This is a genomic window from Bradyrhizobium sp. AUGA SZCCT0158 (assembly GCF_018130065.1).
In the GTDB taxonomy this organism is placed as follows: Bacteria; Pseudomonadota; Alphaproteobacteria; order Rhizobiales; family Xanthobacteraceae; genus Bradyrhizobium.
Genome location: NZ_JAFCME010000002.1, coordinates 1 through 112,732, shown reverse-complemented (window position 1 = coordinate 112,732; position 112,732 = coordinate 1). Strand labels below are relative to the sequence as shown.

Sequence of the window (112,732 nt, the reverse complement as noted above, 5' to 3'; positions counted from 1 at the left end):
GCTGTTCCGCGTTTGATGTGCGTCCGAACCGGCAGCCTTGTTGCGATGCACAAACTGGAGGATTAACCGCTTTGTGGCGTGCCGGTATTGCGCGCTTGCATGAAGCCGCCGGGCAGGGGACAATTGCAAAACCGCTTGGCAGGCCTACAGAAAACGGTCACCGGCTTGCCGCAACGCTTTTCGCAAGAAGTAAATGACTGCCGCTACCAGCACCCATCTCGTCATCGCCGATGACCATCCCTTGTTCCGCGACGCCCTGCGGCAAGCGGTGGCGAGCGTCATAAGCTCGGCCGTGATCAGCGAGGCGGGCTCGTTCGACGACTTGACCGCGCTGCTTGAACGGGACTCCGACGTCGACCTGATCCTGCTCGATCTGACCATGCCGGGGATCTCGGGTTTCTCCGGCCTGATTTACCTGCGCGCGCAATATCCGGCGATTCCGGTGGTGATCGTCTCCGCCAGCGACGACGCCGGAACCATCCGACGGTCGCTCGATTTTGGCGCCTCCGGTTTCATTCCCAAGCGCTTCGGGGTCGAGACGCTGCGCGACGCCATCATGAAGGTGATGGAAGGCGACGTCTGGGTGCCGCAGGACACCGATCTGTCTTCGGCCGCCGACCCGGACATGACGCGGCTGCGCGACCGGCTGGTGACGCTGACCCCGCAGCAGGTGAGGGTGCTGATGATGCTGTCGGAGGGGCTGCTCAACAAGCAGATCGCCTATGAGCTCGGTGTCTCGGAAGCGACCATCAAGGCGCATGTCTCGGCGATCCTGCAGAAGCTCGGCGTCGAAAGCCGCACCCAGGCCGTGATCGCAGCCGCGAAAATCTCCGGCGGCCAGTGGCGCCAGGGCACGCCGACGGCGTAACGGCAAAGAGTTAGACCGTTGGCTCCACCCATCCTACGCTCTTCGCGCGCGGCTCGCGCCTACTCCGCCGCGACCAGCTGCTGGGCGCGCCACTGGCCGAGCAGCGCCCGCAGCGATGCCGGTTTGACCGGCTTGTTCAGCACCGCGATATTTTCCTCGCGCGCGGCCGCCCGCACATTCGGACTGCGGTCCGCCGTGATCAGGATCGCCGGAGTGTTCTCGCCGAAGCGGCGGCGGATCTCGCGGATCGCGGCGACGCCGTTGCCGCGGTCGAGGTGATAGTCGACCAGAAGGCCGGTGACGCTTCCGCCCGACGTCTCGATCGCGGCGATCGCCGCCTCGGGATCGGCCACCGCGATCACCTCGGCATCCCACGCCGTGAGCAGCGTCTTCATGCCATCGAGGATCGCCGGATCGTTTTCGATGCAGACGATCAATGCGCCGCTCATCGGCGTCTTCGAGAGCGGCGTCGCGCTGGTGACGGCGGCGGTATAGTTGACCGCCTTGGCGACCGGCACCGTCACCGAGAACACCGAGCCGCCGCCGGCATTGGCGCCCAGCGCGATGCCGTGGTTGAGCACCCGCGCCAGCCGCTCGACGATCGAGAGCCCGAGGCCGAGCCCGCGCGCGATCCGCGCGCCCTGTTCGAGACGGTGGAACTCCTTGAAGATCTCGCCGCGCTTCTGCACGGGGATTCCGACGCCGGTATCATAGATGCCGATCTGCAGGGTTTGCCCGCGGCGGCGGCAGCCGACCAGCACCCGCCCGCGCGGGGTATATTTGATCGCGTTGGATATGAAGTTCTGCAGCAGGCGGCGCAGCAGCGCGCGGTCGGATTCGACCGGCAGCGAGCACGGCACGAAGCTCAGCTTCAGCCCCTTGGCGCGGGCGATCGGGGCGAATTCGATTTCCAGCGACCGCATCAGGTCGGCCATCTTGAAGCTGGTGATCGAGGTGGTCATCGCGCCGGCGTCGAGCCGCGAGATGTCCAGCAGCGCGCCGAGGATTTCCTCGATCGCCTCCAGCGAGTCGTCGATGTTCTCGACCAGGCGCGAATCCTCGCCGCCGCTCTGGCGCTCGACCAGGCTCGTGACATAAAGCCGCGCCGCGTTCAGCGGCTGCAGGATGTCGTGGCTGGCGGCCGCGAGAAACCGGGTCTTCGAGATGTTGGCGTCCTCGGCGGTGCTCTTGGCCAGCGCCAGTTCGGAATTCAGCCGGGTGAGTTCCTCGGTGCGGTCCCGCACCCGCTTCTCCAGCGTCGCATTGGCGCGCTCCAGCGCTTCCGCCGCCTCGAAGCTCGGCGTGACGTCGGAGAAGGTGATCACGAGCCCGCCGCCCGGCATCCGGTTGGAGCGGACCTCGATCACCATGTGCCGGTCGGGCAGGCGTTCCAGGTAGGGCTCGCCCTCGGTGGTGTAGGCTTTCAGCCGTAGCGCCAGCAGGGCGTCGCTGTTGCCGGAGCCGGGCGGGCTGACGGCGTCCATGAATTCGAGGATTTCCTGCAGGGGAATCCCGAGCTGCACCAGATGCGGCGGCAGCGCGAGGATTTCGCCGAACTGCGCATTCGAGCAGATCAGCTGCAGGTCGGCGTCGAATACCGCAATACCCTGGCGCACATGGTTCAGCGCGGTCTGCAGGATCTCGCGGTTGAAATGCAGCGCAGCATGGGAATCGTCGAGCAGCTTCAGCGCCGCCTTGGCGGAGACGGTGCGCTTGCGCAGCAGCAGCGACATCACGAGGCGCGAGGAGGCCGCCCCGATCGAGGACGCGATCAGGCGCTCGGCATGCTGCAGCAACTCGAAATCGGCGGGCGCTGCCGGATCGAGATGACCGGGATGGCCGGCGGTAAAGGTCTCGAACGCCTGGCGGGCGCGGTCGGGGCCGAGATATTGCGCCACCGTGCTCTGGATATCCTGCACCGTGACCGTGGTGCGCCAGCGCCGGAAGGTCGGCGTAATCGGCGTCAGCGTGCTCGGCACGAACAGGTCGGCCTGCAACCGTTCGATCGAAGACGGTTGACGCGCCAGCGACATCACGACGTAGGTCAGGATGTTGAGCCCGAGCGACCACAGCACGCCATGCATCAGCGGCGGCAGATCAGCGCCGAACAGCGCCCGCGGGCGAAGCGCCTCGATGCCGAACGGTCCGTGCTGCAGGAATTGCAGCCCCGCCGTGGTGGTTTCGAGGAAGCTCGGCAGAAACAGCGTGTAGATCCACACGGCAACGCCGACCAGCATGCCGCCCATGGCGCCGCGCGCGGTGCCCTGCCGCCAGAACAGGCCGCCGAAGAAGGCCGGCGCGAGCTGGGCGAGGGCGGCGAACGACAGCAGCCCGATCGCGGCCAGTTGGGTGCTGCCGAGCGCGCGATAGTAGAAATAGGCCATCACCATGATGGCGAAGATCGCAAAGCGCCGCACCTTGAGCAGGAAGTCGCCGAAATCCTGCTGGCCCGGGCGCGTCCGCGGGCTCCGCTGCAACACCAGCGGCAAGACGATGTCGTTCGAAACCATGATCGAAAGTGCCACGCATTCCACGATCACCATCGCGGTCGCGGCCGACAGGCCGCCGACAAAGACCGCGATGCTGAGCAAGGGCGCGTTTCCCTCGATCGGCAGCGCCAGCACGAACATGTCGCTGTCGACGGCACCGAACGGGAAGGTGACGAGGCCGGCGATGGCGATCGGGATCACGAACAGATTGATGGCGACCAGATAGAGCGGAAACAGCCAGCGTGCGCGATTGACCTCGTCGATGCTGGAATTCTCGACCACGCTGACGTGAAACTGCCGCGGCAGCAGCATGATCGCGCAGAACGAGAGCAGCGTCATGGTCAGGAAATTGCCGATCGAAGGCGAGTAGTTGATCGCGCGCATTGCTTCCGGCGTTTTCATCGCGCGTTCGATCAGTTCGACCGGCGAGAACATCCAGAAGGTGACGAAGAGGCCGGCGGCGAGAAACGCCACCAGCTTGACGATGGATTCGGTGGCGACCGCCAGCATCAACCCGTGCTGGTGTTCGGTGGCGTCGGTCTGGCGGGTTCCGAACAGCACGGCGAACACGGCCATCGCCAGCGTCACCACCAGCGCGATGTCGCCGATCAGCGGGATCGAGGAGAACAGCTTGTCCTCGCTCAGGATCGTCTCCAGCGAGGAAGACATCGCCTTGAGCTGGAGCGCGATGTAGGGGACCGATCCGATAATCGCGATGACGGCGACGGTCGCGGCCACCGCCTGGCTCTTGCCGTAGCGGGCGGCGATGAAGTCGGCGATCGAGGTGATGTTCTGCGATTTGGCCAGCTGGATCACGCGGCGGAGCAGCGGCGTGCACAATCCGATCATCAGGATCGGGCCGACATAGATCGCGAGGAACTCGACGCTGGTGCGGCTGGCGAAGCCGACCGAGCCGAAGAAGGTCCAGGAGGTGCAGTAGATCGCCAGCGACAGCGGATAGATCATCATGCTGGCGCGGCCGCGTTGGCTCGGCGACAGGCGGTCGCCATAGCTGGCGACGAAGAACAGCAGTCCGATATAGGCGAATGCGGCGGCGATCACGCCCCAGTCGTGCAGCATTGCTGCCTGTCTCCCTTCCCGGCCTCTGTTCGCGGACCGGAACCGCCACTATAAACGCATTGAGCCGGCAGCGCATCGCGCTACCGGCCCGATTTCCGGGGTTTCGAGGGAGTACGGTTACTCGGCCGCCAGCGATTTCCGCTTCAGCGGCAGGCCGAGGCGTTCCCAGACCTGAAGCAGCGCTTCGGCAAGGTGATCGATCAGGCCGTCATCATGGTAGGGCGAGGGCGTGATCCTCAAGCGCTCGGTTCCCTTGGCGACGGTCGGATAGTTGATCGGCTGGATGTAGATGCCGTGCTCTTCGAGCAGGATGTCGGACGCCTTCTTGCAGTTCTCGGGGTCGCCGACGAACAGCGGCACGATATGGGTCTCGCTCGACATCACAGGCAGGCCCGCGGCGTTCAGGATCGCCTTGACGCGGGCGGCGCGGTCCTGGTGGCGCTCGCGCTCCCAGTTCGAGGTTTTCAGGTGGCGGATTGCCGCTGTGGCGGCCGAGCAGATCGCCGGCGGCAGTGCGGTCGTGAAGATGAAGCCCGGCGCGTAGGAGCGGACGGCATCGATGTTGTCGGCCTTCCCTGCGATGTAGCCGCCGAGGCAGCCGAAGGCTTTGGCCAGCGTGCCTTCGAGCACGTCGATGCGGTGCATGACGCCGTCGCGCTCGGCGATGCCGCCGCCGCGCGGGCCGTACATGCCCACCGCGTGCACTTCGTCCACATAGGTCATCGCACCGTATTTTTCCGCGAGATCGCAGATCCTGGCGAGCGGCGCGATGTCGCCGTCCATCGAATAAAGGCTCTCGCAGGCGATCAGCTTGGGCCTGTCGGGGCCTGCGGCAATCAACAGCTCTTCCAGATGCGCCATGTCGCTGTGGCGGAAGATCTGGCGATCGCAGCCGGCCTGGCGCACGCCCTCGATCATCGAATTGTGGTTGAGCGCGTCGGAGAGAATGAGGCAGTTCGGAATCAGTTTTGCCAGGGTCGCGATGCCGGTCTGGTTCGAGACGTAGCCCGAGGTGAACAGCAGTGACGCTTCCTTGCCGTGCAGGTCGGCCAGTTCGGCCTCCAGCTGCACCAGCGGGTGATGGGTGCCGGCGATGTTGCGGGTGCCGCCGGCGCCGGTGCCGACACGGGTCGCGGTCTCGACCATGGCGCCGACCACTTTCGGGTGCTGGCCCATGCCGAGATAGTCGTTGGAGCACCAGATCACGACGTTGCGCTGGCCCTTCGGCGAGTGCCAGACCGCATGCGGGAAGCGGCCCGCGATCCGCTCGAGGTCGGCGAAAACCCGGTAGCGCCGCTCGTCATGCAGGCGGTTGAGGGCGGCGGAGAAGAACTTGCTGTAATCCATCACGAGACCTGAAACGGAACCGGCCGGAGCGGCGTGGGCTCTTTTTAGAGCTTTTCCAGGTTTGGTGTCTATGTGAAATCCCACATTTTCGCGAGCCTTCGGGACGAACCCAAGGTAAGTAAAATCTTGATCCCGATCAACGCGCTAGCTGCGATTTACGGTCCCGGTATTTTGGCCGCGCGGATGAAACCATGAGTAGCCAAAGAGCGCCGCCGACCCGGGTTACGAGTCAAGTTCCCTGATGGCGCGATTGGCCGCGATCAGGGCGTCGTCTTCGGACTTGCTGTCTTCGGCCGTCACAAAGCCGCGGATCGCCGCGCCCCGGGTGATCGTTGAGGACTGGACGATCGGCGTCATATTGGCCCGCCAAAGTCCGGGCTGCCGCTGAAAGGTAATGATTCGATAGTCCGACACTTTGGCCATTGTCGTCCTCTTTCGTCGACCGTGGCTCAGCAGCCGCGACAGATATTGTTCAGCTTGGACGTGGTGCGGGCGTTCTCGGCGAGGAAGGGATCCTTGTATTCGGGTCGTGAGGCGTCGCTCTCGATCGCCCTGGTTTTTTCCTTGGATATTTCCTTGGACATTGCGATTTTCGGAGGCTGCGCCGCGTCGTAGCAGGCGAGCCGTGCGCTGTTGCTTTCGACCGCGCGGCATTCCGGGCTTGCAGCGAACGCGTTCTGCGCGAAGGCGCACAGCGCCAGGACGGCAACAATTATTTTCATCTATTTTCCTTTGCGGGCGCAATTGCCGCGCGCGTCAGCAATGACGGCGTCAAATCAATGCCGCCGCTGGATAAGGCTTCAATGTGGAAGTTCGTTCGGCACGACAGCCGGGATAGCACGGCGCGACCGTGCGCCCTTTTAGGCCCAATAGCTATGGATTAGTTGGGCGCGTCAGGTGGTCCGGAAATACAGCACGCCGTCGGTGACTTCAGAGATCAGGCGGCCCTCGACCAGCATGTAGTTGACGTGGGCGATCAGTTCGCCGGCGGCAAAGCCCATCTGGTGGGCGTCCAGCACGTGCTTGTGGAACACCACCGGCACCAGTTGCTTCGAGGTCTGCGGCACGGTCCGGCAGGCTTCGGCGATCAGCCGGCAGCGGTCCTCGTGATGGTCGGCCAGCTGCTTGATCCGGGTCTTGAGGCCGTAGAACGGCACGCCGTGGCCGGGCAGCACCATCACGTCATAGGGCAGCGTGGTGGTCAGGCTCGCCAACGAGGCCAGATATTCGCCGAGCGAGTTCTGGTTGGGCTCGACCGCCCAGACGCTGACATTGGGCGAGATCTTGCTCAGCACCTGGTCGGCGGAAAGGAACAATTTGTCGGCGGCGCAATACAGCATCACCTGGTCGAGCGCGTGGCCGCCGCCGGTGATGACCTTGAAGCGCCGCGTGCCGATCACGATCTCGTCGCCATGCGCGATGCGGCGATAGGACGGTGGCAGCACCGAAACCTGCTTCAGGTAATCCTGGCCGCGGCTCAGCAGCGTGTCGGTCAGGCTCTCGTCCATGCCGTGACGGCGGAAGAACAGCCGCTGCGCGTTGCGGCGCTCCTCGGTGCCGCGGTTCTGGTGATAGACCGACTGCAGATATTCGACCTGCGACATCTGCAAGGGACAGTCGAAGCGCTCGGTGACCCAGCCCGCCAGACCGACGTGATCGGGATGCGAATGGGTCACGATCAGGCGGGAGATTTTCACGTGCCGGAGCGGACCCTCGAACAGCGTGGTCCAGGCTTCGATGGTTTCCTCATTGCCGAACCCGGAATCGATCATCGCCCAGCCGTCGCCGTCGGCGAGCAGGTAGATGTTCACATGATTGAGCCGGAACGGCAGCTTGAGCCGGACCCACAACACGCCCGGCACCACCTCGACGACCTGATCCTGGCCGGGGTGATTCTCCCAGGGGTATCGCAGGGCTTCGGCGGAGGACTGAACGGGGTCGGTTTTCGAGTGCATCCCACCGACTTACCCGCACAATTGGTGCGGCGCTAGCCGAAAAAGCAGGTGCCCGGTGGGATAAAAGGCATGGGTATTTTGTTGTGGCGGCACACTCTGCTGTCGTTCCGGGGCGCATCGAAGATGCGAACCTCAGGGGCGCACTTGCGCCCCCGGGGAATCTCGAGATTCCGGGTTCTATGCTTCGCATAGCCCCGGAATGACGGGGACCATTACGCCGCCCGGATATTCCCCAAAAACGCGTCGATTTCCGCGCGCAGCACGTCGGCTTCGCGGCGGAGCGCGCCGGAGGCGGTCAAGACCTCGCTGGCGGCGGAGCCGGCTTCGGTCGAGGCGCTGGAGACGCCGACAATGTTGCTGGAAACCTCGCTGGTGCCGCCGGCGGCGTGCGAAATGTTGCGCGCGATCTCGCGCGTCGCAGCGCCCTGCTCCTCGACGGCGGCCGCGATCGCGGTCGTGACGTCGTTGATCTCACCGATCGTGGTGGAGATGCTGCGGATCGCGGACACCGCCGTCGTCGTCACCGTCTGCATGCTGACGATCTGCTGGCGGATCTCGTCGGTGGCCTTCGCGGTCTGGGTGGCGAGGCTCTTGACCTCGGAGGCGACCACGGCGAAGCCGCGGCCGGCTTCACCGGCGCGCGCGGCCTCGATGGTGGCGTTCAGCGCCAGCAAATTGGTCTGCGAGGCGATGGTCTGGATCAAATCGACCACTACGCTGATGCGGGCGGCGTTGTCGGCCAGCCCCTGCATGGTGGCGTCGGTGGCGCCGGCTTCCTCGACCGCCTTGCGGGCGATCTCCGCCGAGGTGACGACCTGGCGGCCGATTTCCTCGATCGACGACGACAGTTCCTCGGTGCCCGACGACACGGTCTGGACGTTGACCGAGGTCTCCTCGGCGGCGGAGGCCACCGCGCTCACCAGCGCGCTGGACTGATCGGCGGTCGCCGACATGCTCTGCGCGGTGGTCTGCATCGAGCCGGCCGCTTCCTGCAAACTATCCAGCGCCGTGCGCACCGTGGTTTCGAACTCGACGATACGGGCTTCCATGCGGGTGGCGCGCTCGGCCTTGGCGATGCGATCCTGGTCCTGGTCGGCGGTGAGCGCCCGGCTCTGGATCATGCTCTCGCGGAACACGTGCAGCGAATTGGCCATCGCCGCGATCTCGTCCTTTTGGCTCGACTGATAGATTTCCGATTCGAGATCGCCGCTGGAGAGCAACTGCATCGAACGCTGCAGATTGCCGATGCGCCGCAGAATGTTGCGGCCGACATAGAGCCAGACGAACAGCACCGATCCGATCAGGGTCGCCGCACCGAGCGCGAGCATGACGGTGGTCGCCAGCGAAATCTCCTTGCCCGCCTGCCGGGTCGAGGCGTCGGTCTCGCCGCGCACGCCGTCCACCAGTTGCTGCACGCTGATGCCGAGGCCGACATTGAGCTTGCGGGTTTCTTCCAGGATGGTCTGGCCGTAATCCGTGGCGTCCAGTTCCTTCTGGCGGACCTTGAAGACGCCGGTCTTGCCTTCGCCGAGCGCCAGCAGGGCTTTCGAGGCGTTGCTCAGTGCCGTCGTAAGAGAACCCTTGGGAAGCTGGTCGAGGTTCGATTTAACGCGCTGCTGCGCCGTGCGGGTTTGCTTCTCGATGGCTTCGAGCGTGTCGCTGCTCTCGGATGAAAGCGCGGCCATCATGTTGAACGCGGTCAGATTGCCGGCGGCGATGATGTCGCTGATCTGCTCGACCGTTTTCTCCGCCTTGGTGGCTTCGTCCTGGTTGAAGCTGGCGGCGCCGAAGATGCTGCTGAGCTGGGTCTGGGCGTCGACCATCGCGGGCGCGGCGGCCTTGACGAACGCAGTCTGGGCCGTGCGCAGCGCTTCATACAGTTTTTCGTGCTGGGCACCGGTTTCCAGCCGTTCGCGTGCCGCGCCGCCGAGACTCTTGATCATGTCCTCGATGTTTTTCACCGTCTCGGTGAGGGCTGCGACGGTATCCTTGTTGGCGCCGAGCTTGGTGATCTCGGCAAGCCTTTGCAGGGTGATGCGCTGGGTCTCCTGCATTTTTTTGGAGCGCTCGTTCAGCATCTCCTCGCTGCGGGAGGCGAGCAGCCCCGGTCCCTGGCTGGCAAGGCTGGCGCTCTCCGCCGACAATTGCAGGCTGGCCGCAAGGCGGGGGATGTCCCGTCCGCTCAGTTCGACCATGGCGCCGCCGAGATGTCCGAGCACCAGGCCGGCACCGGCGCTGATCACGATCGCCATGCCGGCGATGACGGCGAAGGCGGCAAACAGGCTGCCCCTGACGCCGAAATTCGGAAAGCTGAAACCCTTGAGCCTGATCTTGCCGATGCTGAATCGTAACGCCATTTGCCGCCGCCCCGTCCCGCTATCCCTGGATGATTCCCCGGCGGCAGTATCGTGGTACCCGGTTAACAAGTCGGGAAAATGCGGACGCTTTTCGCGATTTGAGCGCTGGCCCGCCATCGAACAATGTTTGAAAAGCGGGAGCCCGCTTCGCTGGGAAACGCCCTTGCGCAAACAAGCCATTGCGCAAACAACATGGCGCAAACAAAAAGGCCGGCGTTCAAGCCGGCCTTCTCGCGCCTCCCTGTAGAAGCGATCAGTAGCGCGCGCCCGCGAAGTTGAAGCGATAATTGACGCCAACCTTCAACGTATGCTCGTCGTTATGGAAGGTGCCAAAGGGGGCCAGCGCGACCGGGGTCACGAAGCGGGTGGTGCCGAAGTCGTAGTACATGTATTCGGCCTTGGCCGACCAGTTCGGGGCGAACATGTATTCGACGCCGGCGCCGACGGTGTAGCCATTGCTGTGATTCTTATCGAGCGTGAACGCGACCGGCACGCCGGCAAAGGTCAGGGTGTCGCGATTGTTCGAATAGGCGTAGCCGCCTTTGACGTAGAGCATGCCCGGGCCCCAGGTGTAGCCGACACGGGCGGTGATCGAAGCGATCGCGCGCTGATCGTTGTTGTAGACGAAGCCGTTCGGGAACACCGAACTGAGGTTGTTCTGGCCGAGCCAGCTGTACTGGCCCTCGGCGCCGATGACCCAGTTCGGCGCGAACTGGTAATCGGCACCGGCCTGCACGCCGCCCAGCAGGCGCGCGCTGTAGTCGCTGAGCACCAGGCCGTTGAAAGTGTTGCTGCTCGAGAAGGCGCCGCCGATATGGGCGCCGAGATAGAAGCCGGTCCAGTTGTAGAGCGGCGCGGCATAGGCCGGCGCCTTGTTGTAGTAGGGCCGTGCGCCCATGTCGGCGCCGAGCGCCGGGGACGCCGCGCCGAGGGCTGCGAGAGCGACGATTGCGAGCAGGAACTTCTTCATGGTCGTGGGTCTCCGGAAAATCGTTGGGAAGCGCCACATGCCGGGCGCCGTCCATGGCGTGCAGTTAGACAGCTTTTGAATAAAATGCTGTCACTTGCCAGGCACACCGATCGATTACCCAACCCATTGGAGAGCAAACGTTTTTTGTGCTTAAGGAAGCCTTGTTTTCTGTGCTTAACGGCGTCCTAAGGCAAGCTTAATGAAGCCTTAAAATCGGGGTCCCTCGGGCGCGCGGCGCGCAAGCCTTGCCTTAGGCAATGCGCCGCCGCACGTCGCCGCGCATCTGCTCGCGGAACGCCTGCCGCCGCGCCGGCCGGTCCTTTTCGGCGACGTCATGGCGGTCGAACACGTTGAACATTTCCAGGATCGGATAGCGGTCGCTGGCCATCGCCAGGATGCGCAGCAGTTCGGCGACGGGGCCGGTCGGGCCGGTGACTTCCCATTTCCGAATCGTGTTGGCGCCGTCTTCTGGCGGCAACCCGCAGAGCTTGGCCATGTCGGCCACGCCAAGGGGTTGGCCGATCGCCTCACCGAGGTCTTCGCGCAGTTTCTTCAGTTCCGGACCGGTCACGGGTTCTCCGTTTTAATGCGGGCTTCTGTGAAGTACGTCACACACCGGGGCCGGAGTGCAAGCTATACGCAGCGCCATCAGTTCCTCGAGGAGGAGGCAGTCATGCGCAGCTTGATCGAAAGCCTTACCCCCGACAGCCGCCGGATCTACTGGCGCTGGGTCGGTGGCATCTTCGGCCTTTATGTCGTCTTGATGGTCGGCGCCGCCAGCATGTTCATCAGCCACGAATCATCGCGGAACGTGCGGCATGAACCCGCCGTGACTGTGGCAGTCAAAGGTGATCGCGCGCCGTCACACCAGGCTTCGATGCCGCAGCCGCAGCTGGTGCGCTTTCACTAGGCGGCTTCAGGCGCCGATCGCGTTGCGCGTCACCACGTCGCGATAAAACGACGCACTGAGCTTCGGCGTCCGGCGCTGGGTTTCAAAATCGACGTGGATGAGCCCGAAGCGCTTTTCGTAGCCGTAGATCCATTCGAAATTGTCCATCAGGGTCCACAGGAAATAGCCGCGGACCGGCACGCCCTCGGCGACGGCGCGCTGCAGCTGCCGCAAATAATTGCGCAGGTACATGATGCGGTCGAGATCGTAGATCTTGCCGTCGGCATGCACCTTGTCCTCCGACGAGGTGCCGTTCTCGGTGATGTAGATCGTCTTCAGGTTCCAGACCTTGGCTGCGAGCCGCGGCGCCCAATAGATCGTTTCGGGACCGATACGCAGCCAGTCGGCACTCATGTGCGGAAACGAGGCGGGAAACGGCAATACCGACCAGCCCGGCTTCTTGTCTGACGCTGCGATGTAGAATTGCGGCGCGTAGATGTTGAGGCCGACGAAATCGTTGGGCGAGCCGATGATCTTCAATTCCTCGGCGGTGAATTTCGGCGCGTCCTTGCCGGCATATTCGAGGAAACCGTCGGTGTATTTGCCTTCCAGCATCACGCCGAGCAGGCCCGAGTTCAGTTCGCGGGTCGCGATCTCGGCAGCGTGGACGTTTTCGGGCGTGTCGAAGGCCGGCACGCAGGTCGCGATGTTCTCGGCCGGGCCGACCTTGGTGCCCGCGCGCCCGCGGGCGCGGATCGCCTGCACCGCAAGGCCGTGGCCCAAAACGACGTTATGCCGTGCCTGGTTCAATTCCGCATTCGGCAATTTGAGGCCGGGCGCGTCGATGCCCCATCCGTAGCCGAAATTCAGGAAACGTCCGGCTTCGTTCAGCGTGAAGATGTTTTTGACGCGGTCGGTCAAACGCTCCGCGACATAGCCGGCGTAATCCGCGAACGCTTTCGAGGTGTCGGTGGACTGCCAGCCGCCGACGCGGTCCTGCAACGCCTGCGGCAAGTCCCAATGATACAGCGTCGCGTAGGGTTCGATGCCTTTGGCCAGCAGTTCGTCGAGCAGCCGGTTATAGAAATCGAGGCCCTTGGGATTGGGCTTGCCGGTGCCTTCCGGAAACACCCGCGGCCACGCGATCGAGAAGCGGTAGTGCTTGACGCCGAGATCGCGCATCAGGCCGACGTCTTCCTTGTAGCGATGATAGTGTTCGTTGGCGCGGTCCCCGGTGGTCTTGTCCTCGATCTTGCCCGGGGTGTGGGCGAAGGTGTCCCAGATCGAGCGGCCGCGGCCGTCCTCATTGACCGCGCCCTCGATCTGATAGGCCGATGTCGCGGTGCCCCAGCGAAAGTCTTTCGGGAAACGGGCAGGGGCGTGCGGGTCGGCGGCCGGCCTTTGTTTGGGGGCCGCATTGGCCGATGTCGCCGCCATACCAAGCGCGGAGAGGCCCGCCAGCTTGGCAAATTGCCGGCGCGAGAATTTCCCGGACATTACGTTCTCCGTCAGCTTCGGTGCTGCCGGCTTGCGCGTCCCGGCCGGTTGCGATGATCAGTATGTATCAATTTGATAGGCCGAAATCCGGTCGATTTCGAATTCCACGACATTGGGAGACAGGCCGTCGACGAAGCCGACGCCTTCCATCGTCTTCGAGCCCATCGCAAGATTGACGATCATGTACATCGGCGCGTCGAAGCCGACCGGAACCTTGATCTCCGACACCGGCTGGCGGTCGATGAAATAGATGATGCGATCGCGCTGCCACAGCACACCATAATTGTGGAATTCGCTCCTGGTATCGGCAACCATGAAGTCGAACCCGCAGCGCTCGACCCGTCCGGTGGCCGGAATCCGCCAATGCGTGGTCATGACGATGTTGTCGTGCTGTTGTCCGCGGCCTTCCATGATGTCGATTTCCGGCGGCCAGCCGCCGTCATCGGCGAGCATCCAGAACGCCGGCCACACGCCGACCCCGGCCGGGATCCTGGAGCGCATTTCGAAATAGCCGTATTTCTGCGTGAACTTGCCCTGGGTGGTCAGGATGCCCGAGATGTATTCATTGTTGAACAGCAGGGACCGCAGGTCGGGCGGAGTCCGGCTGGCGATGATCGAGAGAATGCCGCCCCGGACCCGGAACGGATCGAGCCCGAGCGGCACCGTGCCCCGCCCGCCATACACCGAATCGACGTAGATCTGCTGTTCGCCATTATAGCTGGTCTTGCGCTTGAAATCGGAGCCTTCGCCGCCCCAGTAGCGCGACTGCGGCCAGGCGGCGCCACCGGCGTAGTGCGGCACCCATCGTGCTTCGACCAGCGGATGCACGTCGAAATCATCGTGGAAGGTCCGATGCAGCGACACCGGCACGCGCGGATCATCAGCTTCGATCTTGCGGCACTGATCGCCGAGCGCACGGGTCGGCACCTGCAAGGTGAGTTCGGGCAGCGCCAGCGTGGGATCGCTTTGCGGATAAGCCGGCATGGCCGTGAAAAGACAGCCGATCAATGCGAGAGCGTGCGGTCTCAACCTGTTGATCCCCAGGGTTCGCGCATGCGAATCCCGGGGTTCGCGCATGCGCGGATGTCGAAGGCGCAAGACATAGCAGATCGCGGAATCGAAAAGGATGCGGCTATTTGATCGTCGCGTTCACCGTAATGACCGACGTGCCGGACGCCGTCGGCCCCTTGCCCGTTGCCTTGATCACAAACGTGTCGCTCCCCTTGTATTTCGCCTTCGCCCTGTATTCGTAAGTGGATGCGTCGAGCTTCTTCAACTTGCCGCGTGCCGGCTTTTGCGAAATTTCAGAGCTGGTCACCGTGCCGCGTATCTTGATCGGAAACACGCAGCTTTCCCCGGCCGCAATGTCAATGTCGCCGGTCGAGTTCTCGCCCCAGTTCGCCAGTGTCGTCGATGCCGAACAGTCGGGTGCGGCGTGCGCCGAAGATGCCGGCGCCACGCTTGTGGACCCAACGACAAGCGCAATAGCTGCACCTTTAGAAAACCGCATAGTAAACTTCCTCGTCTTCGCAAAACCGGATCAAGGTCTCAGGAGAGGATGTATCATACCCCGGAATTGGGCAAGCGGGTGGGCGTATGGAGGAATTGCTGAATTGGGACGACATCCAATCCATCTCGTCGTCCCGGACCTCTGCTAGCGCAATTCGAGCTGAAATTGTTTTTCGAGTAGTGATTGGTCTTCCTGCTTGACGACATACGTCGCGGTGTAAAATCCCCTGTCCCAGTCGCGCTTGGCGCGTTTTTTTCCCGAGAACAGGACGAACTGTGCCTTGTTTCTGTCGAGGGCGACCGGCCGATTTTCCGCTAGCACCTTTCCAGCCGGATCGCGCAACGTCAATGTCTGGACATCACCGGCCTTCAGGCCGATCGTCCGGACGAACGCCACGATCGCTTCAGAGTCCATCGTCGGTTGGTGCTGCAACGCCACGCCGGTCTCGACCGACTCGGTCGTGACCGAACCGGTGGTGAAGCCGAAGTTCAGAATCGTGCGGGGCGAATAGGCCAGTTGCGCCCGTACCGATTCGTGCCATTGGCTTTCGGCGTTGCCATTGCAGGCGCCGGGCGTTCGGCCGTCCGCAAAGGGATCGATGACCTTGCCACCTCGACGCACGACGAAGTGCAAGTGCGGATACTCGGTCAAGCCGGACATGCCGACATCACCTGGCCGGCCGTGACTTTATCGCGCGACTTGACCGCAATGCTGCCCTTCGCCATGTGGCAATACTGCGTTTCCAGGTCCTGTGGGTGCTTGATCACAACGCCATTGCCGCACTCATGGCCGCTCACCTTGCCGCGTCCTTCGGGTTTGATGGCGACATCGTCGATGCCGTCGCGCGTTCGGATGACCTCGCCATCGGCCGCCGCCAGAACATGGACGTGTGCTTGTTGTGCCACGCGGGACGGCAACCGAAAATCGATGCCGTTGTGACCGTCGTAAGTCAAAGTTCCGCACATGTAATCCGTGGCTGCAGAACCTGGATCGACGTCCACGTAGTTTTGGATGAAACATGTGCGGCCAACATCGCAGGCCACGGGCAGCTTCAGTTCTCCAGCACGGCCGTCCGCCAGCAGGCCAAGCAGAATTGTAAACGACGAGACGGATGCATTTCGAAACCGGTACATCGCTCAGCTCAGCTCGCGCCGTTCCGCCGACGTCTGACATGAATTCGAGTGACGTTCGGCATGGCCGGGACGCGTCGGTCCGGTTGCCGCGCTTTGAAAGGCGATGATGTCAGGTTATGCAGCACGAAGAACTCCGACTGGCGATTAATCCCGATCTTCATCATAACGCGCTTGATGTAGGTCCTTACCGTTTCTTCGGTAAGACCCAATTCTGCCCCGATCACACGGGGACAACGTCCGCGAAGTATACGGGAGACAATCCGTTCTTCGACCCAGTTAAGGGTAAACGCTGCAGCTATCCTTCTCGCGCCGGCCACTGCATCGAACTGCGGAACGACAATCAAGACAAGCCCAGGGTCGCGATCGCCGGGCACCGGCCCTGTCACCGCGAACAGGAATTTCTGCTTGTCGTTGGAGAGGACCACCGCCGATCCGCGCGCCCGCTGCGTCGAATCCGACCTGATGGTACGGCACACTGCATCCTTGAGAAGCGCGGTGATTGACGGGTTCGACCCTGATATCACACCGCGTTCGACGACCAATGCTCCGCTAGTGCCGAGTAGATGCCGGAACCCAGCATTCATACTCCGGACGACGAGATTTTCATCGACGACGAAAGCGGGCGAAGCGATATCTTCCAGCCATGACCATTGTCGCTGCATCCTCAATTGCGCGAGGTCGGCGGCGGCATCCCACATCAAGTCGATCGCGCGTGTCACGCTGGCGAACTCCTCTCCTGAAAGCGACGTCCGTCGCCACCCCCCGACGAAAAGTGCCGCGGAGCCCGACGGGGACTGGACCCGGCCTATTACGCAGTGTGGGCACAGCGTACTTTCCCTTCCAATCAGCCTTCTGGCAAAGCCATGCGCTGAAGCGATCGATTGGAAGATGCAGCCGTCTTGCGCGCCAAGCCGCGAGGCAATTGCCAAAACCGCCGCCTCCGGAACCGGTCGGCGACGGGGCAGCCCGTCCTCACCTCGTCGATTCGCTCGCCGCGTGGCGACAGGATCGCCACATAACAACGCTCGCATGCAATCAGTCTCGTTAAGCCATCCGCGAACCAACGATACAACGGCAAATCTGCCGTCGGCGTCGCGAGGTCCGGGCGCTCGATCGCGTTCTCGAGGTGGATCGCGATCGGGGATCCATTCAAATGGTTGCGTCGGTCCACCGGCGGGGTTTTGCCGACATCCAGCATGGTCGCCTCCCTTGAGATAGTCGCGGCCCCGCCGGACCGGCTTGCTTCAAACCAATCGCTTCAACTCTCCCTAAAGGCACGATGAACCCGCAGGAACATCGGCTGCATGAGGTATTCGGCAAAAGTCCGTATGCCCGTTTCGACGAACACTTCGACGGGAAGACCTGGCTTCAGTGTGGAAAGGTGGGGGTTCGCCTCGGGCGTCCGCTGCAGGTCAATTTCTGCCATGTAGGAGGTGACGCCGCTTTTCGCGTCGGTCAGCGCATCTGCTGCGACCGCTGTCACTTGACCTTCCAGTATCGGTCGGCGGCGAATATTGAGGGCCAGTATGCGGACGCGCGCGGGCTGCCCCGCGACGACTTCCTCACGATCCTGCGGCCGCAGCGAGGCCTCGATCACGAGGCGATCCTCCATGGGCACGATTTCCATCAGCGTTTCTCTCGGAGCCAGCACGGCATTCAACTCCCTGCTGTTGAGGCGCACCACTCTGCCGGATTCGGGAGCCCGCAAGTCGGTCCTGGCAAGCTGCTCACGCAACACACCGATCCGGTGTCTTAAATCGCCGATCTCTTCACTGTTGGCATGAAGTTGCTTTGCAATATCCTGATTCTGATTGAGGCCTAGTTGTTTTCGCCGATCTTTCAGTTCGGAGATTTTCCCCTGGGTCTCGGCCAGTTGGGAGGCATTGCGCGCGATCTGGGCCTGCATATCAGCCTCGGCCCGCTTAAGGGCAAGCAGCCTTGGCTTACGTGCAAGTCCTTTCTGCAGGAGATAGCTGGTGTCGCGTATTTCTTCCTGAAGCAGTGACAGCTGTTGGGTCAAACTTCCAGTATTGCTTTCAAGTCCTCGGACCGAGTCCGTAAATTGCAGTATCTGTTGGTCGACAAGTTGACGCTCGCCTGAAAGTGCCGTTGATCGCGCCGCAAACTCGGCTTCCTGGCTATGTATGGCAGCCTTGGCTTCCGGACGCGATGAGTTCCGCAATTCGTCCGGATAGGAAACCGCGGAATCCTGATTTTGTTCTGCACGGAGTCGTGCATCCAGCGCGAGATCAGCAAACAATTTTGTCTCTAATACGCCAAGGCTGCCCTGAATCTGCGAGGTATCGAGCTTTGCGACGATCTGACCGGCGTCTACCTGCTGGTTCTCGCGGACCAGAATGGCTTTCAGTATGCCGCCGTCGAAATGCTGCACCGCCTTGCGCTTGGACTGAACCTTGACGATGCCTGGCGCGATCACGGCGCTACGCAGTGGAACCAGTGTCGCCCAGAGTCCGAAGCCTCCGAACTCAATCGCCAGAAGGATACATCCCCATTTGATCAACCGCCGCGGATCGGACCTTGGTCGCTCCGCTGGCTCATTGACGATGGACCGGGCGAGGGGGATGTCATGCATATGGAATGTCACATCGTATACTCCCTAACCGGACAGTCTCGGGCGCTCCGGCTGACGCGTCGGGCGGCGTATCGGAGTGACCTCGGCAACGTGGGTCGGCAGGACGTCGGAAACGGCGCCGAATGCAACCTGGACACCGTCGCGCAGCAGCAGGACGTGATCCGCGACCGTCAGCAGCCGCGGGCGATGCGTCACGATGAGGAAACTGGCACCGCGCGCCCGTGCACTGAGTATCGCCGCGCATAGCGCGGCCTCGCCTTCGGGATCGAGATTGGCATTGGGCTCGTCGAGCAAAATCAGCCGGCGATTGCCGAAAAATGCGCGCGCCAGACCGATGCGCTGCCGCTGACCACCGGACAGGCGATGACCGTCACGCCCGACTTGCGTTTGATATCCCCCTGGCATTGCCAGGATCATTTCATGCGCGCCGGCAAGGGTCGCAGCCGCAACGATATCCTCGTCGCGGACATTCTCTTCAAATCCAGAAATGGCTTCGGCCACGGTGCCGGCGAGCAGTTCCACGTCCTGGGGCAGATAGCCGATATATCGGCCAAGCTGGTCGGGATGCCAATTTTCCAGCAGGGCACGGTCAAGCCTGATCTCTCCAGCGCTTGGACGTTCGAGCGCTGCGGCCATCCGCAGCAGCGTGGACTTGCCGGCACCGGTCGGACCGACCACCACGACGATTTCGCCCGGACGGCAGCGGAAGCCAATTCCTGCCAGAATTGGCCGTCGCGTTTGGGGGGCGGCATAAACCAGCCGGCTTATTTCCAACAATCCGTTTGGCGGTGGCAGCTGTGTCCGGCGTGGCTGCCGGAACACCCAGTCGGCCGCTTCGCTGACGCTCTTCCAGGCCTGCTGTGCTGCCGTCATCCCGCGCCAGGCCGATATCAGGGTCTCCATCGGCTGCAGCGTGCGGCTGACCATGATCGAACTCGCGATCAGGGTGCCCAGCAGGACCTGGTTCTGCAAGACAAGCCAGGCGCCCGTACCGATCGCGAGAATCTGCAGGATGGACCTCACCATCCGTGCCGCGGATGCGATCGCGGCGACCCGTTCGCTCGCGCGCACGACGGGTGCCAGTGCCTCATCGTTGACGCGCATGACCGCGCGGATGGCGCCTCCGGTCCAACCCATGGCCCTGATGAAATTGGCGTGGCGAACGACTCCATCCATCAGCGCCTGACAGCGCGCGGCCGCGCCGCTGGCTTGGGTCACTTCGGCACGGGCGATCCTGCTGCTCGCGTAACCCATTACCGACAGCAAGACAGCGCCAACCAGCACAATCGCGCCGTAGTACGGATGAATGAAGAAGAGGATCAGCACGAAGAACGGCAGAAACGGCGCGTCGACCAGGGTGATGAGGGCGCCGCTCGAAATGAAGTTCCGCAGCTCGCGAACCTTGACAATCTCGTGGGTGGTGCCTTCCCGGCGCCGGCCCGGATCGGCGATGGCCGCTTCCAGGACCAGCGGGGCTATGTGCTGCTCAAACCTTACCGCAAACCGGCTCAGCAGGCGGAACCGGAGTATGTCGAAGAAGGCGCTGAAGATCAGCGCTGCCACCCCGAGTACGGTCAAACCGATAAGGGTCTCTATACTGCCGCTGCTGATGACGCGATCGAAGACCTCGATGGCATAGAACGGCAAAACCAGCAGCAGCACGTTGACGGACACGCTGAATACGACGACCCACACCAGTGTGGATCGTCCTGGAACAGTTTCGAAAACTACGCTCTCTCGGGCTTGTTGGGACGTCCGACGCATTACCACACGGCCTGATCACTGCGGAAGAAGCGTAGGGCGGCACGGTGCCGCCCTACAGGGTCAGAATCAGACAACTTCGATGGCCGTATAACCGGCAGCGTCGTTGATATCGTCAATCGACGCAAAGGGAGTACCTCCTCCGGATACCCCATCGAGCGTGATGGTTCCGAAGCCGAAGTCGAGCGTGGTATTGGTTCCGTCGTCATCGACGATCACCGAGGCGGGATCGAAGCCGTCCACCGCGTTGACGCTGATGACGTCCTCGTCGCCGCTGAGGAAGTCCAGATCGGTCACTTCGTCGTTGCCGAAATCGGCACCGGTCCCGTCACCGAAGTTCATCGTATCCGTGCCCGCGCCGCCGGTAAGGACGTCATCGCCGGTTCCGCCGTCGAGAACATCGGCACCATTGCCGCCGTCGAGGGCATCGTCGCCCGCGCCGCCGTCGAGGGTGTCACTGCCAGCGCCGCCGGACAGTTCGTCGCTACCATCGCCGCCGCTCAGCGCATCTGCGCCATTGCCGCCGTCGAGCGTGTCGTCGCCGGCTGCGCCGGTCAACGCATCGTCGCCGGCACCTCCGGACATTTCGTCAGCGCCGTCGTTGCCGTTCATGACGTCGTTGCCAGCTCCGCCTTCCATCGTATCGTCACCGGCGCCGCCTGCCATCGTATCCACGCCATCGCCGCCGTCCATGTCGTCGTCACCATCACCACCGTTCAGCGTGTCGTCGCCGGCATCGCCACTGATGGTATCGTTGCCGGCGCCACCGTTCAGGGTGTCGATGCCCTCGCCGCCGCTCATGGTGTCGTTTCCCGCGCCACCATTCAGCGTATCGTCACCTGCGCCGCCTTGCATGGTGTCGTCACCGAGACCGCCGTTGAGGGTGTCGTTGCCGTCGCCGCCATCCATCGTGTCGTCGCCGAGACCGCCGGTCAGGGTATCATCACCAGCGTCACCGTTCATGGTGTCGTTGCCGACACCGCCCAAGAGCGTGTCAGCTCCCTCACCACCATTCATGGTGTCGTCACCGGCTGCGCCTACCAGGTCATCATCGCCGGCGCCGCCCGAAAGCACATCGGCACCCTGGCCGCCGTCGATATCGTCATCTCCCTCGCCGCCGTCGATCGTGTCGATGCCGGCACCGCCGTCGAGTTCGTCGTTGCCTGCGCCGCCATTGTCGTGTCGTCACCGGCATCACCGTCCACCTCGTCGTCGCCGTCACCGGCGTCGACGGTGTCATTACCTGCACCGCCGCTGACAATATCGTTGCCGGCGCCGGCGAGGATGGAGTCGTTGCCCTGATTGCCCTCCAGAGTGTCATTGCCGTCGCCGCCGTCGACCGCATCGTTACCGGCTCCGCCGCTGATCGTATCGTCGCCAGCCAGACCGCTCAGGTCATCGTTGCCAGCGAATCCGTTGATGGTATCGGCAAGCGCCGTGCCCAGCAGGACGTCGTCGCCAGGTGTGCCAGGGATAACTGCCATGATGTACTCCTCCAAATGATTCCGCGCCGATCAGTCAGAATGCGTTGCGGCGTTAGAACGAGGGATGTTCGGTTCTGGTTGTCTCCATAAGTTGAATTCTGGAGGCACCCGACGCTGAGCGTGTCGAGGTGTCGGATATCTCGCAATCCCCATCTGGGGACAAAACGGCTTCACCATTCGTGACGAAGATGTCTCTGTTCGTGATGAGGATGTCTCTCGGCGCTAGCCGACAGGCGATCAGAACCGCCGACAGGATTGAACTGTCGGAAGTTGACCGGTTGCCCTTCGCCATTGAGTCATTCGCGTCGCAGAGGACGGCTGTGTATCAGCGCCGGAAGCAGTTGTGCCCCGGTTTGCGATGAAGCCCCGTATCGGCGGGCCGCCAGCAACGACGAACCGGTGGCAGGCCCCCTGGCGGAACTTTGACAGCGGGGCGCCGGCGTCGAAGCGATCCCGCCCGATCACCTGCGACGCCGCGTCAAGGGTCCGCCTTACCTTTACTGGCATGGCGCTTTAAGGTACTCAGCAAGTATCGTATCCCATGAAGGCCGCTCAAAGCCGGCACGATGAGAGTGGAGTTAGTGTCGGCGCAACGCAGAAGACATCCCTGCCAAAGGCATTCCAGGAGAGCTGCGTGTTCTTCTGAGCGAGGATGTCTCTCGTGATGGGACGTCCGGCGAGCACCGGTAATCGTCTTCTCGCCGCGTTGCCGCTGGCAGACCTCGCGTTGCTCGCCCCTCATCTCCAGAAGGTGTCGCTTGAACAGGACGCCGTGGTGATACGAGCGGGAGATCGACGCGACCATGTTTACTTTCCCCATAGCGGTGCCATCTCCTTCATGCTCGGCCTTCCGGCCGGAGAAACGATCGCAACTGCGGTAATCGGGCGCGAGGGAGCGATCGGCGCATTATCGGTGCTCGGACCCTCTTTCATGTCGTCCGTGACCGCGGTCGTGCGGGTGGGCGGCACCGCATCGCAAATCTCCGTGTCGCGGTTTCATGCAGCCTACATGAAGAGCGGCGCCATCAGACATGTGGTCGAGGCGCACACGAGATCGATACTCATGCAGTTCCAGCACGTCTCGGCCTGCAACGGACTGCACCCGGTCGAGGCCCGCATGGCCCGGTGGCTGCTTCACCTGCACGATCGAACCGAGGACAACAACACCCTGCCATTAACGCAGGAGACGCTTTCGCAGTTGCTCGGGGTGCGACGAACGACCGTGACGCAGGTGATTGCCAAACTCCGCGCCTTGGGTGCCATCAGATCCGTTCGGCGAGGCTTGGTCGAAATTGACAGGGCGCGGCTCGAGGAAGCAACCTGTGAATGCTACGACATCATACGCGGTGCAACCGATCGGATCGTCCCGCATGAAGTCGTGGGGTCGCACCCGCATTTTGCGTCGGCCGACACGCTCCACGGTGTATGATCGTTATCAACCGTACGTAACGTGGTCTTTGTGCCAGTGCGGTGGCCGCTGATCCTTGGCAGCTTGGCCAAGATCGCTTGAACATCGGCCGGGATACGCTTTCGAAGTACCAGTTCGGAGCCAAGACTGGAAAGCCTGGAAGGTTTGCGCGCCAGGCGCCTGCATGGACATCGCGGCTTGTACCGCCATCGACAAGCGCAGCGTCCATTGTTGAGCGGCACAAAATGGAACCCGTGCCCTCAAGAAACGTTCATCGTTTCGTTCCTGCCCGATGCGGCGTGGGGCGTGATGCGTCATTGCCGTGGAGCCGCCCATGCATTTTCTGATAAACGGCAAGTCATTCGACTTCGAACTGGATGTTCGTCTTTCGCTGCTCGATCTTTTTCGCGAACACGTGGGACTCACCGGCACCAAGAAAGGTTGCAACCAGGGCGCCTGCGGGGCTTGCACGGTGCTGGTCGACGGTGAGCGGATCAACTCCTGCCTCGCGCTGGCGGTACAGTATCAGGGTCGTGCGATCACCACGGTTGAAGGCCTCGCGGAGGCCGGCCGTCTGCATCCGCTGCAGCATGCCTTCATGGAGCACGATGGCTTTCAATGCGGCTATTGCACGCCCGGCCAGCTCTGCTCCGCAGTCGGGATGGCCGACGAGATAGGGCGCGGCGTGCCGAGCGCGGTCACCACTGACCTGTCGGCCGAGACGATCGAACTCGACCATGATGAACTCCGCGAGCGAATGAGCGGCAACCTTTGCCGATGCGGCGCATACAACGGCATCGTCGAGGCGATCGCCGAGACCTTCGAGAAGGAATCAGCATGATTGAATTCAGCTATGCGCGCGCCGAAGATACGCCCGCGGCGATCCGGCTATCCAGCGCCGCCGCCCATCCCAAGTATCTCGGCGGCGGCACCAACCTCGTCGACTTGATGCGTGAGACCGTCGAGCAACCGGATGCGTTGGTCGACGTCACCGGGCTTTCGTCCGCTATCGAAGCGCGCGACGACGGCAGCCTGCTGATCGGTGCCGCTGCGAAGAATACCGCCGTCGCGGCAGACCGAGCGGTGCGGACGCGCTTTCCGATGCTGTCGCGCGCGCTCCTGGCGGGCGCGAGCGGACAGATCCGCAACATGGCCACGGTCGGCGGCAACATCCTGCAGCGCACCCGATGCACCTATTTCTACGACGATGCCAGTCGCTGCAACAAGCGCGCCCCGGGTGCCGGATGTGATGCGATCGACGGCTTCAATCGGTATCACGCGATCCTCGGCGCATCGCCGGCTTGCGTCGCGACGCATCCTTCCGACATGTGTGTCGCGCTGGCGGCGCTCGACGCGATCGTTCATCTCGAAGGCCCCAACGGCAGGCGAACGATGAAGCTGGTCGACTTTCATCGGCTCCCCGGTGGTCGCCCCGACGTCGAGACCGAACTCGAAACCCACGAGCTGATCACCGCAATTGAGCTGCCTGCGCTACGGCTCGCCGCTCGCTCAACCTACCGCAAGGTACGCGACCGGGCGAGCTATGCGTTTGCGCTCGTTTCCGTCGCCGCGGCCCTCGACCTCGACGCCGATGGCAAGGTTCGCGACGTGCGGCTGGCAATGGGCGGCGTCGCGCACAAGCCTTGGCGAGCCTGGAAAGCCGAAAGTGCTTTGCGAGGGCAGCAGGCCACGCCCGGGAATTTCCGCGCCGCCGCCGAAGCAGAATTGGCCGAGGCTTCCGGTCTGCGGGACAACATGTTCAAGATTGAACTTGCCCGGCGGGTAATCGAGGCGGTGCTGAGCGAGCTGGCAGGAGAATTCGCATGAGCATCATCGAGAAGGCAATGCAGACCGCGATCCGTTTGACGCCGGAGAGCTGGCTTCCCGGCGGCACGCCCGACCCGCTGATGTACAAGCACGGTCTGATCGGCAGTCCGGTGACACGGATCGACGGACGGCTGAAGGTCGAAGGGAAGGCGCGCTTCGCCGCCGAGGTGCCGCTCGAGGGCATGGAGTATGCCGCACTGCTCTACAGCAGCATCGCGCGCGGGCGGATAGCCACGCTCGACACCACCGAAGCGGAGGCCTCGCCGGGCGTCACCCTCGTGATGACGCACCTCAATGCGCCGCGCATGAAGCCGCCGCCGGTGATCATGTCCACGCCGAAGGCGGCCGGTCCGAGCGATTTGCCCATCATGCAGGATGCGGAGATCCACTGGAACGGCCAGCCGGTCGCGCTGGTGCTCGCCAAGACCCAGGAACAGGCGGATCATGCCAAATCGCTGGTGCGCGTTACCTACGACACGGCGCCGGCGGTGATCTCCTTCGATGAGGCAAAGACGCAGGCGCGGACTCCTGACAGCATCCTGGGCGAGGAGCCATCGATCGAGATCGGTGACGCCGAGGCGGCGCTCAAGCAAGCTGCGTTCAAGGTCGATCTGAGCTACCGCACGCCGCGCTATAATCACAACGCCATCGAACTGCACGCTGCGACAGTGGCTTGGGAGGGCGACAAGCTCGTCGTCCACGATGCAACGCAGATGGTGAACGCGACCGCCTGGACGTTGGCCCAGGTGTTCGGGCTCAGGGAGGCGCAAGTCCGGGTTATCTCGCCCTATGTCGGGGGCGGGTTTGGCGGCAAAGGGCTCTGGGATCATCAAATCCTCGCCGCTGCCGCGTCCAGGCTCCGCGGGCGGCCGGTGCGCATCATGTTGTCGCGCGAAGGCGTGTTCCGGATCGTCGGCGGCCGGACCACGACCGAGCAGCGCGTCGCACTCGGCGCCAAGGCGGATGGGACGCTTGCCGCGCTCATTCACACCGGCGTTGCGGCGATGACCACGCACAATGCCTGCCCGGAGCAATTTACCTTTCCGGCGCGCCACCTCTACGCCGCCGATACTATCAAGGTGGCGCAACAAGTCGCCGACATGGACATGCTCGCCAACACTTTCATGCGGGCGCCAGGCGAATCCGTCGGAACCTATGCGCTCGAATGCGCGCTCGACGAACTTGCCGAAGCGATGAAGCTCGACCCCATTGAACTGCGCCGGCGCATCGAACCTGAGAAGGATCCGACGTCGGGCGCAGCCTTTTCTTCGCGCAATCTCGTGGAGGCATACCGGCGCGGCGCCGAAAAGTTCGGCTGGGACCAACGGATCGCCACGCCGCGTTCGCGGCGAGAAGGCGAATGGCTGATCGGAATGGGCTGCGCGACCGCCACCTATCCATATTACCGGATGCCGGGCGGCGCGGCGCGCATTCGGCTCACCGCCGATGGCCGCGCGCTTGTCCAGATGGCCAGCCATGAAATGGGCATGGGCACGGCTACCGTGCAGGCGCAGCACGCGGCCGAGCGGCTCGGCCTCAAGTTCGAGGATGTAACGTTCGAATATGGCGACACGTCCCTGCCGTCCGGCACGCTCGCCGGCGGCTCGTCGCAGACCGCCTCGATCGGGGCGGCCGTCATCGCGGCGACGGACGCGCTCACGAAAGAATTGCTCAAGCTCGCCGGCAACGATTCCCCGCTGGCCGGCCTCAAGCCGGAAGAGGTCGAGGCGCGCGACGGTGGTTTGTGCAAATGCGACGAGCCGGATCGGTGGGAGAGCTACGTCTCGATACTGCAACGCGCCAAACGCGACGAGGTGGTCTGCGAGGTGGAGGCGCCGATGCCGCTCGAGGTGCAGAAGTATTCGATGCATTCGTACGGTGCGCAATTCTGTGAGGTCCGTGTGAGTGACGTCACCGGCGAGACGCGGGTGTCCCGCTTCCTTGGATCATTCGATGCCGGCCGCATCCTCAATGCCAAGCTGGCGGCAAGCCAGTTCAAGGGCGGCATCATCATGGGTCTGGGTCTCGCTCTGACGGAAGAGACCCTGTTTGATGAGCGCTCGGGCAGGATCATGAACCCGTCGCTCGCCGAATATCATGTTCCGGTTCACATGGACGTACCGGTCATCGACGTCATCTGGAACGATATCCCGGACCCGCACAGCCCATTGGGCGCGCGCGGAATAGGCGAGATCGGTATTACAGGTGTTGGCGCCGCCGTCGCAAACGCGGTGTACAACGCCACCGGCAAGCGCATCCGTGAACTACCGATTACGCTGGATAAATTGTTGCTCGCAGATCGGCTTTAGGACGGGAGGCATGAGGGGGAAATCCCGGCCAAACAACTGAGCTGGCCGAAAACTTAACGCGCTGAAATCCGCTGATTTTTCAAGTTTTTCGACTGAGACGAATGGTGCTGCCAGACAGGATTGAACTGTCGACCTCTCCATTACCAATGGAGTGCTCTACCACTGAGCTACGGCAGCATGCCCGGTATTCAAGGAATCGGCCCAAAAGGCCCCTGCAGGCGGGCGGTTCTTGCCACAACGACCCCTCCGGTGCAAGCACGCGGCGGGGCTCGAAAGCGCCCAAAACGGGCAAAATTCTTTGCAGGACGCCGCTTGGCGGGCAATCGGGCCGACTCCGGGCCAATCCGGTTCCATTTCGTCGGTGGACGGCCTCCGGCGCCCGCGCGGACGAATCATCATGGCCGGTCCGGGGAGGCGATTGCGCGGTGGCCGGGCGAAATCCAATATGATCGAAGGAGAAAAGAGCCGCGACGGCGTAGGTAACAGGCCCAGGATGCAGGACGATCAGGATAAACAAGCGGGAACGGCAAAGCCGGTCGTGAAGGATTCGCGACAGCAGCGCTTGAAGCTGGCGCTGCGCGAAAATCTCAAGCGGCGGAAGTCGCAGGCGCGCGGGCGCAGCGATGAAGCTGGCGCACCTTCCGAAAGCACCGATGCCTCCCTAGATGACGCAGGCGGAGTAAAGCCGGGCCAGTAGCGGACAGGAAAATTTCCCGCCGCTCGCCGGGTGGCCAGCTCTCCGCAAGAAAGCTGAGCTCTTTTTGGGTGGCGAGATGAGTGCAGACACCACGACAGCCGGTCCGGCGGCCGGCCAGGCTTCCTTCGCCTTTCCGCGCCACGAACAGACCTTCCCGACGCTGACGTCGCACGAAATCGAGCGCATGCGCCGGTTCGGCGAATTGCGCAGCTACAAGCACGGCGAAACGCTGTTCGAGACCGGCAAGCCCGGACCCGGCATGTTCGTGGTGCTGTCGGGCCATGTCGCGATCACGCTGCGCGACGGCCTCGGCCATATCACGCCCGTCATCGATCAGTGCGTTGGACAATTCGTGGCCGAGATCGGCCAGCTCTCCGGCCGCGTCGCGCTGGTCGACGGCCATGCCGAGGGCGATGTCGAGACGCTGCTGATTCCGCCGGACCGGTTGCGGGCGCTGCTGATGGCCGAGGCCGATCTCGGCGAGCGCATCATGCGCGCGCTGGTGCTGCGCCGGGTCAGCCTGATCCAGGGGGGCGTCGGCGGCCCGGTGCTGATCGGGCCGGCCTCGCTCGGCGACATGGCCCGCTTGCAGAATTTTTTGACGCGCAACGGCCAGCCGCATCATCTGCTCGACCCCGAGACCGACAAGGATGCCGCCGATCTCGTCGAGCGTTATTCGGCCGCGCGCAGCGACCTGCCGCTGGTGGTCTGTCCTGACGGCACCGTGCTGCGCAATCCGTCAGAAACCTCGCTGGCGCTCGCGATGGGCATGATCACCAACCATGCACATGACAAGCTCTACGATGTGGCCGTGGTCGGCAGCGGTCCGGCCGGGCTTGCCACCGCCGTCTATGCGGCGTCGGAAGGGCTGTCGGTCGCGGTGTTCGATTCGCGCGCCTTTGGCGGACAGGCCGGCGCCAGTGCGCGGATTGAGAACTATCTGGGATTCCCGACCGGCATTTCCGGCCAGGCGCTGGCCGGACGGGCCTACAACCAGGCGCAGAAATTCGGCGCCGAGATGCTGATCCCGGTCTCCATCCGCTCGCTGGATTGCACGAAGCCCGATGGCCTGTTCGCGCTGGCGACCGAATGCGGGCAGTCGCTGAAAGCCAAATCGGTCGTGGTCGCGAGCGGCGCGCGCTACCGCCGGCCCGATATCGAAAACCTCGACGCCTATGAGGGCCGCGGCGTCTGGTACTGGGCCTCGCCGATCGAGGCCAAGCTCTGCGTCGATCAGGACGTCGTGCTGGTCGGCGGCGGCAACTCCGCCGGCCAGGCCGCGGTGTTTCTGTCCGGCCATGCGCGGAAAGTCTACATGATCATCCGCGGCGGCGGCCTCGGCGCCAGCATGTCGCACTATCTCATCGAGCGCATCGAAGCGACTGACAACATCGAACTGATCTTCAACGCCGAGGTGGTCGGCCTCGAGGGCGAGGACGCCTCGCTGCGGCGCGTGCGCTGGCGCAGTCGTCTGGCGCCGGACGAGGTGCAGAGCCTCGACATCCGCAATCTCTTTCTGTTCGTCGGCGCCGACCCCGCGACCGGCTGGCTCGAAGGCTGCGGCGTCAAGGTCGACCGCGCCGGTTTTGTTCTCACCGGCGTCCAAGGAATCGTCCAAGGCGGCCAAAATGCCAAGCGTCCGGTGCCGTTTTTGGAAACCACCGTGCCCGGCGTGTTCGCGGTCGGCGACGTGCGCTCCGGCTCGGTCAAACGTGTCGGCGGCGCGATCGGCGAGGGCGCGCAGGTGGTGGCGGCATTGCACGGCTTTCTCGCCGATGGTTCGAAGCCGGCGCTCTAGGTTCAGTACCCCATTACTGCGTGGCTTTTGCCGACCAATGTTGATGCTTCGCGCGCCATTTCGGGCCGGGGCCACGCATGTAGTGCAACTCGGGCCGGTAGCTATCGCGTACGTCCAGCGCCAGGTTTTGAACGATGCTGGCGAAGTCGGAGGCTGTCTGAGCCGCCTTGCGAGCTAAGCCTGAGATTGCGGACCAGCGCGCAGAGGCCGGTGCGCACGCACGAGATATGACGGTGCTGTTCCATGCCATCTCTATTCTCCATCGGTTGGATATGGGCACCGTGATTAACTAACGGTTCGAAGCTGCATCTGCGCCAGACCGATTGCCGAACCTGTCGAGTGATTGCTGCCAACGTCTGCGTCTCAAACGGCCGCTCCGGGTTGGGCAGTCAGGCGAAGCGCCGGCCAGCCGGCGTTCGCAGCAATCGCTCGACAGGTTCGGCAATCACTCTGGCGCAGCCGCGGCTCCGATCGTTCATGGTGCCGACATCCAACCGAAGGGAGAAAAATGTGGTTCGGAAAGCATCGTCGACGCTGGCCCCGCGCGTTACCGCACATGCCAGCCCTGCCGAAGCTGCAACGAACGCATGTGGCAATTTCTTGCGCTCCGTCGTAACGTTCGGCGGGTTTCCAACGAAGGGGGCACTTCATGATACTGGGTATGAGCATCGCGACATTTGTTCTCGTCCATGTCGCCATCAGTTTGATCGCAATCGTGATAGGCCTCATCGTGATGTTCGGAATGCTCGGCTCGAAGCGGCAGCCGGGGCTGACCGCGATCTTCCTGCTGACCACGATCCTGACCAGCGCCACCGGCTTTGTGATTCCGCCGCTGCTGTTCGAGAAGATGTTGCCGTCGCATTTGTTCGGCCTGCTCTCGCTGGTGCTGCTGGCGATCGCCTGCTTCGCGCTCTACATCATGAACCTGCGTGGGGCCTGGCGCTGGATCTACGCGCTGACCGCGCTGGTGGCGCTCTATCTCAATGTGTTCGTGCTGGTGGTCCAGTCGTTCCTGAAGGTGCCGGCGCTGCATGCGCTGGCGCCGAGCGTGCCGCCGGCCGAGCCGCCCTTTGCGGTCGCGCAGGGCATCGTGCTGGTGTTCTTCGTGATCGTGATCATCGGTGTCATCCGGCGCTACCGGCCGGCGATGGCTGTTTGATTTCGTCATTCCGGGGCGATGCGTAGCGTCGAACTACGATGTGCAATCGCACATCGGAGAATCTCTTGCCGAATAACTTCTGGATTCCGGGTCCACGCTTGCGCGTGTCCCGGAATGACGGGTGCAGACAAAAAGGAGTTTCCCCATGCCCATGATCACAACCAAAGACGGCGTCGACATCTTCTACAAGGACTGGGGCTCCGGCCAGCCGATCGTGTTCAGCCACGGCTGGCCGCTGTCGGCAGACGACTGGGACGCGCAGATGCTGTTCTTCCTCCACAACGGCTTTCGCGTCATCGCCCATGACCGCCGCGGCCATGGCCGCTCTGCCCAGGTCGGCGACGGCCACGACATGGACCACTATGCCGACGATCTCGCGGCGGTGACGGCGCATCTCGATCTGAAGAACGCGGTGCACGTCGGTCATTCCACCGGCGGCGGCGAGGTGGTGCACTACATCGCCCGCCACGGCGAGAGCCGGGTGGCGAAGGCCGCGATCCTCAGCGCGGTGCCGCCGCTGATGGTGAAGACGCCGGCCAATCCGGGCGGCCTGCCGAAGGATGTCTTCGACGGATTCCAGGCTTCGCTCGCCGCCGGCCGCTCGCAATTCTATCGCGACGTCGCGGCCGGCCCGTTCTACGGCTACAACCGGCCCGGCGCCAAACCCTCCGAGGCCGTGATCGAGAATTGGTGGCGCCAGGGCATGATGGGCGGCGCCAAGGCGCATTACGATGGCATCGTCGCGTTCTCGCAGACCGATTTCACCGAGGACCTGAAGAAGATCAATGTGCCCGTGCTTGTGATGCATGGCGACGACGACCAGATCGTGCCCTACGCCGACTCCGCACCGCTCTCGGCAAAACTCCTGAAGAACGGCATACTGAAGACCTACAAGGGCTTTCCGCACGGCATGCCGACCACCGAAGCGGCGACGATCAACGCGGACCTGCTCGCCTTCATCAAGGGATGAGGGGAGGTTTGCTCCCGATACGGGCGGTCAATCGAAGATCGCCCGCATCGCCGCAAACATTCGCTTCACCATCGCTTCCGGCTTTTCGCGCGCACCCTCGGCGGTCCAGAGTTCATCGCCGATCCGCATCGCGCCCGTCGTGATCATGGCGACCAGCCGAGCCTGAAGCCGTTCCGTCTTATGGCCGGCGCGCTTGCCGAGCGCATCGGCCAGGGTGCGCTCAAGCATTTCGTATTTGACCTGATTGCGTGCTTGCAAAGCCGGGTTGTCGCGCTTGAGCCGCGCCATCGCGATTGCTTCGCTGGGGTCGAGCTGCCTGACCATCGCCGCAATCGCGTTCTCCGCGGCCGTGAGCATGTTTTCGCCGGCAGGCCGCGCGGCCACCGCGGCAATCAACGCCGTCACGATCTCTTCCTGCCACGCGAAAACGACGTCTTCCTTCGAAGCGAAATAGTGGAAGAAGCTGCGACGCGAGACGTCGGCCGCGGCTGCGATGTCGTCGAGCGTGGTTGCGTCGAACCCGCGTTCCAGGAACAGCGTCATCGCGGCGCGGGTCAGCCGCTCGCGCGTTTGCTGGCGCTTCCGGGCCCGCAGACCGGGGGCAGGGGTGGCGGATTTTGTCTTTGATATCCTCGACTTAGTCTGCTTGCGGGCCTTCACCGGAAATCCTCAAATTTTTCACCTCTTGCAAATTTGCACTTGGTGCACATTTGGAGCGTCGCCGACGAATCAACCCCCGAGACAGGAGAGATATAAGCATGAGCGGCTGGACCACTGCAGACATTCCGCCCCAGCACGGCAGGACTGCCGTCATCACCGGCGCCACCGGCGGCCTCGGTTACGAAACGGCACTGGCGCTCGCCGGCGCAGGCGCCACGGTGGTGCTCACCGGCCGCAGCGACGCCAAGGGACGCGCGGCGCTCGAGCGTATCGCCGCGCAATTTCCCAAGGCCAGCACCAGCTATGAAACGCTCGATCTGGCCAGTCTCAGTTCCGTCGCCGATTTTGCCGCTCGCTTTGCCGGCGCTCACAATTCGCTTGATCTGCTCATCAACAACGCCGGCGTGATGGCGCTGCCGGCGCGGCAAGCCACCGTCGATGGTTTTGAGGCGCAGCTCGGCACCAACTATCTCGGCCATTATGCGCTTACCGCGCGTTTGCTTCCGCTGCTTCGCCGCGCCAGTCAGCCCCGCGTGGTCCATCTTTCCAGCCTCGCGCATCGCTCGGGCGCGATCAATTTTGACGATCTGCAGAGCGCGCAGTCCTATACGCCCTGGAAAGCATACTGCCAGTCGAAGCTGGCGATGCTGGTGTTTGCGCTGGAACTTCAGCGCAGAAGCGATGCCGCCGGTTGGGGGCTGATGAGCAATGCCGCGCATCCCGGCTATGCCCGTACCGACTTGATAGACAATGGGCCGGGCGCCAAGGGCTTGCTGTGGCGGCTCAGCAAATCTCTTCAGCCCCTTATGAGTCACTCGGCCGCCGAACGCGCGTTGCCGACCTTGTTTGCCGCGACCTCGGCGGCGGCGAGGGCGGCTGGCTATTACGGCCCGAACGGGTTCTATGAAATGAGGGGGCCCCCGGCGGCGGCGAAGATCATGCCGCACGCGAAAGACAAAGCCGCGGCGGCCCGGCTCTGGGATGTCTCGGCCGCGCTGACCGGTGTATCGTTCGATCAAATCGCGGCCGCGGCCTGAACGCATAGCGCCGCGGCGCGGGGAGAAACCCGATGAAAGTGATTTTGTTCGGCGCCACCGGATTGGTCGGGCAGGGCGTGCTCCGCGAATGCCTGCTCGACGCCGGCGTCGAGCGCGTGCTGGTGGTCGGGCGCACGCCGACCGGGCAGCAGCACGGCAAGCTTCGCGAAGTCTTGCATAAGGACTTCACGGACTACGCCGCAATCGAATCCGATCTTGCCGGATATGACGCCTGTTTCTTCTGCCTCGGCGTTTCCTCCGTCGGCATGGACGCCGAGCGCTACCGGCATCTGACCTATGACGTCACGATGGCCGCGGCGAAGACGCTGGTTCGGCTCAACCCCGGCATGGTGTTCACTTACGTGACCGGCCGCAGCACGGACTCGACCGAACAGGGCCCGCTGCGTTGGGCGCGGGTCAAGGGCAAGACCGAAAACGATCTGCTCAAGCTACCGTTCAAGGCCGCTTACATGTTCCGGCCCGCCGGCATCCAGCCGTTGCACGGCGTGCGCTCGAAGACAGCATGGATACAAGCGATGTATGTCGTCGGGGCACCGCTGTGGTCCTATCTGGCCCGCACCTCGCCTAAATTCATGACCACCAGCGAAAAACTCGGCCGCGCCATGATCAAGGTCGCGCGCGATGGCTATCCGAAGCGGGTGCTGGAGAGCGAGGATATCAACGCGGTGTAACTGTTGTCCCGGCGAAGGCCGGGACCCATACGCCGCGGCGCCAATGTTTTTTGCACGCTGATCGACGGCTTCGCTTCAACAATAGATGACCGGGGTTTAGGGTCCCTGCGTTCGCATGCGTTCGCAGGGACGACGGATCGTGTTAGCCCAGCATGATGGCGAATGGACAAGGCCCAATCCCATCAAATAGCCGCAAACTTCAAGGCTTTTGCCATCGGGGTTTCGCGGCCCCCATACGTTCTGCATAACAAAAGGGGGGTGGCATGGACCGCATTCGGATTGTCGGCGGAAGCCCGCTCAACGGCACCATCGCGATTTCGGGCGCGAAGAATGCCGCGCTGCCGCTGATGATCGCGGGGCTGCTCACCGAGGAAACCCTTGTTCTCGACAACGTGCCGCGGCTTGCCGATGTCGCGCAGCTGCAGCGTATCCTCGGTAATCACGGCGTCGATATCATGTCCGCGGGCAAGCGGCCCGGCGACCGCGAATATCAGGGACAGACGCTGCATATTTCGGCGGCTGATATCATCGACACGACCGCGCCTTACGAGCTGGTGTCGCGGATGCGCGCCAGTTTCTGGGTGATCGCGCCGCTGCTGGCGCGGATGCACGAGGCGAAGGTCTCGCTGCCGGGCGGCTGCGCGATCGGCACGCGGCCGGTTGACCTGCTGATCATGGCGCTGGAGAAACTCGGCGCCGATATCACCATCGACGCCGGCTATGTGGTGGCGAAAGCGCCGGGCGGCCTGCGCGGCGCGTCGATCGATTTCCCCAAGGTGACGGTCAGCGGCACCCATGTCGCGCTGATGGCGGCGACGCTGGCCAAAGGCACGACCATCATCGACAACGCGGCCTGCGAGCCCGAGATATCAGACGTCGCCGACTGCCTGAACAAGATGGGCGCGCGCATCACCGGCGCCGGTACGCCGCGCATCGTGGTCGAGGGCGTGGAAAAGCTGCACGGCGCACGGCATACCGTGCTGCCCGACCGCATCGAGGCCGGCACCTATGCGATGGCGGTGGCGATGACCGGCGGCGAGGTGCAACTGGCTGGCGCGCGGCCGGAGCTGCTGCAATCGGCGCTCGACGTGTTGACCGAGGCGGGCGCCGTCATCACCGTCAACAAGGATGGCATAAAAGTTTCCCGCAACGGAGCGGGGATCAAGCCGGTCAACGTGTCGACCGCGCCGTTCCCGGGCTTCCCGACCGATCTGCAGGCGCAACTGATGGCGCTGATGGCCTGCGCCGGCGGCTCCTCGCAGATCACCGAAACCATTTTCGAGAACCGCTTCATGCATGTGCAGGAGCTGGCGCGGTTCGGCGCGAAGATTTCGCTCGACGGCGAAACCGCCACCATCGACGGCACCGCGAGCTTGCGCGGCGCGCCGGTCATGGCCACCGATCTGCGCGCGTCGGTGTCGCTGGTGATCGCCGGCCTTGCCGCCGAAGGCGAGACCATGGTCAACCGGATCTATCATCTCGACCGCGGTTTTGAGCGGCTGGAGGAAAAACTGTCGGCCTGCGGCGCCTCGATCCAGCGCATCAGCGACTGACGTGTATCCCGCAAAAGCATGTCCTTGGACTTGATCCGGGGATGGGAACCGGTTTTTGCGGCTAGGCTACGCCCAAATTAAAGGTAAAGTTGGCGCATGGGTTTGCCTGAACAGCTCAAACTGATCGCGCTCGATTCCGATGATCTTTCGGTGATCTCGGCGCATGTCCAGGATGCCCGGGTGCAGGCCTCCGACATCGTCTGGCGGCAGGATGAAAAACGCCTGGTGGTCGGCATGAACAGGCTCGACTGGGAGCAGACGCTGTCCGGCGGCACCACCCCGCGGCGGACGATCGCAGCATTGCGCTTCGACCGGGTGCTGGCCTGCAAGTCGCGCAATATCGATCTGGACACGCCGGACGCCGTGCTGGAACTGGTCGGGATCGAATTCCACCCCGGCGAGGCCCCCGGCGGCAGCGCCTTGCTGCTGTTCAGCCATGGCGGAGCGCTGCGGCTGGACGTCGAATGCCTGGAATGCGAGCTGACCGACCTCGGCGCCGACGACCTCGGCACCAGCGATATCGGCATCGCGCCGTCCGGGCAGGAGGCCTGAAAAGCCCCTCATCGTCGTCCCGGCGAAGGCCGGGACCCATAACCACAGCTGGTTGCTGCTGCACCGGGCTGTGGCTCCAGCCTTTTCAATAACAAGCGATGGTGGCTATGGGTCCCCCGATGCGCAATTGCGCATCTGAGCCTTCGCCGGGACGACGGGGTTTTGGGCTTGCCCCCTTTGAACCATCCGGCCATGGCGGACTCAAAGGGTTGACGACCATGGGGCCGCCGCGCCATTGAGCATAGGCCCGCAAGCCTCCACAGAAAGCCACCATGCCCATTCGCCTGGACAGAAGCAGCGCCGATTTCGACCAGCGCTTTGGCGCCTTTCTCGGCGCCAAGCGCGAAGCATCCGCCGATGTCGAGCGGGCGACCCGCGCCATCGTCGATGACGTGGCCGCGCGCGGCGACGCCGCCCTGCTCGAGGCGACCCGCAAATTCGACCGGCTGGACATCGCAGCCTCCGGCCTGCGCGTTACCGCTGATGAGATCGCGGCCGCGACCAAAGCCTGCGACAGCGCCACGCTGGATGCGCTGAAATTCGCGCGCGACCGGATCGAGATGTTCCATCGCCGCCAACTGCCCAGGGACGAGCGCTTCACCGATGCGCTCGGCGTCGAGCTCGGCTGGCGCTGGAGCGCGATCGACGCGGTCGGCCTCTATGTGCCCGGCGGCACGGCGGCGTATCCGTCCTCGGTGCTGATGAATGCGGTGCCGGCCGCGGTGGCCGGGGTGCCGCGCGTGGTGATGGTGGTGCCGTCGCCGGACGGCAAGCTCAACCCGCTGGTGCTGGCGGCAGCCGAGCTCGGCGGCGTCTCGGAAATCTACCGCGTCGGCGGCGCGCAGGCGGTGGCCGCGCTCGCCTACGGCACCGCCACGATCGCGCCGGTGGCAAAGATCGTCGGCCCCGGCAACGCCTATGTCGCCGCCGCCAAGCGGCAGGTGTTCGGCAAGGTCGGCATCGACATGATCGCCGGCCCCTCCGAAGTGCTCGTCATCGCCGACGACACCGGCAATGCCGGCTGGATCGCGGCTGATCTTTTGGCGCAGGCCGAACACGATGCCAGCGCGCAGTCGATCCTGATCACCGACAGCGAACGTCTCGCCGCCGAAGTCGAGCAGGCGGTGGAAGCACAGCTCGTCACCCTGCCGCGCGCGGAAATCGCCCGCGCCTCGTGGCAGGATTTCGGCGCCATCATCATGGTGAAAAAGCTCGACGAAGCCGTGGAGCTGGCGAACGCCATCGCCGCCGAGCATCTCGAGATCATGACCGCGGATTCCGAAGCGCTGTCGGCAAAAGTCCGCAACGCCGGCGCGATCTTTTTGGGCTCACATACGCCCGAGGCGATCGGCGACTATGTCGGCGGCTCCAACCACGTGCTGCCGACCGCGCGCTCGGCGCGGTTCTCGTCGGGTCTCGGCGTGCTAGACTTCATGAAGCGCACCTCGATTCTCAAATGCGGGCCGGACCAGCTGCGCGCGCTGGGACCCGCCGCGATGACCCTGGGCAAGGCCGAAGGTCTCGATGCCCATTCACGCTCGATCGGATTGCGTCTCAACCTGTCATGACCAAGCCGCCCGCAGAGGAAGATCCGCAGAATCGCATTGTCGCGGTGACGCTGGACGAGGAATCGATCGGGCGTTCCGGGCCTGACATCGAGCACGAGCGCGCGATCGCGATCTACGACCTGATCGAGCAGAACCTGTTCGCGCCTGACGGGGCGGAGGGCGGCCCGTTCACCCTGCACCTTGCCATCACCGGCAACCGGCTGATGTTCGACATCCGCCGCGAGGACGGCACGCCTGTCGTGGCGCATCTGCTGTCGCTGACGCCGTTCCGGCGGATCGTGAAGGATTATTTCATGATCTGCGACAGCTATTACCAGGCGATCCGCACCGCGACCACCGACAAGATCGAGGCCATCGACATGGGCCGCCGCGGCATCCATGACGAGGGATCGCGCACGCTGCAGGAGCGGCTGAAGGGCAAGGTACGGGTCGATTTCGAAACCGCGCGGCGGCTGTTCACGCTGATCTGTGTCTTGCACTGGAAGGGGCAGGACGCATGATGCGGCTGTCGTTTACGTCCAGAGAAGACTGACCGCATGGACGCGCCGCCCCGCGCGCGCAATCCGCAGGCCGTATTGTTCTCATGCGGCCTGAACAGCGTGCGTTCGCCGATGGCCGAAAGCCTGCTGCAGCAGATGTTTCCGCAGGCGCTCTATGTGAAATCCGCCGGCGTCAAGAAGGGCGAGCTCGATCCGTTCGCGGTCGCGGTGATGGCCGAGCTCGGCCAGGATATTTCCGGCCACAAGCCGCAGACGTTCGAGGAGCTCGAGGATTGGGAAGGGCTCAATTTCGACCTCATCATCACGCTGTCGCCCGAGGCGCATCACAAGGCGCTGGCGCTGACGCACACGCTGGCCGCCGACGTCGAATACTGGCCGACGCCGGACCCGACCGACACCGAAGGCAGCCGCGAGCAGAAGCTGCAAGCCTATCGCGACGTCTGCGACGGCCTCTCGCTGCGCATCCGCCGGCGGTTTTCGAAGGTGGGCGCGGCGAGCGGATGAACCACCCTCGGTGTCGTCCCGGCCTTGAGCCGGGACCCATACGCCGCAGCGGGTGTGATTTAGGGCGGTAGCTGTTATGGGCCCCTGCGTTCGCAGGGGCGACGGAGATAGTGAAGCCACCACAACCACTTGCCACCCGGTTGTGAAAACCACGCCCTTCCGATAGGTTCCGCGCGCATTCGTCCCCTCGATTCCTCTGCCTCCCAAAAATCAGCATGCTTGGCCGTCCCAAATTCGTTCTTGCCTCCGGTTCGCCGCGACGGCTCAGCCTGCTCAACCAGGCCGGCATCGAGCCCGACGCGTTGCGCCCCGCTGACGTCGACGAGACCCCGAAGCGGGGCGAGCTGCCGCGCGCCTGCGCCAACCGGCTGGCGCGCGCCAAAGCGGATGCCGCGCTGAAATCCGTGCAGCTCGATGATGAGCTGCGCGGTTCCTTCATCCTCGCTGCCGACACCGTGGTCGCGGTCGGCCGCCGCATCCTGCCGAAGGCGAACCTGGTCGACGAAGCCTCGCAGTGCCTGCGGCTGCTGTCCGGCCGCAACCATCGTGTCTACACGGCGATCTGCGTGGTGACGCCGAAGGAAGCCTTTCGCCAACGCCTGATCGAGACCCGCGTGCGCTTCAAGCGGCTCAACGAGGACGACATCCAGGCCTATATCGGCTCCGGCGAATGGCGCGGCAAAGCCGGCGGCTATGCGGTGCAGGGCATCGCCGGATCGTTCGTGGTCAAGATGGTCGGCTCCTACACCAACATCGTCGGCCTGCCGCTGTACGAGACGGTCACGCTGCTCGGCGGCGAAGGTTTTCCGATCCGCTTCGGCTGGTTGAATGCCAGCTGACCCGCCCAAAGATGAAGCGCCGTCGAAGCCTTCATCCAAGCCGTGCCCGGAATGCGGCAAGCCGGCCGAGAACCCCAAAACCTTACCCTTCTGCTCCTCCCGCTGCCGCGACGTCGACCTGAACCGCTGGCTGTCCGGGCGCTACGTCATCCCCGGCAAAGAGAATGAGGGAGAAGACGAGGAGTAGGGCGGCTCTCTCAACGAGTCGCATCGCGGAGAGAGCCCCCACCCAGAGTTCGTCGCCGCCGACTGGCCCAGGAACCATATGCCCCGACACCAAATACCGCTTATTCCCCAACAATTTGGCGGATAACTCCCAAGCGGGCCTGCCGCGCCGTAGCCGAAGGCGAAGGCGGGTGGACACGGCCCTCTCGCCCCACTATAAACCGCCCGCTCCGGGCCGTTTTCGCCCCGCAGTGCCCAGGTAGCTCAGTTGGTAGAGCATGCGACTGAAAATCGCAGTGTCGGTGGTTCGATCCCGCCCCTGGGCACCATTAACCTCAGTAACGCCGCATCCCGAAAGAGTTGCCGAGCAGGGGCTTGTCCCGCTTGGGCGAAGCCGCATGGTTCGATCCCGCCCCTGGGCACCGTTTGATGACCCGAGAACCTGACGCAGCGGCCCCGGCTTCCAGCCGCAGGCAAGGCCGGGGCGCCGGATCGCAGCTATCTCCGTGATGTTACGGGAGTTTTGACAAAACATTAAGCCTGCCCGAACACCAAAACTTAAGGCTGCTGACGCTACGCTCGAGGATTGCAAGATCCCGGCGGTGCCCGGCCCGCGGCCATGCGGAACGCGGGCGGTTCAGGCGAAGATAGTCGATGTCATATTTGAAGGCGTTGCTATGCTCTGAGAGCGCAACCGTGGGTTTCCGGCTCGCGCGGGATTGCGTGCCGTGATTCACGCCCGCAGATTGGTCCGCAAAGCTGCCAAGGCAATCCTGCGAAATGCCCCGCTGCAGATCGCGCTGTTCTTCTTGCCGCTGGTGTGGATCGGCTACTTCGCGATCACGTCTTCGGAACGGGCGGAAGCGCTGCAACAGGCGCGGGCGCACGGAGACAGTGTCGCTGAACTGTTTGAGGAAAATTCCGAGCGGATATTCGAACGGGTGGATCAGTCATTGCGGGTCGTGCGTGCGCTTTACGCACAGGATCCGGCCACCTTCAGCCTGAAATTCTGGGCCGGCAAGGCGCAGATGGCGAGCGGCGACGTGGTTCAGTTCTCGCTGATCGGACCGAACGGCTATTTGTTCGATACGACGACCGGCTATTCCGGCCCGCCGCTCTATCTCGGGGACCGGGAGCACTTCATCAAGGTGATGGAGCTGACCGAAGATCGGATCTATGTCGCAAAGCCGGTGTTCGGGCGGGCGTCGAACAAATGGACCATCCAGATCGCAAGAAAGCTGTTCGACCACGGGAACGGTCCGGCGGGCGTCGTCGTCGGCTCGATCAGTGTGGACGTGGTCGGCAGGTTCTACGAAACCGCAAAGCTCGGTGTCGGCGGAACCCTCGTTCTCAGAAATAGCGACTACATCGTGCTCGCCGCGCGGGGAATAGACCAGGGCGCGGTGCTGGGACAGCGCAATCCCGGCCACGCTGAAGGCGAGTTACGGGACCGCTCCTATAGCCAATATTGGAATTGGAGCGGGAGCGAAGGTCGCCCGAACCGGACCAACAGGTTGATCACCGCGCGCAGATCGCGGGTTTTTCCGCTGATCTTTACCGCCGGCATTTCGGAGCAGGAGATCTATTCGCGCTCTGAAGCCAGGAAGAAAATCTATCTCGGTGGAGCACTTCTGCTCACGTTCATCATCCTGACGGCGACCGCGCTGCACTGGCGAAGACAGAAGGCGCTCGATGCGGCGCAGCGCGAACTGCGCGACTCCGTGAGCAAATTCGAGGACGCGCTGCGAAACCTTCCGCAAGGGCTCAGCATGTTCGACGGCGACGATCGCCTGATTGCGTTCAATCGACAATGGCTCGATGCCTATGGGCTTTCGCCTGAGAACATCAGGGTCGGCATGGATTTCCGCGAGGTGTTTGCGCACCAGGAGGCCGTGCGCGATCTCGACGCCTATCTGGTCGACCTCAAGGACCGGCTCGCCAAATCGGAACACACCTCCAACACGGTGCAGTTTCCGGACGGGCGCGTCATCTACATATCCTATGGACGGCGCGAGAGCGGCGGCTGGGTTGCGACGCATGAAGACATCACCGAACGCAAGGCTTCCGAGGACCGGATCGAGAAGCTGGCGCACTATGACAGCCTGACCGGCCTTGCCAATCGCAACCTGTTCAAGGGGTCGCTTGACGAAGCGCTGGACAAGTATTTTCTGCACCAGACGCCGTTCGCCGTGCTGTTGCTGGATCTCGACAAGTTCAAGTCCGTCAACGACGCGCTCGGCCACCACTGCGGCGATGCGCTGCTCAAGCAGGTCGCCGGCCGGATCAAGGCGCAGGCCCGAACCGTCGATACGGCGGCCCGGATCGGCGGCGACGAGTTTGCGCTGATCGTGACGCCGGGGCCGTCCGCGCTGCAGGACGCCGCCGCAACGCTCGCCGCGCGCCTGGTCCAGGCCATTGCCGAGCCCTATGAAATAGACGGCCACCCGGTCGTGATCGGATGCAGCATCGGTGTCGCCGTGGTGCCCGAGCATGGCACGCGCACCGATGAAATTCTTCGCAATGCCGATCTTGCGCTCTACAAGTCGAAGAATGCCGGTCGAAATTGTTTCCATCTCTACTCGCCGGAGCTCAAGGCCGAAGCCGACCAGCGCGACATCCTTGAAATCGAGCTTCGCGAGGCGATCTGGCGCGAAGAGATCGAGGTGTTCTATCAACCCATATTCGAGCTCTCGACCGGCCGCGCGAAATCGGTCGAGGCGCTGGCGCGCTGGCGCCACAAGACCAAGGGCCTGATCCCTCCCGCCGAATTCATTCCGGTGGCGGAACGGGGAGGGCTGATCGGCGAGCTCGGCAATCTGGTGCTCGCCAAGGCGTGTCGCCATGCCGTGATGCTGCCGGACGACATCAAGGTGGCCGTCAACCTGTCTGCTCTGCAATTTGCCGGCGGCAGTCTCGTCGATTCCGTCATGGTCGCGCTGGTCGACAGCGGACTTGCCGAGACGCGGCTGGAGCTCGAGATCACCGAGAGCGTCTTTCTGGCCGACAGCCAGGAAAATCTCAAGACGCTCGAACGCCTGAAGCGACTCGGCGTTTCCATCGCGCTCGACGATTTCGGCGTCGGCTATTCGTCACTGTCCTATCTGACCGCCTTTCCGTTCAACAAGGTCAAGATCGACAAGTCCTTCATCGACAGGATCGGTCGCGCCGAGACCGTTGCCGTCCTCGGATCGATCGTTCAGCTTGCGAAGACGTTGAACCTTTCGATCGTCGCCGAAGGCGTCGAGACATCCGAACAGGTCGAAAAGATCCGCGCGCTCGGCATTGCCCTGGGCCAGGGATACCTCTTCAGCAAGCCCGTGCCATTCGGCGAACTGTTGCTGCAGGTTCTCCCCGAGAGCGAGCGGCAGGCCGTGGCGTGATAGATCGTGTAGGGCGGCTTTAAGCCGCAGGCGTAATCCGCCGCCTTCGGTTCAACGCTAATCGAACGTGCTTCGTTTGGCCAGGGACGGCGGATTACGCCTTCGGCTCCAATCCGCCCTACTCGAGCTCTGCTCGGTTGTTGTCAATTGGACGATACAAGCGCCGCTAGTTCGGCTTGCTTCTGCTTGACCGCGTTTAGCTGGGAACTGAACCACGCTATATCGACCGTGCTATTCGCGACATCATCCTCTAACTGCGCGAGCAGTGTGTACTGCTCTCGGATCAGCGGGGCCAGATGATCGTCTTTGAATGCCGCAATCAGGTGCGCGTCGTCATCCCTGTACTCGTCGACCGCATCAAGTATCGCTTCCATCATGCCAACATCGAGGGATTTGACCTCCTTGTGCAACAAGTAGTGCAGTTCCAGTTCGGTATCTTTCGTTTTGTCCAGACTATAGGACTTCATCCCGACAGTAATCAGGCAACTGTCGGAGAGAACTGCCATTAGCCAACGCTGCGTCAACAGCAAGTGCAAATTCTTCTCGTTCGCGTCCTTCGCCCAATCTGCATCTTTGCACATGAAGACCATGCTGCGACGTGCTTAGCACCTTGCGAGGCGACATACGCGGCGCGCCATGCTCGCTCCATCATGATCAGCTTCAGGAGGCGTGACTTTTGCATTTGCCACGTTGCTTCATCTGCAACCATCTTAAGCTGCGATTTGCAGAAATCCCGCCAATAATCGAGCAAGCTGATTCCGTTCCTGCCCACCAAACCCGCTGCGAGGCGCTTCCAATCAGCGGGCAACGGCGGCGATGTAATAATGTTGTCGGCGTCTTTCAGCAGCTCATTGTACGTCAGAGGTCGGTGGAAAAGTGCTTTGAAGAATGCCATCTCTTGCGCCTCAATATCGCTCGAGGCAGTCTACATAAAATTGTAACCGGGAATAGCCAGCCCATCCGAAATGGTTGCAAGTCGGCTTCGGGTCATTCGCGTCGGCGAGCGGCTATGTTTGCTCTTCGTTGGCAAAGAACGGCGGATTACGTCTTCGGCTCCAATCCGCCCTACAAGCTCTACGGTTACGCTGTTCCTGAATTTCAAACTCACCCCTCCACCAGCAACCTTAACACCGCATCATACCGAACGCCCTGCTCGCCAACGAGCGCCATCGCATCGACCTTGGCGCCGGCGTCGTTATACGTGCCGAAAAATCCGATGTACTGGACGCGGGCCACCATCGGACGGTCTGTCGGGGTGTGTTCGTTGCTGGTCATCTTGCCTTTCCAGCTTCCGTCCGAGCATTCGTAGTTGCCGGTGTAGTAGACGTAGGCGTCGCCGCCGTGGATCTGGCCGTCGCGCAGGATCAGGATGCCGCCAACGTCGTCGGCCACGCCGTCGCGGGATTTGGCAGATAGCGAATAGAGCCCGTTCCTGATCATGAATGTTTCCACGCCCGATCGCCAGCCAACATTGCCTGCGCATACCCGCTGCTCACCCGTGCACCTTGCCGCTCCGGGAGGCGCGCCTTAAACTTATAACCGGCGGACACCGAAATGGCGACGCAATCGCCCGGGATGGATCCGTCGTCGGGAGGATTTCATGAAAACGCTCATCGCCGCGGCCGTGGTTGCCGGGATCGCCCTTAACGCGGCCAGTGCCGCGCCATTGCCGGAAGCAAAGCCGGACGAGGCGGGATTCTCGCAAGCCGGGCTCGCCCGGCTGGATGATTTCTTCGCGCGCGAGATGTCGGCGAAACGCGTGCCCGGCGCCGTGGTCGCCATCGCGCGGGACGGCAAGCTCGTCCACTACAAGGCCTATGGCCAGCTCGATCCCACAAAAGGCACGCCGATGCCACTCGATGCCATCTTCGCGTTGGCGTCCATGACCAAGCCGATGGCGGCGGTTGCAGGGTTGACGCTGATGGAGCAGGGCCGTCTGCCGCTGCAGGCCAGTCTCTCGCAATATTATCCGGCGTTTGCCGAGATGAAGGTGGGCGTGCCGCAGGCCGATGGCACGATCAAGATGGAGCCGCAGGCGCGGCCGATCACCATTCACGACCTCTATCGCCACACCTCCGGCCTGATGTATGGCGGCCGGCCGGACAGTTCGAGCCTGGTCGCGCGCCTCTATCCCGACGGCACCGCGCCGGCCATCGAAGGCGATACCCCGGCCTTCATCGACCGCATCACGAAGCTGCCGCTTGCGCATCAGCCGGCGACGGCATTCGAATATGGCTTCTCGATCGACGTGCTGGGCGCGGTGGTCGAGAAAGTCAGCGAGCAGCGGCTCGGCGAATATCTGGCGGCGAATGTCTGGAAGCCGCTCGGCATGAAGGACGCCACGTTCCGCCCCGCGGAGGCGCAGCGCGAGCGTCTCGCCCGTCCGTTCCCCAACGACCCGCTCACGGGCAAGCCGCAGTCCATCAAACTGCTGGACACGCCGACCAAGTCCGATTGCGGCGGCGCCTGCGCGTTTGCGACCGTCGGCGACTACATCCGCTTCGGGCAGATGCTGCTTAATGGCGGCGAGCTCGACGGCCAGCGCGTGCTCGGCCCGAAGACGGTGCATCACATGACCAGCAATCACCTCGGGCCCGGGATCAAGAACAACGTGGCAAACGTCGAGCCGCATCGCGGCGGTTTCAGCTTCGGCCTGTCGGTGGCGGTGCGCACCCATGAAGGCCTGTCGGCGGTCCCCGGCAATCCCGGCGAGTTCAGCTGGAACGGCGCCTACGGCACGCAGTTTTTCGCCGACCCGAAGGAGCGTCTCGTCGTGGTGGTCGGAACCGCGGCGCCAGGCGAATTGCGCAAATATTATCGCGAGCAAGTCCAGGACATCGTCTACGGCGCCATGGTGAAGTGAATCTTGTAGGATGGGTAGAGCGCAGCGAAACCCATCATCTCTCCCCCGTGCAAGCATCGATGGGTTTCGCCGAGTTTATCATCGGGCCGGCCAAAGGCCGGACCCGTTGGCTCTACCCATCCGACGATCTACTTGTCGTGCGGTCCACCTGCTACCGGCTCCGCCAGATGCAGGAATTCGTCGAACGCGACGGCGCCTTCCGCAACGCTGTGGCACGCGCGACTGTCGATAAAGATTTGCGCGTCATGGTCGAAGATCTCGACGATAAAAAGGGGCTGCCTTGCGGCGCAAGCCACTGAGGCAGCGTGCATGCGAATTTCATAGTCGCCGATCCACGCCAGGGAAATCGCCTCACCCTCGGGGCGGGACACCAAGCTGACATAGGCTCGGGAAATTCGCAGCGTTGTAAAATTGTATTCCAACGCACGTCCCACAGCGAAACCTCGCGCTTTGTTGGTCGGCCGCACGATTACCAGCCCCGCCATTACGGGACGCTGGCGGTGAAATTAATGTTTCGAAAGATGGGCCGCGGAATGGCTGCTTAATTTCGGCGCTGTTCCCTTCCCGTCATTGCGAGCGAAGCGAAGCAATCCATATTGCGCCTGGCCGAGGCGTGGATTGCTTCGCGGAGCCTGTCATCGGGCGCGCATTCGCGCGACCCGGTGGCCCGCAATGACGACATGAAGACAGTAGTGCGACAAATTAACCCGACGGGCAAAATTCCGCTTTCCTCGTCGGGCAAATCATCTCTACGAATTTGCGCATCCCGTCCTATCAAGAGGGGCGTTGGCCATCGTCACAACGAGGGGCGGGTCGCGGTGGACGCTGAGGTCGCGATTGACGGTCGCGGCTGAAGCGTACGGTGAAGTCGTGTGGTCCTGACGCCCGTAACGGCGTCAAGTCCCGTGGGAGCTAACGCTTCCGAGGGGCGACGGTGGCAATAGAGGCCGTCTCACCGGGGAGAGCACGAAGTAAGCCGTAAAGCCATTGCGCAGGGAAGGCCGGATGCTCTCCGCTGGACCTGTATGCTCGTGTGCGTGTTCTTGTTGCACAATTGCACACGGGACCGCGGGTGCAGCGCGCACCCGGTCTTCCCTGCGCCCTCTCATTTGAGGGCACGGAAATTTCTGGCAAAGCTCGGGCGCGATGCGTCGCGAGAATGCGAAGCTGCGTTTACATAATGGTGCAAGGCGCGCGCGGCAAACACCGCCGTCGTCCCGGCCTTTTGAGCCGGGACCCATACGCCGCGGCCCATCGGTTAAAGCGCCGGCGTCAGAGACCTTCTGCCAACAACGACCGCCGCGGCGTATGGGTCCCGGCGCAAGGCCGGGACGACCAATAGATGGGCTATTTGAAAATTGAATCAGAGCAAGCCGGGCCGCGCCCGGCGTAGCCCTTTTGGGCGAAGCCGGGTCCTTAACCTCTATGGCGATCCTTCACACCAGGGTCGTATTGGAGTCACGTTGCCGCGCTACATGAGCGCCAACGGGAGTGCGCATGACCAAGATTTCGCCGAACAACTTCAATCCGGAACTGGTTTCAATGATGAGATCGGTGCTGGAATTGGCCTCGGCCCATGTCGACAGCGCGTCGGGCAAGCCCGCCACGCCGGCGATCAAGGTCAAGATGGCGTCGCGCATCCTCGCAACCGCCGCCGCAGGCGTCACCGACGCCGGCCAGTTGCAATCGGCCGCGATCGAAGAGGGGCTGTGCCCGGCGGACTGAGGCGCGCCTTCCTTTTAGAAGCTTGCGTTTAGAAGTTCGCCGCGCCGAGATCGTAGGAGCCGCGGCTGCCGCGCACGTAAACCCGGGCGGCGGCGGCGCAGATCCTGTCGCGGTTGGCGTCGAAGGCGTTCAGGCAGCCCGATTCATCGAGCGGAGTACCCGGCTGGATGCGCGCCAGCGCCGTCTCGTGGACATAGAACGAGGCCTCGATCGCGCTGTCGTAGCCCCAGAACCGCACCGCGCGCCGGGTGTGGTCATACGCTCGGCTATGGTTCGGAAAATCGATCATGATGGTCACCAGTGACCGTGACGCCGGCCCCAATAGTGGCCGCCGCTAAACAACGCCACCACGACAACAACAAACAGGACAGGTTCAAAACCCAGGATCGGTTCCATCGGAATCCTCCACTGGATTGCGGCTGCGTTCACCGCAAGTCGGATGGGACAACGGCCCATTCAGGCCGTTGTTCCCACTGGAACCGCGATGAAATTAGGTCGAGTAGCAGCGGCGAAGGGACTTCGCTCCCTCTCCCGCTTGCGGGAGAGGGCTGGGTGGGGTCTCGCTAACCGCCGTAGAGATATTTCGGCAGCCACAGCGTCATGCCCGGCCACATATACATGAAGACCATGCAGACGATCACGATGAACATGTAAGGCATCATGCCGGAAAAGATCTGGTTCAGCGTGACGTGCTTGGGTGCAACGCCTTTCAGGTAGAACGCCGACATCGCCACCGGCGGCGACAGGAAGGCGGCCTGCAGGTTCACGAACACCAGCACACCCCACAGGATCGGATCGACGCTGAAGTGCTTGAGCATCGGCAGGAAGATCGGCACGAAGATCACGATGATCTCGGTCCATTCCAGCGGCCAGCCCAGCACGAAGATGATCGCCTGCGACAGGATCATGAACTGGAGCGTTGTCAGGTTGAGCGACAGCACCCAGCTCTCCAGCAGCGCCTGGCCGCCGAGAATCGCGAACACCGCCGAGAACAGCGCCGAGCCGACGAACAGCCAGCACACCATCGACGTGGTCTTGAGGGTGAGGAACACCGCCTCCTTGGTTTTTTTCCAGTTCAGCGTGCGGGCATGGAACGCCAGCAGGAAGGCGCCGGCGGCGCCCACCGCCGCCGATTCCGTGGCGGTCGTGATGCCGAACAGGATCACGGCGAGCACGACCACGGTCAGCAGGCCAAGCGGCATCACCGAGGTGATGAGCAGCCGCAGCACCTCGAACTGCTCGGCCTCCATGATCGCGTAATAGTAGAACAGCAGCAGCAGCAGGACGGCCGCGGTGAACCCGAAATACAGGTAGAAGCCTTCCGGCGGCCCGGACGCCGACGGCGGGGCGGCAGTTTCGCTCTGCAGATTGCCCATCTGCTGCAGCACCTCCGGCTCGCCCTTTTTGGCCGCGCCGGACTGCTGGACCGAGCTGCCCAGTTCCTGAAGCTTTTCCTCGACCGGCTCGCTGCTCGGCGCCCCCTGTCCGAGCGGGGTCGGCGCCTCGCTGCGCTCGATGGCGGTGGGCGCATCCGGCTGCTGGTGGATCACGACGTACCACCAGATGCCCCACAGGGTGCCGAGCGTCATGACCAGCGGCACCAGCACGAACGACAGGCTCTTGAGGATCGTGCCGTAGCCGAGCCGCGCGCCATCCACCGTGATGGCAAGGGCCCGCGACGGGGCCACCGTCGCGGCCAGCAATGCCGGCAGCATCTTTCGCGAGTAGAGCTGCTGGATCTGCGTCACCCACGGCCGCACCGGCACCCGGGTTTCGCTCTCCGGCAGCTTGGGAGCGATTTTGGGGTTAATCAGCGCCCAGCCGATGATGTAGACGAGGTAGAGGAACGCCAGGAAGAAACTCGGAAACATCGCCGCGGCATACAGCTTGACCACCGACTGCCCGGCGACCGCCGCATAGACGATGATCATGACCGAGGGCGGGATCAGGATGCCGAGCGTGCCGCCGGCGGTGATGACGCCGGAGGCGAGTTTCACGTCATAGCCGGCCTTGAGCATCGGGTTGAAGGCGATGACGCCCATCAGCACCACGACGGCGCCGACCAGGCCAGAGGCAATGCCCCAGAAGGTGCAGACGATCAACGAGGCGACCGCGAGCGCCGCCGGCACGCGCCGGAACGCCAGCTGGATGGCGTAGAACATCTTGTCCACCAGCGCGCCGCGTTCCATCACATAGCCCATCAGGACGAACAGCGGGATGGAGATCAGGACGTCGTTGGTCATCGCGCCATAGGTGCGCTGGACCATCAGGTCGAAGATGTGGTTATCGGCCCAGGATTCGCCGGCGCGGTAATAGGCGAAGAAGCCGAAGAACATGCCAAGCCCCATCAGCGTGAACGCCGTGGGGAAACCCATGATGATGACGACGACGATGAGTCCGAGCATCAAAAGCCCGAGTGCCGGATCGCTCATGGCTGTGACGCTCCGCCCAAGCCGCGCTGGCGCGCGCTCTCCTCGATGTTCTGCGCGTGCTCGATCGCGTTGCGGCGCGTTTCGTCGTCGACATGCTCGCTCAGCGCCAGTTGCTCCTCGACGACGTCGATTTCGCTGACGTCCTTGAGGCGGCTCGGCCACACACCGGTCTTGAGGCAGATGACGCAGCGCGCGATTTCGGCGGACCCCTGCAGCAGCAGCAAAAAGCCGGCCAGCGGGATCATCGCCTTGAAATGATAGACCGGCGGTCCGTCCGCGGTCACGTTGGAATGTTCGTTGATGCGCCATGACAGCGCGGCGTAGTCCCAGCCGGCATAGGCCAGCGCCGCGATCCCGGGCAGGAAAAACACGATGTAGAGCACCAGATCGAGCCCGGCCTGGGTGCGCGGCCGCATCGAGGAGTAGAGAAAGTCGCCGCGGACATGGGCGTTCTGCGCCAGCGTATAGGCGCCGCCGAGCATGAACGCCGCGCCGTACAGCATATTCGACGCGTCGAAGATCCATGCGGTCGGCATGTTCAGGATGTAGCGCTTGAAAACCTCGGCGCAGACGAGAAGCATCAAGCCCATCACCAGCCAGGCGGCCGCCTTGCCGGCAAAGGTGCTGATACCGTCGAGGGTATGCAGAAAACGGTCGCTGTTCATGAAATCTGGACTGCTTGGTACGGGCTGCCTGGTACAGGAATGATCCGGACGGGGTCGGGCGTAATGGCCGACCTGAGATCCGGCGCCGCGTCGGAGCGCGTTCACGTCGTGAATGCGCAGGCGATGGCCAGCCGACGATACAAGACCCCGCCCGGGATTGCCATCCCGGACGGGGTCTGTTGGCCGATTCTATTGCCGTTAGGTCCGCTTCTTGGCGTTGGGTCCGAAGTAGTGGTTATACGCCATGCGGCGGTTCACCACCGTGTCCTGCTCCCACTGCGTCGCGCGCTTGGCGAAGGCCAGCTGGGACGCCACGATCTCCTTGAACAGCGGATTCTCCGCCGACTTTTTCTCGACGACCTGATCGTAAATATCGAGCTGCGCCTGCAGAACCGAGTCAGGGGTCTTGTAAAACTTGACGTTATCCTTGGTCTGCATCTCGGCGTAGTCTTTCGAATACCGGTCGATCGCCTTCCAGGCCATGTCCTGCCCGGCCGCTTCGGCGGCGTTGTCGAGGATCGCGCGGATCTTCGCCGGCAGCGCGTCGTACTTGTCCTTGTTGAACATGATCTCGAACTGCTCGGCATTCTGGTGATAGCTCTGCAGCATGCAGATCTTGGACACGTCGGGGAAGCCGAGGACGCGGTCCGACGTGGCGTTGTTGAATTCGGCGGCATCGAGCAGGCCGCGATCGAGCGCAGCGACGATTTCACCGCCGGGCAAGGCGTTGACCGCGGCACCCATGCCGCTGAACACGTCGATCGAAATGCCGACGGTCCGGAACTTGACGCCCTTCAGGTCGTCCGCCTTGGTGACCGGCTTCTTGAACCAGCCGAGCGGCTGGGTCGGCATCGGCCCATACGGGAACGAGACGACGTTGGCGCCGATCGAGTTGTACAGCTTGGCCAGAAGCTCCTTGCCGCCGCCGTACTTGTGCCAGGCCAGCAGCATGTTGGCGTCCATCGCATAGCCGGGACCGGAGCCCCACAGCGCGAGCGCGTTCTGCTTGCCGTAATGATAGGCGAGCACGCCGTGGCCGCCGTCGAGCGTACCCTTCGAGACCGCCTCGAGCAGGCCGAAGGCGGGCACCACGGCGCCGGCCGGCAGCACCTCGATCTTGAGGTCGCCGCCGGTCATGTCGTTGACCTTCTTGGCGTAGTCGAGCGCATACTCGTGGAAAATGTCCTTGGCCGGCCAGGTGCTCTGGAAGCGCATGCTGGTCGCGCCTTGCGCGCTGGCGATGCTGGGTGCCGCGACCGTTGCTGCGGCGCCCGCGGCGGCCGCTTTCAGGAAGCGGCGGCGGCTGGAAGTGGTGTCCTTTTTGGATGTCGTCATGGTTTCCTCCCCGTTTTGACGGCGATCCAACCGAGGATGCGCCCCTTATTATTGGAAGGGAGACAAAGGCTTGCGCAGGTGTTTGGCAAGAATGTTCGGGAAGATGCGACGCTTCGACGCGGCAAATGGTGAACAACGTCGATGACTGCTTCCGGATTTATTCCGAAGGCGCTGAATTAAATTTCGCAAGCCCGCGATGTCGTATGCGACTTTCGTTTAAGTCGCGGTGCGCGCGCGCCGTCCCTCGACCGGATAGGCGGGATCGTTGAACCCCGGTGTGGATGGATGCCCACTCACGACCAGCCGGTCGATCAGCGCTTCGTCCTCCGACGTGAAGCGATAATCGAGCGCCTTCAGGTAGTCGTCCCACTGCTGCTCGGTGCGGGGACCGGCGATCACGGCGGACACGAATGACGAGTTCAGCACCCATGACACCGCGAACTGCCCGGCGGTGATGCCGCGCCCTTCGGCGTGCTCCTTGATTTGCTGCGCGAGCTGCAGCGATTCCGGCCGCCATTCGGTCTGCATCATGCGCTTGTCGTTGCGGCCGGCGCGGCTGTCCTTGTCGGGCGTCACATCGGGCAGGTACTTGCCGGTCAGCACGCCGCGCGCCAAGGGGCTATAGGGCACGATGCCGAGACCGTAATAGCCGCAGGCCGGGAAGTGCTCGACCTCCGGCATCCGGTTCATGGCGTTGTAATACGGCTGGCTCACGATCGGACGATCGATGCCGTTGCGGTCGCAGATGTTGCAGATCTCGGCGACGCGCCAGGCGCGGTAATTCGAGACGCCGAAATAGCGGATCTTGCCCTGCCGCATCAGGTCGCCCATCGCGCGCACGGTCTCTTCCAGCGGCGTCGCGTGGTCTTCCTTATGCAGATAGTAGATATCGATATAGTCGGTGCCGAGCCGCTTCAAACTCTCTTCCGCCGCCTGCAGCACCCAGCGCCGCGACAGCCCGCCGCAATTGGGATCGTCACCGATCTGGTTGGCGAGTTTTGTCGCGAGCACCCAACTGTGCCTGATGTTGGCAATGGCGCGGCCGACCACTTGCTCGGACTTGCCGCCATTATAGGCGTCTGCGCTGTCGATGAAATTGATCCCGGCCTCGCGTGCCTTCGCCACGATCCGCGACGACGTCGCTTCGTCGGTCGGCCCGCCGAACATCATGGTGCCGAGGCAAATCGGTGAAATCTTCAGGCCGCTGCGGCCGAGTTGGCGATATTGCATCGGGCGGATCCTCTAACTTGAGCCGTCATTCCGGGGCGATGCGAAGCATCGAACCCGGAATCTCGAGATTCCGGGTCTGGTGCTGACGCACCATCCCGGAATGACGGTGTCTAACTTTCATTCTTCAATATTTTAAACACGCCCGATGCCATCGCGATACAGCGCTGGTCGACGGTGACTTCGGTGGTGATGAAAATCAGGCTGCGGGTGGCGCGCACCACGTGTGGCTTCGAGATCAGCACCTCGCCGATCCTGCCGGATTCAACGAAATGCGTGTCGAGCTGCACGGTCGCCAGCGTCGGCTTGCCCGACACGTGTCGCGCGGTGATGCCGCAGGTGCGGTCGGCAAACGTCATCAGCACGCCGCCCTGCACCAGGCCGCGGCGGTTGTGATGCTTGTCCTCGGTGATCAGCGCGAATTCAAGCTCGCCGTCGAGCGTTCGCTGCCACAGGGGTCCTATCAGATGCAGGAATCCGGTCGTCTCGACGATTTTCCAGCCATCGGATTTGAGCTTCTCCGTGGCGGCCCTGGTCGTCATCTGATGCATTCCGTTCCCTGCAGGCGGTCATGTCCTGAACGTCATTTCATCAAACGCGGGAGTATTGTAGTCAAGCGCCATGACCCGTTCATTTGATGATGCCACCCGGCGAAATATCGCAGAGCTTGTTGCAGCTTTTTCGCGGGCGACCGCGGATGAGCCGGAGCCTGCGCTGAAGCGGGCCGCCGTTGTCATCGCGCTCACCGAAAGCGAGAATGGTGCCGAAACGGCGTTTCTCCTGACGCGGCGTGCCGAGGGCCTGCGCTCCCATTCGGCGCAATGGGCGCTGCCGGGCGGACGCTGCGATCCCGGCGAGACGCAAGTCCAGTCGGCGTTGCGCGAGCTTCATGAAGAGCTCGGCCTGGAGCTCGGAGAGAGCGATGTGCTGGGCCTGCTCGACGACTATCCGACGAGGTCCGGCTATCTGATCACGCCGGTCGTAGTGTGGGTGAGCACGAAGGCCGCGCTGGTGCCGAACCCGGCGGAGGTGGCTTCCGTGCATCACATCGCGCTTGATGAGATCGAGCAGCAAGACGCGTTCAGCTTCACCAGGATTCCCGAAAGCGCGCGGCGCGTGATCCGCTTTCGCCTCGCCGGCCAACACATCCACGCGCCGACGGCGGCACTGATCTATCAATTCCGTGAAGTGCTGGCGGGCCGCAACACCCGCGTGGCCGAGCTGGAGCAGCCGGTGTTCGCCTGGAAATAGGACTCCTTAAGTTCGTCATTGCGACACGTTGGCTCGCAACGACGATGGGTAGGGTTGTCCGGAACACGGGTTGCGGATGTCGGCAGTTTCAGCGACCATACGGCCAACAAGAACAATGATCCCAAGGGAGTGCTGAATGCGCGGTAACGCTTTAGCCGTCATCATCGCCGTCGGCTTCGCCGCCAGCCTCAACAGCGCGCAAGCTCAAAACTATCCGACCCGGGCGATCGCGCTGGTGATTCCGTTTGCGCCTGGTGGTTCGACCTCGATCGTCGGCCGTGGCATCGCCGACAAGATGAGCGAACTGCTTGGCGAGAAGGTCGTGGTCGACAATCGTCCCGGCGCCGGCGGCACGATCGGCACCAAGGCCGTCGCCAAAAGCGATCCCGATGGCTACACGCTGGTGCTGGGTTATACCGGCACGCTCGCGATCGGGCCGTCGCTCTACAAGAGCGCCGGCTACGATCCGCGCAAGGATTTCGCGCCGATCGGCCTGATCGGCAATGCGCCGAATTCGCTGGTGGTGCATCCGTCGTTTCCGGCCAAGACCGTTGCCGAACTGATCGCGCACGCAAAGGCCAATCCCGGCAAGGTCAATTTCGGCTCGGCCGGCGCCGGCACGGTCAGTCACATCACCGGCGAATATTTCGCCCGCACCGCCGGGATCACGCTGGTGCATATTCCCTACAAGGGAACCGGTCCGGCGCTGACCGATCTGTTGGGTGGCCATATCCCGATGGCGTTTGCGCCGATCCCGGCCTCGCACTCCAACGTCTCGGCCGGCAAACTGCGCGCCCTCGCGGTGACCAGCACGACCCGCTCCGGCCTGCTGCCGGACGTGCCGACGATGGCGGAAGCGGGCCTTGCCGGCTTCGATGCGTCGCTGTATTACGGCCTCGCGGCGCCTGCCGGCACGCCGCGCCCCATCATCGACAAGCTCAACAAGGTGCTGCGCGACGCACTTGGCTCCGACGAGGTCAAGAGGCAATTGGCCAATGACGGCACCGAAATCACACCCGGCACGCCGGAGGACTACGCCGATTTCATCGACAAGGATGAAAAGAAGTGGTCGCAACTGATCAAGACCAGCGGCGTCGAGCAGGAGTGAGCGGCACCGCGCCGCGCCGTTTCGGGGCTGACTTGAGCCCGACACTTGCTACAACAAGGCGATGCGCCTGCAATTGATTCGCCTTTATTTCTGCCTTGTCGCGCTCGCGCTTCCCGCGGGCGCGCCGCGGGCTTTGGCCATGGACGCGCTGCCGGCCTCAGCGGCGGATGCGATGGCGCAGGCGGCCTCGCCACAGGCGATCGCGGAATATCGCCGCAAGCTGAAGGAATATCAGGCCGCGCGCGCCGCGTTCGAGCAGGAAGCCGAACCCTACTGGAGCGCGATTGCCGAAAAACGGCGTGGCCGCAATGCCAAGCGGCGCGAGCGCCAGGCCATCACGCTCAATGATTATGTGCTGACGCAGCCGCCGCTTTACGACGGGCCGAAGCGGCCGGTGGATCCGGAGCCCGACGACAAGCCGCGCGAGCGCAAGCCGCTTCCGGTGGTCGCCGATTTCCTGCAAGCCGCCGCGGCGCATTTCCAGTTTACGCCGCAGCGGCCCGCCAGCGAAGTCGAGTTCAAGCGCGCCTATGGCCGCGTCGCATTGGCTTCCGGGCTGACGCGCGAGCAGATCGTTCGGGTCTATTCGTTCGAGACCGGCGGCAACGGCAATCACGACATGCAATCCGGATTGAGTTCCTCGCGCCCGGGCTCGCGCGCGATCTCGACGGCGGTTGGCTACAACCAGTTGCTCACCACCAACACCGTCTCGCTGCTCGCCGAACAGGGGCATGACATCGTCAAGGCGTTGACGGAGAAGGCCGCCGGCCTGTCAGGACCGGCGCGCAAGGCGATGGATCACAAACTGGCGGTATTGAAGCGGATGGTCGCGTTCACGCGCTCGGTGCCGGTGCAATGGTCGGAGCACGAGAAGCTCGCCAGCACGCCGCAGGGCTGGGGGGTCCACGCCATGGTGCTGGACATCGACGTCGGCCCGCTGCTGCAGACCCACAAGCTGCTGACCTCGGTGCTGTTCGCGCGCGCCAAGGGTTACACCAAGCCGCTCAGCGCCGCTGAACTCGAGATGATGAACCTGACCGGTGACAGCACCGGACTCGACATGGTGACGATGCCCCAGGCGATGCGCGAGCAGGTGCCGACCTCGAATTTCTTCCAGCGCGGTGGCTACGAGCGCAACCCGGTCGCGATCCGCCACAACACGGTGGCAAAACTGCTTGCGATCACCGACGAGCGGATGGACGTCAACAGCGGCAAGCCAGGTGCGAAGGAACTGGCGGCGGCGTTTTAGGCGACTCTGCTGAAACATCGTCGTCCCGGCCTTGAGCCGGACCCATACGCCGCGGCCCCTCTGTGTGGACGCTGGCGTTAGAGACCATCCGTTACAATGACCGCCGCGGCGTATGGGTCCCGGCGCCTGATGCGCAATTGCGCACTAGGCCGGGACGACAAGCGGTGGTTAAGCGCACCCCTCAATTCGCGCCGAACTTGAACTTGCCGTCGTCTTCGAGGTAGGGGCCGGTGCGCATGTAAAGCTGGCCGTTCTCGCCGACGAAGAACAGCGTGCCCTTCGGCACTTTCTTGGCGCCCTTCAGCAGCGTGCCGGCGTTGTTGGTGCCCAACTTGTACGCAACCGTCTTGCCGTCTTTGCCGTAGGCATAGCCCGTGCCGGAGGTCAGCTCCCAGGGCGTTGGCGCGGCGGCCTGTGCGAATGCAGACGACGTCAGCCCGCCGAGCGCGGCCGCGATCAAAAAGGTCTTGGCTGAAATTCCTGTCATCGTTGTCCCTCCCAGCGGCCAAAATTGGCTTCTGCCCCATTCGTTTGAACAAATCACGAACGTCATTATTCCGTCAATGGTACCTTCGCCGCATCACGCCTTCATCTGCGACTTTGTGATTTCCCGCCTTCGACTTCGCGACTATGTTCCGGTTTCCGGTTACAAACCGCTATTGCCAGAAACGTTATAGGGATGATTCGGATGAACCTCGTCATGAAGATTGGTTTCGGTGTTGCGCTGTCTTTCATGACGCTGGCTTCCGCTGTCCAGGCCGACGAATTCAAGCTCAGCAACAACCAGCGGATTGCCTGCAGCCGCGGCCTGAGCCCCGGCAAGCTCAACACCGCAACCTGCAGATCGTACGCGTATGTCTTCAACATCAAGACCTCGGAATATTTCCGCTGCCAGGTCACGCTGGCGCTGACGCGCGACAACAAAGAAGTCATCAACGTGCAGGCCGACGGCAACTGCGCCAAGAAGCCCCGCATCTTCGAGACCGATTCGAACTATTCGTTCGACGCCACCGAAACCGAACCGCCGAACACCAACTCGTTCTTCGGGCCCGGCGGCTATGCGGTGTGGGCCAGCGACAACAATGCGCGCAAGGTGCGCGGCTGCATCATCATCTCGTCCGGCCTCGGCTCCGACATCTCGAAATGTCTCGACATGAAGTTCGATTGATGGGCGGCGGGCGTGACAGCCGCCCCCTCCGCGCCGGGCGCGCCGCCGCCGCCCTGGCCGTTTCCTGATCGAATCCGGTTTGAGGGACGCGCGATGTCCCTCGAACCGCTTGCCGTCGGACACGCGGACGAGCTCTGGCACGCCGCGCAGGGCGCCGATGCGTCATTTGCCTATTTGCGCTACGGGCCGTTCGCGCAGCAGTGCGACTTGCTGGAGTTGATCACCGAACTGGCTGCGCGGGCGGATCAGCCGTTCTGGGCGGTGCGGGCGAAAAGCAGCGGCGTGGCTCAAGGCTGGCTCTCGCTGTGCGATATCTATCCTGCCGACGGCGCGATCGAAATCGGGGCGATCTGGTTTTCGCCGCGGCTGCAGCGAACCCGGGCCGCGACCGAAGCGATCTTTCTCCTGATGCAATATGCGATGGAGGAATTGCAGTACCAGCGGCTGGTCTGGCGCTGCAACGCGGCAAACCAGGCGTCGCTGAACGCGGCCGCGCGCTACGGTTTTACGCCGGAAGGTACATGGCGTGGTTCGGCCTTCAGCAAGGGACGTCGCTGCGACGTGGCGTGGCACTCGATCATCGCCGCCGAATGGCCGGCGCGCCGCGCCGCCATCGCCGCGTGGCTCGCGGACGGGAATTTCGATGAACATGGCCGCGCGCGCACGCGGCTGGTCCATCCGTGAGCCAGTTCTTGACGAAGTTCGGCTGAGCCCGACCGAGCGCCCCTCACGGCTTTTGCCCGACGGGGGATGGCAGCACGGGGGGCGAGCGGGCAAATTTCTTGACCCCGAGCGGCTTGCTGAACAGATAGCCCTGGACCAGATCGAAACCCATGTCATGCGCAGCGAGAAAATCGGTGCGGGTTTCGACGCCCTGGGCGATGGCGCGCGCGCCGTGGTCCTGCGCCAGCTCGACGATGTGGCGGCATACGGTCTGCTTCAAGCGGTCATCCGCGCAGCCGGTGACAAACTGATGATCGACTTTCAGCTCGACGAATGGAAAGTTCCGGAGCCCCATGAGCGCCGGCCATTCCGGGCCGACATTATCGACGGCAATCGCGATATTATGCAGGCGCACCTGTCTGGCGACGTCGATCACGAGATCCAGATTGTCCGTCACCTCGGCGCTGTCGATCTCGATGATCAAGCCGCCGAACGCGGGATGGTCGGGCATTCCGAGACACAGGTCGCGCACCGTTTCGCGGCCCCTTAAAAACGAAACCGGCAGGTTGATCGAGAGATCAACCGGACCTTGCTGCTCCAGAAGGTAATGCCAATCCTCAATCGCGCGGCCGATCACGAACTCGGACAGCGCGCGATAATGCGGATCCTTGTCGTCCGGAATGAAATACGCCGGTGGAACGACGCCCCAGGCGGGATGTCGCATCCGCACCAGCGCCTCAGCGCCGCAGGGAATCAGGGTGCGGGCATTGATCTTTTGCTGATACCACAATTCGAGCCACCCGGCCTTCAGCGCCTCGGCCACGTCCACCGCCGGGCTCGGCGCCGGTTCGGTGGGCAGCAGCGAGGCGACGCTGGCCCGCAACGTTCCGGCGCTGAAGGGCGTCGGCAGCGATGGTAGCATCGCGATGTCGTATTCCTCGGCAATTTGCCGAACCGCCTTTACCATAATCGAGTCCGGTGGGCCGATGATGAGCACCTTGCCGCCGAAATTTTTCCGGACCAGAACTTCGAGAATTTCGCCGACTTCGGTCCCGTTGACGGACACGCCGAGCACGACGAGGTCGGGCTGTTGTGCGTCAAGCACTCCCGCCAACTCGCTTGCACAAGCGCATGCGCTGGTGATGAAGCCGAGTTCCTCGAGCGCGTCAGAGAGGAACAGCCGCAGGTGTTTCTTGGCGTCGGCCACGCAGGCGCGGGGCATCATCCTTCGTAGTCCGAAGCCACCGGCGCGCGCATGCGCGTTTGCATTGATCAGATTCATTCCGTCCCCCTGCTCAGATATCGACGCTAGTCGTACATCCGCGCGGCGGCGCTAATCATGGAGTTTTAGGGACACGGTGATGAATGCGTGGGTAAGGTTAAAGCCGCCAATGAAATTAGAATTGTAACGAAAGCGGCAAGTCATCTGGCTGTAATATGACAACTCGGGAGCCCAACGGAGATCCATCCGTTGGTCGTTGCTGTCGTCGGCATGTTCTATGAACTGACGCGTGCATTGCGCGCTGTTTCATTGCTGGACGCGCGTTAACGCCTGTGGTCGCTTGTCGGCGCGGCCACAGTTTATGTTCGCGCCGAACAGAAGAATCGCTTCATCGCAGGCGGGCCGTGCGGAATGCGATCGTCACTCCGGCTTGATGCCGGCGAACTTGGCCACCTTGCCCCACTTCTCGGTTTCCGCCAGCACGTAAGCCTGCATGTCCGCGGGCGACCCGCCGGCCGGCTCGGCGCCGAGCTTGCGCAGCCGAGCGATGCCGTCCTCTGTCTTGAGGAATTTGTCGACGCTGGCGTTGAGCCTGTCGATGATCTCCTTCGACGTCTTGGCCGGCGCACCGATGGTGAACCAGGATGCCGCCTCGTAACCGGGTACGCCGGCTTCCGCGATCGTCGGCAGATCAGGCAGGCCCGGCCAGCGCTTGGCGGAGGAGACCGCCAATGGACGGATCGAGTTGGATTCGGCGAACGGCTGCGAGGCCGGCAGATTGTCGATCGTCAGCTGCACGCGGCCGGCGATCAGGTCGGTCAGCGCCGGTGCGCTGCCCTTGTAGGGAACGTGAGTCATCTCGACGCCAGTCATCGACTTGAACAATTCGGTCGAGACATGCGCGGTGCTGCCGAGCCCCGGCGTGCCGTAGAACAACTCGCCCGGTTTCGATTTGGCATAGGCGATCAGCTCCGCGACCGATTTCACCGGCAGCGAATTGGTGACCGAACAAAGATTGGGTACCCGCGCGATGATGATGACCGGCGCGATATCCCTGGCCTGGTCGTAGTTCATGTTCTTGAACACGAACTGGTTGATGGCGTGCGTGCCCGGCGTTCCCACCACGAAGGTGTAACCGTCGGGCTCGGCCTTCGCGACGAATTCAGCCGCGATGTTGCCGCCGGCGCCGGTCTTGTTTTCGACGATGAATTGCTGGCCGAATTCCTCGGAGACTTTTGCCGCGACCACGCGCGCCAGGATGTCGGTGGTGCCACCGGCCGCGAACGGCACGACCAGTTTGACCGGCCGTGTCGGCCATTGATCGGCGCCCGCCCGCCGCGGCAACAGCGACATACCGCCAAGGGCAGCGGCGCCGGTCAGCACAGCGCGGCGGCTCAGGCGGTGCGGATGGATAATCTTCGAAGTCATGTCGGTCCCTCCAAAATTTCGGCGGACCGTATTTGTTAATCGGCGCGACCGCCACCCCCGTCGGCGTCATGCCTCGGGGCTCCGGCATCATGGCGCAGAATCCGATCAGGCCGATAGCGGCGAATGTCGCAAGAAGCGCAAGGTCAAAGAAATGACCGCGGCCCTTGGCGGACCGCGGTCAAATGCAATCAGAGGTCAAATGCAATCAGAAGATTGCAGGCAGCCGGCGTTAGCCGCCGATGCCTTTTTCCTTGAAGTACTTCAGCGCGCCGGGATGGAACGGGATCGGCGAGCGATCCTGCACCTGGTTGTCGAGCGAGAAGCTCTCGGCTTCCTTGTGCACGGCAACGATGTCGGCCTTCTTCTCCACCAGAGTCTTGACGATCGTGTAGGCATCGTCGTTGGTCATCTTGTCGCCGGTTACGATCAGGTTCCAGACCTCGGCGATGGAATTGTCCTTGTCGTAGCCGGGATAGGAGCCCGCCTTGATCTTGCTTGACGTGTAGAGCTTGCCGTACTTGGCATTCATCTTCGCGGCGAGGTCGCCGTGATCGATCAGCTTCATCTTGATGCCCGGCGTTGCAGCCAGATCGGTCACCGCCGCGGTCGGAATGCCGCCGACCCAGAAGAACGCGTCGATCTTGCGGTCCTTGATGGCGTTGACGGATTCCGCGACGCCTAGTCGCTCGCGCTTCATGTCCTTGTCCTTGTCGAGGCCGGCGGCCTCGATGACGCGGAACGCCATCACTTCGGTGGCGCCGCCCGGCGAACCGGTCGAGACGCGCTTGCCTTTCAGGTCGGCCATGGTCTCGATGCCGGTGCCTTCGACGGTCACCACGTGCATGCGGTTCGGATAGACCACGAGCAGCGCCTGCAGCGGCAGCTTGCCACTCTTGAACTTGTCCTGGCCCTGCAGCGCGTCGAGCGCGGCATCGGCCATGGTGAAGCCCATCTCGCTCTGCCCGGTGCCGATCAGCTTGAGATTGTCGATCGAGCCGCCGGTGACCTCGGCGGTGGCCTGCACGTTGGGAAGGCTCTTTGACAGCACGTTGGCGACGGCGCCGCCAAGCGGATAGTAGACGCCGCCGGTTCCGCCGGTACCGATCGACATCGTCTTCTGCTGGGCATGGACGATGCCGGCGAAGGCGAGTCCGGCCGCAACAGTCACAGCCAGCACGGCCACGGTCTTTTTCATTATTTTCATCTCAATTACTCCCTTGAACCTATTCTTGGACTTAAGTTGTAAGCGCCGGTCGTTTCGGCGCCCGCGTTCTCGACTGCCACAGCAACACGCCGAAGCCGATAATCAGCCCGGGCACGTAAGTGTAGCTGATATCGCGGCCGATCATCCATTCGACGATCGCCTCGATCAAACTCGGAAATACCAGCAGCAATCCGGATAGCAGAAGCAGGCCTCCCTCGACCCGCGTATTTTGTCGCAGCGCCCAGTTCTGGGCAAATGCGGCCAGCGCCAGCAGTCCCAGGGTGGTCTTGATCGTGATTTCGACGATGTCGAGCCATGATCCGCCCTTGGGGATCGAGAGCAGCAGGCCGACGCCCTGCGGATCGAGCACGAACACGAACGGCACCAGGAACGCCGGCAAGGTATATTTCCAGGACTGCAGCGTGGTCTTGTAGGGATCACCGCCGGTGATGGCGGCGGCCGCGAACGGCGACAGCGCGGTCGGCGGCGACACCTCCGACAGCACGGCGTAATAGAAGATGAACATATGCGCGGCGTAATCGGGTACGCCAAGTTTGGTCAGGGCCGGTGCGGCGATCACGGCGCAGATGATGTAGGAGGCGGTCACCGGCACCGCGAGCCCGATGATCCACACGATCAGCGCGGTGTAGATCGCGGTCAAGAGCAGGCTGCCGCCCGCATAGCTGATCACGATCGCCGAGAATTTGAGACCGAGACCGGTCAGCGTCACGATGCCGACCACGATGCCGGCGCAGGCGCAGGTGGTCGCCGCGTTCAGCGCGCCGGTCGAGCCTTCAGCCAGCGCCTTGACCAGCTTGCTCGGCACCAGCGCGGTTTCCTTGCGCAGGAAGCTCAGCGCGAAGGTCACGACGATGGCATAGAACACCGACAGCGACGGCGAATAGCCGATCACCATGAATACGACCACGGCGAGCAGCGAGATGAAATGAAAGCCGTAACGCCGGGTCATCTGTCCGAGCGACATCTCCGGCGTGAAGTTGACGTCCTTGGCGCCGAATTTTTTCGCATCCAGTTCGACCATGAACAGCAGCGACATGTAATAGAGACAGGTCGGAATCGTCGCCATCCAGATCACGTCGAGATAACTGATCTTGAGAAACTCGGCGATCAGGAAGGCCGCGGCGCCGAGCACCGGCGGCGACAGGATGGCGCCGAGGCCGCCGGCCGCCAGCAGACCGCCGGCGGCGTTTTTCTCAAAGCCGGCCTTGGCCAGCATCGGGGAGGCCACGGTGCCGATCATCACGGTCGTGGCGACGCCGGATCCGGAGGGGCCGCCGAGCAGGAACGAGGACAGCACCACGGTTCTGCCGGCGCTGTTCGCCTTGCCGCCCATCAGCGCCAGCGAGAAATCGATGAAGAACTTGCCGGCACCGGATTGCGCCAGGAACGCGCCATAGATCGTGAACAGGATGATCAGGGTCGCCGACACGTCGACTGCGACGCCAAAAATACCTTCCAGCGTGATGAAGAGATGGCCGACCAGCCGGGGCAGATCGTAGCCGCGATGGGTCCATGGCGCCGGCAGATGCGGGCCGAGCATTGCATAGGCGATGAACAACACGGCCACGACGGGCATGATCAGCCCGGTGGTGCGCCGCGTCGCCTCCAGCACCAGCACAATGAAGACGATGCCGACGATGACGTCCCAGCGGTCGGGCGAGGTGGCGCGGTCGGTAAAGTCCTCGCCGCCCCAGAGCGCATAGACGATGGTCGCGACCGCAAAGATGCCGGGCACCACGTCCCACCAGCGCACCCGGTTGCGAAACCGCGTCGCCAGCGGAAACAGCAGGAAGCTCAGCACCAGCGTGAATGCGACGTGGGTGTAGCGCAGTTCCTGGGTCGGAACGATCGCGTAGGCCGCATAGAGGTGGAACAGGCTCATCACCACTGCAATGGTGGTCGAGATCCGTCCCGCCCATCCCATCAGGCGGTTGGCCGCGCCTTCCTCGGCCTCGATGAACAATTCAGCCTTATGCAACGCCTCGTCGGAAACGGCGACGACGTCGTCATTGGGCAACGAATTGCCTGGTGGTTGACCCTGTGCGGCCATGCATCCCCCGGAGCGCATTGATATCTCCCGGCCGATCGCCGGGGCCTTTTACGGCGGCGCATTCATGCCGGTTTGGGCAGGCGTGGCAAGGGCATAAATCGAGAGATTTTGGGATGGTTACATCCATGCGAGGGTTGCATCGACCGCCACGTGCTGGACGGGTTGACCGCGGGCACATGCGCGTTCAACTTCCCGTCCAAATCAAGGGGAGAGAAAGTCGATGGAACGGCTCAAGGGCAAGACGGCGATGGTGGTCGGCGCGGGTTCGATCGGGCCCGGCTGGGGCAACGGCAAGGCGACCGCGGTGACTTTTGCTCGCGAAGGTGCGCAGGTGTTTTGCGTCGATCGCAATGCGGCGGCGGCCGAAGAGACCGTGAAGATCATCACGGGCGAGGGCGGCAAGGCGGCGGCCTTCACCGCCGACGTCTCCCGCGCCGCCGATGTCGAGGCGATGGTGGCGGCGTGCCTGAAGACCTATGGCCGTATCGATGTGCTCGACAACAATGTCGGCATTGCTGAAATGGGCAGCGTGGTCGAGACGACGGAATCCGAATGGGATCGCGTGTTCGCGGTCAACCTCAAGAGCGCCTTCCTCGCCATGAAGCACGTTATTCCGGTGATGCAGAGACAGGGTGGTGGCTCGATCATCAATATTTCATCGATCGCCTCGATCCGCCACGTCGGCATTTCCTACGTCTCCTATGGGGCGTCGAAGGCGGCGATGAACCAGATGACGCGCACCACGGCGGTGCAGTTCGCAGCCGATCATGTCCGGGTGAATTGCATTCTGCCGGGCCTGATGAAAACGCCGATGGTCGAGCACTCCGCAGGTCTTGCGGCGAGTTATGCCAAGGGCGATGTCGAGGCGATGTGGCGGGCGCGCGACGCGCAAGTGCCGATGGGGCACATGGGCGACGCCTGGGATGTCGCCAATGCGGCGCTGTTTTTGGCGTCCGACGAATCCCGCTACGTCACCGGGCTCGAACTCGTGGTCGATGGCGGGATGACGGCGAGGTCGGCATAAGCCAAGCGCGGGTTCGCGCTTCCGCTACTGCGCCATCGCCAAGATGCCGCCGGCAAAGGAGTGCCACATCGGCGTCATGCTGATCGGCCAGTTCAGCAGCTTGACGGCGATCAGCGCGGCGCCGCCATAGATATAGACCGGATGCGGGCGGCCGCGCGTGCGCCAGTCGTGCACGATGGCAACCACGAGCAGCAGATAGGCGACGAAGGCCGGCGGGATGGTGACGGGCACCGGCGGCGGGCCGAGCGGCCCGGGCGGCGCCAGGAAGGTGAGAAACCAGCGCGCCACGGCCGCATCGAGCAGCGAAATGCCGGCCAGCAGCATCAGCCGCTTGTGGGTTTCGCTCCGGCGGATGTTCGCGATTCCCGACGCGAACACCACCGCGAAGAACAGGATGCCGCTGAGCGGGACGATCGCAAACGCGATGCCTTCACTGGTGAGCCCGGCCGCGGCCGATCGCTTCATCGCGTTGACCGCAACCAAAAAGCCGAAGATCGTCATCGCGGTCGCCAGCGACACGCCGATCATCCCGATTGCGCGGTGCCGGGTGACATTTCCCGATGCGGCGAGCCATGCCTGGAACGCGAAGTAGAGCGACCAGGCGAAAAACAGCAGGCCGTGAAAATGGACGACGGGCGAGGCCGAGAGCGATCGCGACATCATCGGCAGCCAATAGGTGGGGGCAAAGCCGAGAAACGCGACGGCCATGCAGGCCAGCGCCATGTAAAAATAAAAATATCCGGTTTGGGTATACGCGGTCGCGCGCGGCGGAGTGGTGTCGGTCAGGATGGCCATGGTTTTGAGTCGACCAAACAGAGGAAAGGTTCAACGAAAATTCTTCAATGGATATGTACACTTGCGGGCGAAAAGTGCGGCTTCCCGGACGTCATGTTTCAGCCAGAGCCGGTTTTCGAACGGCTAACGAAATTCGCCTTGGCCGCTGTCGGAAGCTCACCTCGCTTGCTAGGATTGTCCATCGTCGAGAGCGTTTTTCGGGTCTGTTGATGCGAGGTTGTCCTATCATCCGCAATATTGTCGTCGCTTCCCTGCTGTCGACGGCGTTCGTGCAAGCCGCCTTCGCAACCGGCGCCGAGCCGACCAAAGATCCGCAAGTCGATCCCGCGCCTTGCGTTGCGGCTGCGGCGGCCAATGACGACGACAAGACCATCAGCGTTTGCGGCGCGTTGATCCGCAACGAAAAGACCGCGAGGTCCGACCGCATCAAGGCATTGATCGCGCGCGGCGGCGCCAATGATCGCAAGGATCTGATCGACCGCGCCATTGCCGATTATGACGGCGTGCTGCGGCTCGATCCGGCGCTGGCCGATATCTTCAACGCGCGCGGCGAACTCTGGCGCAAGAAGGGCGACCGGCCGAAGGCATTGCAGGACTTTGGCATGGCGATCAAGCTCAACCCGGAACATCCCACCGCGCGCGGCAATTACAAATCGCTGGCGCAGGAGCTCGAGCGTCTCGGTGCGCTGATGGCAGTCTACAACAAGCCGAGCTTCAACTGCGCCACCACAAAGCGGCCGGTAGAGAAGGCGATCTGCGCCAGTCCGGACCTTGCCAAGTTTGACCGCGAGATCAGTGCCGTGAACACCAAGGTGGTCCGCGATGCGAGCGCGGACGGCCCGCGCGCCCGTGCCCTGCAGCGTGAGCAGGATGATTTCGTCGCCCGCCGCGGCGCCGCCTTCGGCCAGCCGGGTTACGATTTGCGCAGGGCCATGAAGGAACGGTTAGACCAATTGCTGGCGATCGAGTCGCGCTGAACGCCGGCGCTGGCGCAGGCCCGTGTTCTCGCGTTGAATCGGCCGGCATCATCCAGGCAATGGCCGGCTTTCGAACCTTGGGCGGATTTGGGGCGACAAAGCAACGCGGCATTGCCGTTCAACCCAGCTAGTATTCCCAAGAGCCGGTCATGCGATCATTAGTTTCGCCTCTTGCCGCCAGCGCGGCGCTTGCCATCACCATTCTGACATTCAACGGGGCCATCGCCCAAACCGTCGCCGAGCCGCCGGTGATCTGCGCGCCCCTGACCGACGCGGCACCGCCCAAGCTGATCGAAGGCTGCACCGCGCTGATCGACAATCCGGCGATGCCGGAGGCCGACCGTCTCGATGCCACCATCACCCGCGCCGTCGCGCTCTTCAGCAGCGGCCAGGCTGCCAAGGCAATGGCCGAGATCGATGCGGTCATTGCCAGGGATCCCAATCGTGCCCGCGCCTTCCGCGCTCGCGGCGAGATGCTGCGCCAGGGCGGCAAGACGGAGGCGGCATTTGTCGCGCTCAACGAAGCCATCCGGCTCGAGCCCGAAAACGCCAATGGCTATGCCAACCGTGGCAACGCCTTCAACAATGCCGGCAAATACGATCGCGCCATCGAGGACTATAATGAGGCGCTGCGGCTGAAGCCCGATTTCGCGCAAGTCTTTTCGGATCGCGGCGCGGCCTGGTATTTCAAGGGCGAGTACAAGAAGGCGATCGCCGATTACGATTCTGCGATCCGTCTCGATCCGAGTAACGCGCGGACCTATACCAATCGCGGCGCGGCCTACAAGAAAATCGGCCGCACCGACCGCGCGCTGCAGGACTCTACGTCGGCGATCCGGATCGATCCGTCGCAGCCGGAATTCTTCGACAATCGCGGGCTGGATCTCGCCGCCAATGGAGATCACGCAGGCGCGATCGCCGACTACGACGAGGCGATCAAAATCCAGCCGCAGCCGAAATTCCTGGTCAATCGCGGCGACGCCCATCAGGCGCGCAAGGACTATGACCGCGCCATTGCCGATTATGATGCGGCATTGAAGCTCGATCCGAAATTCCAGCGCGCTTACAACAACCGCGGCTCGGCCTGGATTCGGAAGGGCGACCGCACGCGTGCGCTGCAGGATTACGCCGAGGCGGTCCGCCTCGATCCCTCCGACAAGACCGCGGCCACCAACCATCAGGAGATCGCGCAGGAGATCGAACGGCTGGGCTCGCTGAGCACCAAGAACTTGCCGAGCTTCAATTGCGCCACCGCCAGGCGTCAGGTGGAGAAGGCGATCTGTTCCGATGCGGGCCTCGCCCAACTCGACCGCAACATCAACGACGTCTTTCTGCGGGTGGTCGCGAGCGCGGAATCGGGTAACCACCGCGCGGCGCTGGCGCTGACCCGGCAGCAGCGCGATTTCATCGGCAAGCGCAACGCTTCCTTCGGCCGCCCCGGCTATGATCTGCGCCAGGCGATGGAAGAGCGGCTGGAGAAGCTCAATGCAATCGCCCGGTAGTAGGGCTTATTCCGGCTTGATCTAGCGCCGCTTCCCGTGACAATGCGTCCGGAAACGACTGCCCGCGTCATCATGGCCGGGCTTGTCCCGGCCATCCACGTCTTGCGCTCTGAGCTGAAACAAGAATGTGGATGCCCCGGCACAAGGCCGGGCATGACGAGGACGGGCTCCTCTCCGGGAGCGCGCCATGAACATCCACGACAACAGCAGGTACCACGAAATCCACGCCCGCTCGCTCAGGGATCCCGAAGGCTTTTGGGCCGAGGCGGCGCGTGAAATCGACTGGATCGAGGTCCCAAGGAAAATCTTCGATTCCACGACGGGCCCCTACGGCCGCTGGTTCACCGATGGCGTCGTCAACACCTGCTACAACGCGCTGGACCGCCATGTCGCGGGCGGCCGCGCCGATCAGGTGGCGTTGATCCACGACTCGCCGCTGACCAGCACAGTCACCAAATTTACCTATGCGCAGATGCTGCAGGAGGTGCAGACGCTCGCGGCGGTCATGCAGGATTTCGGTGTCACTAAAGGCGACCGCGTCATCCTCTATATGCCGATGGTGGTGGAGGCCGTGTTCGCGATGCTGGCCTGCGCGCGGATCGGCGCTGTTCACTCGGTGGTGTTCGGCGGTTTTGCAGCCAAGGAGCTCGCGAGCCGGATCGAGGATGCGAAGCCAAAATTGATCTTTTCGGCGAGCTGCGGCATCGAGCCCGGCCGCATCGTGCAATACAAGCCGCTGCTCGACGAGGCGATTGCGCTGTCGAGCGTCAAGCCGCAAACCTGCATGATCCTGCAGCGGCCGCAACAGACCTGTGAACTCACTGAAGGCCGCGATCACGACTGGGCGCAATTGCGCCGCGCCGCGCTCGATGCCGGCAAAACCGCGCCCTGCGTCCCGGTCAAGGCGACCGATCCGCTCTACATCCTCTACACTTCGGGTACCACGGGAATCCCCAAGGGCGTCGTGCGCGACAATGGCGGGCATCTGGTCGCGCTGAAATGGTCGATGTTCAACCTCTACGGCGTCAAGCCCGGCGAGGTCTGGTGGTGCGGCTCCGACATCGGCTGGGTCGTCGGCCACAGCTACATCGTTTACGGACCGCTGATCCACGGCGCGACCTCGATCATGTATGAGGGCAAGCCGGTCGGCACGCCGGACGCCGGCGCGTTCTGGCGGGTGATCTCCGAGCACCAGGCGGTTGCCTTCTTCACCGCGCCGACCGCGTTCCGCGCCATCAAGAAGGAAGACCCTGATGGCACCTTCATCCGCAAGTACGATCTGTCGAAATTCCGTAACCTGTTTCTCGCCGGCGAGCGCGCCGATCCGCCGACGGTGGAATGGGCGGAGCAGCAGCTGAAGGTGCCTGTCATCGATCACTGGTGGCAGACCGAAACCGGCTGGTGCATCGCCGGCAATCCGGTGGGACTCGGGATGCTGCCGGTCAAGCACGGCTCGCCGACGGTGCCGATGCCGGGCTATCAGGTCGACGTCGTCGACGAGGCGGCGAAGCCCGTCCCTGTGGGCACCATGGGCTCGATCGTCATCAAGCTGCCGATGCCGCCGGCCTGCCTGCCGACGCTGTGGGAGCAGGAGGCGCGTTTCAAGGACGCCTATCTCACCGAGTTTCCCGGCTATTACAAAACCTCCGACGCCGGCTACAAGGATGAAGACGGCTATGTGTTCGTGATGGGCCGTACCGACGACATCATCAACGTTGCCGGCCACCGGCTTTCCACCGGCGGTATGGAGGAAATCCTGGCCTCGCATCCCGACGTCGCCGAATGTGCGGTGCTCGGCATCAAGGATACGATCAAGGGCGAGGTGCCCTGCGGTTTTCTGGTGCTGAAGGCCGGCGTTACGCGCAGTCATGCCGATGTCGAAAAGGACGTGGTGGCGCTGGTGCGCGACAAGCTCGGCCCGGTCGCAGCCTTCAAGCTCGCGATCACGGTCGCCCGCCTGCCCAAGACCCGCTCCGGAAAAATCCTGCGCGGCACCATCAAGAAAATCGCCGACGGCGACGCCTGGACCATGCCGGCGACCATCGAGGACCCCAAGGTGCTCGACGAAATCGGTGCCGCGCTGAAGGGCAGGTTGTGATTTAGCCGTCATTCCGGGGCGCGTCGAAGACGCGAACCACAGGTACGCAATTGCGCACCGGGGAATCTCGAGATTCCGGGTTCGATGCTTCGCATCGCCCCGGAATGACAGTTTGCCGTCATGCCCGGGCTTGACCCGGGCATCCATCAATCTCCGAAAATGCCTTGATTTCGATGGATTGCCGGGTCAAGCCCGGCAGTGACGAAACCGGACCCATGGATCAGTCATGCGACATAACCCCGCTCGACTTCTCATCGCCCTGCTGCTCACCGCGCCCTTGCTCGCGGGCTGCCTGGAACGGGGCCAGCCGACCATGGTCGATACCAGCGCCGACGACGATGCGTTCTGCCGCGCCAACAACGTGGCGCCGGGGTCGAACGACTACGTCATCTGCCGCAAGAACCGCGACGTGCAACGCGGCAATGCCAACGCCCGCACCGACCGTGCCCAGCGAAACCTCGCCGAGCAAATGCTGAACAATCCGGTCCGGCCGTGATCAGGAGGTCATCATGAACGAAGACGTTTTCAACACCAGCCTGCGCGGCTTTCTCAAGAAGGTCGGCATCACCTCGCAGCGCGAAATCGAAAAAGCGGTCCGCGACGCCCTCGCCAGCGGCCGCCTCAAGGGCAACGAGAAGCTGCCGGCCAAGATGGTTCTGACCATTGGCGGCATCAGCCTCACGCACGAGATCAACGACGAGATCGAGTTGGGTTAGAACAAGCGATGCGCCCCTCTTCCCCTCTCCCCTTGTGGGAGAGGGTGGCTTCGCGAAGCGAAGACGGGTGAGGGGTTGTCTCCGCGGATAGAGACCTCTCGGCGGATAGAACCCCTCATCCGGCGCTTCGCGCCACCTAAGAGCGAGCTTCGCTCGTCTCGGCCCCCACAAGGGGAGAAGGAAGAAGCAGCGTTTTTTGAAAGACATTTTCCATGGACATCAAGGTCAGGGATTCCAACGGCGCGCTGCTCGCCGAGGGCGACACCGTCACGCTGATCAAGGATTTGAAGCTGAAAGGCTCCTCCACCGTGCTGAAGCGTGGCACCGTGATCAAGAACATCCACCTCACCGACAACGAAGACGAGATCGAAGGCCGCACCGACAAGGTCAAGGGCCTGGTGCTGCGCACGGAGTTTTTGAAGAAGGCGTGAGCCAGGTTCGCCGCAGCGAGGCACGCAGCCAACTACCGCTCATTCTTCGAATCGATGTTATAAGACCGCCCATGGAACCGATCGCCATCAAGCTGCTGGGCTTCGCGGCCGCAACGTGCACGACTCTCGCTTACGTCCCGCAATTCGTAAAAGTCTGGCGAACCCGCTCGACGGAAGACATTTCGCTCGGAATGTTTCTGGTCATGGTGGTCGGCGTCCTGCTGTGGCTGGTGTACGGCCTGCTTTCCGGAGATGGGCCGTTGATTTGCCAACGCCATCACGATCGTGCTGGCCGGCGGAGTTTTGTTCATGAAACTGAAATACGGCTGAGCGCCGCAGCTCACCAAAACAAAAACGCGGCAGGTTGCCCCGCCGCGTTTGAAATCCGGCAATTCAAATTCCCGAATACGGGAATCCTATTCCTCGTCGTCGTCCTGCTTCTTGCCGCCGATCGTCTTCAGCTTGGCGAACACGGCGTCGACGTTGAGGTCGTCGCGCTGCTTTTCGGTCGGCTCGAATTCCGGCTCCTTCTTGGTGGTCTCGGAGGCCGGCAGCAGGGTGGCGCCGCCGTAGGCCGCGGGGACCGGCTTTTCCTTGGCGGCGCGCTGCACCTCGAAATCGAGCTCGATCTGCGAGCACAGGCCCAATGTCACCGGGTCCATCGGGGTCAGGGTCGAGGCGTTCCAGTGGGTACGGTCGCGGACCGAGGCAATGGTGGTCTTGGTGGTGCCGACCAAGCGCATGATCTGGGCGTCCTTCAGCTCGGGATGGTTGCGCACCAGCCAGAGGATCGCGCTCGGCCGCTCATGGCGGCGCGACACCGGGGTGTAGCGCGGGCCCTTCTTCTTGGCCGCCGGGGGCAGGGTAACCTTGCTCTCGCCGAGCTTGAGGCGGTAGTTCGGGTCCTTTTCGCCCCTTTCGATCTCGTCGCGGCTCAATTGGCCGGTCGAAATCGGATCCATGCCCTTGATGCCCTGGGCTGCGTCGCCGTCGGCGATGGCGCGGACCTCCAGGGGGTGCATTTTGGTGAAATCGGCCACCTGGTCGAAGGTCAGCGCGGTATTGTCAACCAGCCACACGGCAGTCGCCTTTGGCATCAGCGGTGCATTGCTCATGGCAAATCTCCTTTGTGCCTCGCCCACCTCTTTTTGGAGGCGAAGTCTGCGGTCATCGGGGATGACGGGAATTCCGGGCCTATATACCCCTTGAGGGCCCATTGGCGCAATGGCCAGCTAAAGTGCCTTGACAGCGCCCAAAAGCAGCCCCAAGTCCTTATGCAAATTGGCCGTTCCCCGCCCGCCGGCGAGGGGTGATTCGGTCCCCGAGATGGCCCCCATGACCTCTTTATCGGCGTCAGCCAAACCAGACCTGAAAATCGTGCTTTGTTCCCCCCGCGGCTTCTGTGCCGGCGTGGTACGGGCCATCGACACCGTCGAGCGCGCGCTCGCGATCTATGGCGCCCCCGTCTATGTCCGCCACGAGATCGTGCATAACCGCTATGTCGTGGACAGCCTGAAGACCAAGGGCGCGATCTTCGTCGAGGAACTGGCCGAAATTCCCGACAATACCAGCGCACCGGTGGTGTTTTCCGCCCATGGCGTGCCGAAATCGGTTCCGGCGGATGCCCGCGCGCGCAATTTCTTCTCGCTGGACGCGACCTGCCCGCTGGTCACCAAGGTGCATCGGGAAGCTGCGATCCATTTCAAGCGCGGCCGTGAAATCCTGCTGATCGGGCATTCGCATCACCCGGAAGTCGTCGGCACGGTAGGCCAGCTGCCGGCAGGCGCCGTGACGCTGATCGAGACCGCGGAAGACGCCAAGACCTTCACCCCGAAGAATCCGGACAACCTCGCTTTCGTGACCCAGACGACGCTGTCGATCGACGACACCGCCGAAATCGTCGCCCTGCTGAAGGAGCGTTTCCCGAACATCAACGGCCCGCACAAGGAAGACATCTGCTACGCCACCACCAACCGTCAACTTGCGGTCAAGAAGGTGGCGCCGGTGGTTGACGCCCTGATCGTGGTCGGTGCGCCGAACTCGTCGAACTCACAGCGCCTGCGCGAAGTCGCCGAGCGCGAGGGCTGCCCGGTCTCGGTGCTGGCGCAGCGCGCCAGCGACCTCGACTGGTCGCGGTTCGATGGCATCAAGAGCCTCGGCATCACGGCGGGCGCCTCGGCGCCGGAAGTGATCGTCGAGGAGATCATGGGCGCGTTCGCCGAGCGCTATACGCTGCATGTGGAGACGGTCTCGGCCGCGGAAGAAAACGAATTCTTCCCGCTGCCGCGTTCGCTGCGGCCCGACGCAGCTTAGGGCGCGCTAGTGCGGCGGATTTGAAGTTCCCCAGAGTTTGACGCGAGTGCGGTGGGAACTTCAAATCCATAAGCCGCACTAGTAATAAGATTTTTCTGGTGTCCCCTTGATCCCGAAGTTCGCATCCAAGGGGCCGCGGGGGCGTGCGAACTTCGGGATCAAGGGGACACTACATGGCGGTTTACACGGACGTTGCCGCCGAAGACCTCGCGGAGTTCCTCAAGGGTTACGACATCGGCGAATTGCTCTCCTACAAGGGCATCGCCGAAGGCGTCGAGAATTCCAACTTCCTGATGCACACCAGCAAGGGCGCCTACATCCTCACGCTGTACGAAAAGCGCGTGGCGGTGGACGATCTGCCTTACTTCCTGTCGCTGATGGCGCATCTGGCCGATCGCGGCGTGCATTGCCCGCAGCCGGCAAAAAACCGCCAGGGCGACGTCTACAGCCATCTCGTCGGGCGGCCGGCGGCGATCATCAATTTCCTCGAAGGCATGTGGCCGCGGCGGCCCAACGCCGCGCATTGCAGCGGTGTCGGCGAGGCGCTCGCCAAAATGCATCTGGCGGGCGGCGACTTTCCTCTTGTCCGGAAAAATCCGCTGTCGGTCGAGGGATGGCGGCCGCTGTTCGACCTGTCGGCGCCGCGTGCCGACAGCGTGCAGCCGGGCCTTCGCGATTTCATCGCCCGCGAACTCGATCACCTCGAGGCGAACTGGCCAAAGGATCTGCCGCTCGGCGTCATCCATGGCGATCTGTTCAACGACAACGTCTTCTTCCTCGGCGACAAGCTGTCCGGGCTGATCGACTTCCCGTTTTCCTGCAACGACATCCTGGCCTATGACGTTGCGATCTGCCTCAACGCCTGGTGCTTCGAGCCGGATCATTCCTTCAACGTCACCAAGGCGCGCGCGCTGCTCGGCGCTTATGGCCGCGAACGGAAATTGTCCGATGCCGAGCAGGACGCGCTGCCGCTGTTGGCGCGCGGCTCCGCGCTGCGCTTTTTGCTGACGCGTCTGGTCGATTTCCTCGACGTGCCGCCGGGCGCGCTGGTGAAGCCGAAAGACCCGGTCGAATATGTCCGCAAGCTGCGTTTCCACCAGAGCGTCCAGTCGGTGCGCGACTACGGCCTGACGCAGGCGGGATGCGCTGCGTGAGCGATTCAAAGCCGCATGTCACGGTCTTCACCGACGGCGCCTGCTCGGGCAATCCCGGCCCCGGCGGCTGGGGCGCGATCCTGAAATTCGGCGACACCGAAAAGGAATTGAAGGGCGGCGAAGCGCACACCACCAACAACCGCATGGAATTGATGGCGGCGATCTCGGCGCTGGAGGCGCTGAAGAAAGCCTGCGTCGTCGACCTCACCACCGACAGCCAATATGTCCGCAAGGGGATCACGGAGTGGATCCATGGCTGGAAGCGGAACGGCTGGCGCACATCCGACAAGAAGCCGGTCAAGAATTTCGATTTGTGGCAGCGCCTCGACGCCGCGCTGAAGGCGCATGAGGTGCGCTGGCACTGGATCAAGGGCCACGCCGGCCACGACGAAAACGAACGCGCCGATCAATTGGCCCGCGACGGCGTCGCGATGGCACGGTTGAAGGCCTGAATAGGGCGGCGCCCTCTGTTTCCCTCTCCCCTTGTGGGAGAGGGTGGCGCCTCACGAAGTGAGGCGACGGGTGAGTGGTTCTCTCCGCGGATACAACTGTCTCTACGGATAGAGACCCCTCATCCGGCGCGCTACGCGCGCCACCTTCTCCCACAAGGGGAGAAGGGAGGATCAGCGAAGTCGCTGCTTTACAGCTGCCCCAGCAGCGTATCGCCGCCGGAAACTTCGACCTTGCCGGGGGCCGGCTCGAGGTTGAGCTTCTTGACCACGCCGTCTTCCACCAGCATCGAATAGCGCTTGGAGCGGATGCCGAGGCCGTTGCCGGACGCGTCGAGCTCCATGCCGATCGCCTTGGTGAAGTCGGCATTGCCGTCGGCGAGGAAGGTGGCTTCGTCGCGCTGGTCGGTGTCGCGCTTCCAGGCGTTCATCACGAAGGCGTCGTTGACGGAGACGATCGCGATGGTGTTCACGCCCTTGTCCTTGATGGCGTAGGCGTTGAGGAAGATGCTCGGCAGATGCATCTTGTGGCAGGTGCCGGTATAGGCGCCGGGCACCGCGAACAGCGCGACCTTCTTGCCCTTGAAAATATCGTCGGTGGTTTTGACCTGCGGCCCTTCCGCCGTCATTACGCGAAACTTGGCTTCCGGCAGCTTGTCGCCAACTTGGATCGTCATCGTCAATTCTCCCTCATGAGCGGATAGGTCTTAAACCCTGCGGCTGGCGGGCACAATATTCGGTGTCCCGGAAACGGCAATGCCGTCCTGCGTTCACTGTTCTGTCATCAGCCGGTAAACCCGCCGGTGTCGAGGAATGCCTGTTCTTCAGGCGTCGTTTCGCGCCCCAGGATGCGGTTACGGTGCGGAAAGCGGCCGAACCGGCGGATGATGTCGGCGTGATGCTCGGCATATCCCTTGTTTTCGGTATTGTCGGTCCCGCGGAACAGTTCGATGCAGCGCAGCTGGTCGGGCAAATGCTCCGAATGCATGAACGGTAGATAGAGGAATTCGAGCAGCGCCGGGTCGATACGCTTGTCCACGTCGCGGTCGATGGCGCGGGCCGCAACGTCGCGCGCCAGCCTGTCGCTTGCATAGGTCTGGGCGTCGCCACGAAACATGTTGCGGGGAAACTGATCGAGCACAATGGTGAGCGCCAGCGTGCCGTCATCGCTCGCTTCCCATGACGACAATTCGCCGGCGGCGGCCTTCCGCCACAGCTCGAGATACCGCCGGCGCACTTCCGCGTCGAACGCATCGTCGCGGCTGTACCAGCGGTCGTGGCCGGCTTCGCGCCAGAATGTGAGGATGTCTGCCGGCGTGGGGTCGCGAGCGTCAGTCATGATCCGACGCTCGCTCCACGGTTCGGTCTCAGGCCGCGGCCTTCTTTTCGTCGCGCAGTTCGCGGCGCAGGATCTTGCCGACATTGGTCTTGGGCAGGTCGGTCCTGAACTCGATCTGCTTGGGGACCTTGTAGGCGGTCAGCTGCGTGCCGCAGAACTTGATGACGTCGTCGGCCGTGAGGTTCGGGTCCTTCTTGACGATGAAGGCCTTGACCGCCTCGCCTGACTTGGAGTCCTGGACGCCGATCACGGCGCACTCCAGCACGCCCGGATGGCTGGCGATCACTTCCTCGATCTCGTTCGGATAGACGTTGAAGCCGGAGACCAGGATCATGTCCTTCTTGCGGTCGACGATCTTGGTGTAGCCGTCCGGCGTCATTACGCCGATGTCGCCGGTGCGGAAGAAGCCGTCCGCCGTCATCACATTCGCGGTCTCTTCCGGCCGGTTCCAGTAGCCCGCCATCACCTGCGGACCCTTGGCGCAGATCTCGCCGGCTTCGCCGAGCGGCACTTCCTTGCCGTCATCGTCGCGGATCGAGAGGTAAGTCGAGGGCACGGGAATGCCGATCGAACCGGAGAACTTGTCGGTGTCGGCGGGGTTGCAGGTCAGCGTCGGCGAGGTTTCCGACAGGCCGTAGCCTTCCGACAGCGCGCAGCCGGTGACCTTGAGCCATTTCTCGGCCACCGCCTTTTGCGTCGCCATGCCGCCGCCGAACGAGGTCTTCAGCTTGGAGAAATCGACCTTCTCGAAACCGGGCGAGTTCAACAGGCCGTTGTACAGCGTGTTGACCGCCGGGAAGCTGTTGACCTGGTATTTCATCAGCTCCTTGATGAAGCCCTGCATGTCGCGCGGATTCGGAATCAACAGATTGACGCCGCCGGCCCGCACCCCGAGCAGGAAGCACGCCGTCAGCGCGAAGATATGATAGAGCGGCAGCGCGCAGACGATGAACAGTTCGTCGACGTGCGGCGGCTTCTTCAGCGCCGGCTGCAGCCAGGCGTCGTTCTGCAGCACGTTGGCGAGGATGTTGCGGTGGAGCAGCGTCGCGCCCTTGGAAACGCCGGTCGTGCCGCCGGTATATTGCAGGAAGGCGACGTCATCGCGGCTGAGTTGCGGCTTGCTGAGTTGCATGCCGCGGCCGGCGGCCAGCGCGTCGTTGAAGGAGACGGAGCCCGGGATCGACCAGGCCGGCACCATCTTCTTCACCTTGCGGACCACCAGATTGACGATCACGCCCTTGAAGCCGAGCAGGTCGCCCATGCTGCCGACGATCACATGCTTGACCGCGGTCCTGGCGATCACCTGCTGCACCGTGGTGGCGAAATTCTCCAGCACCACGATCGCCTCGGCGCCGGAATCCTTGAGCTGATGTTCGAGTTCACGCGGGGTGTAGAGCGGGTTGACGTTCACCACCGCATAGCCGGCGCGCAGCACGGCGGCGGTCGAGACCGGATACTGCAGCACGTTCGGCATCATCAGCGCGACGCGGGCGCCCTTTTGCAGGCCCTTGCTCTGCAGATAGGCGCCAAGGGCAGCCGACATCTGGTCGAGGTCGCGGTAGCTGATCGACTTGTCCATGCAGATGAACGCCTTGCGGTCGGCGAACTTCTTGAAGCTCTCTTCCAGCAACTCGACGAGCGACGAGTACTGATTGACGTCGATATCGGCGGGCACGCCGGCCGGATATTGCTTGAGCCAGATCCGCTCCATGATATTTCCCCTCTGGTTAGTTCCCGATTTCTCGAATTCTTGGGCCGGGATGCCTCGTTTTTGGCAGTATTGTGAATGCCGCCGCCGATGGCAAGCGGCTGCGCGCTATCGACGCATTGGGAATCAACAAGTCAACGTCCGGAACGGGCGAAAAGCGCCTTGATTGCCGGGCCTTGCGGGTTCTTTAACCAGCCGGTTTGGATTCGCTCTTAGGTTTTGCGGCGGCGTTGGGCTTGGCGGGCTTCGCGGCCGGCTTGTCGCCCGAAGCGGCAGGTTTCTCGGCCGGCCTGGCGGCGGGCTTGGCAGCTGCGGCAGGCTTTGCAGCTGCCACAGGCTTTAAAGCTGCCGCAGGCTTGGCGGCGGCAGCAGGCTTTGCGGCGGCGGCGTCCGGTTTGACATTCGCGTGCCGGGCCGCGGCCGGCTTGGCCGCGGGTTTTGTGGCCTCGGTCCTGGCGGCGGTCTTCGCTTCAGACTTGGCTTCAGACTTGGCTTCAGACTTGGCCTTATCCGCGTCCGGCTTCTTCGCCGCGACTGCGACCTGCGATTTCTTGCCGCGCCGCGTAACCTGCTTTTGGTCATCCGCGGCCACGGCGGCGATCAGCTCCGGACCGGTCTTCTTCGGGCCGGTATAGACCACCATGGGCTCGCCAGCGGTGTACGCCGCGGCGAGCAGCTCCGAGGGTTTTGCCGTCGGCGCCTGCAGTCCTGCGGAGAAGAAAGCCAGTGCCGGGCTTTGGCCCTCGCTGGCGGCGGCCATTGTCGTGTCCGCATCCTCGTCGGTGGCGGGCCGCTTGCGTTTGCCGTTGCACATCTCCTCGCGCAGGTTCGGCGGCGTGGCGTCGATCGGCACCAGATTATCGACGGCGCCGAGCGAGGGCCGCAGCCATCCCAGCCCGTTGCTGGCAAAGCCGCGCTCCAAGAGCTGGGCGGCGCGCACCGCCCGCGCCTGGCCCGAGGTCGAGCCGAGCACGACCGCGATCAGCCGCTTGCCGTCGCGCGTCGCCGAGGCCACCAGATTGTATCCGGACGCGCAGATGAAGCCGGTCTTGAAGCCGTCGGCGCCGGCATAGCGGCCGATCAGCTTGTTGAAATTGTTGGTGGTGCGGCGGCCGAAACGGATCGCCGGGATGTGCATGAAATATTCGTATTCGGGCAGATCGCGAATCACGGCACGCGCCAAAATCGCAAGATCGCGCGCCGAGGTGATCTGGCCATCGGCGGGCAGGCCGTTAGGATTGACGTAGCTCGTCTGCGTCATGCCGAGCCGCTGCGCGGTCGCGTTCATCATGCCCGAGAAGCCGTCGACGGAGCCACCGACGCCTTCGGCGAGCACCACGGCCATGTCGTTGGCCGACTTCACCATCACCATCGCCAGCGCGTTCTCGACGGTGACCTGCGTGCCCGGTTTGAAGCCCATCTTCGACGGCGACTGCGAGGCGGCCACCGGCGAAACCGTCAGCACGCTGTCTAGGCGGAGGCGTCCTTCCTTGACGGCCTTCAGCGTGACGTAAGCCGTCATGATCTTGGTCACCGAGGCCGGATACCAGGGCATCGTCGCATTTTCGGCCTGCAACACCTTGCCGGTGTCGGCTTCGACGACCAGCAGCGCCTCGGCATGCGCGGTGCGCGGCGTGACCAACGCAAGCGCGGCGACGAGCAGGATCAGGTTTAACAACGAATGGCGAAGCCGCGGGCGATGAAAATGCACTTTTGCGTTCCGGTCCTTTGAGACCCGCCTTGACAAAAGGAGGTCCTGATATCTGACGTTCGGGTTTCAAGCGTGTCCGGTGCCGTCGCTCACGGCGGCTGCAAACCTATACCGGCTTGCCGTTCCAGAACAGAGGTTCGCCAATTAAATCGTGCACGAAATAGTGGACGAAATAGACGCAAATTCGGCAGATAATTCAATCCGGATGCCGCGCAGGGGTGGGGCTAATGTGTCTCAATGCTGGCCCGCGCGTCGGCCTGCACCATGAACTGGGCCCGCGCGAGTTCCGCAAAGCGGCCGCCTTTGGCCACCAGTTCATCGAAAGTTCCGCTTTCGATCACACGTCCGTTGTCGAACACCAGGATGCGCGTCGCGTTGCGGATGGTCGAAAGCCGGTGGGCGATCACGAAGGTCGTGCGGCCCTTCATCACTTCGTCGAGAGCGGCGTTGACTTTTGCCTCGGTGACCGCGTCGAGCGCGCTGGTGGCCTCATCGAGGATCAGGATCGGCGGGTCCTTCAACAGCGCGCGCGCGATCGACAGCCGTTGCCGTTCGCCGCCGGACAGCATGCGGCCGCGCTCGCCGGCATGGGTCTCGAACTTCCTGTCGCTGCGTTCGATGAATTCGAGCGCCTGCGCCCGCGTCGCCGCGATGCGCATTTCTTCTTCAGTGGCGTCCGGTTTGCCGACGAGCAGATTGTCGGCGAGCGAGCGGTTGAACAGCAGTGCCTCCTGGAACACCACGCCGATATTCCGCCGCAGCGCGGTCAGCTTCAGGGCGCGGACATCCATGCCGTCGATTTTGATGATGCCGGACTGCGGATCGAACGCGCGATGCAGCAGCGCGATCGCCGTCGATTTGCCGGCGCCGGTCGGGCCGACCAGCGCGATGGTCTGGCCGGGCAAAGCGGTGAAGGACAGATCCTCGATCGCGGGCCGTTTGCCGTCATAGGAGAACGAGACGTCGTTGAATTCGACCAGGCCGGAGAGCCGGCCGGTGTCGACAGCGCCGGGCCGATCGCGCACCGCGGGTACGGCGTCCAGCACGTCGAAGAATTCCTGCAGGCGCGGCGCTTCCATGAACACGCTGTTGATGAAGCTGACCACCTGTTCGAGCTTCTGGATCAGCATGGTCGCGAAAGAAACGAACATCACGATCTCGCCGACCGTGGTCAGCCCCTGCTGGTGCAGATAGATGCCGACGGTGAAGATCGTGAGCACGGTGATGGTGGTGGAGGCGCGGGTGATCACGGTGACCAGCGCCCACCAGCCGAGCACCGGCATCTGCACCGCGAGCAGTTTGTCGGCGACATAGCGCAGGCCCTGCACCTCGGCATCGATGCGCACGAAGCTCTGCACCAGCGCGACGTTGCCGAGCGCGTCGGAAGCGCGCGCGGAGAGGTCCGAGTAATGCTCCTCGACCTCGCTCTGCATGCCATAGGTCTTGCGCACCACCAGCGTGGTCAGCACCGTGAATATCACGCACAGCAGGAACAGCAGGATCGCCAGCCGCCAGTTGATGTAGAGCGACAGCGGCAGCAGCACCACCAGGGACATGAGCGCGGCAAAATGCTCGCGGAAGAATCCGAGCCAGAGCCGCCACAGCGAATCCGTGCCGTTCAGCATCACCTTCATCAGCCGCCCGGAATGGGTGCCGGTGTGAAAGGTCAGCGGCAGCTGCATGATGTGTTCGAAATAATCGGTCAGCACCGCCTGGCGCTGGCGGTGCGCCAGCTTGTCGGCATGGAGCGCGACGAGGGCGCTGCAGGCGATAGTGAACAGACCGAACCCCACCCAGGCCGCCAGCAGCGGCCAGGCGCCTGACGACGACAGCGGACCCGGCGCCGCCTTGCCGGAGAGCACGTCGATGATCTTGCCGAACAGCACGGGCTCGGCGAATTGCGCGCCGGCCAGCAGCAGATTGGCGCCGGCCAGAATCCAGCCCAGCCGCGCCTCTTTGCCGAGCAGCTCGAGGACGCGGGTGTAAAGGCGAATCATGGACATGCCGCAAGCACTGGAGGGGCGGGGCGATCAGTCGAGCCGCATTCTAATCAGGGATCGCCGCCGAGAACCAGCGTCCGCGCGACTTTTACTCAATTGATCAGCCGGCCGTTGACCGGGGGCAGGAACTGGTCGTCGAAAATATCAGCTGCTACCGGCCGCTTCTGGAATTTGAAGCCTTCCGCGAGCTGATCGATCGACCGCTCGAACCTCGCAATATCGATGCCGCCGATGCCGTTGCGCCTGACCTCGCCGGTCAGGATATTGTCGCGCAGGATGGCGCTCAGCCGTTCGAGCTCCAGGTCGCGCGAGCCGCCGTCCATGCGGTTGACGACCTCGGTCACTGCGGCCGCGGGGTCCTTGATGGCCAGATGCGTGCCGCCGATCACCGCTCGCACAAATCCTCTCACCGCTTCCGGTTTAGTGGCCGCCAGCGCCGGGTTGACGACAATGGCGAAACCGTAGGCGTCGCAGCCATAGTCGGCGAACTTCAATACCGCCAGATCGTCGGCCGGCACGCCACGGTCTTTCAGGTTGATCGCCGACAGATAGGAAAATCCGGTGACGGCATCGATCTGGCCCGCCGACAGCATCGGCTCGCGCACCGCGGCGCTGATATTGCTTTGCTTGACGCTCGCGATCTTGATGCCGTTCTGCTTCGCCACCGCCGGCCATAGCCGGATCGAAAGATCCCCCTCGGCGACGCCGAGATTCTTGCCTTCGATGTCCGACAGCGCCCGGACGCCGCGGCTCTTGCGGGCGATGATGGCGTAGGGGGCCTTGTTGAACAGCATGAACACCGCCTTGACCGGCGGGACGCCCTGCTTGTCCTTGTCGCGAAAACGCACCAGCGCGTTGATGTCGACCAGCGCGAAATCGCTGGTGCCGGCGGCGACGCGCGCGATCGCATCCGGCGATCCGCTGGCGATGTTGATGGTGACGGCGAGCCCCTCGGCGGTGAACAGGCCGCCGGTGGCCGCCATCACGAAAGGCGCGTCCGTCGCATCGATGGGGCGGTCGAGCGAGAACTGGATCGCGAGCGGCGGTCGTGGTTCGTCCGCGGCAAGGCTCACCCCCGCACCGAAGCACACCACTCCGCAAAGGCCTGCAAGCGAGGCCAGCATCGAGCGAAGGGCGTTGGTTCGGCGTGCACGCATTGAGCTTACGTCACTGGGAGATGGGACAAGTTGCCGCGCGGCCAAGTCTGTTGGATCGCAGGTCTGTTTCAGGACAAGAACACCGGCATTACAAGCCTTAAACGCAGGCATTCTGTCGCATCCAACGTGAACGGGCGATGACTGCCACGATTTGGCCAGAGATCGTTCAGCTTGCGTTTGGTTTGGGGAACCTAATATCCGCCCAGTGGTTAGCAATTCGAGGCCTGTCAGGCCAAGCTCCCACGGAGGACATTGAGATGTTTGCACGAACAGGAGTGTTTTCATCGATCGGCCGCGCCGGCGCGGTGGCGACGGTTGTCGCGCTAGCCCTGACGGACCAGCCGTCGGCAGCTTTCGCCGGCTCGGCCGCGCCCGCCAAGGATGTAACGGCCACGACGGGGACCAGCGGCGCGACTGATTTCAGTTCGCGCGCCAGGAGATATTATGGCGGCGGTGGCGCCGCGGCGGCTGCGGCCTTCGCCGGCATCGTCGGCACCGGCATCGCGATTGCGGCCGCCCAGAACCGCCGCGATTACTACTATGGCAACAGCTACGGTTACTACGGGGGCGGCCCGGCCTATTACGCTCCCCCGGCCTATTACGGCGGCGGCCCCTACTACTACGGCGGTGGCTACGGCCGTGACCGGTACTATGGCGGCTACAAGAATCCCAACTACTGGTAATTGCGAGCGTTGTTAAGGCCGATGTTAAACACGAATCCACCGGCCGCCCCCGGCCGGTGGATTTTTTTTGGTTGTCAAGCCGGCCGTTAACACGCTGCCCACGGCTTTCGATTAGGTTTGAGGGATGAGTGATTCGCTCGAACGGCTTTATCAGGCGGTGCTCGCGGCCAGGGATCTTGATCCGGCAATTTCGCGAACGGCGCGGCTGTTTCAGCGCGGCCCGGCCAAGATGGCCAAGAAGCTGGCCGAGGAAGCCATCGAAGTCGTGATCGACGCCGTCAACGGCGATACCGATGCGGTGGTCCGCGAGAGCGCTGATCTTCTCTACAACCTGACCGTTCTGTGGGCAGCCGCCGGGGTCAAGCCCGAGGATGTCTGGCGCGAGATGGCGCGGCGCGAGCTGATGCTCGGCATCGCCGAGAAGCTGCCGAAATCGACGGTCAAGCCGCCCAAGGCGATTCCTGACAAGGCGGCCTCGGCCAAGGCGTTACCCAAAGCGGTGACACCACCTGCGGTTCGGCGGCGAATTGTCGCGCTGGAAGGCCGCAGCCTGCGAAAGCGGCACTAAATCTCCCAAAATTCCGTCGTCTGCCGGCATGGACAAATCCGCTCCATGATGGTTCATGCGGCCATGCTTAAACGATCCTACGACTGGTTCCTCGCCGCCGCCGACAAGCCGTACGCACTCTGGATTATGGCGGCGGTATCGTTCGCGGAAAGCTCGTTCTTCCCGATCCCTCCCGACGTCATGCTGCTGCCGATGTCGCTGGCGCGGCCGAAGCGGGCGTGGTGGTTCGCGACCGTGTGCACGATCGCCTCGGTTGCCGGCGGTGTGGTCGGATACGCCATCGGCGCGCTGCTGTACGACTCGGTCGGGCAGTGGCTGATCAACGTCTATGGTCTCAGCGGCAAGGTCGAAGCGTTCCGTCAGTCCTATGCCGAATGGGGCGCGCTGATCATCATCGGCAAGGGGTTGACGCCGATCCCCTACAAGCTTGTCACCATCACGTCAGGATTCGCCGGCTACAATATCTGGCTGTTCATCCTGTGCTCGATCATCGCGCGGGGCGGACGCTTCTTCGTGGTCGCGATCCTGCTCAACCGTTACGGCGACCTCATTCGCAGCGAGCTGGAAAAGCGCCTCGGTTTCTGGGTCGCGATCGGCGCCGCGGTGCTGGTGCTCGGATTCGTCATCGCGGTTAAATTGGTCTGACCTGCGCGCGGGGCGCTTTGCCGGACCAAACGCTTCAGAACACGCCCGCTTCAGGCTACGCTCGCTCCATGCCTGATCGAATCGGCCATCTTTTCAATTCAATCGGGACGGCGTTCGCGACCGCTTGCCTCGCGCTGTCGATGCTGGCGCTCGCCTCGGACGCCGGCTGGTCGCAAAGCGCGCCTCAGCCCTCGCTCGGCGTGCAGTCGCCGGCCCAGCAGCCAGTGCCGCAGGGACCGGCCCCGCAGCAGATCGAACCGCCGCAGCAGCCGGAAAATCCCGGCCTGATCAACGAAATCGGCAAGCTGCTCGAGAAATCCAAATCGATCCTGCCGAGCCTGAAGAGCCCAGGCGAGACCGACCCCAACACCCGCGCCCAGGATACTGCAAAGGATGCTGCAAAGGATACCGGCGACAGCCGGCCGAACATGATGCTTCCGTCGATCATGGTCACCGGACGCGCGGCCTGCCTGGTGTCGGCCAATGGCGCGCCGGACTGCAAGGCCGGGGCCGACAGACTGTGCCAGACCAAGGGTTACAGGGAAGGCAAGAGCCTCGACACCGACGCGGCCGAGAAATGCTCGCCGAAAGTGTTCATCCCGGGCCGCAAGCGCGAACCGGGCGACTGCAAGACCGAAAATTACGTGACTCGCGCGATATGCCAGTAGCGCATGACCCGGAAAAGTGGGCACCGGTTTCGGGCAGGGTCATGCGCAAGAAATAGCGCCAAAACGCAATACTTGACACTGGAAAGATTGCCTTGTTGGTATGACGTCCGGCATCTCTTGAGATATCTCTTGGCAGATGCCCCGTACCAGTTCCGGAACACGCGAAAGGATTGTTTCGAATGTCCATGCCTGCCTTGTTCAAGGGCCGTCTGTCGATCCCCGTCATCGGTGCGCCGCTGTTCATCATTTCCGTGCCTGATCTGGTGATCGCGCAGTGCAAGGCGGGTGTGGTCGGATCGTTTCCGGCGCTGAACGCGCGGCCGCCGGCGCTGCTCGACGAATGGCTGGCGCGGATCAAGGAAGAACTCGCGGCTCACGACAAGGCGCATCCCGACAGGCTCTCGGCACCGTTCGCGGTCAACCAGATCGTGCACAAGTCGAACAACCGGCTCGATCAGGATCTGGCGCTTTGCGAGAAGCACAAGGTGCCGATGATGATCACCTCGCTCGGCGCGCGCGAAGAACTCAACCAGGCGGCGCATGGCTGGGGCTGTGTCGTGTTCCACGATGTCATCAACCAGAAGTTCGCGCACAAGGCGGTTGAGAAAGGTGCCGATGGCCTGGTCCTGGTGTCGGCCGGCGCCGGCGGCCATGCCGGCGAGATCTCGCCACTGGCCTTCGTGGCCGAGACGAGGCAGTGGTTCGATGGTCCGATCGCGTTGTCGGGCGCGATTGCCAACGGCCGGGCCATTCGTGCGGCACGCATACTGGGTGCCGACTTCGCCTATATCGGCTCGGCCTTCATCGCCACCGCAGAGGCCAATGCGGTGGAAGGCTACAAGCAGATGATCACGACCTCAGGCGCCGAAGACATCGTCTATTCCAACCTGTTCACCGGAGTGCACGGCAATTATCTGAAGCCGTCGATCGTCGCGGCGGGCATGGATCCCGAAAACCTGCCGACGTCAGATCCGTCCAAGATGAGTTTTGGCACGGATGCTTCGGGTGAGCGCGCAAAGCCTAAGGCTTGGAAGGAAATCTGGGGCAGCGGCCAGGGCGTCGGCAGTGTCGCAAAAGTCTTGCCGGCCGCCGAACTGATCGCGCGGTTCAAAAAGGAATACGCAGAGGCGATCGATCCGCCGCTGTGATTTTTTTTCCTTCTCCCCTTGTGGGAGAAGGTGGCATAGGCGGCCTTCGGCCGCCGTTCTTAGAACGCCGATGCCCTGCATCGGCTATGGCGCCGGATGAGGGGTCTCTATCCTCATCTCAAAATGTTACCGTGAGGATAGAACCCCTCACCCGTCTTCGCTGCGCGAAGCCACCCTCTCCCACAAGGGGAGAGGGGAAGTGAGCATCACACGCTCAAGTTCATCCACACCGCCTTCGGCTCGGTGAAATTCTCGATCGCGGCCGAGCCGTGTTCGCGGCCGAAGCCGGAATCGCGCACGCCGCCCCATGGCAAGCGCACGTCGGTATAGCCATAGGTGTTGATCCAGACCGTGCCGGCCTTTGCATGCTTTGCGAAACGTTGCACCCGCCCGATGTCGCGGCTCCACACCCCGGCCGCGAGACTGTAGGCGGTGCCGTTGGCGATCCGCAGCGCATCGGCTTCATCTCTAAACTTGATGACGCTCACTACCGGGCCGAAAATCTCCTCCTGCGAAATCCGCATCTCGTGTTCGACATTGGCGAACACCGCGGGGCTGATGAAATAGCCGCGGGTGCCGATGCGTGTCCCGCCGGTGGTCAGCAGTGCGCCTTCCCTTTGGCCGACATCGACATAATCGAGGATGCTCTTCATCTGTTTTTCGGAGATCACGGGCCCGAGCGCCGTGGCGCGATCACCGGGATCGCCGATGCGGATCGACTGGGCGCGTTGCGTCAGCCGTTCGACCACTTCGTCGTAGACCTTCTCATGGACCAGTACGCGCGAGCCGGCCGAGCACACCTGTCCTGCGTTGAAGAAGATTCCCGAAGCCGCGGCCTTGCTGGCGGCCTCGATATCGGCGTCGTCGAAGATCACGTTGGCGGACTTGCCGCCGAGTTCGAGCGAGACCCGTTTGAAGTTGCCGGCGGCGCCGCGCAGGATGCCGCGGCCGACGCCGGGCGAGCCCGTGAACGTGACCTTGTCGACATCAGGATGATTGACCAGCGCGTCGCCGACGACCCGGCCGGGGCCGGTCACGATGTTGAGCACGCCGGGCGGCAGGCCGGCTTCCAGCGCCAACTCGCCGATCCGCAGTGCCGACAGCGAGGTCAGTTCGGCAGGCTTCATCACGATGGTGCAGCCGCAGGCGAGCGCGGGCGCCAGTTTCCACATCCCGATCATCAGCGGAAAATTCCAGGGCACGATCGCCGCGACCACCCCGACCGGCTCGCGCACGGTGTAGGTCAGCGCGTCGTCCCGCGTCGAGACCACCTCGCCGTGGATCTTGTCGGCCCAGCCCGCGTAGTAGGTCAGCGTGTCGATCGCGGCTGGCAAATCCTGCCGCAGCACGCCTGAGATCGGCTTGCCGGCATCGAGGCTTTCGAGCGCTGCGATTTCGTCCGCGTGCTTCTTCATCAGCTCCGCAAGCCGGAGCAGGATCTGCCCGCGCTCGGAGGCGCGCATGCTGCGCCAGGGACCCTCGAAGGCGCGGCGGGCCGCGGCTACGGCGCGATCGACGTCGGCCTCGTTGCCTTCGGCCACGGTGGCGATGAGCTGTTCGGTGGCTGGATTGAGCGTCTTGAAGGTGCGCCCGGAGATCGAAGGCACGTGCTGGCCGTCGATCAGCAGCAACCGGGGCCTGGCGGCCGCGATCGCGGGCGCCGTCGCGGCGTAATCATATGCAATAGACATCATATTTCCTCCGTTTCTGTATCTCAAACTAGGAGGGTTATCGCAGCAGCAAATATGATATGATCTGCCTATGGATCGCGAATATATGCAATCGACTTCATAGGCTGAGAGCCAATGCACCACATCGAAATCGAAACCGTCTGGCGATTTCACAAGGAGGGCAGCCCGCAGACCGCCGTGGTGATGCTCGGAATTCTCAACGAGATTCGCAAAACCGGAAAGCTCACCAGCGCGGCGACGCACGCCCAACTGTCCTATCGCCACGTCTGGAATCTGGTCGAGCAATGGTCGGATTTCTTCGGCGTGCCGCTGGTCGAGACCCATCGCGGCAAGGGCACGACGCTGACGGCGTTCGGCGAAAAACTGGTCTGGGCCGGTGAGCGGATGCAGGCCCGTCTCGGCCCGCAGCTTGAAAATCTGGCGCAGGAGCTCGCGACCGAGATCAAGCCCTTCCTGCACCAGCGTCCGTCCGTGATCCGCGTCCACGCCAGCCATGGTTTTGCGGTCTCGAAGCTGCGCGAACTGCTCGACCGCGAACCCGGGATCGGCGTCGATTTGCGCTATGTCAGCAATCAGAATTCGCTGCTGTCGCTGGCGCAGGGCGCCTGCGATCTCTCCGGCGTGCATCTGCCGCGCGGCGAATTGCGCATCCAGGGCATCCGCGCATGCAAGGAATGGCTCGATCCGCGCGAGGACCGCGTCATCAGTTTCGTGACGCGCGAAATGGGATTGATGGTCAAGCCGGGCAACCCGCTCGAAATTGCATCGATCAAGGATATCGTCGATCGCAAGGCGCGCTTTGTGAACCGCGATCATGATTCCGGAACGCGGCTGCTGTTCGATCAGTTGCTGGCGTTGCACAGGATCGACGAAGCGAAAATCAACGGCGCCCAGCAGATGGAATTCACCCATGCGGCGGTCGCCGCCTACGTCGCCAGCGGCATGGCCGATGTCAGTTTTGGCGTCGAGGCGGCCGCACGGCAATTCGGGCTCGATTTCATCCGCTTGCTGACCGAGGATTATTTCTTTGTCTGCAAGCGCGCGTTTCTGGAGACCGAACCGATGCGCCGCGTCATCGACATCATGAAGGGTCGCGAGTTCCAGCGCGAAGTGGCGAGCCTGCCCGGCTATGTCGCGACTGACACGGGGGTGGTCTCAACGGTGAAGGCGTTCCTGGAGAGCGTGGGTGGCGGCGTGGCGTGACTCACTTTCCGTCATGGCCGGGCTTGTCCTGGCCATCCACGTCTTACTTGGCTCAAGTGAAGCAAGACGTGGATGCCCGGGACAAGCCCGGGCATGACGAGCAACAAAATGATATCGTCACACGTGTCCACGCTTGCGTTGATGGGATCATGACCGATGACAACGAAACAGGATCTAAGCGCGCGTGTCGCGTTGGTGACGGGTGGCTCGCGCGGCATCGGCGCTGCGATTGCTTTGATGCTCGCCGAGCAAGGTGCCGCGGTCGCGGTCAATTACCGTGAGCGCGCGGATGACGCGGAAGCGGTCGTCGCCAAAATCAAGGCCGGTGGTGGCCGTGCCATCGCCGTTGCCGCCGACGTGTCGCAGGCTGCTGCCGTCACAAAGATGGTCGAACAGGTCGCGCGCGACCTCGGTCCGATCGACATTCTCGTCAACAACGCCGGCATCGCAATCGTGCGCAGCGTCGACGAACTTTCCGAAGCCGATTTCGACCGCACCATCACAGTCAATCTGAAGTCGGTCTTCCTGTGCACGCAGGCCGTGCTGCCGGCAATGCGGGCGCGCCAATGGGGCCGCATCGTCAATATTTCGTCGGGTGCCGCACGCGGCGCCGGCGCCATCGGCCCGCATTACAACGCCTCCAAGGCCGGCATCGAGGGACTGACGCGAGGGTACGCGGCGCGGCTCGTGAAGGAGGGGATCACGGTCAACAATGTGGCGCCGTCGCTGATTGAAACCGACATGATGCGCGGGCGCACCGATCTTGCGCGCAATATTCCGCTCGGACGAATGGGACAGCCTGAGGAAGTCGCGCAGGCCGTCGCGATGGTGCTCGGCAACGATTACATGACCGGGCAAACCATCATTCTCAATGGCGGCATGGCGTTCATTTGACGGATCAGTTCAACCGCGGTCTTGATGGGCCGGATGCAAACAGGAGAGATGTTGGTGTCGCTCGCCCCCGAAATCGCTGTGTCGCGATGGTTCAATACCAATGAAGCGCTGACGCTCTCCGCGTTGCGCGGCCGGCCGGTCCTGCTCCATGCATTTCAGATGCTTTGTCCCGGATGCGTCGCCCATGGCACGCCGCAAACCCAGCGCGCCCATGAGCTCTTCAAGAACTCGGATCTTCAGGTCATCGGCTTGCATACCGTGTTCGAACATCACGCAGCCATGACGCCGGTGTCGCTGCAGGCCTTCATCCACGAATATCGCCTGACATTTCCGATCGGGGTCGATGAGGCCGGTGAGGAGACGCCGATACCGCTCACCATGGGGAGATATAGAATGCAGGGTACGCCAACCAGCATTCTGATCGGTCGAAACGGCAGCATCGTGCACCACGGGTTCGGGCAGCAAAGCGACATGGCACTCGGCGCGATCATCGCGGCGGAGCTTGCTGCCTGACAGGGCACTCGACTCCGCGAGGCAGAGCAGGCAGAAAGCTGTCTTCTCTCACGAGCGAGATCATGGATTGATGGACGCTATTTTTCGCGTGGACGGCAATAGCGTCCTCACCAGCCCTCACGCGGCGGGGCCGTGGGATCCGAGCATGCAGCACGGCTCGCCGCCGGCGGCATTGGTGGTCTGGGCGGCAGAAGCGTTGCCGACGCCGGTACCGATGCGGATCGCGCGGGTGACGGTCGATCTGATGCGCCCGGTGCCGGTCGCGCCGCTGACGATCGAGACCGAGATTCTGCGCGAAGGCCGCAAGATCCAGCTCTGCGCGGTAAAACTTCGCGCCAACGGCGTCGTGGTGGTCGCCGCCACTATTTTGAAAATCAAGGTGCAGGCCAACGAATTGCCGCCCGAGGCCGAGATCGAACAGGTCACGCTGCCCGGACCGGAACAGTCGCGGGTCGAGCCGGCGGATTTTTCTTCCAGCCCGTTCGTAACCGGCATGTCGCTGCGCGCCGCGCGCGGCCGATTCGGCGTCCCCGGTCCGGGCGCGATCTGGTATCGCGTCGATCGCCCGATCGTCGAGGGGGCGGCGGTCTCTCAGGCGATGCGCGCGATGGTGGCGGCGGATTTCTGCAACGGCACCTCGGCGGTGCTGGATTTCCGGCAATGGACGTTTCTCAACGCCGACCTCACGGTGAATTTCGCGCGCCAGCCGGTCGGCGACTGGATACTGCTCGACGCCGAATCCTGGATCGGCCCCGACGGAGCGGGCCTCGCGATGGCACGGCTGGCCGATGAACGCGGCTATTTCGGCCGCGCCGTCCAGAGCCTGGTGATCGAGCGGCGTTGACGCGAGGGCGATCGGCCGGTCAGCCGATCCGGCCCGGCACCAATCGATCACATTGCCACCACTTTTGCTGACCGCCGCCGCTCATTTGTAACTTCGGGTAGCTCTCGTGTCGTTCTCCTGGCGCCACGCGGTCGCTGAATGAGTTGTCACAATTAATCACTCATTAACCAAATCAGTCCCATCTTTAATTATTCAGTAACCGGGAATGGGTGGATCCACCATGCAGGCAACAGCGGGGGCAACGCGACAATTGGTTCGCATGCGGGGCCGCTCGTATGTCGCCTTCGTATTCACACCGGAGATTCCGATTCTCGGCTGGCTCGAGGAGATCGATGCGACACTGGCGCGTTCGCCGGGGTTCTTCGTCGGCAAGCCTGTCGTGCTCGACCTGGCGGCGCTGGACCTCAGCCGCGCGGCCATCACCCACCTCGTCAATAATCTGGAAGAACGCAACATCCGCGTGCTGGGGATCGAGGGCGTGGATGCCGAAAAACTTACCACCAGCATGCCGCCGCTTTTGACCGGCGGTCGTTCCTGCGTCATCACGCGAACCGAGCCTGCGGAAAAGCCCGAGGAAAAGGTCGAGGCCAAGCCGAAGCCGAACTCGCTGCTGCTCGACAGCCCGGTCCGCTCGGGCCAGTCGATCGTCTTCACCGATGGCGATGTCACCGTGCTGGGTTCGGTTGGCTCAGGGGCGGAAATCGTCGCCGGCGGATCGATCCATGTGTACGGCACGCTGCGCGGCCGGGCGATGGCCGGCGTCAACGGCAATTCGTCGGCCAGGATTTACTGCCAGAAGATCGAGGCGGAACTGCTCGCCATCGACGGTTACTACCAGACTGCTGAAGAAATCGACGCCTCGCTGCGCAACCGCCCGGCCCAGGCCTGGCTGCAAGGCGACACCATGAAAATTACACCGCTGAACTAATCGGCTACGGAGATCAATTATGGCAAATGTCCTGGTCGTTACATCAGGCAAGGGCGGCGTTGGAAAAACGACGTCCACGGCCGCGCTCGGTGCAGCACTTGCCCAGGCCGGCGAGAAGGTCGTCGTCATCGACTTCGACGTCGGCCTGCGCAACCTCGATCTGGTGATGGGCGCGGAACGGCGCGTGGTGTTCGACCTCATCAACGTGGTGCAGGGCGTCGCCAAGCTCCAGCAGGCGCTGATCCGCGACAAGCGCCTGGAGAATCTGTGGTTGCTGCCCGCCTCCCAGACCAGGGACAAGGACGCGCTGACCGACGAAGGCGTCGGCCGGGTCATTGAGGAGCTGCGGACCAAGTTCGACTGGATCCTGTGCGACAGTCCGGCAGGCATCGAACGCGGCGCGATGCTGGCGATGCGCTATGCGGACCAGGCCGTGATCGTCACCAACCCGGAAGTCTCCTCGGTGCGCGATTCCGACCGCATCATCGGGATGCTCGATTCGAAGACCGTCAAGGCGGAGCAGGGCGAGCGGGTGATCAAGCACATCCTGATCACAAGGTTCGATCCGGCGCGCGCGGCACGCGGCGAGATGCTGAGCATCGACGACATCCTCGAGATTCTTGCTACCCCGCTGCTCGGCATCATCCCCGAGAGCCAGGACGTGCTGCGCGCCTCGAATGTCGGCTCTCCCGTCACCCTGAACAATGTGGCCAGTGCGCCGGCCCGCGCCTATACCGACGCGGTCCGCCGCCTGATGGGCGAAACCGTCGACATGGTCGTACCGACCGAACGCAGGGGGCTGATGAACCGATTGCTCGGACGGAGGGCGGCATGAGCATGAATCTGCTTCGACTGTTCAGCGGCCGCAAGGCAACCGCCCCGGTGGCGCGGGAGCGGCTGCAGATCCTGCTGGCGCACGAGCGCGGCCTGCGCGGCCAACCTGACCTGCTGGCGACGCTGCGCGAAGAGATTCTCGCGGTGGTCTCAAAGCACATCCAGCTCGATCCCGACAAGGTCACGGTCAAGCTGGACCGGGGACCTGCGGTGTCGACGCTCGAGGTCGATATCGAAGTGCCGAATAATTTCGAGAAGACCAAGGCTCACGCCGAAAGGCGAGCAGGGGCGGCTTGATACCGCCCTGGCAGCCGCGCCGTGGCGCGGCGGCGGGGTCGTCTGGTCGCCGCTCCGTGGTACCGCCGCGTGGTTCGTCCGCCTACGCCTACCGCAGCGGGCCTCGGTACCATCGCTGGCATCGCGGCCACCGTCACCACTGGTGAGAGGAACCGGTGGGGACAAGTGGCAATCCCGGCCGTTAGTTCGCCGTGGAAAGTTGAGGAGGCAGTTATGCCAGTGCTTTTGTCATGGGCTGTTCCCGCTGTGATTGTCGTAGGTCGAGTTGGATATTATTTGGTTCGCGCAGTTCATTAGCGCTACCTGGATAAGAGAAAAGCCCGCGGCCGAACCGGCTGCGGGCTTTTTGCATGTAGTAATGATGCGGCTTGAATAGCCGCATCATTGAGCAAGTCGTCAATCGATCTCGTGGACGATCGTGCGGGTGCCCGGATCGACCAGCATCACGCGATCGTTAGAGTAAACGTACCGGTATTTGCTGACAGACGGTCCCCAATCCGCGGGCACGGCCTCCAGCTCCACGCTGGTCGGGATCTTGGCGCCGACGACGAGGCGTTCCTGCGTCGTGATGGGCCGAACCTTCTTCTCGGTTACGTAAGTCTTAATCTTGGTTCGATATTCCGGCTCGATCTGAACGGTAGCGTGGCCGGTGCCGGTTGTGACGGTCGTCTGAGCAATGGCAGCGGTGGCGAAAAGCGACGCGGCAGCGGCAATCGTCAAGAGCTTTTTCATCGGTGATCTCCAATCCGCTTGAGCGCGGACCTGCCTAACGTTGAGGCGAAAAGAACGTTCCACTTTTCCCGACCTCGGTCGGTCACCCGAGATTTGCAGTTGGGACAGACGGAACGTGGAATCCTGGCTCCGGGGACATCCTGCACCGCGCTGTGACCCTCTAAGTTTCGGCGGCCGCAGTTGAGGCCCCTATTTCTGCGCACGATTTGTCGGGAACAAGTGGCAATCGCTCCGAGTTGGAGTCCTGTCTAATGGGATTTAGACATCGTGCCTTCACGGCCTCAGCGCACGCTTCCCCCTTAGTCGCTGGGGCCGTTTTTCCCGCTGCAGGGAATTGGCATCATCTCGACAGCTAGCTATGACCCCTTTCAGATACAGAACTTGGACTATTGAAGATGGCGAGCGGTTGAAGTCGCTGGTTGCTGGTGATGTTTCCGCCGCGCGCGCGGCTTCAATCTTTCGTTGTTCGCTCGACTCCATTCGCACGCGAGCCCGAAAGCTGGGCGCGCCGTTCCCTTCTGTAAGGGACGCCCGTAAACGTAACGCGAGCAGATTCACCGAAGGGGAAGCGGCCTTGTCAGCTCACAAGGCACAAGAAACGATTTTATCCAAGACGCCCCGTGGAGGCGGCCAGTAGCTCCAAAAGCACCGGCCCCAGCGCCTTTCGTCTCGTCCACGGCTTTTCACGGGCTAGTGCCGATAATACCTATACGGCCGCTCCCATACGAATGTCGAGCCGAAGCGGTATGGCAGCGGATCATAACCGATCAAGTATGCAGTTCTGATGCGATAGTGCCGATAGCGAACGCCCCGGGTAGAGAGGCGCGAGGTGCTGCACACGCACCGCTGACGCGAGCTGAAGTCGGACGCCGCACTTTCGTGCGGCTTCAGCGCACCGGCGGATGCTTGATCCGAAAGGATGCAGAGCACACTCAAGACGACAATCGACAGCAGACGAATCATGGCAAAATACTTTCCAAAACACCGAGCCTAACGGCGCAAAGGAAAGCAAGTTCCCGGACCCGGTCAGGCTGTCACGTGAGGATGCCGCAGCCCGGCGGGCCGGCATTATTTGCCAGCCCTGCATTTGCCAGCCCTGCGGCACGTCCCACGGCGGGAACGAATCACCGCAGCCTCGCTTGAATCCCGGTTCTGTTGCGTGGAGTTGCTTTGATGCGGGCGTCCAATTGATGCGGCGGCCGCATTTCCGGGGACCGCGCCGGGCGCGAGCAAATCGTCAACATCCGGGCCGGAACGCTTGACGACACGACCTGGCTGACGCCGGTCGCGCAGATGTTCATGAAGAGCGCGCAGCGTGGATCGCCCCCGCAGCAAACGCCGAATGCCACGAGATCGGCCCGGGTGATTTCGCCCCGCTGGGCGAGAAATGGCGCGCGATTGGCCGGGGTTCTTCCCGCAATAGTTCCATTGCGAGGGAACCGCATGATGCCCGAACGGTTTACATCCGGTTAGGGGGTGTTTTATGAACTCGTTGGGTTTGGCTGCGAAAGCGAGAACCGGCATTTGGGGGCTGGACGATATTCTCGCCGGCGGGTTTTCCCGCGGTCACCTTTTTCTCGTTGAAGGAGCGCCGGGTACCGGCAAGACGACGATCGCACTTCAGTTCCTGCGGGAGGGTGCAAAAAGCGGCGAGAAGACACTTTACATCACACTGTCCGAAACCGAACGCGAACTGCGCGATGGCGCCGCGTCGCATGGCTGGACGCTCGATCAGGGGATCGCGATCTACGAATTGCTGCCCCCCGAGAGTCTGCTCGATTCGGAGCAGCAACAAAGCCTGCTCTATTCGTCTGATCTTGAACTCGGCGAGACCACCAAGCAGATTTTTGAGGCGGTCGAGCGTCATAAGCCGAGCCGGGTCGTGCTCGACAGTCTTTCGGAAATCAGGCTGCTCGCGCAGAACTCGTTGCGCTACCGGCGGCAGATTCTCGCGATGAAGCACTACTTCGCCAAGTTCGGTGCCACCGTGATCATGCTCGACGATCTCACGGCCGAAGTGATGGACAAGACGGTGCACAGCGTCGCGCATGGTGTGCTGCGTCTGGAGGAACTGGCTCCCGCCTACGGCGCCGAACGGCGGCGCACCCGCGTGGTGAAATATCGCGGCACAAAATTCCGCGGCGGCTACCACGACATGACGATCACCACCGGCGGCGTGAACGTATTTCCACGCCTGGTCGCGTCGGAACATCGCACCAGCTTCACGCGCGGCAGGCTCACGAGCGGCATCACCGAACTGGATCAACTACTCGGCGGCGGCGTCGACCGGGGTTCGAGCACGCTGGTGCTCGGTCCCGCGGGGACCGGAAAGTCCCTGATCTCGATCGTGTTTATCGTTGCTGCCGTCGCGCGCGGGGAAAAGGCAGCCCTATTCGTTTTCGACGAAGAGATGGGGTTGCTGTACGAGCGCATGAAGGGGCTCGGCATCGACCTCGATGCCATGCAGCGGTCCGGCGGCCTGTTCATCGAGCAAGTCGACGCGGCTGAACTCTCGCCCGGCGAATTTGCGCATCGCGTCCGCAAAAGGGTCGACGAGGACCGGATCAAAACGGTCGTGATCGACAGCCTCAATGGCTATCAGGCCGCGATGCCGGAGGAGAACTCGCTGATCCTGCACATGCACGAGCTCTTGCAGTACCTCAACCGGCAGGGCGCCTCGACGTTCATGACGGTGGCGCAGCATGGTCTGGTCGGCGACATGAAGGCGCCGATTGATGTCACCTATCTTGCCGACACCGTGATCCTGCTGCGTTACTTCGAGGCACTCGGGCACGTGCGACGGGCGATCTCGATCATCAAGAAACGCACTGGTTCGCACGAAACGACCATTCGCGAGTATCGAATCGACAATCGCGGCCTCTCTCTCGGAGAGCCCCTTATCGACTTCCACGGAGTGTTGCGCGGAGTTCCGATTAATACGAATGCGGATAAGCCGTTGCGGGAAGAAGAGCCGTGAAGCCCGGCGCGTCGTCCGAGCGGGCTGTGATCCTGGCGCCCAAGGGGCGTGATGCCGCCGTCGCCTCGGTGCTGATTCGCGAAGCGGGTTTCTACGCCAATATCTGCGGCGATCTTGCAGCCCTCGTGCAGGAGATCGAAGGTGGCGCGGGCCTTGCCGTGATTGCCGATGAGGCGATCAAGACCGCGGATCTGCGCGGACTCGTGAGCTGGCTCAACGGCCAGCCGTCATGGTCGGACTTTCCAATCGTGCTGTTGACCCATCAGGGCGGCGGTCCGGAGCGGAATCCCGACGCGGCGCGGTTGGGTCAGGCACTCGGCAACGTCACCTTCATTGAGCGTCCTTTCCATCCGACGACGTTGGTCAGTATCGTCGGCTCGGCGGTCCGCGCCCGGCGCCGTCAATACCAGACCCGTGCGATTCTGGCCGATCTTACCGAGAGCGAAAACCTGCTGCAGACGGCGCTGAATGCCGGGCATCTCGGGGCGCTCGAACTGCATTTGCCGGAATACAAACTCGAAGCCTCGGAAACCTGCGCGCGCTTTTTCGGCCGCAAGCCGGGCGAGTCTTTCACCTTTCAGGATTTGTCGGCTGCGGTTCATCCCGACGACCGGGAGCGCCGTCTTGAAGCCATCGATCACGCGATCAAAACCGGTGGGGACTACCGCATCGAATATCGGATTATCTGGCGCGATGGTTCGCTGCACTGGGTGGACACCCGCGCCCGCGCGGTCCGTCGGCCGGACGGCAGCATCAAGTCGCTAGTCGGCGTCTGCTCGGACATCACTGCTCGAAAGACCGCCGAGATCGAACGCGAGAAGCTGATGGAGCAACTGGCGACGGAACGCACGGCGTTGGCCGAATTGACCGCAAACCTCGAACAGCGCGTCGAACAGCGCACCGCCGATCTGATGAAGGAAGTCGCCGCGCGTGAAAGGGCGCAGGAACAATTGCGCCAAGCGCAGAAGATGGAGACGATCGGACAGCTTACCGGCGGCGTGGCGCATGATTTCAACAATCTGCTGATGGCCGTGATGGGCAACCTCGATCTGTTGCGCAAGCGCATGCCCGACGATCCCCGGCTTCGCCGCCTGGTTGACGGCGCCATGCAAGGCGCGGAGCGGGGTGCCTCGTTGACGCAGCGCCTGTTGGCCTTCGCGCGTCAGCAGGATTTGCGCGCAGTCTCGGTCGATCTCCGTTCGCTGATTCAGGATATGACCAACCTGCTGGAGCGGTCGCTTGGCCCGCGCGTCGCGGTGCGATTGGACATCGAGGACGGCCTGCCTCCGGCGCGTATTGATCCCAACCAGCTTGAGCTTGCGATCCTCAATCTGGCAATCAACGCGCGTGACGCTATGCCCGACGGCGGTCCGATCGACATCAAGGTGGACGAGCAGAGCATCACCAGGGATGCCGTGTTGGCGCCGGGCCATTACCTCAGGCTGTCCGTCATCGATACCGGTACCGGCATGACATCAGAGACATTGGAGCGGGCGATCGAGCCATTCTTCTCGTCCAAGCCGCTCGGCAAGGGCACCGGCCTTGGCCTGTCGATGGTCCACGGCCTGGCGGTGCAGCTCGGTGGCACCTTGCGGCTTGCGAGCGCGGTCGGAAAAGGCACCACAGCGACGCTGCTGCTGCCGGTGGCTACCGCCGCACCGGAGGTCGAGGCTCCGGCGCCGGCGGCGCAAGGCACAAGACGTTCGGCCGTCATTCTGTTCGTCGACGACGATCCGCTGATTGCGATGTCGACCATGGAGATGCTGGAAGACCTCGGTCACCACGTGATTGGCGCCAATTCAGGCCTCCATGCGCTCGACATTCTCAGGAGCGAGCAGCCGATCGACCTGATGATGACCGATCACGTGATGCCCGGGATGACTGGTGTTGAACTTGCGGCTGCGACGCGCCAGGTGCGGCCCTCGCTGCCGATCCTGCTGGCAACGGGTTATGCCGAATTGCCTGAGGGCGCGCAGCTTGATCTGCCGCGGCTTGCAAAACCTTATCACCAGGATCAGCTGCGCGAACGGCTCGACCAACTGCTGGCGTGAGCCGGAAATTTACCCCACCATCCGGTCACGGCCGGTCCAGAAGCCGGCCTTCAGCACCTTCTTGTCGACCTTGCCGACGCCGGTCATCGGTAGTTCCTTAACGAACTGGATGTGCTTTGGCGCATGCGCCGAGCCTTTTTTCGTTTTGACGAGGTTGATCAGCTCATCCGCGTTCGGCTTCGCACCTTCGCGCGCCACCACGACCGCGGTGACGGCTTCGCCCCATTTGTCGTCGGGAACGCCGACCACGGCGACCATCGCGACATCGGCATGCTGCGACAAGACATCCTCGACCTCGCGCGGAAAAATGTTGAAGCCGCCGGAGACGATCATGTCCTTCTTGCGGTCGAGGATGAACAGGTAGCCGCGCTCGTCCTTGCGCGCGATATCGCCGGTATGCAGCCAGCCGTTCTTCAGGGTTTCGGCGGTCTGTTCCGGCTGCTTCCAGTATTCGGTCATCGCATGCGGCCCTCGCACGCAGATCTCGCCCGCTTCGCCGGTCGCGACTTCCTGGTCGTTGTCGTCGAGCACCTTGACCTCGCAGGCCGAGACCGGAAAACCGCAGGACAGGAACATTTCCGGCGTCTTCGGATCATGATCGGCCTTGCGCAGCACCGAGACCGGGTAGCACTCGGTCTGGCCGTAGAGCTGCGAGAACACCGGCCCGATCCGCTCGAGGCCTTCGACGAGGCGGCTCGGCGACATCGCGGAGGCACCGTAGAGCAACAGCTCGAGCGAGGAGAGGTCGTGCTTGTCGAGCGCGGGGTGGTCCAGCAGCACGTAGATCATCGTCGGTACGAGCAGGGTAAAATTGATGCGCTCGCGCGCGATGGTCCTGAAGACAGCTTCGGGATCGAAACCCTTCAGCATATGCACGGTGCCGCCGCGCATCAGCGTCGGCAGCACTTTTGTCCCGGCGACGTGGCTGATCGGCGCCACCGCGAGATAGCTCGGGGTATCCGGGATTTCGAAATCGGCCAGCGTAGCGTTGGCCCAGCCGCCATACTCGCGATGGGTGCGCAGCACGCCCTTGGATTTTCCGGTGGTGCCGCCGGTGTAGTTCAGAATCGCGATATCGTCCGGCGCGGCAAAATTGCGCGGGCTCGCGGTGCCGGCGGCATCGACCGCGGCCAGCAGATCAACCCCGCAAGCCGCCGGACCGAGCGTGAATACGGTTTTCACGCCTGTGGCCTTGGCCGCCAGTTCGCCGCCGCGATCGCGAAACGTATCGGCGTCGATCACCAGCATCTCGGCTTCGCAATCCTCGATCTGAAACAATTGGTCGTCGAGCGAGCCCAGCGGATGCAGCCAGGTGATCGCGAGCTGCGACAATTGCGCCGCGACGCCGGCGCACCAGCTGTCTGCGCGATTGGCGGTGAGGAACGCGACGCGCGCGCCGGGCTGAAGCCCGGTCTGCATGAATACTTTCTGGATGCGGCCGATCAGGTCGGTGGCGCCCTGATAGGTGATCGATCCGCCCGGCCAGGAGAATGCGACCCGCGAGGGATAGCGCGCCAGCGCCCGCAGCGTCTGCGTGCATGCCGGTGGAAACGCATGAAGCGGATTGGCCATACTAGAATTCCTCCCTGTTGATGACATGTTGGTCACTCCGCCGTTGACCGGCTCTCGGACGTGAACGGATCCGCGCTACGGCAATGCCATCACGCTTTCTTCTTTCGGCTGGCACGCGGGGCGAGGCCGTTGACCAGGGTGGCGACGCAGGCATCGGCGACCTCTTCGGGCGTACCTGACCCATCGGGGTCGTACCAACGTGCAATCCAGTTCAGCGCGCCCGTGAGCGTGAAGGTCATCATCCTGGCGTTGCCGTGTCCGATCGAACCGTCGGCCATACCGACTTCGACCACGCGGCGCACGATCAGGTCGATCTCGCGCTTCAGCGCCCGGAATTTTGCGCGGCCCTCGATAGAAAGTTCGTGGTCGGCTGTGCGCGTCACGCACATCCCGAAGTCCTTCGTCATGATGACCGCATAGTCACGCATCAGCGCCGTGAGGCGTTCGAGACCGCTGCCGCCGCGGGACTCCACGGTCTCGGCGGCCTGACGGATGCTCTCGAGGCCGAGCCGCACGCACTCGAACAGGATTTCGTCCTTGTTGGCGAAGTAATGGTAGATGGTGGGCTTGGTGACGTTGAGCGAGGTGGCGACGTCATCCAGCGAGGTTGCGTGGAAGCCGCGCTCGTTGAAGAACTGCACGGCGGCGTGCAGCACCGCTTCCCGCTTCGCACCGCGCTCCCTTTCCCGTTCCTCCGCCTTTCGCCAAGGCGACTGCCGCGCCGTCGAACCCATGAATGATCCGTTTTTCGGAGGAAACGACCTTGAACTTTCCGATGAGTAAGTCCTATACTTGTCAGTATACAGATGTCAAACGCTACGGCGAATCCGCGGCGTGGACCCGCAAACCAGACCGCCGAGATGGAAACGCATTTGAATTCTCCCGATCTTCTCGCGCGCTTTCAGGATCGCCTCAGCCTGCCGCTGATCGCGGCGCCGATGTTTCTGGTCTCCGGCGTCGAGCTTGTGGTCGCCGCCTGTCGCAACGGCGTGATCGGCTCGTTCCCGACGGTGAATTGCCGCAGCCACGAACAACTCGAAGAATGGCTCAGCGAGATCGAAGGCCGCTTGCAGCGTCATTCGGACGAGAGCGGCAAGCCCGCCGCGCCGATCTGCGCGAACCTGATCGTGCATCGCTCCAATGCGCGGCTGGCGCAGGACCTCGCGGTGCTGCTGCGGCACAAGCCCGAGATCGTCATCACGTCGGTCGGATCGCCGGCACAGGTCGCGGCGCCGTTGCATGATGTCGGCGCGCTGGTGTTTGCCGACGTCGCCAGCATCCGCCACGCCGAACGCGCGGTAGAAGCCGGCGCCGACGGGCTGGTGCTGCTCACGGCGGGTGCAGGCGGTCAGACCGGCTGGCTCAATCCGTTCGTGTTCGTGCGCGCGGTGCGGACCTTCTTCGACGGGCCGCTGGTGCTCGCGGGCGGCATCAGCGACGGACATGCCTTGCGCGCGGCGCAGGCGCTTGGTTGCGATCTCGCCTACATGGGCACCAGATTCATCGCCACGCGCGAAAGCATGGCCGATATCAGGTACAAGGAGATGCTGGTCGCCAGCAGCGCCGATGACATTCTGCTGACCACGGCTTTCACGGGCTTGCAGACCAACATGCTGCGGCCGTCCATCGAAGCTGCCGGCCTTGACCCTAACGATCTGCCGGCGCGCGGCGCCATCGATATCGGCAAGGACATCGACATCGGCGCCCGTGAAAGTCGCCCCAAGCGCTGGAAAGACATCTGGAGCGCCGGCCATTCCACCTCGGGCGTGACGGAAGTGCTTGGCGTCGATGAGCTCGTTGCGCGGACGCTAGTCGAGTATCGCGCGGCGGCGGCGAAAATCCAGATCACCTAAGCCGTTCTAGTTCACGCTACCTCGTCATGGCCGGGCTTGTCCCGGCCATCCACGTCTTTGCTGCGAAAAGCAAGACGTGGATGCCCGGCACAAGGCCGGGCATGACGAGCAAGATGCCAAAGTCCGGATTGCTGCGCACCTAATTCGCTACAAAATACCAATTCTTGTCGTAGTGAACGAGCTGGCTCGGCGGCTTGTCGTCGAACTCGAAGAAATCCTTGGGATCGCTGCCCGGCGGCACGTGCAGGAAGCCGGTGAAATAGTGTTTGAGGCCCCGCGAGGTCAGGAACAGCACGTAGGTGCCGTCCTTGGCCGTGTCGACGACGATGTCGTTTCCGCCGGCGGAAACCTTGGGCTCGGTTGCGCCCAGCGCGATCATGGATTTGTTGAAGGGGACGTTCGGCTTGAGCTCGCCGGCCTCGACGCGGGCCACGATCCGTTCGCGATCGGCGCGGTGCCAGTGGAAATTCCGTTGCAGCGCGACTTTCTGTAACGGTGCGTAGACCAGCAGCGCCAGCGTCGCGGCGCAGATCAGGAACGGGATCGCGAATTTCGTCCCGCCCCGTGGGATGCGAAGCAGCAGCGTTGCCGTCCATAGGCAGCAGCCGAAGAACAGCAGCGCCATCAGCGGCAGAATGCCGAGCAGCACAAAACCGGACGGCCAATCGGCCATCGACAATTCGAAGGTCGCCAGCAGCAGCGTGCCGATCGAAATGCCCGCGGCCGCCAGCAGCGCTGATCGGACCGACGGCCCGTCCGGGGCGGTCGTCGCTTCCTGAGTTGTTTCCGCCATGCTGGGTAGTTTCTCGTGCCGTTTCCGGATTAACGGGCCATTAACCAAATCCGCCCCAACAATAGAACCACAGGATAGCCGGCCGCACCGCCGGGCGATCCGCAAATAAGGGGGCGCAAGATGGATTTCGATCAGTTTTATGCCAAAACCCCGGCCACCATCGACGAGATCAGGTGGCGGGTGACCCGCGCGCTGGACCGGCATCCGCTCTGCCGCAACGTCGAATTCGACATCGTCAGCATGCCCCGCACCGGCAAAAGCAACTGGACCATCAGCCTGCGCTCGGTCGCCCCCGATGCACTCTGGGAGGCCTCCGATATCGTGGCCGACATCCAGGAAGCCTACGATCTGGCCGCGGCGGCCTGATTTTTTGCCGATTTGACGCGATTCTCGCACGTTTCAGCGGGCACTAACTCCTTGAGCGGCATGGTAAAGCCTTAATTACCGTCCAGTTTTCAGCCACCCTCGGTAGCGTTTCCGAGCGAAGTGGATACCGGTTCGCGTCAAGAAAACGCGTTAAAAATTATAAAGACTAGAGCCGCGAGGGCTCCAGGATCGGCGGAATGGAGACGTTTTTGACCAAAGCCATTACGATCGTTGCGTTGACCTGTTTCCTCGTAGTGGCCGCCGCCGCCACCGCAATTCTCGGCCGCGACACCCTGTTCGCCGCGCATTACGAACTGGCCGCCGCACCTGCCGCATTCCAAAGCCCGGTCTCGAACAAGGAAAGCAAGAAGGACAAGCTCGCCATCGCGACGATGGCGCTGGCCGCCTATGAGCCGCCGCAGGCTGCTCCCGTGCTGAGCGAGCCGCTGCGCCAGGCTTATGCCTCGACCGCGCCGGCCGATCTCGGAATTCCCAAAGTCGCCGCGCCCGCGATGGCGCCTGCTGCCGCACCGCCCAAGCCCAAGGCCGCCGCCAAGCCCGCTCCGCAAAAGAATTACGCGCTGCTCAGCGACGTCCAGATCGCCGGGATCAAGGAGCGCCTCAAGCTTTCTGCCTCGCAGGAATCCTATTGGCCGCCAGTGGAGACCGCGTTGAAGGCTGTCGCCCGCAAGATTCACGCAAAGCGTCAGGCCGATCCCAATGCGGCGGGCGGCATTCCGATCGATCCCGACGCTGAAGAAGTCCAGCAGTTGAAATCGGCTGCGATGCCGTTGCTGTTCCAGTTGCGCGAAGACCAGAAGAGCGAAGTGCGCTCGCTCGCCCGCATCATCGGGCTCGAAAAAGTAGCCTCCATGATCTGAGCGATTGCGGCGGCCGCAGCGCACGCCGCCGGTTCCATCGTTTCCACATTTTCCCATATCGGAACATCGGCCCTGGCCGCGCGTTTTCCCGCGTGGATCAAGGAGCCGAGCCAATGCGCACTTCGACGGCATATTTTGCAGGCGTGGGAACCGTGGTCGCGGCCGTTGTCGTGGGCCTCGGCGGCGGCGTGTTGATCTCGAACATCGTCAGCCCGCATGCGCCCAAGATCGAAACGAGCAAGCTTGAGCTGCGGATGTCGGAGAAGCCGATCCCGGCGAAGGCTTCGTCGGAACCGGCACCGAACGTGGCGGCGGTCGCAGCGAATGTACCGCAGAACCAACCGCAGAACGAATCCGTTACGACGACCTCGACGCAGGCGCAGCCCGCTGGAGCCGCAGCGAGCACGCCACCCGCAGCGTCACCACAGCCGACGACCGCCGCACCCGTGACGCAGGCTGCTGCGCCCGAAAAGACAAATCCTGAACCGATAAAAAGTCCCGAAGCCGCTTTTGCCAAAACGCGCGACAGCGATATCAGGGCGCGCGATGCCGCCGACGTGAAGTCACGCGACGTCGATATCAGGCGAGAGGCGAGACGCGCCACTGAGGAGAAGCGCAAGGCCGAGCGTCGTCAGCACTGGGTTGAACGACGCCGGCCGAGGCAGGATCAGGAGCTTCGCGAGGTCGAGGAGAGGGTCCGCGAAGAGACCGAGCCGCGGCAGGTCTTTGCGGCCGAGCCGGTCGGAACGCCCCGGATCAGATTGTTCGATCTGGATTGATCTATCCTCAATCCGGATGATGCAATCGCATCAGCTATCCGCCGCGCGATTCCACCACCTTGCGGCAGGGGTCGGAGAGTTTCGTCTTGTGGTCGCGCAGGCAGGCGTTCATCTGCGGCGGCTTGCCGATATGCTCGGCGCAGAATTTCCCGGCATCGGAACGGCAAGCCATCTGCTCTTCGCGGGTCGGCCCGGATTGGGCTGAGGCCAGCGCACTGCCGGCGAGCAGGAAAATTAGCGAGGCTAGGGCGGTTGCGGCGGGCGTGGATTTTCGAACCGGCTTTTTCATGGATCACCTTGTCGGAGGGCGTTGGCGGGCTGAACGAGAGCCCGCGGAAACTCGTCGATGCCGGCCGCGCCGTCCATGCCATGTTCATGGCAGCGAAAACTCACCTGCAAACGCCCCGCGACATCGACACACCATCTTCATGGGATGTTGCCGCACGCCGGTCTGGCCCAAGTACCTCTCCACGTCGGCTGCGGTGACCGGTCGGTCCATCGCAAGGCTGCACGGCAAAATCAGGAGAGGATACATGCTGAGGAATTCTGGATGGCTGAGCGCCGGTCTGACGGTGGCAGCACTTGCGACCGTGGCCGCGCTTTCGCTTGGCGCCGGTCCGGCCCAGGCCGCGGTGGTCTATTGCAAGACGGTCGGCGTGCCGCAGGGCTGCGTGGTGCGGCCGACGCCGGTGGCCGCGGTAGCGGTTGCCACGCCCCGCGTCGGCGTCGTTGGCGTCGGCGCGCGCGGCGTCGGTGTCCGCCCCGGCACAGCGTGGAATCGCGGCGGCCCGGTCAACCGCGTCGGGCGAAGGTAAGCGATGACGACGATCTTGTCTTACCTCGCCCCGCTTGCGGGGAGAGGTCGGATTGCCTCGGCGATGCGAAGCATCGTCCGCAGCAATCCGGGTGAGGAGGTACAGGTCTATCGATAGATCGAAATGGAGGAGAGAGCCCCTCACCCCAACCCTCTCCCCGCAAGAGCGGGGCGAGGGAGAATACTTCAACCATTCGCGTCGCTATCCGGAAAGCGGTGCGGCAAGGTCAGCCGCACCCGCGTTCCGCCCGCGCCGGATATCAGATCCAGCCCGGCGCCGCAGCGGGCGGCGCGGCTTCGCATGTTGCGCAGGCCGCGTCCCGCTTTGGCGCCCTCGGCGGGCGCCGCACCATCAGCGGCTAGCGCAAAACCCTTGCCGTCGTCCGCAATCGTGATGCAGCCCTGATCGAGGTCCGGGGCGTCGCGCCGCGTCTCGATGCTGACCGTGATGCGGCGCGCGCGGGCGTGCTTGACCGCATTGGTCAGCGCTTCGTCCAGCAGCCGCATGATCTGGATCACGTGCCAGGGCCGCAATTCAGGATGCACCGGCAGGCCAGGCGGCGTGATCTGCCAATCGAGCTCGATGTCGTGCGGGCGCAGCTGCGCCATGGCGCGCTCGCGCCACGATCCCAGCGCCAGCATCAAATCGCCGCCGATGTCGTCCATGGAGTCAATGACAAGGCGCAGATCCTTCAGCGCCGCCCGGGCGGCGTCGCCAATACCAGCGCTCGCATCATTGCCGCGTTCGCTGAGGGCCACGATGCTGACGAGCTGGCCGCCGAGGCCGTCATGCAGGTCGCGCATCAGCCGGGTGCGCTCGCGGGCCAGCGCCGCGGCACGCGCGCGTTCTTCCTCGCGGGCGAAACTGGCCTTCAATTTGTCTTCGGCCTCGCGCACCTGGGTGACGAGGCGGCCGGCAAAACTGTCGACCTGGTTGAGCGCGCGCGCGAACCGCCAGGTCAGCGCCGCGCCGATCGCCACCAGCATCGCCGAATAGGACAATCGCGAGAAGAAGATGCGCCGATCGGGCACGATCTGCAGCACGGAGAGCATGTCGTGAATCCAGCTGGTCAGCACGATGGTGACCGCGCAGCCCAAGAGGATGCTGGCGGCGTCCTGCCGCCGCAGCACCGCATTCCCTGATATCAGCGCCATCATCACGAGACAAAGCCCGACCGTCGGCGTGCCGATGAACAGATACAGCGACCGGACCGAGGCCTGGCCGCCGACCAGGCCGGCAACGGCGAGGGTCACGCTGGGTGCGAAGATGATAAGGCCCCAGCGCGGCCATTTGCGGCCAAAGAAGAGAATGCCAAAGGCCAGAACAAGCCCGCTCTCGAGCGGCGCGGATGCGATCGCGATGGAATTGAGTGTGGCGTAGCGGGACTCGTCGAGCGGGGTCGACAGGAATGCCTGCAGGACGCCGACCGCCATCGCCGCCGCCAGCATGCCGTAAGCCGGTTCATGCCGTCGCATCACCCACATGATCGTCAGAATGACCGCGAGGATCGCCTGCCAGGCCGAAAACACGATCGGCAACGTGACGAACAGCAGCGCCCGCCGGTCGTAGTAGGGACGAACGACATTGTCAGGTCCAACGTAGGGCGTGTCGAGAAACGCCGAGATCGGGCCCCACACCAGCACGCGAATGGTGAGTTCGTTCGAACCGCCGTGCAGCAGCGCTGACGGAATCACGGCGATCTGAGGCGTGGAGCGGTCAGGCCGGTTGGCGACCGGATCGCGCCTGGTGTCCAGCACCACGACGCCGTTGACGGCGACTTCGGCGGCATTGGTGAAGCGCGGCAGATAGATCGACCAGGCGCGCGGCGGTTGCTCGGCCGGAAATGTGAACCGGCCCGTATAGGTTGGTTGATCGTCGGCAGGCGACCGCGCGCTGGCGAAATGCGGCAACGTCACGGACCGCTCGGTGTCACCTTGCCTCAGCCTGAACTCGGTCACGGCATAATTTTCAGGCGGCGCGGGCAACGGCTGTCGCAGGATGAAGCCGCAGGCGATGGCGATCAGCAGCTGCAGCAGCACATATTGCAGCAGGCGGGAGCCCTGCAGCCGCCGTCGCACCTCGCCGGGAGGAGCCTCGATTGCGGCGTCCTCGCTCACAGCCGGATCAGGCCTTGCTGTACCGCCTCGAACACCGCTTCGCCCCGGGTGTGCACTTCGAGCTTGCGATAGATGCTCTTGATGTGCCCGGGCACGGTCTGCCGCGACAGGCCGAGATGGCCTGCGATTTCCGCGTAGCTGAAACCCTTGGCGATGCCCCAGAGGATATCGATCTCGCGTGGGGTCAATTTGGCGGTGTTGAGCGGCGGGCCGGGCGGCGGCTCCGGATTGTTCTGGGTCCGGCGCACGATGAAACGCGCGATCGAGGCCGAGATCGGCGAATGCCCCGCCACGAGGTCGCGGACGGTGGCCGCGATGTCGGTCGGAAACGCGTCCTTGAGCAGGTAGCCGGTGGCGCCGACGGTGATCGCCGAGATCACGCTCTCCTCGTCGCCGAGGATCGAGATCACCATGATCTCGGTGTCGGGAAAGCGCTGGCGGGTCTCGCGGATCAGATCGATGCCGTGCCCGTCAGGCAATTGCAGGTCGGTCAGCAGCACCTTCGGCGCGGCCTGCGCCAGGCCGGCCTTGGCCTCGGCCAGCGTCGCGGCGGCACGAACCTGATAGCCGGCCTTGGTCAGCGCGTCCTGTAGCCGCCAGGAGGTCGGCGCGTCGTCTTCGACCAGCAAAACGGAAATGGCCTGCAAAAGCGGTTCATCGCTCAACGGCGTCATGGAATTGGCTCCGGCCGCCTGTCCCCCCGCGGCCCCGCGCGAGTTTAACCGTTCGACGGCGTTTTGGGACAGCCATATTCATGGGGGAGGGTCACATAGCGGGAGGAACCGTACCCTCACGGTGGACCTGCGGGCCAAACCTTTAAGTTGCGGGATAAAAAAGTAATCCGGTCGCAACGAACGCACCCCACACTTCGGGGCAGCTCATCAGGGCCGGATCAGGGATCCTTTCCAAGTGACGCCAAAAAACGAAATCCAGGCCGACCGGATCCGAAAATATCTCGGTCATTTGACGTCGCATGCGCGCAGCAGCCTGCTCGTCGAAATCGAGCGGATGCAGATGTATGACGAGGACATTTCGGGCTTCGAAATCATCCTCACCGAACTGCGCGCCGAGTTTCGCAAGAGCGGCGAGACCCACCATCGCATCGGCAATCCGTCGCGCTACTTCTTCAAGCCGATCGAAGCATTGTTCGTCGACCGCTCGCCCGAGCGCGCCAATTCCGGTCAGATATCGCGCGGGTCGCTGTCGGGGATCTGGGAATGGATCAACCAGGATCAGCTGCCATCGATGGCGCGCGATTATTGCGAGCAGATGAAGCAATTGATCGTGAAGGACATTCCGGACGAAGCCAGGCTGATCGTCGCCGGATTCCAGTCCAAGGTAGTCAAGACGATCGAGGGGCTTCTCGGCTCCGAACAGGGCGTTGCCGACGTACGAAGCGGCCTTGGCCAATATACCGGCTCCCGCGCCAGCTTTGACGATCTCAAGAAGATCCTGCTGGCCTTGCGGCTCCGCGACGCCATCGTCGCCTTCGATGAAGCGCTGCCATCCAAGGTGGATGATTTCGACGGCGAGGCGCTTTCCAGGATACGCGGTCATCTCGACACGTTCGCGGCCAAGTATCCCGACGCGATGCCGTTTGCCCTGACCATGGTGACGAAGCACCTCAAGGTGCCATGGCAACTGGCTCGTCTCGCGACCAGGTCGGCGCGCAGCAAGAATGCCGCGGAGATCGCGGCGACCCGCTATGCGTTCAGCATCGCCATGGTGCTCGACCACCTCGACGACCAACGAATAGAGCTGAGCCACGCCTTGAAGCGCAACCGCATTTCGATCGCCAGGGATATTCTCACCGACATCTACGATATCGAACACGCGCTGCGGAGCTCGATCGATCGCATCGACCAGACCGATTGGGGACGAAAGCTCGACGCCGTGATGGCTGCGGTTGCGTCCGATCTGAAGGCTGAGCTGCAAACTCTGCCGGGAAATCTCCACCACGTCCTTGCATCGCATACGCTGCACCGTCATCACGCCGAACCAGTCGGACTGGCGTTCCTGGTACAGAAGGGCCGCAATTTGATCGGGCTTGGGCAGAGCTAGGATGGGCTGAGCCCCGCCCGCGGACCCATCAGCATCGATGCACCCGCGGCATTCTGACCCGACGGGCAAATAACTTCTGGTTTCCGGAATTCGTGTCAAGCCCCGAAATAAAAAATATTTCTGTTTACCAGAACATAAATCAGGGGCATATAATTGCCCATCCCGTCCTACTCAGAAGGGCGTCGGCCGTCGTCACGGACGTTGGACGGGTTGCGGTGGACGCTGGTTTACGCCTCGACGACGGCGTGGATAAGCGTACGGCAAAACCGTGTGGTCCTGGCGC

Annotated in this window: 107 protein-coding genes, 2 tRNA genes and 1 pseudogene; 60 read left to right on the top strand and 50 right to left on the bottom strand. The window is 63.1% G+C overall.

What is annotated here, in order from left to right; genetic code table 11:
- The first annotated feature begins 193 nt into the window (after positions 1 to 193).
- Positions 194 to 868: a response regulator transcription factor gene (locus tag JQ574_RS03300; RefSeq protein WP_212214625.1), complete on the top strand. Its 675-nt coding sequence runs from the start codon at positions 194 to 196 to the stop codon at positions 866 to 868.
- 59 nt (positions 869 to 927) lie between these two features.
- On the opposite strand, the gene JQ574_RS03295 is transcribed toward JQ574_RS03300, so the two are convergent.
- The 8 genes from JQ574_RS03295 to JQ574_RS03265 all read right to left on the bottom strand — a co-directional run bounded on the left by JQ574_RS03295 (position 928) and on the right by JQ574_RS03265 (position 11,637).
- A complete protein-coding gene (locus tag JQ574_RS03295) occupies positions 928 to 4,437 on the bottom strand; it encodes a PAS domain-containing hybrid sensor histidine kinase/response regulator (protein ID WP_212214623.1) in 3,510 nt (1,169 codons plus the stop codon).
- A gap of 117 nt (positions 4,438 to 4,554) precedes the next feature.
- A complete protein-coding gene (gene hemA, locus JQ574_RS03290; protein WP_212383279.1) occupies positions 4,555 to 5,784 on the bottom strand; it encodes a 5-aminolevulinate synthase in 1,230 nt (409 codons plus the stop codon).
- A 222-nt stretch (positions 5,785 to 6,006) separates the two neighbouring features.
- Positions 6,007 to 6,141 (bottom strand): hypothetical protein, encoded by a 135-nt coding sequence (locus tag JQ574_RS35440; protein ID WP_283813676.1) that lies wholly within the window; start codon positions 6,139 to 6,141, stop codon positions 6,007 to 6,009.
- Between the two features lie 92 nt (positions 6,142 to 6,233).
- Positions 6,234 to 6,506 (bottom strand): hypothetical protein, encoded by a 273-nt coding sequence (locus JQ574_RS03285; protein ID WP_212214618.1) that lies wholly within the window; start codon positions 6,504 to 6,506, stop codon positions 6,234 to 6,236.
- A gap of 171 nt (positions 6,507 to 6,677) precedes the next feature.
- Positions 6,678 to 7,739, bottom strand: coding sequence for an MBL fold metallo-hydrolase (locus tag JQ574_RS03280; protein WP_212214615.1), 1,062 nt, complete (start codon positions 7,737 to 7,739; stop codon positions 6,678 to 6,680).
- A 212-nt stretch (positions 7,740 to 7,951) separates the two neighbouring features.
- The gene (locus JQ574_RS03275) at positions 7,952 to 10,096 is read right to left on the bottom strand and encodes a methyl-accepting chemotaxis protein (RefSeq protein ID WP_212214612.1); all 2,145 of its coding nucleotides are present in this window, start codon (positions 10,094 to 10,096) and stop codon (positions 7,952 to 7,954) included.
- A 253-nt stretch (positions 10,097 to 10,349) separates the two neighbouring features.
- Positions 10,350 to 11,066: an outer membrane protein gene (locus JQ574_RS03270; protein WP_212214609.1), complete on the bottom strand. Its 717-nt coding sequence runs from the start codon at positions 11,064 to 11,066 to the stop codon at positions 10,350 to 10,352.
- A gap of 250 nt (positions 11,067 to 11,316) precedes the next feature.
- Positions 11,317 to 11,637, bottom strand: coding sequence for a hypothetical protein (locus JQ574_RS03265; protein WP_212214606.1), 321 nt, complete (start codon positions 11,635 to 11,637; stop codon positions 11,317 to 11,319).
- 102 nt (positions 11,638 to 11,739) lie between these two features.
- Between JQ574_RS03265 and JQ574_RS03260 the strand changes: the two genes are divergently transcribed.
- Positions 11,740 to 11,976: a hypothetical protein gene (locus JQ574_RS03260; protein WP_212214603.1), complete on the top strand. Its 237-nt coding sequence runs from the start codon at positions 11,740 to 11,742 to the stop codon at positions 11,974 to 11,976.
- A 6-nt stretch (positions 11,977 to 11,982) separates the two neighbouring features.
- On the opposite strand, the gene JQ574_RS03255 is transcribed toward JQ574_RS03260, so the two are convergent.
- The 11 genes from JQ574_RS03255 to JQ574_RS03210 all read right to left on the bottom strand — a co-directional run bounded on the left by JQ574_RS03255 (position 11,983) and on the right by JQ574_RS03210 (position 21,933).
- The gene (locus JQ574_RS03255; RefSeq protein WP_212214600.1) at positions 11,983 to 13,452 is read right to left on the bottom strand and encodes a GH1 family beta-glucosidase; all 1,470 of its coding nucleotides are present in this window, start codon (positions 13,450 to 13,452) and stop codon (positions 11,983 to 11,985) included.
- Positions 13,453 to 13,509: 57 nt separating this feature from the next.
- Entirely contained in the window at positions 13,510 to 14,481 is a 972-nt protein-coding gene (locus tag JQ574_RS03250; RefSeq protein WP_409363443.1) for a family 16 glycosylhydrolase, read from the bottom strand.
- 103 nt (positions 14,482 to 14,584) lie between these two features.
- A complete protein-coding gene (locus tag JQ574_RS03245; protein ID WP_312014603.1) occupies positions 14,585 to 14,911 on the bottom strand; it encodes a hypothetical protein in 327 nt (108 codons plus the stop codon).
- A gap of 195 nt (positions 14,912 to 15,106) precedes the next feature.
- Positions 15,107 to 15,622, bottom strand: a complete 516-nt coding sequence (locus JQ574_RS34850) for a M23 family metallopeptidase (RefSeq protein ID WP_249119071.1) — start codon at positions 15,620 to 15,622, stop codon at positions 15,107 to 15,109.
- On the bottom strand, positions 15,610 to 16,095 hold the full coding sequence (locus JQ574_RS34845) for a M23 family metallopeptidase (protein WP_249119070.1): 486 nt from the start codon (positions 16,093 to 16,095) through the stop codon (positions 15,610 to 15,612). The genes JQ574_RS34850 and JQ574_RS34845 overlap by 13 nt, the downstream gene beginning before the upstream one ends.
- An 8-nt stretch (positions 16,096 to 16,103) precedes the next feature.
- Positions 16,104 to 16,814: a helix-turn-helix transcriptional regulator gene (locus JQ574_RS03235; protein ID WP_212214593.1), complete on the bottom strand. Its 711-nt coding sequence runs from the start codon at positions 16,812 to 16,814 to the stop codon at positions 16,104 to 16,106.
- 125 nt (positions 16,815 to 16,939) lie between these two features.
- Complete coding sequence (locus tag JQ574_RS03230) at positions 16,940 to 17,293, bottom strand: hypothetical protein (protein WP_212214590.1); 354 nt, start codon at positions 17,291 to 17,293, stop codon at positions 16,940 to 16,942.
- Between the two features lie 60 nt (positions 17,294 to 17,353).
- The gene (locus JQ574_RS03225) at positions 17,354 to 18,700 is read right to left on the bottom strand and encodes an HlyD family type I secretion periplasmic adaptor subunit (protein WP_312018258.1); all 1,347 of its coding nucleotides are present in this window, start codon (positions 18,698 to 18,700) and stop codon (positions 17,354 to 17,356) included.
- Between the two features lie 12 nt (positions 18,701 to 18,712).
- On the bottom strand, positions 18,713 to 20,383 hold the full coding sequence (locus tag JQ574_RS03220; RefSeq protein WP_212209894.1) for a type I secretion system permease/ATPase: 1,671 nt from the start codon (positions 20,381 to 20,383) through the stop codon (positions 18,713 to 18,715).
- Positions 20,384 to 20,518: 135 nt separating this feature from the next.
- Entirely contained in the window at positions 20,519 to 21,574 is a 1,056-nt protein-coding gene (locus tag JQ574_RS35640; RefSeq protein WP_312018259.1) for a calcium-binding protein, read from the bottom strand.
- Entirely contained in the window at positions 21,487 to 21,933 is a 447-nt protein-coding gene (locus tag JQ574_RS03210) for a calcium-binding protein (RefSeq protein WP_212383277.1), read from the bottom strand. Before JQ574_RS03210 ends, JQ574_RS35640 begins: the two co-directional genes overlap by 88 nt.
- A 664-nt stretch (positions 21,934 to 22,597) precedes the next feature.
- Here JQ574_RS03210 and JQ574_RS03205 point away from each other — a divergent pair.
- The 4 genes from JQ574_RS03205 to JQ574_RS03190 all read left to right on the top strand — a co-directional run bounded on the left by JQ574_RS03205 (position 22,598) and on the right by JQ574_RS03190 (position 27,477).
- Complete coding sequence (locus JQ574_RS03205) at positions 22,598 to 23,362, top strand: Crp/Fnr family transcriptional regulator (protein ID WP_212209907.1); 765 nt, start codon at positions 22,598 to 22,600, stop codon at positions 23,360 to 23,362.
- 313 nt (positions 23,363 to 23,675) lie between these two features.
- Positions 23,676 to 24,182, top strand: coding sequence for a 2Fe-2S iron-sulfur cluster-binding protein (locus JQ574_RS03200; RefSeq protein ID WP_212209906.1), 507 nt, complete (start codon positions 23,676 to 23,678; stop codon positions 24,180 to 24,182).
- On the top strand, positions 24,179 to 25,168 hold the full coding sequence (locus JQ574_RS03195) for a xanthine dehydrogenase family protein subunit M (protein WP_212209893.1): 990 nt from the start codon (positions 24,179 to 24,181) through the stop codon (positions 25,166 to 25,168). The genes JQ574_RS03200 and JQ574_RS03195 overlap by 4 nt, the downstream gene beginning before the upstream one ends.
- Positions 25,165 to 27,477 (top strand): xanthine dehydrogenase family protein molybdopterin-binding subunit, encoded by a 2,313-nt coding sequence (locus JQ574_RS03190; protein ID WP_212209892.1) that lies wholly within the window; start codon positions 25,165 to 25,167, stop codon positions 27,475 to 27,477. The genes JQ574_RS03195 and JQ574_RS03190 overlap by 4 nt, the downstream gene beginning before the upstream one ends.
- Positions 27,478 to 27,579: 102 nt before the next feature.
- Here JQ574_RS03190 and JQ574_RS03185 read toward each other — a convergent pair.
- A tRNA-Thr gene (locus JQ574_RS03185) sits at positions 27,580 to 27,654 on the bottom strand.
- Between the two features lie 268 nt (positions 27,655 to 27,922).
- Between JQ574_RS03185 and JQ574_RS03180 the strand changes: the two genes are divergently transcribed.
- The 4 genes from JQ574_RS03180 (at position 27,923) to JQ574_RS03165 (ending at position 32,101) form a co-directional block, all read left to right on the top strand.
- The gene (locus JQ574_RS03180) at positions 27,923 to 28,174 is read left to right on the top strand and encodes a hypothetical protein (RefSeq protein ID WP_312014601.1); all 252 of its coding nucleotides are present in this window, start codon (positions 27,923 to 27,925) and stop codon (positions 28,172 to 28,174) included.
- A gap of 76 nt (positions 28,175 to 28,250) precedes the next feature.
- A complete protein-coding gene (locus JQ574_RS03175; RefSeq protein ID WP_212209891.1) occupies positions 28,251 to 29,972 on the top strand; it encodes an FAD-dependent oxidoreductase in 1,722 nt (573 codons plus the stop codon).
- Between the two features lie 649 nt (positions 29,973 to 30,621).
- Positions 30,622 to 31,131, top strand: coding sequence for a hypothetical protein (locus JQ574_RS03170; protein ID WP_212209890.1), 510 nt, complete (start codon positions 30,622 to 30,624; stop codon positions 31,129 to 31,131).
- A gap of 145 nt (positions 31,132 to 31,276) precedes the next feature.
- A complete protein-coding gene (locus tag JQ574_RS03165) occupies positions 31,277 to 32,101 on the top strand; it encodes an alpha/beta fold hydrolase (RefSeq protein WP_212209889.1) in 825 nt (274 codons plus the stop codon).
- 27 nt (positions 32,102 to 32,128) lie between these two features.
- Here JQ574_RS03165 and JQ574_RS03160 read toward each other — a convergent pair whose 3' ends face one another.
- The gene (locus JQ574_RS03160; protein WP_409363416.1) at positions 32,129 to 32,761 is read right to left on the bottom strand and encodes a TetR/AcrR family transcriptional regulator; all 633 of its coding nucleotides are present in this window, start codon (positions 32,759 to 32,761) and stop codon (positions 32,129 to 32,131) included.
- A 98-nt stretch (positions 32,762 to 32,859) separates the two neighbouring features.
- On the opposite strand from JQ574_RS03160, the gene JQ574_RS03155 reads away from it, so the two are divergent.
- From JQ574_RS03155 to JQ574_RS34830, 11 genes are all read left to right on the top strand, one after another.
- The gene (locus JQ574_RS03155) at positions 32,860 to 33,798 is read left to right on the top strand and encodes an SDR family oxidoreductase (protein WP_212209888.1); all 939 of its coding nucleotides are present in this window, start codon (positions 32,860 to 32,862) and stop codon (positions 33,796 to 33,798) included.
- Between the two features lie 32 nt (positions 33,799 to 33,830).
- Entirely contained in the window at positions 33,831 to 34,490 is a 660-nt protein-coding gene (locus JQ574_RS03150; RefSeq protein WP_212209887.1) for an NAD-dependent epimerase/dehydratase family protein, read from the top strand.
- A gap of 263 nt (positions 34,491 to 34,753) precedes the next feature.
- Positions 34,754 to 36,043, top strand: coding sequence for a UDP-N-acetylglucosamine 1-carboxyvinyltransferase (gene murA, locus JQ574_RS03145; protein WP_212209886.1), 1,290 nt, complete (start codon positions 34,754 to 34,756; stop codon positions 36,041 to 36,043).
- Positions 36,044 to 36,145: 102 nt separating this feature from the next.
- Positions 36,146 to 36,595 (top strand): DUF2948 family protein, encoded by a 450-nt coding sequence (locus JQ574_RS03140; protein ID WP_212209903.1) that lies wholly within the window; start codon positions 36,146 to 36,148, stop codon positions 36,593 to 36,595.
- Between the two features lie 272 nt (positions 36,596 to 36,867).
- Positions 36,868 to 38,163, top strand: coding sequence for a histidinol dehydrogenase (gene hisD / locus JQ574_RS03135; RefSeq protein WP_212209885.1), 1,296 nt, complete (start codon positions 36,868 to 36,870; stop codon positions 38,161 to 38,163).
- Positions 38,160 to 38,663, top strand: coding sequence for a UPF0262 family protein (locus JQ574_RS03130; RefSeq protein ID WP_212209884.1), 504 nt, complete (start codon positions 38,160 to 38,162; stop codon positions 38,661 to 38,663). Before hisD ends, JQ574_RS03130 begins: the two co-directional genes overlap by 4 nt.
- Positions 38,664 to 38,699: 36 nt before the next feature.
- Positions 38,700 to 39,167 carry a low molecular weight phosphatase family protein gene (locus JQ574_RS03125; protein ID WP_211997833.1) on the top strand — a complete coding sequence of 156 codons (468 nt, stop codon included), beginning with the start codon at positions 38,700 to 38,702 and terminating at the stop codon, positions 39,165 to 39,167.
- A 215-nt stretch (positions 39,168 to 39,382) separates the two neighbouring features.
- Positions 39,383 to 40,006 (top strand): Maf-like protein, encoded by a 624-nt coding sequence (locus JQ574_RS03120; protein ID WP_212038174.1) that lies wholly within the window; start codon positions 39,383 to 39,385, stop codon positions 40,004 to 40,006.
- Entirely contained in the window at positions 39,996 to 40,193 is a 198-nt protein-coding gene (gene yacG, locus JQ574_RS03115; RefSeq protein WP_212209883.1) for a DNA gyrase inhibitor YacG, read from the top strand. The genes JQ574_RS03120 and yacG overlap by 11 nt, the downstream gene beginning before the upstream one ends.
- Before the next feature lie 231 nt (positions 40,194 to 40,424).
- Positions 40,425 to 40,500, top strand: a tRNA-Phe gene (locus JQ574_RS03110).
- A 399-nt stretch (positions 40,501 to 40,899) separates the two neighbouring features.
- Positions 40,900 to 43,551 (top strand): EAL domain-containing protein, encoded by a 2,652-nt coding sequence (locus tag JQ574_RS34830; RefSeq protein ID WP_212383274.1) that lies wholly within the window; start codon positions 40,900 to 40,902, stop codon positions 43,549 to 43,551.
- Between the two features lie 143 nt (positions 43,552 to 43,694).
- Here JQ574_RS34830 and JQ574_RS03100 read toward each other — a convergent pair whose 3' ends face one another.
- Both JQ574_RS03100 and JQ574_RS03095 read right to left on the bottom strand, forming a co-directional pair.
- Complete coding sequence (locus JQ574_RS03100) at positions 43,695 to 44,132, bottom strand: hypothetical protein (protein WP_212209881.1); 438 nt, start codon at positions 44,130 to 44,132, stop codon at positions 43,695 to 43,697.
- 523 nt (positions 44,133 to 44,655) lie between these two features.
- Entirely contained in the window at positions 44,656 to 44,991 is a 336-nt protein-coding gene (locus JQ574_RS03095) for a GrlR family regulatory protein (RefSeq protein ID WP_212209880.1), read from the bottom strand.
- 160 nt (positions 44,992 to 45,151) lie between these two features.
- On the opposite strand from JQ574_RS03095, the gene JQ574_RS03090 reads away from it, so the two are divergent.
- From JQ574_RS03090 to JQ574_RS03080, 3 genes are all read left to right on the top strand, one after another.
- On the top strand, positions 45,152 to 46,414 hold the full coding sequence (locus JQ574_RS03090) for a serine hydrolase (protein WP_212209879.1): 1,263 nt from the start codon (positions 45,152 to 45,154) through the stop codon (positions 46,412 to 46,414).
- A gap of 59 nt (positions 46,415 to 46,473) precedes the next feature.
- Positions 46,474 to 46,713: a hypothetical protein gene (locus JQ574_RS03085; protein WP_212383271.1), complete on the top strand. Its 240-nt coding sequence runs from the start codon at positions 46,474 to 46,476 to the stop codon at positions 46,711 to 46,713.
- A gap of 1,198 nt (positions 46,714 to 47,911) precedes the next feature.
- A complete protein-coding gene (locus JQ574_RS03080) occupies positions 47,912 to 48,139 on the top strand; it encodes a hypothetical protein (protein WP_212036264.1) in 228 nt (75 codons plus the stop codon).
- 28 nt (positions 48,140 to 48,167) lie between these two features.
- Here JQ574_RS03080 and JQ574_RS03075 read toward each other — a convergent pair whose 3' ends face one another.
- From JQ574_RS03075 to JQ574_RS03050, 6 genes are all read right to left on the bottom strand, one after another.
- The gene (locus tag JQ574_RS03075) at positions 48,168 to 48,428 is read right to left on the bottom strand and encodes a DUF1488 domain-containing protein (protein ID WP_212209877.1); all 261 of its coding nucleotides are present in this window, start codon (positions 48,426 to 48,428) and stop codon (positions 48,168 to 48,170) included.
- Positions 48,429 to 48,702: 274 nt separating this feature from the next.
- Complete coding sequence (locus JQ574_RS03070; protein ID WP_212209876.1) at positions 48,703 to 50,571, bottom strand: TRAP transporter large permease subunit; 1,869 nt, start codon at positions 50,569 to 50,571, stop codon at positions 48,703 to 48,705.
- Positions 50,568 to 51,236 carry a TRAP transporter small permease subunit gene (locus JQ574_RS03065; RefSeq protein ID WP_212209875.1) on the bottom strand — a complete coding sequence of 223 codons (669 nt, stop codon included), beginning with the start codon at positions 51,234 to 51,236 and terminating at the stop codon, positions 50,568 to 50,570. Before JQ574_RS03065 ends, JQ574_RS03070 begins: the two co-directional genes overlap by 4 nt.
- Before the next feature lie 198 nt (positions 51,237 to 51,434).
- Positions 51,435 to 52,571 (bottom strand): TRAP transporter substrate-binding protein, encoded by a 1,137-nt coding sequence (locus JQ574_RS03060; RefSeq protein WP_212209874.1) that lies wholly within the window; start codon positions 52,569 to 52,571, stop codon positions 51,435 to 51,437.
- A gap of 216 nt (positions 52,572 to 52,787) precedes the next feature.
- Positions 52,788 to 53,801: an aldo/keto reductase gene (locus JQ574_RS03055; RefSeq protein WP_212209873.1), complete on the bottom strand. Its 1,014-nt coding sequence runs from the start codon at positions 53,799 to 53,801 to the stop codon at positions 52,788 to 52,790.
- 110 nt (positions 53,802 to 53,911) lie between these two features.
- Complete coding sequence (locus tag JQ574_RS03050) at positions 53,912 to 54,340, bottom strand: PaaI family thioesterase (RefSeq protein ID WP_212209872.1); 429 nt, start codon at positions 54,338 to 54,340, stop codon at positions 53,912 to 53,914.
- A gap of 79 nt (positions 54,341 to 54,419) precedes the next feature.
- Between JQ574_RS03050 and JQ574_RS03045 the strand changes: the two genes are divergently transcribed.
- From JQ574_RS03045 to JQ574_RS03035, 3 genes are all read left to right on the top strand, one after another.
- The gene (locus JQ574_RS03045) at positions 54,420 to 55,049 is read left to right on the top strand and encodes a CoA pyrophosphatase (RefSeq protein WP_212209871.1); all 630 of its coding nucleotides are present in this window, start codon (positions 54,420 to 54,422) and stop codon (positions 55,047 to 55,049) included.
- A 136-nt stretch (positions 55,050 to 55,185) separates the two neighbouring features.
- Entirely contained in the window at positions 55,186 to 56,157 is a 972-nt protein-coding gene (locus JQ574_RS03040) for a tripartite tricarboxylate transporter substrate binding protein (RefSeq protein WP_212209870.1), read from the top strand.
- A 61-nt stretch (positions 56,158 to 56,218) separates the two neighbouring features.
- Positions 56,219 to 57,406 (top strand): hypothetical protein, encoded by a 1,188-nt coding sequence (locus JQ574_RS03035; RefSeq protein ID WP_212383269.1) that lies wholly within the window; start codon positions 56,219 to 56,221, stop codon positions 57,404 to 57,406.
- A 181-nt stretch (positions 57,407 to 57,587) separates the two neighbouring features.
- Here the strand turns inward: JQ574_RS03035 and JQ574_RS03030 are convergent, their stop codons facing one another.
- Entirely contained in the window at positions 57,588 to 57,893 is a 306-nt protein-coding gene (locus JQ574_RS03030; RefSeq protein WP_212209868.1) for a hypothetical protein, read from the bottom strand.
- Between the two features lie 201 nt (positions 57,894 to 58,094).
- Here JQ574_RS03030 and JQ574_RS03025 point away from each other — a divergent pair, with 201 nt between their 5' ends.
- Both JQ574_RS03025 and JQ574_RS03020 read left to right on the top strand, forming a co-directional pair.
- Positions 58,095 to 58,574, top strand: coding sequence for a hypothetical protein (locus JQ574_RS03025; protein ID WP_212209867.1), 480 nt, complete (start codon positions 58,095 to 58,097; stop codon positions 58,572 to 58,574).
- A 93-nt stretch (positions 58,575 to 58,667) separates the two neighbouring features.
- Entirely contained in the window at positions 58,668 to 59,258 is a 591-nt protein-coding gene (locus JQ574_RS03020) for a GNAT family N-acetyltransferase (protein ID WP_212209866.1), read from the top strand.
- A 43-nt stretch (positions 59,259 to 59,301) separates the two neighbouring features.
- Here JQ574_RS03020 and JQ574_RS03015 read toward each other — a convergent pair whose 3' ends face one another.
- From JQ574_RS03015 to JQ574_RS03000, 4 genes are all read right to left on the bottom strand, one after another.
- A complete protein-coding gene (locus JQ574_RS03015) occupies positions 59,302 to 60,519 on the bottom strand; it encodes an EAL domain-containing protein (RefSeq protein ID WP_212276069.1) in 1,218 nt (405 codons plus the stop codon).
- A 360-nt stretch (positions 60,520 to 60,879) separates the two neighbouring features.
- Complete coding sequence (locus tag JQ574_RS03010; RefSeq protein WP_212209864.1) at positions 60,880 to 61,887, bottom strand: tripartite tricarboxylate transporter substrate binding protein; 1,008 nt, start codon at positions 61,885 to 61,887, stop codon at positions 60,880 to 60,882.
- A gap of 229 nt (positions 61,888 to 62,116) precedes the next feature.
- Positions 62,117 to 63,091: a TAXI family TRAP transporter solute-binding subunit gene (locus JQ574_RS03005; RefSeq protein ID WP_212209863.1), complete on the bottom strand. Its 975-nt coding sequence runs from the start codon at positions 63,089 to 63,091 to the stop codon at positions 62,117 to 62,119.
- A 31-nt stretch (positions 63,092 to 63,122) separates the two neighbouring features.
- Positions 63,123 to 65,162 carry a TRAP transporter fused permease subunit gene (locus JQ574_RS03000; protein ID WP_212209862.1) on the bottom strand — a complete coding sequence of 680 codons (2,040 nt, stop codon included), beginning with the start codon at positions 65,160 to 65,162 and terminating at the stop codon, positions 63,123 to 63,125.
- Between the two features lie 220 nt (positions 65,163 to 65,382).
- Between JQ574_RS03000 and JQ574_RS02995 the strand changes: the two genes are divergently transcribed.
- The gene (locus JQ574_RS02995) at positions 65,383 to 66,186 is read left to right on the top strand and encodes an SDR family NAD(P)-dependent oxidoreductase (protein ID WP_212209861.1); all 804 of its coding nucleotides are present in this window, start codon (positions 65,383 to 65,385) and stop codon (positions 66,184 to 66,186) included.
- A gap of 24 nt (positions 66,187 to 66,210) precedes the next feature.
- Here the strand turns inward: JQ574_RS02995 and JQ574_RS02990 are convergent, their stop codons facing one another.
- Positions 66,211 to 66,981, bottom strand: coding sequence for a hypothetical protein (locus tag JQ574_RS02990; RefSeq protein WP_212209860.1), 771 nt, complete (start codon positions 66,979 to 66,981; stop codon positions 66,211 to 66,213).
- 209 nt (positions 66,982 to 67,190) lie between these two features.
- Here JQ574_RS02990 and JQ574_RS02985 point away from each other — a divergent pair, with 209 nt between their 5' ends.
- The 7 genes and pseudogenes from JQ574_RS02985 to JQ574_RS35635 all read left to right on the top strand — a co-directional run bounded on the left by JQ574_RS02985 (position 67,191) and on the right by JQ574_RS35635 (position 73,035).
- Positions 67,191 to 67,958, top strand: coding sequence for a hypothetical protein (locus JQ574_RS02985; protein WP_212209859.1), 768 nt, complete (start codon positions 67,191 to 67,193; stop codon positions 67,956 to 67,958).
- A 149-nt stretch (positions 67,959 to 68,107) separates the two neighbouring features.
- Positions 68,108 to 69,460, top strand: coding sequence for a tetratricopeptide repeat protein (locus tag JQ574_RS02980; RefSeq protein ID WP_212209858.1), 1,353 nt, complete (start codon positions 68,108 to 68,110; stop codon positions 69,458 to 69,460).
- Positions 69,461 to 69,647: 187 nt separating this feature from the next.
- Entirely contained in the window at positions 69,648 to 71,558 is a 1,911-nt protein-coding gene (locus JQ574_RS02975) for a propionyl-CoA synthetase (RefSeq protein WP_212209857.1), read from the top strand.
- Positions 71,559 to 71,784: 226 nt separating this feature from the next.
- Positions 71,785 to 72,054, top strand: coding sequence for a hypothetical protein (locus JQ574_RS02970; protein ID WP_212209856.1), 270 nt, complete (start codon positions 71,785 to 71,787; stop codon positions 72,052 to 72,054).
- Positions 72,055 to 72,067: 13 nt separating this feature from the next.
- On the top strand, positions 72,068 to 72,274 hold the full coding sequence (locus tag JQ574_RS02965; RefSeq protein WP_212209855.1) for a DUF6494 family protein: 207 nt from the start codon (positions 72,068 to 72,070) through the stop codon (positions 72,272 to 72,274).
- A 212-nt stretch (positions 72,275 to 72,486) separates the two neighbouring features.
- Positions 72,487 to 72,705 (top strand): alkylphosphonate utilization protein, encoded by a 219-nt coding sequence (locus JQ574_RS02960; protein ID WP_011665834.1) that lies wholly within the window; start codon positions 72,487 to 72,489, stop codon positions 72,703 to 72,705.
- A gap of 71 nt (positions 72,706 to 72,776) precedes the next feature.
- Positions 72,777 to 73,035: pseudogene (locus JQ574_RS35635) on the top strand (SemiSWEET transporter).
- Positions 73,036 to 73,121: 86 nt separating this feature from the next.
- Here JQ574_RS35635 and JQ574_RS02950 read toward each other — a convergent pair.
- Positions 73,122 to 73,820, bottom strand: a complete 699-nt coding sequence (locus JQ574_RS02950; RefSeq protein ID WP_192735298.1) for a DUF1013 domain-containing protein — start codon at positions 73,818 to 73,820, stop codon at positions 73,122 to 73,124.
- 220 nt (positions 73,821 to 74,040) lie between these two features.
- Here JQ574_RS02950 and ispH point away from each other — a divergent pair, with 220 nt between their 5' ends.
- The 3 genes from ispH to rnhA all read left to right on the top strand — a co-directional run bounded on the left by ispH (position 74,041) and on the right by rnhA (position 76,624).
- Positions 74,041 to 75,018, top strand: a complete 978-nt coding sequence (gene ispH, locus JQ574_RS02945) for a 4-hydroxy-3-methylbut-2-enyl diphosphate reductase (protein ID WP_212209853.1) — start codon at positions 74,041 to 74,043, stop codon at positions 75,016 to 75,018.
- A 173-nt stretch (positions 75,019 to 75,191) separates the two neighbouring features.
- On the top strand, positions 75,192 to 76,172 hold the full coding sequence (locus tag JQ574_RS02940; RefSeq protein WP_212209852.1) for a homoserine kinase: 981 nt from the start codon (positions 75,192 to 75,194) through the stop codon (positions 76,170 to 76,172).
- Positions 76,160 to 76,624 carry a ribonuclease HI gene (gene rnhA, locus JQ574_RS02935; protein WP_212383267.1) on the top strand — a complete coding sequence of 155 codons (465 nt, stop codon included), beginning with the start codon at positions 76,160 to 76,162 and terminating at the stop codon, positions 76,622 to 76,624. Before JQ574_RS02940 ends, rnhA begins: the two co-directional genes overlap by 13 nt.
- Positions 76,625 to 76,812: 188 nt before the next feature.
- Here rnhA and JQ574_RS02930 read toward each other — a convergent pair whose 3' ends face one another.
- From JQ574_RS02930 to JQ574_RS02905, 6 genes are all read right to left on the bottom strand, one after another.
- Positions 76,813 to 77,298 carry a peroxiredoxin gene (locus tag JQ574_RS02930; protein ID WP_192735294.1) on the bottom strand — a complete coding sequence of 162 codons (486 nt, stop codon included), beginning with the start codon at positions 77,296 to 77,298 and terminating at the stop codon, positions 76,813 to 76,815.
- A 107-nt stretch (positions 77,299 to 77,405) separates the two neighbouring features.
- Positions 77,406 to 77,960: a DUF924 family protein gene (locus tag JQ574_RS02925; protein ID WP_212209850.1), complete on the bottom strand. Its 555-nt coding sequence runs from the start codon at positions 77,958 to 77,960 to the stop codon at positions 77,406 to 77,408.
- Positions 77,961 to 77,988: 28 nt separating this feature from the next.
- Complete coding sequence (locus tag JQ574_RS02920; RefSeq protein ID WP_212209849.1) at positions 77,989 to 79,671, bottom strand: long-chain fatty acid--CoA ligase; 1,683 nt, start codon at positions 79,669 to 79,671, stop codon at positions 77,989 to 77,991.
- A 184-nt stretch (positions 79,672 to 79,855) separates the two neighbouring features.
- The gene (locus JQ574_RS02915) at positions 79,856 to 81,379 is read right to left on the bottom strand and encodes a D-alanyl-D-alanine carboxypeptidase family protein (RefSeq protein WP_212209848.1); all 1,524 of its coding nucleotides are present in this window, start codon (positions 81,377 to 81,379) and stop codon (positions 79,856 to 79,858) included.
- A 224-nt stretch (positions 81,380 to 81,603) separates the two neighbouring features.
- Positions 81,604 to 83,382 (bottom strand): glucan ABC transporter ATP-binding protein/ permease, encoded by a 1,779-nt coding sequence (locus JQ574_RS02910; protein ID WP_212209847.1) that lies wholly within the window; start codon positions 83,380 to 83,382, stop codon positions 81,604 to 81,606.
- 89 nt (positions 83,383 to 83,471) lie between these two features.
- On the bottom strand, positions 83,472 to 84,536 hold the full coding sequence (locus JQ574_RS02905; RefSeq protein ID WP_212209846.1) for an ABC transporter substrate-binding protein: 1,065 nt from the start codon (positions 84,534 to 84,536) through the stop codon (positions 83,472 to 83,474).
- A 257-nt stretch (positions 84,537 to 84,793) separates the two neighbouring features.
- Here JQ574_RS02905 and JQ574_RS02900 point away from each other — a divergent pair, with 257 nt between their 5' ends.
- From JQ574_RS02900 to JQ574_RS02880, 5 genes are all read left to right on the top strand, one after another.
- Entirely contained in the window at positions 84,794 to 85,219 is a 426-nt protein-coding gene (locus JQ574_RS02900; protein WP_212383265.1) for a hypothetical protein, read from the top strand.
- A gap of 124 nt (positions 85,220 to 85,343) precedes the next feature.
- Positions 85,344 to 85,787 carry a phosphoribosyl-ATP diphosphatase gene (hisE, locus tag JQ574_RS02895; RefSeq protein ID WP_212209844.1) on the top strand — a complete coding sequence of 148 codons (444 nt, stop codon included), beginning with the start codon at positions 85,344 to 85,346 and terminating at the stop codon, positions 85,785 to 85,787.
- 45 nt (positions 85,788 to 85,832) lie between these two features.
- Positions 85,833 to 86,432 (top strand): YqaA family protein, encoded by a 600-nt coding sequence (locus JQ574_RS02890; protein ID WP_212209843.1) that lies wholly within the window; start codon positions 85,833 to 85,835, stop codon positions 86,430 to 86,432.
- 68 nt (positions 86,433 to 86,500) lie between these two features.
- The gene (locus tag JQ574_RS02885) at positions 86,501 to 87,100 is read left to right on the top strand and encodes a hypothetical protein (RefSeq protein WP_409363415.1); all 600 of its coding nucleotides are present in this window, start codon (positions 86,501 to 86,503) and stop codon (positions 87,098 to 87,100) included.
- A 179-nt stretch (positions 87,101 to 87,279) separates the two neighbouring features.
- Positions 87,280 to 88,248, top strand: a complete 969-nt coding sequence (locus JQ574_RS02880) for a nitronate monooxygenase family protein (protein WP_212209842.1) — start codon at positions 87,280 to 87,282, stop codon at positions 88,246 to 88,248.
- 206 nt (positions 88,249 to 88,454) lie between these two features.
- Here JQ574_RS02880 and JQ574_RS02875 read toward each other — a convergent pair whose 3' ends face one another.
- On the bottom strand, positions 88,455 to 89,939 hold the full coding sequence (locus JQ574_RS02875) for an aldehyde dehydrogenase family protein (RefSeq protein ID WP_212209901.1): 1,485 nt from the start codon (positions 89,937 to 89,939) through the stop codon (positions 88,455 to 88,457).
- 114 nt (positions 89,940 to 90,053) lie between these two features.
- Between JQ574_RS02875 and JQ574_RS02870 the strand changes: the two genes are divergently transcribed.
- The 7 genes from JQ574_RS02870 to minE all read left to right on the top strand — a co-directional run bounded on the left by JQ574_RS02870 (position 90,054) and on the right by minE (position 95,452).
- Positions 90,054 to 91,142, top strand: coding sequence for a substrate-binding domain-containing protein (locus JQ574_RS02870; protein ID WP_212209841.1), 1,089 nt, complete (start codon positions 90,054 to 90,056; stop codon positions 91,140 to 91,142).
- A gap of 156 nt (positions 91,143 to 91,298) precedes the next feature.
- Positions 91,299 to 92,036: an SDR family NAD(P)-dependent oxidoreductase gene (locus tag JQ574_RS02865; RefSeq protein WP_212209840.1), complete on the top strand. Its 738-nt coding sequence runs from the start codon at positions 91,299 to 91,301 to the stop codon at positions 92,034 to 92,036.
- Between the two features lie 48 nt (positions 92,037 to 92,084).
- Positions 92,085 to 92,549: a peroxiredoxin gene (locus tag JQ574_RS02860; RefSeq protein WP_212209900.1), complete on the top strand. Its 465-nt coding sequence runs from the start codon at positions 92,085 to 92,087 to the stop codon at positions 92,547 to 92,549.
- 70 nt (positions 92,550 to 92,619) lie between these two features.
- Entirely contained in the window at positions 92,620 to 93,393 is a 774-nt protein-coding gene (locus tag JQ574_RS02855) for a thioesterase family protein (protein WP_212209839.1), read from the top strand.
- A gap of 220 nt (positions 93,394 to 93,613) precedes the next feature.
- Positions 93,614 to 94,321: a septum site-determining protein MinC gene (gene minC, locus JQ574_RS02850; RefSeq protein WP_212209838.1), complete on the top strand. Its 708-nt coding sequence runs from the start codon at positions 93,614 to 93,616 to the stop codon at positions 94,319 to 94,321.
- A gap of 19 nt (positions 94,322 to 94,340) precedes the next feature.
- A complete protein-coding gene (minD, locus tag JQ574_RS02845; protein WP_212209837.1) occupies positions 94,341 to 95,156 on the top strand; it encodes a septum site-determining protein MinD in 816 nt (271 codons plus the stop codon).
- A complete protein-coding gene (minE, locus tag JQ574_RS02840) occupies positions 95,153 to 95,452 on the top strand; it encodes a cell division topological specificity factor MinE (RefSeq protein ID WP_212209836.1) in 300 nt (99 codons plus the stop codon). The genes minD and minE overlap by 4 nt, the downstream gene beginning before the upstream one ends.
- Positions 95,453 to 95,848: 396 nt before the next feature.
- On the opposite strand, the gene JQ574_RS02835 is transcribed toward minE, so the two are convergent.
- Positions 95,849 to 96,184: a DUF1236 domain-containing protein gene (locus tag JQ574_RS02835; protein ID WP_212209835.1), complete on the bottom strand. Its 336-nt coding sequence runs from the start codon at positions 96,182 to 96,184 to the stop codon at positions 95,849 to 95,851.
- A 1,483-nt stretch (positions 96,185 to 97,667) separates the two neighbouring features.
- Between JQ574_RS02835 and JQ574_RS02830 the strand changes: the two genes are divergently transcribed.
- Both JQ574_RS02830 and JQ574_RS02825 read left to right on the top strand, forming a co-directional pair.
- A complete protein-coding gene (locus JQ574_RS02830) occupies positions 97,668 to 99,161 on the top strand; it encodes an ATPase domain-containing protein (protein WP_212209834.1) in 1,494 nt (497 codons plus the stop codon).
- Complete coding sequence (locus JQ574_RS02825; RefSeq protein ID WP_212209833.1) at positions 99,158 to 101,212, top strand: hybrid sensor histidine kinase/response regulator; 2,055 nt, start codon at positions 99,158 to 99,160, stop codon at positions 101,210 to 101,212. The genes JQ574_RS02830 and JQ574_RS02825 overlap by 4 nt, the downstream gene beginning before the upstream one ends.
- A 9-nt stretch (positions 101,213 to 101,221) precedes the next feature.
- Here the strand turns inward: JQ574_RS02825 and JQ574_RS02820 are convergent, their stop codons facing one another.
- Together JQ574_RS02820 and JQ574_RS02815 are read right to left on the bottom strand one after the other, a co-directional pair.
- The gene (locus JQ574_RS02820) at positions 101,222 to 102,784 is read right to left on the bottom strand and encodes an AMP-binding protein (RefSeq protein ID WP_212383263.1); all 1,563 of its coding nucleotides are present in this window, start codon (positions 102,782 to 102,784) and stop codon (positions 101,222 to 101,224) included.
- Positions 102,785 to 102,873: 89 nt separating this feature from the next.
- Positions 102,874 to 103,518 carry a TetR/AcrR family transcriptional regulator gene (locus JQ574_RS02815; protein ID WP_212209831.1) on the bottom strand — a complete coding sequence of 215 codons (645 nt, stop codon included), beginning with the start codon at positions 103,516 to 103,518 and terminating at the stop codon, positions 102,874 to 102,876.
- A 126-nt stretch (positions 103,519 to 103,644) separates the two neighbouring features.
- Here JQ574_RS02815 and JQ574_RS02810 point away from each other — a divergent pair, with 126 nt between their 5' ends.
- On the top strand, positions 103,645 to 104,637 hold the full coding sequence (locus JQ574_RS02810; protein ID WP_212209830.1) for a nitronate monooxygenase family protein: 993 nt from the start codon (positions 103,645 to 103,647) through the stop codon (positions 104,635 to 104,637).
- 139 nt (positions 104,638 to 104,776) lie between these two features.
- Here the strand turns inward: JQ574_RS02810 and JQ574_RS02805 are convergent, their stop codons facing one another.
- On the bottom strand, positions 104,777 to 105,430 hold the full coding sequence (locus JQ574_RS02805; protein ID WP_212209829.1) for a hypothetical protein: 654 nt from the start codon (positions 105,428 to 105,430) through the stop codon (positions 104,777 to 104,779).
- Between the two features lie 120 nt (positions 105,431 to 105,550).
- Here JQ574_RS02805 and JQ574_RS02800 point away from each other — a divergent pair, with 120 nt between their 5' ends.
- The 3 genes from JQ574_RS02800 (at position 105,551) to JQ574_RS02790 (ending at position 107,456) form a co-directional block, all read left to right on the top strand.
- Positions 105,551 to 105,796: a hypothetical protein gene (locus tag JQ574_RS02800; RefSeq protein WP_192735271.1), complete on the top strand. Its 246-nt coding sequence runs from the start codon at positions 105,551 to 105,553 to the stop codon at positions 105,794 to 105,796.
- Between the two features lie 209 nt (positions 105,797 to 106,005).
- Positions 106,006 to 106,677 carry a hypothetical protein gene (locus JQ574_RS02795; RefSeq protein ID WP_212209899.1) on the top strand — a complete coding sequence of 224 codons (672 nt, stop codon included), beginning with the start codon at positions 106,006 to 106,008 and terminating at the stop codon, positions 106,675 to 106,677.
- Between the two features lie 113 nt (positions 106,678 to 106,790).
- Complete coding sequence (locus JQ574_RS02790) at positions 106,791 to 107,456, top strand: hypothetical protein (protein WP_212209828.1); 666 nt, start codon at positions 106,791 to 106,793, stop codon at positions 107,454 to 107,456.
- A 34-nt stretch (positions 107,457 to 107,490) separates the two neighbouring features.
- On the opposite strand, the gene JQ574_RS02785 is transcribed toward JQ574_RS02790, so the two are convergent.
- Positions 107,491 to 107,745 (bottom strand): cysteine rich repeat-containing protein, encoded by a 255-nt coding sequence (locus JQ574_RS02785; protein ID WP_212209827.1) that lies wholly within the window; start codon positions 107,743 to 107,745, stop codon positions 107,491 to 107,493.
- Positions 107,746 to 107,989: 244 nt separating this feature from the next.
- On the opposite strand from JQ574_RS02785, the gene JQ574_RS02780 reads away from it, so the two are divergent.
- On the top strand, positions 107,990 to 108,271 hold the full coding sequence (locus tag JQ574_RS02780) for a hypothetical protein (protein WP_212209826.1): 282 nt from the start codon (positions 107,990 to 107,992) through the stop codon (positions 108,269 to 108,271).
- 185 nt (positions 108,272 to 108,456) lie between these two features.
- Here the strand turns inward: JQ574_RS02780 and JQ574_RS02775 are convergent, their stop codons facing one another.
- Both JQ574_RS02775 and JQ574_RS02770 read right to left on the bottom strand, forming a co-directional pair.
- Entirely contained in the window at positions 108,457 to 110,388 is a 1,932-nt protein-coding gene (locus tag JQ574_RS02775) for a sensor histidine kinase (protein ID WP_212209825.1), read from the bottom strand.
- Complete coding sequence (locus JQ574_RS02770) at positions 110,385 to 111,062, bottom strand: response regulator transcription factor (protein ID WP_212209824.1); 678 nt, start codon at positions 111,060 to 111,062, stop codon at positions 110,385 to 110,387. Before JQ574_RS02770 ends, JQ574_RS02775 begins: the two co-directional genes overlap by 4 nt.
- A 235-nt stretch (positions 111,063 to 111,297) precedes the next feature.
- On the opposite strand from JQ574_RS02770, the gene JQ574_RS02765 reads away from it, so the two are divergent.
- The gene (locus JQ574_RS02765; protein ID WP_212209823.1) at positions 111,298 to 112,449 is read left to right on the top strand and encodes a hypothetical protein; all 1,152 of its coding nucleotides are present in this window, start codon (positions 111,298 to 111,300) and stop codon (positions 112,447 to 112,449) included.
- The last annotated feature ends 283 nt before the right edge of the window (positions 112,450 to 112,732 follow it).

Bases quoted from the DNA above. Each gene is read 5' to 3' on its own strand.
- JQ574_RS03300 (WP_212214625.1), top strand. From the start codon at position 194: ATGACTGCCGCTACCAGCACCCATCTCGTCATCGCCGATGACCATCCC.
- JQ574_RS03295 (WP_212214623.1), bottom strand. From the start codon at position 4,437: ATGCTGCACGACTGGGGCGTGATCGCCGCCGCATTCGCCTATATCGGA.
- hemA (WP_212383279.1), bottom strand. From the start codon at position 5,784: ATGGATTACAGCAAGTTCTTCTCCGCCGCCCTCAACCGCCTGCATGAC.
- JQ574_RS35440 (WP_283813676.1), bottom strand. From the start codon at position 6,141: ATGACGCCGATCGTCCAGTCCTCAACGATCACCCGGGGCGCGGCGATC.
- JQ574_RS03285 (WP_212214618.1), bottom strand. From the start codon at position 6,506: ATGAAAATAATTGTTGCCGTCCTGGCGCTGTGCGCCTTCGCGCAGAAC.
- JQ574_RS03280 (WP_212214615.1), bottom strand. From the start codon at position 7,739: ATGCACTCGAAAACCGACCCCGTTCAGTCCTCCGCCGAAGCCCTGCGA.
- JQ574_RS03275 (WP_212214612.1), bottom strand. From the start codon at position 10,096: ATGGCGTTACGATTCAGCATCGGCAAGATCAGGCTCAAGGGTTTCAGC.
- JQ574_RS03270 (WP_212214609.1), bottom strand. From the start codon at position 11,066: ATGAAGAAGTTCCTGCTCGCAATCGTCGCTCTCGCAGCCCTCGGCGCG.
- JQ574_RS03260 (WP_212214603.1), top strand. From the start codon at position 11,740: ATGCGCAGCTTGATCGAAAGCCTTACCCCCGACAGCCGCCGGATCTAC.
- JQ574_RS03255 (WP_212214600.1), bottom strand. From the start codon at position 13,452: ATGTCCGGGAAATTCTCGCGCCGGCAATTTGCCAAGCTGGCGGGCCTC.
- JQ574_RS34850 (WP_249119071.1), bottom strand. From the start codon at position 15,622: ATGTCCGGCTTGACCGAGTATCCGCACTTGCACTTCGTCGTGCGTCGA.
- JQ574_RS34845 (WP_249119070.1), bottom strand. From the start codon at position 16,095: ATGTACCGGTTTCGAAATGCATCCGTCTCGTCGTTTACAATTCTGCTT.
- JQ574_RS03230 (WP_212214590.1), bottom strand. From the start codon at position 17,293: ATGCTGGATGTCGGCAAAACCCCGCCGGTGGACCGACGCAACCATTTG.
- JQ574_RS03210 (WP_212383277.1), bottom strand. From the start codon at position 21,933: ATGGCAGTTATCCCTGGCACACCTGGCGACGACGTCCTGCTGGGCACG.
- JQ574_RS03205 (WP_212209907.1), top strand. From the start codon at position 22,598: ATGGGACGTCCGGCGAGCACCGGTAATCGTCTTCTCGCCGCGTTGCCG.
- JQ574_RS03200 (WP_212209906.1), top strand. From the start codon at position 23,676: ATGCATTTTCTGATAAACGGCAAGTCATTCGACTTCGAACTGGATGTT.
- JQ574_RS03195 (WP_212209893.1), top strand. From the start codon at position 24,179: ATGATTGAATTCAGCTATGCGCGCGCCGAAGATACGCCCGCGGCGATC.
- JQ574_RS03190 (WP_212209892.1), top strand. From the start codon at position 25,165: ATGAGCATCATCGAGAAGGCAATGCAGACCGCGATCCGTTTGACGCCG.
- JQ574_RS03180 (WP_312014601.1), top strand. From the start codon at position 27,923: ATGATCGAAGGAGAAAAGAGCCGCGACGGCGTAGGTAACAGGCCCAGG.
- JQ574_RS03175 (WP_212209891.1), top strand. From the start codon at position 28,251: ATGAGTGCAGACACCACGACAGCCGGTCCGGCGGCCGGCCAGGCTTCC.
- JQ574_RS03170 (WP_212209890.1), top strand. From the start codon at position 30,622: ATGATACTGGGTATGAGCATCGCGACATTTGTTCTCGTCCATGTCGCC.
- JQ574_RS03165 (WP_212209889.1), top strand. From the start codon at position 31,277: ATGCCCATGATCACAACCAAAGACGGCGTCGACATCTTCTACAAGGAC.
- JQ574_RS03155 (WP_212209888.1), top strand. From the start codon at position 32,860: ATGAGCGGCTGGACCACTGCAGACATTCCGCCCCAGCACGGCAGGACT.
- JQ574_RS03150 (WP_212209887.1), top strand. From the start codon at position 33,831: ATGAAAGTGATTTTGTTCGGCGCCACCGGATTGGTCGGGCAGGGCGTG.
- murA (WP_212209886.1), top strand. From the start codon at position 34,754: ATGGACCGCATTCGGATTGTCGGCGGAAGCCCGCTCAACGGCACCATC.
- hisD (WP_212209885.1), top strand. From the start codon at position 36,868: ATGCCCATTCGCCTGGACAGAAGCAGCGCCGATTTCGACCAGCGCTTT.
- JQ574_RS03130 (WP_212209884.1), top strand. From the start codon at position 38,160: ATGACCAAGCCGCCCGCAGAGGAAGATCCGCAGAATCGCATTGTCGCG.
- JQ574_RS03125 (WP_211997833.1), top strand. From the start codon at position 38,700: ATGGACGCGCCGCCCCGCGCGCGCAATCCGCAGGCCGTATTGTTCTCA.
- JQ574_RS03120 (WP_212038174.1), top strand. From the start codon at position 39,383: ATGCTTGGCCGTCCCAAATTCGTTCTTGCCTCCGGTTCGCCGCGACGG.
- yacG (WP_212209883.1), top strand. From the start codon at position 39,996: ATGCCAGCTGACCCGCCCAAAGATGAAGCGCCGTCGAAGCCTTCATCC.
- JQ574_RS03100 (WP_212209881.1), bottom strand. From the start codon at position 44,132: ATGTGCAAAGATGCAGATTGGGCGAAGGACGCGAACGAGAAGAATTTG.
- JQ574_RS03095 (WP_212209880.1), bottom strand. From the start codon at position 44,991: ATGATCAGGAACGGGCTCTATTCGCTATCTGCCAAATCCCGCGACGGC.
- JQ574_RS03090 (WP_212209879.1), top strand. From the start codon at position 45,152: ATGAAAACGCTCATCGCCGCGGCCGTGGTTGCCGGGATCGCCCTTAAC.
- JQ574_RS03085 (WP_212383271.1), top strand. From the start codon at position 46,474: ATGGGTTTCGCCGAGTTTATCATCGGGCCGGCCAAAGGCCGGACCCGT.
- JQ574_RS03080 (WP_212036264.1), top strand. From the start codon at position 47,912: ATGACCAAGATTTCGCCGAACAACTTCAATCCGGAACTGGTTTCAATG.
- JQ574_RS03075 (WP_212209877.1), bottom strand. From the start codon at position 48,428: ATGATCGATTTTCCGAACCATAGCCGAGCGTATGACCACACCCGGCGC.
- JQ574_RS03070 (WP_212209876.1), bottom strand. From the start codon at position 50,571: ATGAGCGATCCGGCACTCGGGCTTTTGATGCTCGGACTCATCGTCGTC.
- JQ574_RS03065 (WP_212209875.1), bottom strand. From the start codon at position 51,236: ATGAACAGCGACCGTTTTCTGCATACCCTCGACGGTATCAGCACCTTT.
- JQ574_RS03060 (WP_212209874.1), bottom strand. From the start codon at position 52,571: ATGACGACATCCAAAAAGGACACCACTTCCAGCCGCCGCCGCTTCCTG.
- JQ574_RS03055 (WP_212209873.1), bottom strand. From the start codon at position 53,801: ATGCAATATCGCCAACTCGGCCGCAGCGGCCTGAAGATTTCACCGATT.
- JQ574_RS03050 (WP_212209872.1), bottom strand. From the start codon at position 54,340: ATGACGACCAGGGCCGCCACGGAGAAGCTCAAATCCGATGGCTGGAAA.
- JQ574_RS03045 (WP_212209871.1), top strand. From the start codon at position 54,420: ATGACCCGTTCATTTGATGATGCCACCCGGCGAAATATCGCAGAGCTT.
- JQ574_RS03040 (WP_212209870.1), top strand. From the start codon at position 55,186: ATGCGCGGTAACGCTTTAGCCGTCATCATCGCCGTCGGCTTCGCCGCC.
- JQ574_RS03035 (WP_212383269.1), top strand. From the start codon at position 56,219: ATGCGCCTGCAATTGATTCGCCTTTATTTCTGCCTTGTCGCGCTCGCG.
- JQ574_RS03030 (WP_212209868.1), bottom strand. From the start codon at position 57,893: ATGACAGGAATTTCAGCCAAGACCTTTTTGATCGCGGCCGCGCTCGGC.
- JQ574_RS03025 (WP_212209867.1), top strand. From the start codon at position 58,095: ATGAACCTCGTCATGAAGATTGGTTTCGGTGTTGCGCTGTCTTTCATG.
- JQ574_RS03020 (WP_212209866.1), top strand. From the start codon at position 58,668: ATGTCCCTCGAACCGCTTGCCGTCGGACACGCGGACGAGCTCTGGCAC.
- JQ574_RS03015 (WP_212276069.1), bottom strand. From the start codon at position 60,519: ATGAATCTGATCAATGCAAACGCGCATGCGCGCGCCGGTGGCTTCGGA.
- JQ574_RS03010 (WP_212209864.1), bottom strand. From the start codon at position 61,887: ATGACTTCGAAGATTATCCATCCGCACCGCCTGAGCCGCCGCGCTGTG.
- JQ574_RS03005 (WP_212209863.1), bottom strand. From the start codon at position 63,091: ATGAAAATAATGAAAAAGACCGTGGCCGTGCTGGCTGTGACTGTTGCG.
- JQ574_RS03000 (WP_212209862.1), bottom strand. From the start codon at position 65,162: ATGGCCGCACAGGGTCAACCACCAGGCAATTCGTTGCCCAATGACGAC.
- JQ574_RS02995 (WP_212209861.1), top strand. From the start codon at position 65,383: ATGGAACGGCTCAAGGGCAAGACGGCGATGGTGGTCGGCGCGGGTTCG.
- JQ574_RS02990 (WP_212209860.1), bottom strand. From the start codon at position 66,981: ATGGCCATCCTGACCGACACCACTCCGCCGCGCGCGACCGCGTATACC.
- JQ574_RS02985 (WP_212209859.1), top strand. From the start codon at position 67,191: ATGCGAGGTTGTCCTATCATCCGCAATATTGTCGTCGCTTCCCTGCTG.
- JQ574_RS02980 (WP_212209858.1), top strand. From the start codon at position 68,108: ATGCGATCATTAGTTTCGCCTCTTGCCGCCAGCGCGGCGCTTGCCATC.
- JQ574_RS02975 (WP_212209857.1), top strand. From the start codon at position 69,648: ATGAACATCCACGACAACAGCAGGTACCACGAAATCCACGCCCGCTCG.
- JQ574_RS02970 (WP_212209856.1), top strand. From the start codon at position 71,785: ATGCGACATAACCCCGCTCGACTTCTCATCGCCCTGCTGCTCACCGCG.
- JQ574_RS02965 (WP_212209855.1), top strand. From the start codon at position 72,068: ATGAACGAAGACGTTTTCAACACCAGCCTGCGCGGCTTTCTCAAGAAG.
- JQ574_RS02960 (WP_011665834.1), top strand. From the start codon at position 72,487: ATGGACATCAAGGTCAGGGATTCCAACGGCGCGCTGCTCGCCGAGGGC.
- JQ574_RS02950 (WP_192735298.1), bottom strand. From the start codon at position 73,820: ATGAGCAATGCACCGCTGATGCCAAAGGCGACTGCCGTGTGGCTGGTT.
- ispH (WP_212209853.1), top strand. From the start codon at position 74,041: ATGACCTCTTTATCGGCGTCAGCCAAACCAGACCTGAAAATCGTGCTT.
- JQ574_RS02940 (WP_212209852.1), top strand. From the start codon at position 75,192: ATGGCGGTTTACACGGACGTTGCCGCCGAAGACCTCGCGGAGTTCCTC.
- rnhA (WP_212383267.1), top strand. From the start codon at position 76,160: ATGCGCTGCGTGAGCGATTCAAAGCCGCATGTCACGGTCTTCACCGAC.
- JQ574_RS02930 (WP_192735294.1), bottom strand. From the start codon at position 77,298: ATGACGATCCAAGTTGGCGACAAGCTGCCGGAAGCCAAGTTTCGCGTA.
- JQ574_RS02925 (WP_212209850.1), bottom strand. From the start codon at position 77,960: ATGACTGACGCTCGCGACCCCACGCCGGCAGACATCCTCACATTCTGG.
- JQ574_RS02920 (WP_212209849.1), bottom strand. From the start codon at position 79,671: ATGGAGCGGATCTGGCTCAAGCAATATCCGGCCGGCGTGCCCGCCGAT.
- JQ574_RS02910 (WP_212209847.1), bottom strand. From the start codon at position 83,382: ATGTCCATGATTCGCCTTTACACCCGCGTCCTCGAGCTGCTCGGCAAA.
- JQ574_RS02905 (WP_212209846.1), bottom strand. From the start codon at position 84,536: ATGCGTGCACGCCGAACCAACGCCCTTCGCTCGATGCTGGCCTCGCTT.
- JQ574_RS02900 (WP_212383265.1), top strand. From the start codon at position 84,794: ATGTTTGCACGAACAGGAGTGTTTTCATCGATCGGCCGCGCCGGCGCG.
- hisE (WP_212209844.1), top strand. From the start codon at position 85,344: ATGAGTGATTCGCTCGAACGGCTTTATCAGGCGGTGCTCGCGGCCAGG.
- JQ574_RS02890 (WP_212209843.1), top strand. From the start codon at position 85,833: ATGATGGTTCATGCGGCCATGCTTAAACGATCCTACGACTGGTTCCTC.
- JQ574_RS02885 (WP_409363415.1), top strand. From the start codon at position 86,501: ATGCCTGATCGAATCGGCCATCTTTTCAATTCAATCGGGACGGCGTTC.
- JQ574_RS02880 (WP_212209842.1), top strand. From the start codon at position 87,280: ATGTCCATGCCTGCCTTGTTCAAGGGCCGTCTGTCGATCCCCGTCATC.
- JQ574_RS02875 (WP_212209901.1), bottom strand. From the start codon at position 89,939: ATGTCTATTGCATATGATTACGCCGCGACGGCGCCCGCGATCGCGGCC.
- JQ574_RS02870 (WP_212209841.1), top strand. From the start codon at position 90,054: ATGCACCACATCGAAATCGAAACCGTCTGGCGATTTCACAAGGAGGGC.
- JQ574_RS02865 (WP_212209840.1), top strand. From the start codon at position 91,299: ATGACAACGAAACAGGATCTAAGCGCGCGTGTCGCGTTGGTGACGGGT.
- JQ574_RS02860 (WP_212209900.1), top strand. From the start codon at position 92,085: ATGTTGGTGTCGCTCGCCCCCGAAATCGCTGTGTCGCGATGGTTCAAT.
- JQ574_RS02855 (WP_212209839.1), top strand. From the start codon at position 92,620: ATGGACGCTATTTTTCGCGTGGACGGCAATAGCGTCCTCACCAGCCCT.
- minC (WP_212209838.1), top strand. From the start codon at position 93,614: ATGCAGGCAACAGCGGGGGCAACGCGACAATTGGTTCGCATGCGGGGC.
- minD (WP_212209837.1), top strand. From the start codon at position 94,341: ATGGCAAATGTCCTGGTCGTTACATCAGGCAAGGGCGGCGTTGGAAAA.
- minE (WP_212209836.1), top strand. From the start codon at position 95,153: ATGAGCATGAATCTGCTTCGACTGTTCAGCGGCCGCAAGGCAACCGCC.
- JQ574_RS02835 (WP_212209835.1), bottom strand. From the start codon at position 96,184: ATGAAAAAGCTCTTGACGATTGCCGCTGCCGCGTCGCTTTTCGCCACC.
- JQ574_RS02830 (WP_212209834.1), top strand. From the start codon at position 97,668: ATGAACTCGTTGGGTTTGGCTGCGAAAGCGAGAACCGGCATTTGGGGG.
- JQ574_RS02820 (WP_212383263.1), bottom strand. From the start codon at position 102,784: ATGGCCAATCCGCTTCATGCGTTTCCACCGGCATGCACGCAGACGCTG.
- JQ574_RS02815 (WP_212209831.1), bottom strand. From the start codon at position 103,518: ATGGGTTCGACGGCGCGGCAGTCGCCTTGGCGAAAGGCGGAGGAACGG.
- JQ574_RS02810 (WP_212209830.1), top strand. From the start codon at position 103,645: ATGGAAACGCATTTGAATTCTCCCGATCTTCTCGCGCGCTTTCAGGAT.
- JQ574_RS02805 (WP_212209829.1), bottom strand. From the start codon at position 105,430: ATGGCGGAAACAACTCAGGAAGCGACGACCGCCCCGGACGGGCCGTCG.
- JQ574_RS02800 (WP_192735271.1), top strand. From the start codon at position 105,551: ATGGATTTCGATCAGTTTTATGCCAAAACCCCGGCCACCATCGACGAG.
- JQ574_RS02790 (WP_212209828.1), top strand. From the start codon at position 106,791: ATGCGCACTTCGACGGCATATTTTGCAGGCGTGGGAACCGTGGTCGCG.
- JQ574_RS02785 (WP_212209827.1), bottom strand. From the start codon at position 107,745: ATGAAAAAGCCGGTTCGAAAATCCACGCCCGCCGCAACCGCCCTAGCC.
- JQ574_RS02780 (WP_212209826.1), top strand. From the start codon at position 107,990: ATGCTGAGGAATTCTGGATGGCTGAGCGCCGGTCTGACGGTGGCAGCA.
- JQ574_RS02770 (WP_212209824.1), bottom strand. From the start codon at position 111,062: ATGACGCCGTTGAGCGATGAACCGCTTTTGCAGGCCATTTCCGTTTTG.